This window comes from Streptomyces sp. NPDC050422 (assembly GCF_044458665.1).
Classification (GTDB): domain Bacteria; phylum Actinomycetota; class Actinomycetes; order Streptomycetales; family Streptomycetaceae; genus Streptomyces.
Genome location: NZ_JBITIE010000012.1, coordinates 225,129 through 310,280, shown reverse-complemented (window position 1 = coordinate 310,280; position 85,152 = coordinate 225,129). Strand labels below are relative to the sequence as shown.

Here is an 85,152-nt window from a genome sequence, read left to right as displayed (position 1 = left end):
CGCCACGGGCCTCACGATCAGCATCCTGCCGATGGGCAACCTCCTCTGGGCCGTCCCGGAGGACAAGCTCCCCTCCTACCTGCGTGATTCCCGCAACGCGATGAAGGAGACCGGCAAGGCGCTGCTGGCCTGGGACCAGTGGGGCGAGAACCCGTCGCGCGCCGCCGGGGCGGTGACGTTCAACGTGATCACGACGGTCTTCACCGGCGGCACGGGCGGCGCGGCCTCCGGCGCCGGGAAGGCAGCCCTGGCAGCGAAGGCCCTGTCCACCGCCGGCAAGGTGGGCCGGTTCGTCGACCCGATGACGTACGTCTTCAAGGGCGCGGGCATGGGCCTGACGAAGATCGGCGACGTGATGGCCGGCTTCAAGGGCCTGGGCACCTTCGAGGTCCCCGCCCTCCCCGAAGGCGTCGTCACCCTCCCGGAAGGCGGCTTCAAGCTCGCCGACGGAACCCTGCACCTCCCGGAGGGCTCGGCGATCCCGGACAGCGCGTTCAAGGTCCCGAGCAACTCGTTCAAGCTCCCGGACGGCGCGGACATCCCCGCCGGAGCGATCGACCTGGGCGACGGCGTGGTCCGCCTCCCCGAGGGCATGGCACCCCCGGCAGGCTCCCTCCGCATCCCCGAAGGCGCCCTCAAACTCCCCGAGGGCACAACAGCCCTGCCCGAGAACGTGCTCGAGGGCACGGACGAGTTCGGCAACACCGTCTACCTGGACCGCCCGGGCAACGTCCTCAAGGAGGACGGCACCCTCAAGCAACACCACAGCGCCGCGAAGCCGGAGGGTCTGGACACGGTCGCGGGCGACCCTCACCTCGATATGCCAAGCAGGGCACCCGAGATGGCCGGCGTCGGCGCTCACTCCGCTCAGAACTCGGCCGGTCACCAGTCCCCCGGCTTCAGCGCAACGGACAATGCCACCACCGGCGGCCGGCTCGACGTCACACCGACTACCGGCGGCCACGGCGGCAGCACCGGCCCGGCCGTCCCTCACCAGAGCGGCAGCCACGGTGGAGGCAACGGCAGCGGACCAGGTCACGGTTCCGCCGCGGGGCACGGGCTGCCCGAGCCCCGGGACCCACGCACGTACACCCCGGCCGAACGCCAAGCGATCATGGAACATCAGGTGGCACGCGCGAATTCAGATCCCGCCTACCGCAAGGAGTACTACCGCAAAAACGGTTACCGCCTCAACGATACTCGCGCCGACTGGACGAACCTCGTCCCTCCGCAGCTCGTTAAATTGCCCGATGGGACCTGGGTGGCGAAAACAGACCTCGCACCCCCACTGCACCCTGACTATCTCGACGAGATCCCGGTGGAAAGTGGGCGCAAGGCAGCCACTCCGGAGGCGCGCGCGAAACTTGACGAATTGGCGAAGGCCAGACATGACGCCATTGCCGCAGACCGTCCGTTCCACGTGGAACACGGCAATGCCAGGAGAGAGTACAAGCTCCATCGAACCGACGAGCTGCGTCTAGCCCTGGATGAAGCGGCTGAAAGACACCGTGGCCCACACGGCACATCCACGAAGGCCAGCGAAACGTACGGTGAGGAGGTTGCACGCCTGCACGCGATTCCCGAACTTTACCCGAACGCCAAACCAGAAACCCTGTACGGACCCAAGAACGGCAATGATCAGTTCGACCAGGTTTACAGGGACGGCGATCGATTCATCGTCGTAGAAGCGAAGAGTCACGTGGACACGAAGCTGGGGGAACGCCTTGTCGATGGAGCGCGCTACTCCCAGGGATCCCGAACATACTTCCTCGACATTCTTGACCATATGAAGGAGAGGAGGCGTAAGTTTCCCAGCGAAGGGAAATTGTCGGACGATCTACGAAACGCCCTTCGGGATGGTCGGGTCGATTACATCGTTGTCAGGGGTCAGGACAACGCAGGCGCATACACTGGATATTCCACTCAGAAGTTCGACATCAGGGAGCTTTCGTGACTGTGACCATCCCTCGCCACGGCGTGCCTGGGCCCGACGATGAGGGTTTTGCTCGCGACCTGACCCAAGAGACCATCGATGAGATCTGCTCTATTGAGCAGTCGCCGCACATGCTCGACGCGCTGTGGAACTCCGTGCGGACCTGCATCCGCGCCCGCTCGACAGTCGACCCCACATGCTCAGGTATCGAAACCTGGGAAGCCGTGGTCAACGCTATGCAAGTCGGATCGGCGGTCTTCCGGACCGCGACTGCCGCCGGCGGCACCGTCGAGTGCCGCATCCATCACGAGATGCGCACCCTGCCCGTCACCGGCCCCCGGACCTTCATCAACGCACCGTCGTGGATCGATGCCTTCTGGTTCGCCGTCATCTGCCGCGATCAGGATCGGATGACCGAACTGTGCGAGGTACCGATGGATTTGCTGCGCGCCTCGGGTGCACAGCACGACGAATACCTCTATCACTGGGTAGCCACACTCCAGGCGTACTGGTTGCGCAAGCAGCCTGAAATGGTCGAGTCCCTGACCACGGCCTTCCAGACCTCCCACCCCGACGTGACCGAAATCGCCCCGCGAGACTGGCTGCAGAACATCTCGTACCCGCCGATCAATCTCTTCTACCAGTTCGTCAAACACGACCACGACGGCTTCAACACCGCCCTCGTAGAAGCACTTGAACTCCACAAAACCTACTGGACAAAAGACGAAGACCGCGAGGAAGACATCAAAGGGCTTTGGGCCATCGGCCCACTGGCCATCGCATGCCTCGCCTACGACGGCGATTTCCCCATCGACGTCGAATCCGAATACCTCCCCCAGCACCTCCTCCAGCGCAGCTGGGTCGGAGAATTTCCCGTCTAACCCACCCCTGACCAATCTCCTGAGGAAACAGCATTGATCACCAACGTTTCCCGCCATCCATTTCCTACGGAGAACGCGGAGGCGGGCTGCGCTGTTCTCCAGGAGAGCGCCGACGGGTGGATCGACAGTCTGGAGGCGGACTCCACCAGTCCGGGCGAGGCATTCGACACCTCGCTCCTGCTGGCCAAGGGGCACTGCCTGCTGGACCCGCAGGAAGCGGCCTTCCCACCTGGGACGCCTGGGTGAACTCGATGCAGATCGCCTCCGCCATCTTCGCCTCCGCGACCACGCCCGAGGACCACGTCCAGTGCCGCATCGCGCACAAGGACCGCACCCTCCAGGCCACTGGCCCCAGCGGTACATGACCCCCGGCACCTGGCTCACCGCCTTTTACCTGGCCGTGGTGTGCCGGGAACGGGACCGGATCACGGCCCTGTGCCGAGTGCCCTTGTCTCTGCTGCGGGAGAACGGTGCACACTGCGACGAGTTCGAGTACGCCTGGATCGATGCCCTCCAAACATACTGGCTCGGCGGCGACGGCCTCGGCTCGAAGCTGGTGGCCGCGGTCGACGGCACGGACCCGGGAACCGCCGCCGACCAGAAGACGGCGGGCAAGCTTCGCTACCCGCCAATGGAGATGTTCCACCGGGTCATCCGCAACGATCCCGCTGGATTCAACCGCGCTCTCGCCGACGCCCTCCAGTGGCACAAGGAGTACTGGACCGATGAGACCCGAGTCGGCCTGATCTCGGGACTCGTCGCCCTCGCGCCGCTCGCCATCGCGTGCTTCGCCCACGACGCGGGCATCCCCATCGACGTGGAGTCCGACTACCTCTCTGTCGCACTCCTGGAGCGCTCCTGGGCAGGCGAGTTCCCGACATAGGACATGAACTGACGGATCGATTTGTCCGCCGGCGCCAGATGCGCAGGGAAGTCGTCCCGGGCCCTTACTCAACCCGAAGTTGAGAGTGATGTGGGCGCTCCCCCACCCGCCATAAGGTGCTCCAGCGGTATTCGTCCCGCCCACTTCGCTCTCAACTTCCCGCCGATCGCTCCGCTACCGGAAGCGGAGCGACAAACCGCTACCTCGCGGACCTATCGAACAGCCTCGCTGCGCCCTTGGGTTCAGCGACCGTCGCCGCACGACTCAGCGCACCAGGTTGCCCTGCCGACGGGTCCTGAGCCTCGTATCCGGTAGCCAGGGCTCGAGGGAAGTAGTCCGGAGCGACGGCTGCCGGCCCTCGCGGCGGAGACGAGATCGAGAAAGACGCTGAAGGGGTGGTCGGGGAAGTACGTGGCGTAGGCCACGGCTGACGTTCTCGCTCGGCGCCGCGCAAGGGAACTGCCTCCTGGATCCCGAGGCGGGTGAACTCGACACCTGGGAGTCGTGGGTACTGGCCATGCAGGTCGGGTCCGCGCTCTTCCTGTCGGGCACCACGTGGGAGAGCACGGTGGCCTGCCGGGTCGGGACCCTGGACGAAATACGCACGCTCCCAGGGACAGGTCCACAGGACTACCTGCACGCTGGGAACTGGCTCATCTCCTTTTACCTGGCCGTGATCTGCCGCGAGAACGACCGGGTGAACCAACTGGCCCAGGTTCCAGTGCCGTTTCTGCGTGCTTCCGGTGCTGAGTTCGACGAGTACGTCTACACCTGGATCGAGACTCTCCAGCACCTCTGGTTCGGCCGCCCCCAGACTTGGGACTCCCTGGTCAGCGCGATCCAGGGCACCGCGCCCGACCAGGCCCGGATCGCGAGCACCGAACTGATGCTGAAGATCCTCTACCCGCCGCTGGAACTCTTCCAGCTCTACCTGCGCCGCGAGAACCAAGCCTTTACCGACTCGCTGGCGACGGCTCTGACCTGGCACAAGGAGTACTGGACCGCGGACGAGGCCCGCTCGCTGAGCGGCGACGGCCTCGTCGCCCTGGGCCCATTGGCCATCACGTGCATGGCGTACGACGCGGATATGCCGATCGACATCGAGTCTGCGTACCTCCCGAAACACCTGCTCCAGCGCAGCTGGATCGGCGAATTCCCCACCTGACCGTCCGCCGGGAGCAGCCTGACCAGTTCAGACAGTCACCGGACTGACACGGTCGGGTTCCCCGCCCGGCCCGCCGAGGCGCTGCCCCCGACTGCGGGCGATGCGGTGGACGTCTCGTAGCGACTCGGCCATGCGCGCGGCCAGGAAGCGGAGCTGATCGCCGGTGGTCGACCGGTCGGCGATCATGTCGTGCGCGTGGTCGAGCAGGTCGACACACATCGACAGTTGCGCGCTCTCCATCTCGTCGGCCAGTCGGGAGACGTATCCCGTGCCGTCTCCGGAGACGTAACAAGGCCTCCCCTCCGGGCTTGACCACGGCAGCAGCCGCAGCGTCTCCACCCGGCCGTCGCTCGCACCACGTGGGGTCTTCGTCATCGCGCACCCTCTTCTTCCCGTTGCCGCTGTGTAGTGATTCGCTCACAGAGTGCGACCGGCACGGCTAGGCTCGCCAGGGGGTGCGAGGTGACGCAGGCTTCGTCGCAGGGGAGTTGACCTTGAGTAATACCTACGGCCAGTGGTTGAAGGCCCAGCGCGAGGCCGCCGGGATGACCCAGCAGCAGTTGACCGATGCGGCGCTCATGACGCGGTCGCATATCTCGCACATCGAGGCAGGGCGGCGCGTTCCGTCGAAGGAGGACGCACGGCTGCTGGACTTGGCTCTGGGTACGGGGAATGTGCTCAGTAGTTTTCTGCCGGACCAGGATGCGGCGGTAGCCGAGTACTTCGAGGCCGCCCTTCAACTTGAGCAACAAGCAGTGGTGATCAGGGAGTTCGCTCTCTCTTTCGTGCCTGGAATTCTCCAGACCGAAGCCTACGCACGCGCTCTGTTCGGCATGGGATTCCCACCGCTACGTCAGGAGGAGTGCGACAAGGCCGTCGTCACACGGCTGGGCCGTGCGCGGATTCTCCAGGACCCTACGTCGCCCGTGGTCTGGGCGCTGCTGGACGAGGCAGTGCTACGTCGCCCTGTCGGTGGGCAAAAGGTCATGGCCGAGCAGCTCAGCCATATCGTGAGCCTCGTCGAGAGTGACCGCATCCGCGCCCACATCATTCCGTCTCGCTCGGGTATCACCCTCTGCTGGAGAACATGCTGACTCTGATGTGGTTCGAGGACCAGCCACCGGTCGCCTACAGCGAAGGGCTGCAGATGGGGAAGCTGCACGACTCCCCGTCCGTGGTCGAGCTGCTGCAAGGCCGCTACGCTCTCGCCCTGAGTGACGCATTACCACTGAAGGAGTCGCTGGCACTGCTGAAGGCGACAGCGAAGGGCTACGAAGAGCATGACTGAGTACACACCCTCTGCGCCCAACAATTGGCGCAAGTCGTCCTACAACAACAGCGAAGGCGGTAGCTGCGTCGAAGTCCAGGACCACCACTCCCACGCCGTCCCCGTCCGCGACTCCAAAACCCCCCACGCCCCCGCCCTCCTCATCCCCCTCGCCGGCTGGGCCTCGTTCGTCGAAGCCGTGAAGGCGGGAAAACTCACCGCTTGACCGGCGGCGCCGAAGCAGCGAGCCGCATCGGATGTTCACCGCCAACTGGCCTTGCCCTAGAGCGCGGTTCAACACCTCCCGTGCCCCACATGACCACACCCCAGCACAAGATCGGCTCGGGCTTCGGTGCCCGGAGCACCGCGGACGACGTCCTGAGCGGGATCGAGCTGTCCGGCCGCACCGCGATCGTCACCGGCGGCTACTCGGGGCTCGGCCTGGAGGCGACCCGTGCCCTCGCGGCCGCCGGGGCCCAGGTCATCGTCCCCGCGCGGCGACGGGCGGTCGCTCAGCAGGCCGTCGAGGGCATCGACGGCGTGGAGGTCGACGATCTCGACCTGGCCGACCTCGACAGCGTCCGCGGTTTCGCCGAGCGGTTCCTGGCCTCGGGTCGCGACGTCGACATCGTGATCAACAACGCCGGAATCATGGCCTGTCCCGAGACGCGGGTCGGACCGGGGTGGGAGACTCAGTTCGCCACCAATCACCTCGGCCACTTCGCCCTCGTCAACCATCTCTGGCCGGCGATCGCCCGTGGTGGCGCGCGCGTGGTCGCCGTGTCCTCCGGCGCGCACGGCATGGGTATGCACTGGGACGACGTGCACTTCGAGCCCGGCTACGACCGGTGGGCGGCGTACGGGCAGGCCAAGGCGGCGAACGTGCTGTTCGCCGTGCACCTCGACGCACTCGGCCGCGACGCCGGAGTACGGGCGTTCGCCTTGCACCCGGGCAGCATCCTCACCCCGCTGCAACGCCACCTCGCGAAGGCGGACATGGTCGACGCGGGCTGGATCGACGAGCACGGCACCCCGACCGACCCCACGTTCAAGACGCCCGAGCAGGGCGCGGCGACGGAGGTCTGGGCGGCAGTCTCCCCCCAACTGGCCGGCATGGGTAGCGTGTACTGCGAGGACTGCGACATCGCCGAGCCGGCCGTCGACGGCACGGAAGGCGGGGTGCACGCACATGCGACCGACCCCGAACAGGCCGCGCGCCTGTGGGCGTTGTCGGCCGGCCTCACGGGCGTCGACGCTTTTGCGGCGGCACCCTCACCTGGTCTCTGACCTGTGCGGCGCGGACCTGCGGTCGCCTTGACTGCAGGTCCGCACCCGGAGGGCGGGCGAGCCGGGGCCAGGTGGAGCCGTACGGCGCATCGTCCTCCTGGCGCGCATATCGGGCTGACCGGCGGAAGGCTTACGGTCAAGGCGCCTGGCGCTCAGGTTCTGCAGGCTGGACCTGTCACCCAGCGGGAGTCTGCCGCTCAGATGACAAGCCGGCTCGACGGTTCAACGCGTACACGGTGACAGGATTTCCGCTCAGCTCGTCCTGCCGACGTGGTGAGAAGCCGAGCCGCTCAGCCACCTTCACCGACGCCGAGTTTCCCGGCCTCATGAAGGCGGTGAAGTACTCGGCATCGAGCGTCTCGAAGCCCCAGACCAAGCAGGCTCGGGCTGCTTCGCTTGCGTATCCACGACCCCATTGCCCTGCCTTGAGGGTCCAACCCAATTCGATCTCATCGAACTGTTGCCAGTACTGCAGGCCACTTCGGCCGATGAACTCGCCGCTCGACCGGAGCTCCACGGCGCACAGGCCGTGACCCCGCTCAGCCCACTGCCGCTCGACCTCGGCGAGCCGCGCAAGTGCCTGCCGTCGGGAGAAGCTTCCAACGAACCGATTGACTCTCGGATCGGCGTGGAGCTCGACGAACGCATCAACGTCCGAGGTCTCAAGAGGTCGCAGAAGGAGTCGCTCCGTCTCGATCATGCCCCCGAGCATAGGTCTTGCGGTCACCCGGGCCGAAAGAGTCAAGGGCTGTCCTGCGTCCCATGTGCGTTGGCGCCCGCGCAACGTAGCGTCGCCCTCATGAGACCGCTGACGGACACCACCGCCACCGACCAGGCCCCGGCCGATCCGACCGCCACCGACGCTGCGCTGGTCACCCAGCCCATCGGATACTGGAGCGGCCTCGCCCATGCAGCCGTCACCCGGCATCTGCGTGACGCGATGGCCGGGATCGACGTCACGCAGCCGCAGTACTGGGTGTTGAACCGCGTGAACGGCGGGCCGGAGGCCCCGAGTCGTGAGGCGGTCGTCAGCCAGCTGACCGCCCTCGCGGACGGGCCGCACGAGATCGCACGGGTCGTCGACCAGCTGCTCCACCGCGGCTGGCTCTCGATCGACGACGGACAGCTCCTGCGCCTCACCGATGCCGGGGAGGCGGCCAGGGTGCAGGTGCGGGAGCTGGTGACCGGGCTGCGGGTCGTGGTCCACGACGGCATCAGTGACGAGGAGTACGTGGCCGCGCTCAAGGTGCTGCGCAGGATGATCGCCAACGTCGAGGGCGACGGGAACTGATCGGCGAGGTGCACGGTAGCGGAAGGGCCCCCGCCCCCGTCACTCCCCCCGCAACGGCACCTCCCGCATCAGCCACGCCGCCAGGAAGATCACCACCCCCAGCAGCGCGGCCCCCGCCAGCACCCCGTGCAGGCCCTCCGTGACCGCTGTCCGTACCGCCTCCCGGACCCCCTCCGGCATCCCGCGCACCGCCTCGGGGGTCCAGGCCGTGCCGCCGTCCGGCATGCCGGACGCGTGGAGGCGGCTCGTGTAGACGGCGCCGAGCACCGCGATGCCGAGTGAGCTGCCGATCGTACGGACGAGAGTGGCGGTTCCCGTCGCGGCACCCATGTCGCGGGGCGTCGCGCTGTTGATCGTGACGAGCAGCGTGCTCTGCATCAACAGGCCCATGCCCACGCCCAGTACGAGGGTCAGCGCGGAGGTCACCGCCGTGGGGGTGCCGGTGTCCACCGTCAGCAGGACGAGCGCGCCCAGGGCCGTCAGTGCGCCGCCGATGATGGGGTACGGGCGGATGCGGCCGCCGGCGGCGAGGAGCTTGCCGAGCAGGAGTTGGGCGCCGAACATCCCCGCCATCAGCGGGAGCAGCAGCATGCCGCTGGCCGTCGAGGACGCGCCGCGTACGAACTGCATGTACAGCGGCAGGTAGGCGGACGCCCCGAGCATGGCGGCGCCCACCAGGAACGTGAGGACCTGGGCAAGCGTGAAGTTGCGGTCGGCGAACAGGCGGGGCGGGATGATCGGTTCGGCGGCCCGTCGCTCGACCCGGGCGAACCAGGCCAGGGCGAGGGCGCCCGTCGCCCCTAGGCCGAGGATCTGCGGCGACGACCAGGCGTACCGCGTACCGCCCCAGCTGCCCACCAGGGTGAGGGCCAGGATCGCGGCGCAGAGCAGGCCGACCCCCGCGTAGTCGATCCGCGCCTTGATTCGCTCGGTGCGCAGGCGCAGGCGTAGCCCGACGAGGAGCAGGGCGAGCGCGCCGATGGGGACGTTGACGTAGAAGACCCAGCGCCAGTTCAGCTGGTCGGTGAGGAAGCCGCCGAGCAGCGGCCCGCCGACCAGGGCGACCGGCATCATGGCCCCGATCATCGCCTGCGAGCGGCCGGCCTGGGAGGGCGGCAGCATGACGCCGATGATGGAGATGGCTCCGACCATGAGGCCGCCCGCGCCGAGTCCCTGGACGGCGCGGAAGGCGATGAGCTGCCCCATGTCCTGGGCGAGTCCGGAGAGTACGGATCCGGCGAGGAACACCGTGACCGACCAGACGAAGCTGCCCTTGCGCCCGTACAGGTCGCCGAGCTTGCCCCAGATGGGGGTCGAGAGGGACGCGGTGAGCAGATAGGCGGTGACCACCCAGGAGAGGTGGTCGAGGCCGCCCAGGTCGCCGACGATCGTGGGCAGGGCGGTGCCGACGATCGTGCCGTCGAGCAGGCCCAGCATCAGGCCGAGGAGGAGGCCGAACAGGACGGGTTTCGACGGGCCTGCGCTTTCGCCGGCGGGTGGCCGCGTCGCCTCGGGCTCCGGCTGGTTGTGGGTGTCCTTCGTGTACTGGCTCATGGTTGCCCCCGAATCGCGTGATGAGCCGTCAGGTTGTGTACGGGGCAGTGGTCCTGGCGTCCCGCAGCGCGTGTGCCCACCAGGCGAGCTGGTCCAGCAGCGCCTTGGCGGCCGTGTCGACCTGGGGGTCGTCCACGGCGCCCTCCGCGCCGAACTGGCCGTAGGCGTTGTGGAAGCTGACCGTGTTGCGGATCGTCGTCGCGTTCAGCTCGGCCATCACGACCCGGAGTTGCTCGACGGCGCGCAGGCCGCCGGAGAGGCCGCCGTAGGAGACGAAGGCGACCGGCTTGGCGTGCCACTGTTCGTTGTGCCAGTCGATGGCGTTCTTCAGCGACGCGGGGAAGCTGTGGTTGTACTCCGGCGTGACGAAGACGAACGCGTCGGCTGCCGCGAGGCGCGGTGACACCAGGGCGAGGGCCTCCTCCGTGCCCGGCGCCGGCGGCTGTCCGAACGCGGGGAAGACCGTGGGCAGCGGGGTCTCGGTGAGGTCCACGACGTCGGTGGTCATGTCGTCGCGCTGGGAGAGGTGTCCCTTCAGCCACTGGGTGACGACGGGTGCGAAGCGGCCCTCGCGGGTGCTGCCGACGAGGACGGCGACGCGGAGCGGCGGGCGGGTGCTGGGCATGGGCATGGGATCCCCCCTGGAAACCGGAAGCGGTGGATGTGTACAACGTATTTCTGTGCGTACAACGTATCCGTCAATGTGTACGTTGTCTACTGACTGATACGCTGTACGCTGGCCGCCTACGAGAGGAGCCCGCCCGTGGCCGGCCAGAAGAAGGACAGCGGCAAGAGCGGCAGCACGGGGCCCGACACGTCTCTCTGGCAGCGCCTGGAGCAGCCCGCAGCCGCACCCCGCGCCTCGTTGACCCTGGAGCGCATCGGGGCCGTCGCCGTGGAGATCGCCGACGCGGAGGGGTTCGCGGCCGTCACCATGCGCAGGCTCGCCACGGAGCTCGGCGTCGCCCCCATGGCCGCCTACCGTCACGTGTCGGGCAAGGACGACCTTTGGGCGCTGATGGCCGAGCGGGTGACCGCCGACATGCGGATCCCGGACGAGGTGACCGCATGGCGCGAGGTGCTGCGCACCTTCGGCCTGCTGACCCGGGACATGATGCTGCGGCACCCGTGGGTCGGGCAGCTGCCCACCCATCTCTTCGTCCTCACGCCCGGCCGGCTGGCCGTCGCCGAACGGCAGCTGGCGGCGCTCGACGGACTCGGCCTCGACGAGGACTCGATGATGGTCGCCTTCCGGACCGTCAGCGCCTTCGCCCATGGCGCGGCGCAGTCGGAGGTGGCGGTGCGGGAGTGGACACAGTCCGCGGGCTGGTCGTCCGGCGACGAGACCCGGCTGGGCCTGGCCCCGCAGATGATGTACCTGATGGAGACCGGCCGCTATCCCACGTACCGGCGCTACGGACAGCGCGCGACCCGCAAGGACGACGCGACCTGGGCGTTCGAAACGGGGCTCGACTGCGTGCTGGACGGGATCGCCGCGCGATTCGGCATCTGAGGGGGCCGACAGGAGCGGTGATCAGCGCGCCCCGCCTCCGGCGTGCTCAGCATCACCCTGGACAGCTTCGGTGACCGCCGGGTAACTTTTAACCAAGGCTGAGCAAGCGCTTAGCCAAGCCGAGCGAAGCCGACCAGGGAGGCACCCCGTGCGCCGTACGGTATTCAACGAGGACCACGAGGCGTTCCGGGAGACCATCCGCGCCTTCATCGCGGCCGAGGTCGTGCCCGTGTACGACGAGTGGTTCGCGGCCGGCCAGGCCCCGCGCGACTTCTACCTGAAGCTCGGCGAGCTGGGTGTCTTCGGCATCACGGTGGACGAGGAGTACGACGGCGCGGGCATCGACTCGCACAAGTACGAGGCCCTCATCTACGAGGAGACCGCCCGCGCGGGCGTCTCCTTCGGCGGCTCCGGCGTGCACACGCTGCTCGGCCTGCCCTACATCAAGATGCTCGCCACCGACGAGCAGAAGAAGCGCTGGCTGCCGAAGTTCACCACCGGCGAGGAGATGTGGGCCCTCGCGATGACCGAGCCGGGCACCGGTTCCGACGTCGCGGGCATGAAGACCACCGCCAAGCTCTCCGAGGACGGCACGCACTACGTCCTCAACGGCTCCAAGACCTTCATCACCGGCGGCGTGCACGCCGACCGTGTGATCGTCTGCGCCCGTACCTCCGCCCCGCGCGAGGACGACCGCCGCTTCGGCATCTCCCTCTTCGCCGTCGACACCAAGTCCGAGGGCTACTCCATCGGCCGCAAGCTCGACAAGCTCGGCCTGCGCGTCTCCGACACCGCCGAGCTGGCGTTCGTCGACGTGAAGGTCCCGGTCGAGGACCTGCTCGGCGACGAGAACAAGGGCTTCGGCTACCTCGGCACCAACCTGGCCTCCGAGCGCTGGGGCATCGCCTTCGGCGCGTACGCCCAGGCCGCGGCCGCCGTCCGGTTCGCCAAGGAGTACGTGCAGGACCGCACGGTCTTCGGCAAGACCGTCGCCTCGTTCCAGAACACCAAGTTCGAGCTGGCCGCCTGCCAGGCCGAGGTGGACGCGGCCCAGGCCGTCGCCGACCGCGCGCTGGAGGCCCTGGACGCCGGTGAGCTGACCGCCGCCGAGGCCGCCTCCGCGAAGCTGTTCTGCACCGAGGTCGCGCACCGCGTGATCGACCGCTGCCTCCAGCTGCACGGCGGCTACGGCTTCATGAACGAGTACCCGATCGCCCGCCTGTACGCGGACAACCGGGTCAACCGCATCTACGGCGGCACCAGCGAGGTCATGAAGTCGATCATCGCGAAGTCCATGGGCCTGTAGAGCGGCTACGTTCTCCCCATGAGCTCAGTACCGGACGCCGCCCTGCTCGATCTTCTCGATCTCCTCGACCTGGAGCAGATCGAGCAGGACATCTTCCGGGGCACCAGCCGTTCGGCGATCGTGCCCCGCGTCTTCGGCGGACAGGTCGCGGCCCAGGCGCTCGTCGCCGCGGGCCGCACCGTCCCCGCGGACCGGCCCGCCCACTCCCTGCACGCGTACTTCCTGCGGGCGGGGGACCCGGGCGCGCCGATCGTCTACAGCGTCGACCGCATCCGCGACGGCCGCTCCTTCACCACGCGGCGGGTCGTCGCCGTCCAGCACGGGCAGCCGATCTTCCACCTCTCCGCGTCCTTCCAGACGTACGAGGAGGGGCTGGAGCACCAGGCTGGCATGCCGGCCGCGCCCGACCCCGACACGCTGCCCACGGCCGCCGAGATGCTGCCGCGGTACGCGGACCGGTTCAGCGACCCGAGTGTCGTGGACCGGCTGGTCGAGGCACGGGCCGCGGTCGACCTGCGGTACGTGGACGCCCCGCCGTTCGGCACGGTCGGGGAGGAGCGCGAGCCGCGGTCCCAAGTGTGGTTCCGTACGAACGGCAAGCTGGCGGACGATCCGCTGCTGCACGTCTGCATGGCGACGTACGTCTCCGACATGACGCTGCTCGACTCGGTCCTCCTCGCCCACGGGCGCGGCGGCTGGGCGGTCGGCGACGTGGTGGGCGCGAGCCTGGACCACGCGATGTGGTTCCACCGGCCGTTCCGCGCCGACGAATGGCTGCTGTACGACCAGGAGTCGCCGTCCGCGTCCGGCGGGCGCGGGCTCGGCCAGGCCCGTATCTACACCCAGGACGGACGGCTGGCGATCACCGTCATCCAGGAAGGCGTCGTCCGGGTCCCGCGCGGGAACTGAGCGGGCCGTACCCGGCCGATTCCGACATACTCCCCACCATGAGTGACGAGAAGGCCGATACGGCTGAGGGTGGGGAGTCGACGTTCACAGTGATCGTCGCGGCGGTCGCCAACCTCGGCATCGCCGTGGCGAAGGCCGTCGCCGGGCTGATCAGCGGATCGAGCGCGATGCTCTCCGAGGCCGCCCACTCCGTCGCCGACACGGTCACCGAGGTGCTGCTGCTCACCGCCCTCAAGCGCAGCGAGAAGCCCGCCGACGAGGAACACCCGCTCGGTTACGGCCCCGAGCGGTACATCTGGGCGATGCTCGCCTCCGTCGCCACGTTCGTCGGCGGCGCGGTCTTCTCCCTCTACGACGGCATCCACACCCTGGTCGCGGGCGAGGACCTCGGCGACCCGCTCATCTCGTACATCGTGCTCGCCGTGGCGTTCCTGCTGGAGGGCTACTCGCTGCGCACCGGGCTTCGGCAGGTGCGCCGGGAGGCCGTGCGGCTGGACACGCCCGCCACGCGCTACTTCCGGCTCACTCCGGACACCGCGGTCAAGGCCGTCGTGATGGAGGACTCGGCGGCGCTGGTGGGTCTGCTGCTGGCCGCGGGCGGGCTGCTCGGCGGGCAGTTGTCGGGATCCGGGGTCTGGGACGGGATCGCGTCGATCCTGATCGGTGTGCTGCTCGTGTACGTGGCCTGGGTGCTCGGCCGGTCCAACGCCCAGCTGCTGATCGGACGGCCGATTCCGCAGTCGATGCGGGCGGGGGTGCGCGAGGAGCTGCTCTCGGTGCCGCACATCATCGACGTACTGGAACTGACCACGCTCATCCAGGGGCCGTCCGAGATCCTGATCGCCGCGAAGGTCGACTTCCGGGACGTGGCCAGTGCCGAGCAGGTCGAGTGGGCCTGCGAGGAGGCGGAGCAGCAGTTGCGGGAGCGGTATCCGTCGATCCGGCGGGTGTATCTGGACCCGACGCCGGGGCTGGAACAGCGGCGCCGGGCCCGGGCCGCGGGGGACGGCCCGGTGGCCGGGCCCTGAACCGGTGCTGCCGGTCCCCTGAACCGGTGCCGCCGGGCTCAGAGCAGTCCGGCCGCGTCCAGCAGGTACTCGGTCATCGGGTCGTAGAACCGCGGGTCCAGCACGTGGTCGTCCAACGGGACGGCCACCTGGAGGGTGCCCTCGGCCTCTCCCAGGAACAGGGCCGGGTCGTTGCAGTCCGCGTAGCCGATGGCGTCCAGTCCGCGCTGGGCAGCGCACCCGGCCCAGCCGTGGTCGGCGACGACCAGGTCGGGCATGGGGCGGCTCTCCCGCTCCAGGCCGTCCAGGATCGCCGCCATCGGGGCCGGGGAGTGGGTGTGCCACAGGGTCGCTCCGCGCTCCTGCACGGCGACGTCGGCGAACTGGAAGACCATGCCCTCGTCCGCCGTGAGCCCGGACGGGATGACCATGATCTCGCAGCCGGCCGTCCGCAGGGCTGCCGCCGTCTGCCGGTGGACGTCCAGGAGCCCGCCCGGGTGACCGGTGGCGAAGAGGACCCGCTCCGTCCCGTCGGCCGCCTTCCGGAGCCGGGCCGCGGCCCGGTCCAGGGCGGCGACGGTGAGCTCGGGGTCGATGGTGTCCTGGCCGAACCGGTGCTCCGGGTCGTCGCTGACCCCGCATCTCTCGGCCATGACCGCCAGGACGTCCTGCTCGTCGCGCCACCGGTCGCCGAGCTCGAGTCCCAGCCAGAAGTGGCGGTCGCCGTTGGCGAGCTTGCGGTAGTGGGAGAGGTTGTTGTCGCGTGGGGTCGCGACGTCCCCCGCTATGCGCGTACGGACGAGGTGGTCGACGAGGGCGGCGCGGCTGGGTATCGGCATGAACCCATTGTGCCGTGGGATGTGCGCAGCGTGCCGGGTGTATTGAGTGGTGGGCGGCCTGGGGTGCGGGGGCGGGTCAGGCGGTCTCGCACTCCCCCGCCGCGGCGAAGGCGCCCCGCGCCAGCCGGTGCAGCAGCGCCGCCGTGTCCGTACGGCCGGGCAGCGCGCCGGGCCGACCGAGGTGCGGGGTCGAGTTCAGCAACCCGAAGACGGCGTGGACCGTCGCGCGGGCCTCGTGCTCGGGGAGTTCCGGGTAGAGGTCGCGGACGACTGTGACCCACACCTCGACGTACTCGCGTTGGAGCCGGCGCACCTGTTTGCGGTCGGTGTCCCGCAGGCGGTCCAGCTCGCGGTCGTGCAGGGTGATCAGGGGGCGGTCGTCGAGGGCGAAGTCGATGTGGCCCTCGATGAGCGCGTCCAGGAGTGCCTCGGGGGAGCTGTCACCGGAGGCGTCCTCGGAGACCCGTAGTCGTCCGCCGGCCAGGAGCCGTTCGCTGATGCCGACGAGCAGTTCGGCGAGCATCGCGTCCTTGCCGGGGAAGTGCCGGTAGAGGCCGGGGCCGCTGATGCCGACGGCGGCGCCTATCTCGTCGACGCCGACGCCGTGGAAGCCGCGCTCGGCGAAGAGGCGGGCGGCCTCCTTGAGGATCTGCTCGCGGCGGGTGGGGGCCGCGACGCGGGCGGCGGCATGGGTGCTCATGAGCAGTCATTCTAGACAGGTGCGTTAGCGGTCGTTAACCTAGGGAGGCAACGTTAACGCTCATTAACACCGCGGTACGGGCAAGGGGGCTCGACAGGATGCAGCAGGCACCGGTGCTGGCGAGCGCGGCCGATCCCGCCTCGGAGGCCTGGCAGGCCAACGAGGCGGCGCATCACGCGCTCACCGACGAGCTGCGCAAGCGGCTCGCCACGGCCAGGCTCGGCGGGGGTGAGAAGGCCCGCGCCCGGCATGTGGCGCGCGGAAAGCTGCTGCCCCGGGAGCGGGTGGACACGCTGCTCGACGCGGGCTCGCCCTTCCTGGAGCTGGCCCCGCTGGCGGCCGAGGGGCTGTACGGGGGCGCGGCGCCGGCCGCCGGGGTAATCGCCGGGATCGGCCGGGTCAGCGGCCGGGAGTGCGTGATCGTCGCCAATGACGCGACCGTCAAGGGCGGCACGTACTACCCGATGACCGTGAAGAAGCACCTGCGGGCCCAGGAGGTGGCGCTGGAGAACCGGCTGCCGTGTCTCTACCTGGTGGACTCGGGCGGCGCCTTCCTGCCGATGCAGGACGAGGTCTTCCCGGACCGGGAGCACTTCGGGCGGATCTTCTACAACCAGGCCCGGATGTCCGGGGCCGGGATTCCGCAGATCGCGGCGGTGCTGGGGTCCTGCACGGCCGGTGGGGCGTACGTCCCCGCGATGAGCGACGAGGCCGTGATCGTCCGCAACCAGGGGACGATCTTCCTGGGCGGACCGCCGCTCGTGAAGGCCGCGACCGGTGAGGTCGTCACCGCCGAGGAGCTGGGCGGCGGCGAGGTCCACTCCCGTACGTCGGGGGTCACCGACCATCTCGCCGAGGACGACGCGCACGCGCTGCGCATCGTGCGGAACATCGTGGCCACGCTGCCGGACAGGGGCGCGCTGCCGTGGTCCGTACAGCAGGTCGACGAGCCGAAAGTGGATCCCGCCGGTCTGTACGGCGCCGTCCCGGTCGACTCGCGCACGCCCTACGACGTGCGGGAGGTGATCGCCCGGGTCGTCGACGGCTCGCGCTTCGCCGAGTTCAAGGCGGAGTACGGGACGACGCTGATCACCGGATTCGCGCACATCCACGGCCACCCGGTCGGCATCGTCGCGAACAACGGCATCCTGTTCTCCGAGTCCGCCCAGAAGGGCGCGCACTTCATCGAGCTGTGCGACCAGCGCGGCATCCCACTCGTCTTCCTCCAGAACATCTCGGGTTTCATGGTCGGCCGCGACTACGAGGCCGGCGGCATCGCCAAGCACGGCGCCAAGATGGTCACCGCCGTCGCCTGCACCCGGGTCCCGAAGCTGACCGTGGTGGTCGGCGGGTCCTACGGCGCGGGCAACTACTCCATGTGCGGCCGGGCCTACAGCCCCCGCTTCCTGTGGATGTGGCCCAACGCGAAGATCTCCGTCATGGGCGGCGAGCAGGCCGCGTCCGTCCTCGCCACGGTCAAGCGCGACCAGCTCGGCGACGACTGGAGCGCCGAGGACGAGGAGTCGTTCAAGGCCCCGATCCGCGAGCAGTACGAGACCCAGGGCAACGCGTACTACGCCACCGCCCGGCTCTGGGACGACGGCGTGATCGACCCGATGGAGACCCGGCAGGTGCTGGGGCTCGCCCTGACCGCGTGCGCCAACGCCCCCTTGGGCGATGCCGGCTTCGGCGTCTTCCGGATGTGAGGAACCAATGACGATGTTCGACACGGTCCTCGTCGCCAACCGCGGCGAGATCGCGGTCCGGGTCATCCGGACCCTGCGCGAACTGGGCGTGCGCTCCGTCGCCGTCTTCAGCGACGCGGACGCGGACGCCCGGCACGTACGGGAGGCCGATACGGCGGTACGGATCGGTCCCGCACCGGCCTCCGACAGCTACCTGAGCGCGGACCGGCTGCTGGAGGCCGCCCGCCGCACGGGCGCACAGGCCGTCCACCCCGGCTACGGCTTCCTGGCCGAGAACGCCGGCTTCGCGCGGGCTTGCGCGGAGGCGGGGCTGGTCTTCATCGGGCCGCCCGCCGCCGCCATCTCGCTGATGGGCGACAAGATCCGGGCGAAGGAGACGGTCTCCGCAGCCGGTGTCCCGGTGGTGCCCGGCTCCACGGGCAGCGAGCTGACCGACGGCCAACTGGCGGACGCGGCCCGTGAGATCGGTATGCCGGTCCTGCTCAAGCCCTCCGCGGGCGGCGGCGGCAAGGGCATGCGGCTGGTCCGCGACGCGGCGCTGCTCGCGGACGAGATCGCCGCCGCCCGGCGCGAGGCGCGCGCCTCGTTCGGCGACGACACCCTGCTCGTGGAGCGGTGGATCGACCGGCCGCGCCACATCGAGATCCAGGTACTGGCGGACGGGCACGGCAACGTGGTGCACCTGGGCGAGCGCGAGTGCTCGCTCCAGCGCCGCCACCAGAAGATCATCGAGGAGGCGCCCTCGGTCCTGCTCGACGAGAAGACGCGCGCGGCGATGGGCGAGGCAGCCGTGCAGGCCGCCCGCTCCTGCGGATATGTGGGCGCGGGGACGGTGGAGTTCATCGTCCCGGGCAACGACCCGGCGTCGTACTACTTCATGGAGATGAACACCCGCCTCCAGGTCGAGCACCCGGTGACGGAGCTGATCACCGGCCTCGACCTGGTCGAGTGGCAGCTGCGGGTCGCGGCGGGCGAACAACTCCCGTACGCCCAGCAGGACATCACCCTCACCGGGCACGCGGTCGAGGCGCGGATCTGCGCCGAGGACCCGGCCCGCGGCTTCCTGCCCTCGGGCGGGTCGGTGCTGGCGCTGCACGAACCGCAGGGCGGCGGGGTGCGGACGGACTCGGGGCTCGCCGAGGGCGGCGAGGTCGGCAGCCTGTACGACCCGATGCTGTCGAAGGTGATCGCGTACGGCCCCGACCGGGCGACGGCGCTGCGCCGGCTGCGGGCGGCGCTCGCGGACACGGTGGTCCTCGGCGTCCCGACCAACGCGGGCTTCCTGCGCCGGCTGCTCGGCCACCCGGCCGTGGTGGCGGGCGACCTGGACACCGGCCTGGTGGAGCGCGAGGTGGACGCCCTGGTCCCGGACGGGGTGCCGGAGGAGGTGTACGCGGCGGCGGCGCTGCTGCGGCAGCACTCCCCCGAGCCGGTCCGCGCGGACGCCTGGTCCGACCCGTTCTCGGCCGGCGACGGCTGGCGGCTCGGCGGCACCCCGGCGCGTACGGTGCGGCACTTCCGGATCCCCGGCCACGACCCGGTCCAGGTGGGCCTGCGGCCGTGCGGCGCGGGCGTGGAGCTGACGTTCGGGCACGTCGGGGAGGGCGCACAGCCACCGGCCCCCGAGTCGGGCACCTGCGGCCCGCTGGGCCCGCTGCCCGGCAGCGCGGAGACGGCCAGGACCCTTTCCGTCGACGGGGGCCGGATCACGCTCGAACTCGCGGGAGTCACGCACTCGTTCGCGTACGCCGCATCCGCCGAGGGCCACTGGCTCGGCCGCGACGGCGACACCTGGCACGTCCGGGACCACGACCCGGTGGAGGCGTCGCTGACCGGCGCCGCCCGCTCCGGGGCGGACACGCTCGCCGCGCCCATGCCCGGGACGGTCACCGTGGTGAAGGTGGCCGTCGGGGACGAGGTCGCGGCCGGGCAGAGCCTGCTGGTCGTGGAGGCGATGAAGATGGAGCACGTCATCTCCGCCCCGCACGCCGGCACCGTCACCGAACTCGACGTGACCGCCGGAACCACGGTGGCCATGGACCAGGTACTGGCCGTGGTCACCCCCGTGGCCGCCGTCACCGGGGAGGAAGCATGACGACCACCGACCGCACCCTGCCGATGACCGTGGCCGCTCCGGACCTGCCCGCCCGGGTCCGTATCCACGAGGTCGGGGCCCGCGACGGGCTGCAGAACGAGAAGGCGGTCGTGCCGACCGAGGTGAAGGCGGAGTTCATCCGCCGGCTCGCGGTCGCCGGACTGACCACGATCGAGGCGACGAGCTTCGTCCACCCCAAGTGGGTGCCCCAACTGGCGGACGCGGAGCAGCTGTTCCCGATGCTCGGCGACATAGGGGACGTGGGCGACGTCGCGCTCCCGGTCCTCGTACCGAACGAGCGGGGGCTCGACCGGGCCTTGGCGCTCGGGGCGCGCCGGATCGCCGTCTTCGGTTCCGCGACGGAGACGTTCGCGGCCCGCAACCTCAACCGCACGATCGACGAGTCGCTCGCCATGTTCGAGCCCGTCGTGGCCCGCGCCAAGGCGGACCAGGTGCATGTGCGCGGCTACCTGTCGATGTGCTTCGGCGACCCGTGGGAGGGCCCCGTCCCGGTCCACCAGGTCGTCCGGGTCGCGAAGGCGCTGATGGACCTCGGCTGCGACGAGCTCTCGCTCGGCGACACGATCGGGGTCGCAACGCCCGGCCACGTACAGACCCTGCTGTCGTCGCTGAACGAATCGGGGGTGCACACCGACACGATCGGGGTGCACTTCCACGACACGTACGGGCAGGCGCTGTCCAACACCCTCGCCGCGCTCCAGCACGGCGTGTCCACCGTGGACGCCTCCGCGGGCGGCCTCGGCGGCTGCCCGTACGCGAAGAGCGCGACGGGCAATCTCGCCACCGAGGATCTCGTGTGGATGCTCGACGGCCTCGGTATCGAAACCGGGGTCGACCTCGACGAGCTCACCGCCACGAGCGTGTGGCTCGCCGGACACCTGGGCCGACCGAGCCCGTCCCGTACCGTCCGCGCGCTCTCGGCGCAGTGACCCAGTTCCCACAAGGAGTGAACGTCCCCATGACTCTGGACCACCGGCTGACCGCCGAGCACGAGGAACTCCGACGCACGGTCGAGGAGTTCGCCCACGACGTGGTCGCGCCGAAGATCGGCGACTTCTACGAACGCCATGAGTTCCCGTACGAGATCGTGCGCGAGATGGGACGGATGGGCCTGTTCGGCCTGCCGTTCCCGGAGGAGTACGGCGGGATGGGCGGCGACTACCTCGCCCTCGGCATCGCCCTGGAGGAGCTGGCCCGGGTGGACTCCTCGGTGGCGATCACCCTGGAGGCCGGGGTCTCGCTGGGCGCGATGCCGGTGTTCCGCTTCGGCACGGAGGAGCAGAAGCAGCGCTGGCTGCCGAAGCTCTGCGCGGGCGAGGCGCTCGGCGCGTTCGGCCTGACGGAGCCGGACGGCGGTTCGGACGCGGGCGGCACCCGGACGACGGCCGTGCGCGACGAGGCGACGGGCGAGTGGGTGATCAACGGCTCCAAGTGCTTCATCACCAACTCGGGCACGGACATCACCGAACTGGTCACCGTCACGGCGGTGACCGGCCGCAAAGAGAACGGCGCCCCGCTCATCTCCTCGATCATCGTCCCGTCCGGCACCCCCGGCTTCACGGTCGCCGCCCCGTACTCCAAGGTCGGCTGGAACGCCTCGGACACCCGTGAACTCTCCTTCTCGGACGTCCGCGTCCCGCTGGAGAACCTGCTGGGCGAGGAGGGCCGCGGCTACGCGCAGTTCCTGCGGATCCTGGACGAGGGCCGGATCGCCATCTCGGCGCTGTCGACGGGCCTCGCGCAGGGCTGTGTGGACGAGTCCGTGAAGTACGCCGCCGAACGGCACGCGTTCGGGAAGCCGATCGGTGCCAACCAGGCGATCCAGTTCAAGATCGCGGACATGGAGATGCGAGCCCACATGGCCCGCATCGGCTGGCGCGACGCGGCGTCACGCCTGCTGGCGGGCGAGCCGTTCAAGAAGGAGGCGGCGATCGCCAAGCTGTACTCCTCGACGGTGGCGGTGGACAACGCCCGCGAGGCGACGCAGATCCACGGTGGCTACGGCTTCATGAACGAGTACCCGGTGGCGCGGATGTGGCGCGACTCCAAGATCCTGGAGATCGGCGAGGGCACGAGCGAGGTGCAGCGGATGCTGATCGCCCGGGAGTTGGGGCTTCCGGCCTGACGCGGGACTGCGGTTGGCAGTCCGCCCCGACTGACTGACGTGGTCTTCAGCCTGCGCGGCGTGGACGTGGGATCGTTCGCTCCATCGTCCACGCCGCACGGGTGCGGAGATCAGGCCAGGGGCTCGCCCTGGCGGAATCCGAACGATCAGGCGTGGTCGCGGCGTTCCAGGATGTAGAGGTCCCAGCTGTCGGGATCACCGATGTAGACGAACAGCTTCGGGTGCTCGGACGTCCCGAACACCTCCCAGGCGTCCATGGGGCAGTCGTCGACGTACACCTCCACCTTCTGGGACCACGATCCCGCACCCGGGTCGTACCCCCAGCCTCCGGTACCGGTGCACTCGTGCGTCTCGGGCCCGGACGAGTAGCCGTAGCCGAACATCTCGACGCGCGTCGCCGTGGCCTCGCCGCCCACCGTGAGGACGAGCGTGCCGCCCTTCCCGTCGGACCACGTCCCGGCGACTCCCTCCACACCCAGCTGCGGAGGCTCGTATCCGATCCCGGCGAACAGGGCGATCCCGGCAACCGTGGCTGCGGTGACGACAGCGAGCGTTCCGTACAGCACCACCCGCCCGAACAACGCACCACCGGAGAGCCACCGGCGATCCGGGAGCAGCGGCCTTCGGGCCACCAGTGCAGTGACAGTGAGCCCCCCTGTCACCGCAAGCCATCCGCCGAGGCCCGCCAGGACACCTGCCTCCACGAGCACCGCCGCGGCCGGGGCCGATCCGACGGCCGCCAGCACCGGAACCCACCACCATGCCTCGCGCCCCGCAAACCGGCGGCCGAGCCACCCGGCCACGACGAGCAGCGGCATCACCACGCCGACCGACAGCAGGACGGCGAGAACCGCCCCGACCACCGCCATGACCGCCGCACCCAGGATCAGGACGAACAGCCCCATCGCGCTGTAGGGACGGCCAGGGCTCTCCTGGGTCTGCCCCCACACGAAGAATGCGATCACCCCGATCGCCGCCTCGACGAACAGCACCAGCATCGAAGCCGTCAGTACGACGCCGAACCTGTCCCTCACGCGCACCTGTGGCGACACCGGCTCCTGAAGTTTTGAGCTCATTCAAATCCCCTCCCGTCCCGCATCCTCCTCCAGCAGGCCGGAGCCCCCGCAAGGGGTAGCGCCGAGGTAAGCCCAAAAGCCGCTAGTTGTTGATCTTGAGGACCTGGCGGCTCCACTGCGCTGACTTCTCTACGTCGCCAAGACCGCGGCCGTGCGTTCGTCGTGTTCGCGCAGCATCCGCATGACCGTCGCTGGCGAGGGGTGCTGCCCCTTCTTCGCACCGGTGGTGATGACGAGCCGCTTGGCGATGTCGCGCAGGCTCATCCCCTTCTCGTCGCGCAGGTGGAGGGCCATGGAGAGCATGGAGTCGTCGGTGACGCCGGCGCCGCCGATGGTCTTGCCGCGCTTGCGGGCGGACTCGTGCCCTTCGAGGGTGCGGTCGCGAATGCACTCGCGTTCCATGCCGGACATGGCGGCCAGCACGGTGAAGACGATGCCGGAGGGATCGTGCGAGCCCTTTAGCTCCCCGGTGAGGAACTCCAGGCCGACGTCGCTCGCCTTCAGTTCCTCGGCGAGCATGGCGAGTTCGATGCCGCGGCCGAGGCGCTTGTGTTCGTGGACGACGAGGGTGACAGCGACGCCGGAGGAGCGGATCTCACCGGCGAGCCTCACAGCGGCCTCCAGCTCGGGGCGCTTGGCGGCGCGGGTGGAGATCTTCTCCGAGAAGACCCGGGTGACCCCAGCTTCGGCGAGGGAGTCCAGCTGCGCATCCAGGGACTGCCGCGCGGTCGAGGCGCGGGCGTACCCGAGACGAACGTGTCCGACCGGCTCGGCGCCGGCGCTCGCGGGCCGGGGCAGCTCGGCCCACACCGCGCCCGGCTTGCGCACGGCGGGGGTCGGCACGTTGAGCACCTTGGCGAGTTGGGGCACAAGGCGGAAGCGGGCGGTGTGGTACTGGATCGCCACCCTGCCCTTGGAGGTGCGGCACGCGGAGCCCGCCGGGGTGGCGCAGGTGGACATCGGGCAGGCGTGCGATTCCACGCGCTTGAAGTCGTCGCTCACGCCCCAGACCGTTTCATGAGGGCGTTTCAGACGTCCAGTCGTTTGCAACAACTCATGAAACATGATCGCCCCAGGTGGGCCGTCGGGCGTCGGGGTGTTTCACGAGCGACCACCTATGAAACAGAATGCGCGGCACCGAAGGCATCACTCTGCACCGCCTGAGACCTGAAAAACGACCACGGTCGGCCCTCGTAGCAATCCGCGCTGTTTGGCCCCGCATTCCTGCGATGCGGGGCCAAACAGCGCAGCCGAGTACGCCGGTCCACACGCGATCACTCGTCGCCCACTGCCCCAGCTCTCCCTTCGCGCGGTCGGAGGAGTTGGCATGAGTAGTTCGGCGAGGCGGCGGTGGTCGTGATGATGTGGCGGTCCGGGGCAGACTCCCGCTTCTCTGAGCTGGCTAGATCCCGGTGTCGGGGTCGGTCAGTCGTTGCGGAGCTTACCGAACTCCTCGATCAGCACGGGATACTGCTCTTTGCCGTGTCCGGCGGCGATCGCCCGGTCTGCCATAGTCTTGAGCAACTTCGGCAGTTCGGCGTTCACCCCCACTGCCTCGCTCTCCTCGATCAGGTGCTCCATCGCCCGTGCGTCGGTCTCCAGGGCGGATACCTCGGCGGGAAAGGAACCGCTGTCGATCTGCTCGGCGTATCCAGGCAGCCATTCGGCCACACCGGCGGCGATCTGCCGCGCGAACGGTGCATACGTCGCGGCGTCGACGCCGACCGTCCTGAGCATGGCCGTGCCCTGGAGCCAGGCGTTCAGGACGCTCCACATCATGGCCAGGCCGGCCACGTCGTACAGCGACGCAAGCCCATGGTCCGCCCCCAGGTAGGCGACGGTGCCGAGCGCGCCGAGTGCCGACTCGTGCGCCTCGAAGTCCGTCTGCGGCCCGCTGTGCAGAATCACCGCATCGGCGGTGCCGATGGCCGACGGGATGGCCATGATGGCGCCGTCCAGGTAGCGGCTACCACGCTGCTCGGCCCATCGGGCGGCTTCCCTGGCCTGGGACGAGCTTCCCGAGGTCAGGTTGATCAACATCGTGCCGTCCAGCTCGACATCGTCCGCGCCGAGCAGCTCGTACAGGGCCGGGTAGTCGGTGACGCAGATGATCGTCAGTGAACCTGCCTCGAGCGCGTCGCCAATGGTCGGTGCCAGCCGTGCACCCTGGGCCACCAGTTGGTCGGCTTTGGAGGAAGTGCGATTCCACACGATGGTGGGATGCCCGGCTTTCAGGAACGCGTCGGCGAGTGCCTGGCCCATCAGGCCGAGTCCGATGATGGTCACGGGTGTTTCGGTGCTGTCGTTCATGACAGCATCGTCAACGTTGATACCGGTGTGAAGGTCAAGTGAGGTAGCGATGCGGATCGGGGAACTGAGTCGTCGGACGGGAGTCCACACTCATCAGTTGCGTTACTACGGAGCCCAGGGGCTGCTGGAGGCGGACCGTGGCGCCAACGGATATCGCGAGTACGACGAGAACGCCGTACTGCGAGTGAAGCAGATCCGGCACTTGCTTGGTGCCGGTCTGTCTTCCGAGGACATCGCGTACGTGCTGCCGTGTGCGCTCGGCGAGGCCCCGGAGCTGCCCGGATGTCCCGAGTTGCTGGCCGCGATGCGGTCACGGCTGCAGCGACTGAACGATCAGATGGCCACCCTCGCCCAATCTCGCGATGCTCTTGCCGCCTACATCGATGCGGCCGAGCGAACGGGCAGCGAGAGCTACCCACCCTTTGACGGTGCTGACCTGGGTCCCGTCCCCGCCTAAGGAGCCGCGATGTTGTCCTTGGCCCAAGCGTCGCCTTGACTGTGCCCGCGAAGACGCCGTGGCTAGGCCGATGATCTGTCGCGTCAGGCAGCTGCGCCGAAGCCGGAGGCGACTGGTTCCTGCTCGCGGAGCCGAGTGAAGTCGACGTCGAGTTTCGGGTTGTACGCCTCGGGCTGGATGCCGAGTTCGTGGGTGGAGTACTCGCCGAACCGTTTGATGTGCTCGGTCAGGTACGGCGAGATGTGGGCCAGGTCCTCCGGGTCGATTTCCCAGCCCTCCTCCAGGAGCTGGCGGACGATTTCCGCAATGTCCAGGGCGTTGTGGAAGATCACCGCGTTCGTGAGCAGGGCGTTGAACTTCATCGCCTTCTCCTGCTCGATGGGGTCGTTGTCGGCGAGGACGCCTTGGTTGCCGAAGCCGACCCATTGGGAGAACCGGTTGAACGACTCGACCTTGTTCGTCGCCGCGGTCACCCGTCGGCGCAGCGGCGCGTCGGAGAGGTAGCGCAGCAGCTGCGCCGTGCGGATCACACGGCCGACCTCGCGGAACGCGGTGTAGGTGGAGTTCTTGTGCGAGCCCGACCGCAGCCGCTTCAGCAGAGTCGACGAGGAGATGGCGCCCTCACTCACGGAGACAGCGACCTTCATCAGGTGCCGGAACTGGGCCTCGATCAGGTCCCAGTCGATGACGTTCTTGCCCGCCTCCCCTAACAGGGAGTCGATGTGCACGTACTCGCTCTGCTTGGACGGGCGGTAGAAGGTCAGACCCTTCCAGTTCCTGATCCTGGGCATCAGATCGAAGCCCAGCAGGTGCGCCAGGGCGAAAACGGGAACGCTCTGGCCCTGGGTGTCGGCGTGCACGGTGGTGGGCTTGACCTCGGAGGTGTTCTTGAGGGAGGCCCTCGATGATGTAGACGGCCTCCCACACTCCGCACGGGATGAAGTGCGTGAACAGCGCGATGTAGGTGTCGGAGATGTGGTGGTAGGCGACTCCGCCCGCCTTGCCGTAGCGCACGCTTGTCTCGGCGAGCAGGTTGTTGAGGTAGGTGTCCATGTGGGTGCCGTCCGCCGCCACGGCGGTGCCGTCGCCCCACGCCTGGGAGATGTCGAGGCGGGCGTGCGCGTTGACCAGGTCGGCGACGGCCTCGTTCAGCCGCGCGATGGAGAAGTGCCGGTTGGCCACGTACGACAGCTCATGACCGGACACCCCGGGGATGTGCTTGGCCGCCTCGTACGGGCCCATGTTGGTGCCCTTGACGAACGTGGTGAGCACGTACCGGCCGATCGGGTCCTTCAGCTTCGGGGCGTTGCCCGAGGGTGGGCCGAAGCGGCGCCACCACTCCACCCAGTACGCGGTGTGGGCCACGATCCCCATCAGTGTGCGCTCCGGCATCCGGGCCTTGACCACCTGCTCTAGGCGCTTCGCCGAGGGCCGCTGCCCCTCGGAACGGTGCGGCTTCAGTGACGGGATGCCGGTCTCGGGGTCGATGACCAGGCCCTCGTTGTCCGGATACCCGGCATCCGCCGCCGCGGCGGCGCGGCGCAGCTGGTCCTCCAGCTGCCGGCGGAAGGACGCCGCGTCGAAAGCACCGGCCTCGCCCTCCTCGCACAGCCCGACCTCCACCAGGTAGTCGGCCAGCTCCTCCTGGACGTCCTCCCACGCGAGCAACTGCTCGCTCCAGTCGGCGTACTCCTCCGAGCCGACCACCGCGACGTCCCCGGTGCGCAGCTCCTCGGCGAGGTGGGTGAAGACCATCGCCTCGAAGTGCTTGCGCACGAACCGGCCCGGCCGCGTCTTGTCGAGCACGGCCTTGCGCCAGTTCTGCGTGGCGAAGGAGATGTCGACGGTCTTGCCGTCCTCGCCGATCGCGGTGACGTACTCGCCGTGGGCGCTCTTGTGCCGCATCGCGTGCACGAGCGCGGCCAGCACCCGCCCGTCCTCGGACGTCGCGGTGAACTCCAGCTTCTCCGCCAGGTCGAACATCACCGACCGGTCCCGGCCGAGCTGCCCGTACAGCAGCACCTCCCAGAAGTTTCCGTGATGCGCGGAGACCTTCTCGATCTGCTCGTACTGCCCCGCGAACCCGTCGAAGCCCTCCACCGCCTTGGTGACCGCCCCCAGGCCCCGGCCTGCACCACCTGCGCCTTCGCCAGGGCCAGGACCGCCGAAGAGACCTCTCCCCTCCCAGGCGCCGGGCAACCTCCTCCACCGGCGCCGCCCCGTCCAGCCCGTCCAGGGCCTTCACCGCCTCCGCGGTCATCGCCGCGGCCTTCGCCAACGCCTCCTGGGCGGGGCCACCGTCGTCGAGTTTCTTGAGCACGGTGCGGTAGTTCCCGATCAGGGCCTCGACGATCTCCCGCTCGGCGAGCCGGATCTCCTCCAGCTCCTCCTTGGCCCTCTTGATCTTCATCGCGACCCGCTTGCAGAACATCGTCGCCAGATCGTCCCGCACCCGCATCCGTGCCTTGTGAGCGACGCAGGCCAGCAGCGCGATCCGCTTGACGGCCGCGCAGTCCCGCAGTTCGGAGGCGTCCGCCGCATCTGCTTCCCCGGCGAAGTCGGTGACCTTCGGCGAGGCGACGCCATCCACCCACACCGCGGTGTCCCCAAGCTTGTCCAGCCACTCCAGGTGCGTGAACAGGCGCTTGAAGTGCGACCAGCTCGGGCCCTGGGCGGTGTGCTTCAGCCGGTTGAACTGCGTGGTGCCGTCGCTGTCGCGTTCTTCCAACAGCCGCAGCATCCCCGCCTGCTCGGCGAGGCTCATCCGGTCGTGGATGCCGCAGCAGATCGAGGTGTTCACCTCTGTGCGGATCGTGGAGGTCATCGTGTCGAAGGTGGAGAACGCCGGCAGTTCCAGCCCGGCCGCCACCACCTTCTCCAGCGCGATATTGATCAGGTCGGCGGGCCGGTTCTTCGACGCGGCCTCCTTGCGGATCGCCGCCTCAGCGATCTGCCGCGCCTGGGACTGCTGGTATGTCGTCCCCACCCGCTGGCACACCTCCGTACGCTGCCGCTCAGCGGTGCGGCCCGTCTCGTACAGCGGGAGCGTGCCCTCCGGCAGCTCGACCGTACGGCGGACGAAGTCGACCACCATCTCCGGGTAATCGTCCGGCTTCGGGAACCGGCCCATCCGCTGATGCGCCTTCAGCGCCAGCAGCAACGCGAGCTGATGACCGTCGGAGTCCATCCGCTCAGCTGCCCACGCAGCCTCCTCCCGCGTCGGCGCGAAAGAGAGATGCAGCTCATGCGCGGTGATCAGCCGCTTGAACCGCGGGTACGCGGTCCGCTCGATCGAGGTCACAAGTCCCGCCCGAGGCCCAGAGATCAGTCAGCATCAGCACCAACGACCTACGGCCGAAAGGGTGACGACTGATACCGCGCAGGGCGCCAAGATCAAGTACTGGCGGCTTTTGGGCTTACCTCGGCGCTACCCCCGCAACTGGGTCCTACGAGTCGACTCACAAGGCGGACGAAGCCGGCACCAGCCGTTGCGACATCCGAACTCCCCCTGGAACTAAACCTTTCGGATCTGGAGCACCTCAGGTCCGGGCCGAGCGATCGGCGGTTCCCGCTGGGGCGGCGCGACGGAGCAAGGCATGCCGGAAAGGCACTAACGCCAGGGATCGAGCGCGTGCTTGCCACGGGTCTGTCCCGCTTCGAGTCGCTGCAGTACCGACGCTCCCTCGGCCAGGGAGTGAACCTGCGGAGTGCCGGGCGGGTACACGCCGTGAGCGATCAGCGCCTCGATCTCGACGAGCAACGACTGGTAGAGGGACGGGGCTGCGGCCGCCAGCGCACCGATGTGCAGGCCCTTGAGCTGAACCTGGTGAGTGAAGACCAGGTCGTGCGTGCTCACAGTGGCGTCGCCGGAAGCGGCACCGAACACGACGACGCGCCCGGTGAAGGGTTTGGTGACCGCCAGGCCGGCCTCGAACGTGGCCTGTCCCACCGATTCCAGGACCACGTCGACCCCGCCGGTCAGGCGGCTGATCTCCGCGGCCAGATCGGGGCGTGCGCTGTCCAGGACTTCGTCGGCGCCGAGTGCTTTGACGGTGTCGTGCTTGGCCGGTGACGCCGTGGCGATCACGCGGGCACCGTAGTGGCGGGCGAGGCGGACGGCTGCCTGCCCCACTCCTCCTGCCGCGGCGTGAACGAGCACCACCTCACCCGCCTTGATCTCGCCCAACGGCTTCAGTGCCGCCAAGGCGGTGGCCCAGTTCAGTACCAGGCCGAGGGCTTCGGCGTCGCTCCAGCCGGAAGGCACGGGGAGTGCGCCGGCGGCCGGCATCGTCATGTACTGCGCGAAGGCGCCCGGTCCGGCTCCGACGACATGGGCGCCGAGCGGAAGCGGGCTCTCGACGTCCGGGCCGATGCCCACGATCTCGCCGGCGGCTTCGAAGCCCGCCGCATAGGGCGCCTGCGGGCCTCCCTCGTACGTGCCATGGGTCTGCATGACGTCAGCGAAGTTGACCCCGGCGGCGCCCACGCGGATCAGGTACTCGCCGGGCCCTGGGGCGGGACGGCGCGAATCGGTCGTGAGGGTCAGGTCCTTCGGCCCTCGGTGCGACCGCTGGACCAGTGCTCGCATCGTCTGCCCGGCGCTGTGCTGCTGCTCGTTGGTCTTCATGCACGAAACGTAGGAGTCTCACACTTGTGTCAAGGTCAAGCGGCCGTCATCGGCCGGTGCGACGAGCCTCCCGCAGGTAGGCATCGAGTGCCGCCTGCTGATCACTGAGAACGGCGATACGCGCAGCGAGGCGATCGCGATGGGCCTGCACCTCGTGCAGGAACTCCGCATGCACCACGTCCGTGCCACCGTCAGATCCGTCGGTGAGGCCGGGCAGGGCTTCTCTGATCAACCGCACGGGCAGGCCGGACTCCAGCAGCGAGCGGATGACGAGCACCTGGTCGACAGTGGACTGGCAGTAGTCGCGGAACCCGTTACTGAAACGACCGGGGACGATCAAGCCCTCATCCTCGTAGTGCCGCAACGACCGCGCACTCACACCACTGGCTCTGGAAGCTTCGCCGATCTTCATACCTGGAGGCAACGTCCAGACGCACCGTAATCTTCCAGCACGCATCGCGACCAGGTCAGGCTTGATCAGGCGTCAATACCCTTATGTCCGGCGACAACTGGGTGCTGCGGGTGCGGACCTGGCTGTTCGTTGGACGCCCCTTCGGTCGGAGTCCACTGCCCAGCGCCGCCCGGGCAGGATCGCGTCGAGCAGGCCGGGAAGGGCCTCAATTAGTTCGACAGCAGCCGCCCCGTCCCGGCAGAGTCCGCCCATGAAGCCGCAGCACTGGCCCCTGTACGGGCTCCGCATCCGCACCCCCCGTCTGGAACTACGCCTCCCGGACCTGGAGTTGCTGGACAAGCTGGCCTCCGTCGCCGTCGACGGGGTGCACGCCCCGGACGTCATGCCGTTCACCGTCCCCTGGACCGACTGCCCGCCTGACGAACGCGGGCGGGCGGTGTTCCAGCATGTGCTGAGCACCGTCGCCAACTGGTCGCAGCGGGACTGGTCGTTGAGCCTCGCCGTCGTGCACGAGGGCCGGGTGGCCGGGCGGCAGGACCTGATGGCGAAGGACTTCGCGGTGACCGGCGAGGTCGAGACCGGCTCCTGGCTGGGGCTCGCCCACCAGGGCCGGGGCATCGGCACCGAGATGCGGGCCGCCGCCCTGCATCTCGCCTTCGCCGGGCTCGGCGCCGGTACGGCCGTCTCGGCGGCGATGACGGACAACCCGCGGTCGCTGGGCGTCTCGCGGCGGCTCGGGTATCTCCCGGACGGACTGACGGTCGCGGCGCTGCGGGGCGAACGGGTCACGCTTCAGCGGCTGCGTCTGGAGCGGGACCGGCGGGAGGAGCACCGCTCGGTCGAGGTCACGGTCGAGGGGCTCGACGGCTGCCGGGCGATGTTCGGCGCATGACGCTGCTGGTGCACACGTACGTACGCGGCAGAAGTGGCAAGGACCACTTCCTCGACGATCCCGAACACGGCCTCACCCTCGCCGGGTTCGAGAGCAGCCGGACCAAGCTGGGGGGCTCGCTGCCGGTGCGCGACCTCGGAGCCCGGTTCCTCCCGCAGTTGGCCGTCGGCAACCTCTGCGTGGATCCGGAGGACGTCCTGGCCCTCCTCTCCGAATGCGCGCTGCTGCGCGAGCACATCGCGGAGCTCGCCGCGCACAGCGGCTACGCCGACGACTACGTGGCGGAGCGGCTGGCCAACATCACCGCGGCCGCCGTTCGCGCCCAGGACGTGGCCGGCGGCGTCATCGTCTGGTGGAACGGGGCGGGACGGGGCCGTCGGCGGACTCGACAGCTTGTGAGGTTAGGCTAACCTTCGTTCGAACTTGTCACCGGCCGGTCTCCGGCTCGTACGAAAGCGGATTCCGTCATGCGCACTGCCCGAGTGTCCCGTCCCACCCGCCGCGGCCTGCTGGCCATGGGCGGCGCAGTCGGCCTGGGTGCCGTGCTGGCGGCCTGCGGTGACAGTGACTCGAAGGACTCCGGTTCCGCCGGTTCCAAGGGCGCCGACGCCGGGCCGTGGAGCTTCAAGGACGACCGCGGGCAGACCGCCGAGGCCAAGTCCGTCCCGAAGAACATCGTCGCTTTCACCGGTGTCGCCGCCGCGCTCCACGACTACGGCGTCGAGGTCAAGGCCGTCTTCGGCCCGACGAAGACGAAGGACGGCAAGGCCGACGTGCAGGCGGGCGACCTGGACATCAGCAAGGTCGAGATACTCGGCAACGTCTGGGGCGAGTTCAACGTCGAGAAGTACGCGGCCCTCGGCCCGGACCTGCTCGTCACCGCGATGTGGGAGAAGGACGCCCTCTGGTACGTGCCGGACGCGTCCAAGGACAAGATCCTGAAGCTCGCCCCGAGCGTCGCCCTGTGGGCTGCCCAGACCACGATCCCCAAGGCGATCCAGCGCCACGAGGACCTCGCCGCCTCGCTCGGCGCCGATGTGAAGGCCAAGACGGTCACCGACGCGAAGGCCCGCTTCGAGAAGGCCGCGGCCCGGCTGCGCGCCGCCGCGAAGTCCAAGCCGAACATCAGGGTGATGGTCGGCTCGGCCAGCCAGGACCTGTTCTACGTCTCGCTCGCCAAGACGTCCGCCGACACCCTGTACTTCCAGGAGCTCGGCGTGAAGTTCGTCGAGCCGAAGGTGGACGCGGCGGGCTTCTTCGAGGAGCTGAGCTGGGAGAACGTCGACAAGTACGAGGCCGACATCATCATGATGGACAACCGCTCCTCGGCCCTGCAGCCCGACGCCCTCACCTCCAAGCCGACCTGGGCGCAGCTGCCCGCCGTCAAGGCCGGCCAGGTCGTCCCGCGTACCACCGAGCCGATCTACAGCTACGACAAGTGCGCGCCGATCCTCGAGGACCTCGCGAAGGCCATCGAGGACGCGAAGAAGACCGCCTGACCATGACGACCGCCACCGCCGTGTCCGACGTCGAGCCCTTCCGGCTGTTCCGGCTGACCGTCCTGCGCACCCGGCGGCTGGGGCCGTCCATGCACCGGGTCACGTTCGGCGGGCCGGGGCTGGACGGGTTCGCCTCCGGGGGCCGCGATCAGAGCCTGTCGCTGTTCCTTCCGCACCCCGGACAGCCGGAACCAGTCGTTCCGGTCGATAACGAGGGCAACTGGTTCGGCCCCTGGCGGGCCCTTCCGGCCGAGGAGCGGGCGGTGCTGCGCTCGTACACGGTTCGCGCGCAGCGTCGTACGGAAGGCGGTTCGGCCACCGAGGCCGACATCGATTTCGCGCTCCACGAGGACGGCGGTCCGGCCTGCCGCTGGGCCGCCGCGGCCTCCCCCGGTGACGTGTTGAAGGCGCTGGGACCGGCTGTCGAGGACAACACCGCCGTCCGTTTCCGCCCGCCCCAGGACACCGACTGGGTGCTGGTCTGGGCCGACGAGACGGCGCTGCCCGCCGCGACGGCCGCCCTGGAATGGCTGCCGGCCCACCTGCGGGCCCGGGTCTGGCTGGAGGTCCCGCACAGCGAGGACCGCCAGGCGGTCGACACCGCGGCCGACGCCCGGATCAGCTGGCTGGTGCGGGACGAGGACGCGCCGGACGCCGTGGAGGCCGTGCGCGCGACGGAACTGCCCGAGGGAACCCCGTACGTCTGGATCGCGGGCGAGGCGGCGAAGGTGCGCGCCATGCGACGGCACCTGGTGCGCGAGCGCGGCTTCGACCGCAAGCGGGTGACGTTCGTCGGCTACTGGCGCCGCGGCCTGAGCGAGGAGCAGCTCCGCGAGGCGGCGGAAGCCACCCCGGCGACGGACTGAGCCCGTCCAGCACCTCAGGCCCGCCTGGCACCTCCGGCCCGCCCAGCACCTCCGGCCCGTCCAGCACCTCAGACCCGCCCGGCACCTCCGGCCCGTCCAGCACCTCAGACCCGCCCGGCACCTCCGGCCCGTCCAGCACCTCAGACCCGCCCGGCACCTCCGGCCCGTCCAGCACCTCAGACCCGCCCAGCGCCCCAAGCCCGTCCGGCGATTGAGGACATCTTTGACAGCCCGTCCGGCGATTGAGGACGCCTTCCGCCGGCCTGGCCCCGCAAACCGAGCCCGTCCGGCGATTGAGGACGTCCCCAACCGCCGGCCGGACCCACCGCTCACCCCGCCGCTGCCGGCTCCGCCGGCCACGGCACCTGGGGCGACCGGTAGTAGTCGATCCCCAGCGCGGTGAACCGCGGCCCGAGCGCCGCGAGGCGCACCTTGTACGTGTCCCAGTCGTGCGTCTCGGCCGGGGACCAGCCCAGCTCCGCCGCCCCGGGCAGCCGCGGGAACGCCATCGCGTCGATGTCGTCGCTGTCGGTCAGCGTCTCCGCCCAGATCGGCGCCTCGACCCCGAGCACCGCGTCCGCCGGGGCGCCGGTGAGGTAGGTCGCCGGGTCCCAGTCGTAACTGCGCTGCACCTCGACCAGGCCGGCCCACTTCAGGCCCAGCACGGTCTGCTCGTTGTACTTCATGTCGAGGTACACCCGGTCCGCCGGTGACAGCACGAGCTTGGTGCCGTTCTTCGCCGCGTCCACCACCTGCTGCCGGTCCGCGGCGCTCGTCTTGTCGTACCCCCAGTACTGGGCGACGGCACCCTTGACCGGCTCGGCCCCGGTGAGCTGGTGCCAGCCCATCACGGTCTTGCCGTACTTCCCGACGACGGCCTGCGCCCGCTCCATGATCTTGGCGTAGTCCTCGTGGCTGGTGGAGTGCGCCTCGTCACCGCCGATGTGGATGTAGCGGCCGGGGGTCAGCTCGGCCAGTTCACCGATGACGTCGTCGATGAACTTGTACGTGACGTCCTTGGCGGCGCACAGCGAGCTGAAGCCGACCTTGATCCCGGTGTAGAGCGGCGGGGCGACGCCGTCGCAGTTCAGCTCCGCGTACGAGGCGAGGGCCGCGTTGGTGTGGCCGGGCATGTCGATCTCGGGCACCAGTTCCAGGTGGCGGGAGGCCGCGTACCGCACGAGCTCCTTGTACTGGCTCTTGGTGTAGTAGCCGCCGGGACCGCCGCCGACCTCCGTGGAGCCGCCGTACGTGGCCAGCTTCGGCCAGGAGTCGATGGCCAGGCGCCAGCCCTGGTCGTCGGAGAGGTGCAGGTGGAAGGTGTTCATCTTGTACAGCGCGATCTGGTCGATGTAGCGCTTGACCTCGTCGACCGAGAAGAAGTGCCGCGAGACGTCGAGCATCGCTCCCCGGTAGGCGTAGCGCGGCACGTCGGTGATGCTGCCGCCGGCGACCTTCCACGGCCCCTTCTGGCGGCTGTCGCGCTCCACCTGGGCGGGCAGGAGCTGACGCAGCGTCTGGACGCCGTGGAAGAGCCCTGCGGGCTTGCGGGCGGTGATGGTGACGGAGCCGTGCCCCGACGTGAGGGTGTAGCCCTCGGCGCCCAGTTCGCTGTCGCGGGAGCCGAGCCGGAGCCGGATGCCGTCGTGGCCGGCCCGGTCCGTGACCGGCAGGGAGTACCCGGTGGAGGGGCGCAGCACGCCCGCCAGGTACTCGCCGATCTTGCGGGCCTCGCCGGACGAGCCGTCGACGCGGATCCTGGTGGAGCCGGTGATGGAGTACGGGGATCCGCCCGGTCTCACGGAGGCGGGGGCGGGCACGACCTGGCCCAGCGGCCGGGGCGCCGACGCGGCGGGGCTGCTGCCCACCGCGGACGCCGTGGGGGCCGCGCAGGCCGTGGAGATACCGGCCGCCGTGACGAGAAGCAGCGAGCCGAGAAGACGGGGTAGAGCACGGGGAAGAGCACTGCGCTGCGTCGTGTGCAGTCTCACAGCCGGGTCCCTTTCTACTGGGTCACACCTGGATCTCCTGACCATTCGCACCGTCGCCATGCGTACCGCGTGCCTCACGGATGGTCAAGGTGTAGACCACTTCCCCGCATCGCCCGCGGCTGAACGTGGCCGACCTTCCGGGGCCTCTGGCCGAATTCATCCCGTCGGCCCCGGGGCCCTTCCGCACGGCCGGTCCGGGCCCGCATGTGTTGGTGCGGGAGCTCAGGAATCACCCAGAACGGAAAAATGAGCGCCACTTGACCACATCTGTGCCCGATATCGGGCAGGATTGTTGCGCCCGAGCTCCTTCCGCCGCAATATCGACGAGTGCTCGAACGCCGCTCGTCGTACGACGACCTCATTGACCACCTGATGCGCAGCACCGCCCTCCCACGCGGTGAGGCAGCCCGGGTGATCCTCGACGTACTCGCCTACTTCGACGAGACGACCGACGTCTTCGTCCGCCGTCGCCACCGCGAACTGCAGTCGGGCGGGCTGGTCAACACGGAGATCTTCGAACGGATCTCGGCCGAGCTGCCGCACCGGGCGGTCGCGCCGCCGGAGCTCTCGCTCCGCCAGCTGCGCCGCATCGTCTACGGCTGAGACCGGCAGAACGTCAGTCCGGTCCGCGGCCGGGCACCCACTTACTTGCTTGGACCTGTACGTACGTCGATGGAGGGCAGAGGCTCTATGTGCGGAATCGTCGGTTATATCGGAAAGCGTGATGTGGCCCCGCTGCTGCTGGAAGGTCTGCAGCGGCTGGAGTACCGGGGTTACGACTCCGCGGGCATCGTCATCACCGGCAAGCCGGCGGCCGGCAAGCCCGCCGCGCTGAAGATGGTCAAGGCCAAGGGCCGGGTCCGCGAGCTGGAGTCCCGGGTGCCCAAGCGCTTCACCGGCACCACCGGCATCGCCCACACCCGCTGGGCCACCCACGGCGCACCGAGCGACGAGAACGCCCACCCCCACATGGACGCCGACAACAAGGTCGCCGTCGTCCACAACGGCATCATCGACAACGCCTCCGAGCTCCGCGCGAAGCTCGTCGCCGACGGCGTCGTCTTCCTCTCCGAGACCGACACCGAGGTGCTGGTCCACCTGATCTCCCGCTCGCAGGCCGTCTCCCTGGAGGAGAAGGTCCGCGAGGCGCTGAAGTCCGTCGAGGGCACGTACGGCATCGCCGTCATGCACGCCGACTTCAACGACCGCATCGTCGTCGCCCGCAACGGCTCCCCGGTCGTGCTCGGCATCGGCGAGAAGGAGATGTTCGTCGCCTCCGACGTCGCGGCCCTCGTCGCGCACACCCGCCAGATCGTCACCCTGGACGACGGCGAGATGGCCACCCTCAAGGCCGACGACTTCCGTACGTACACCACCGAGGGCTCGACCACGACGGCCACGCCCACCACGGTGGAGTGGGAGGCCGAGTCGTACGACATGGGCGGCCACGACACGTACATGCACAAGGAGATCTCCGAGCAGGCCGACGCCGTGGACCGCGTGCTGCGCGGCCGCATCGACGACCGCTTCTCCACTGTGCACCTGGGCGGCCTGAACCTGGACGCCCGCGAGGCCCGCGGGGTCCGCCGCATCAAGATCCTGGGCTGCGGCACCTCGTACCACGCGGGCATGATCGGCGCCGGCCTCATCGAGGAGCTGGCCCGCATCCCCGCGGACGCCGAGCCCGCGTCCGAGTTCCGCTACCGCAACCCGGTCGTGGACCCCGACACTCTGTACGTCGCCGTCTCCCAGTCCGGTGAGACGTACGACGTGCTCGCCGCGGTCCAGGAGCTCAAGCGCAAGGGCGCCCGCGTCCTCGGCGTCGTGAACGTCGTCGGCTCGGCGATCGCCCGCGAGGCCGACGGCGGCATGTACGTCCACGCGGGCCCCGAGGTCTGCGTCGTCTCCACCAAGTGCTTCACCAACACCGTGGTCGCCTTCGCGCTGCTCGCCCTGCACCTGGGCCGCATCCGCGACCTGTCGGTCTCCGACGGCAAGCGGATCATCGAGGGGCTGCGCAAGCTGCCCGAGCAGATCGGTCAGATCCTCGAGTCGGAGGACGAGATCAAGAAGCTGGCCGAGGAGTACGCGGGCGCGCAGTCGATGATGTTCATCGGCCGTGTCCGGGGCTACCCCGTCGCGCTGGAGGCCTCCCTGAAGCTCAAGGAGATCTCGTACATCCACGCCGAGGCCTACCCCGCCTCGGAGCTGAAGCACGGCCCGCTGGCGCTCATCGAGCCGGCGCTCCCCACGGTCGCGATCGTCCCGGACGACGACCTGCTGGAGAAGAACCGCGCGGCCCTGGAGGAGATCAAGGCCCGCAGTGGCCGCATCCTCGCCGTGGCCCACCGCGAGCAGGAGAAGGCCGACCACACCATTCTCGTCCCGAAGAACGAGAACGAGCTGGACCCCATCCTGATGGGCATCCCACTGCAACTGCTCGCCTACCACACGGCGCTGGCCATGGGCCGGGACATCGACAAGCCGCGCAACCTGGCGAAGTCCGTCACCGTCGAGTAGTCGCGCCCCCGGACGCCGGGAGCGGCCCCGCACCCACGTCTCCGTGGGTGCGGGGCCGCTCCTCCGTGCGGGCCGGTGCCGCCCCGGACCGGCCCGGGCCGCCGCCTCAGCCGGTGGCCGTCACTCCCCGGCCGGCAGCACGCTTCGGTACCGATGTCGGCCAGTGGGCCAGTGCCGCGGTCGCTCCGTACCAGGCGGCGAGGCCGGCCACCGCGGCGAACCAGCCGCCCGCCTTGCCCAGGAAGCCGCTGTCCGCGAACTGCCCCACGCCCAGCAGCAGGAGCGCCACGAACAGCAGTCCGTACGTCCCCTGCCCGAGCAGACCGCGCCCCGACGCCCCGAGGGTCAGCGTGAGCGCGAACAGGGCCCAGAGCAGCAGGAAGAGCCCTGCCGCGTGGTCCGAGACCCGGGCGTCGGCACCGGTGCCCCAGGTGAACCAGAAGGCGCCCAGTCCGGCGAATGCGGTGCCGGTGAAGCCGTTGCCCGCGCGGAACTCCAGAAGCCCGGCGACGAACAGGGCGATACCGCCGACATAGAGCGCGAGCGAGACGGCATCGGCTGCCGTCACCCCGTCCACGGCCCCGGTATGACCGATCCCGAATGCCAACAGCGTGAGTCCCAGGGCGAGATGACCGAGGGTGGAGGTGCTGGTGTTTCCCGCAGAGACGTCGTTGTCCACGGCGGGCTCCCTTCACATGCGATCGTGCTGTTTCCCGTGACGCTTATGTACCCTTCACAAACGCACAATCCACATCTACGGACCGGTAGCTTCGCCATTTCCGCTGTTTCCGTAGTCGAGTTGACGCCACGTCCGCTCGATCCGGACGGAAGGAGACCGGCCGCCAGCCGAAGTTGATCACCGCTGGGGACAGAACCGGCCCGAAACAGACCGCCCGTGGCCGTCCGAGGCGGCGGAACGGACGGGCGGACGGGCGGAACAGGCATCACGGATACGGATGCCGAAGGTGGGCCCCTACGGATACGGGCCGGGAAACGGACCGCGACACGGGCCGAAACGGGCAGGACGCGAGGTGCGGCGGGGCCTACGGGATGACGACGACCGGGCGCTGCGCCCGGCGCGCCAGCCGGCCCGCCACCGAGCCGAAGATCCGGCCGACGATCCCGTGCGTGGAGCCCACGACGATCGCGTCGGCCGAGTACTCCCGCCCGACCTCCTCCAGCTCGTGGCAGATGTCCCCGCCGCGCTCGACGAGCACCCACGGCACCTCGGAGAGGTAGTCCGCGCAGGCGAGCTCCAGGCCGAGGACCTCGGTGCGGTGATCGGGGACGTCCACGAAGACGGGCGGCTCGCAGCCCGCCCAGACCGTGGTCGGCAGCCGGTTGGCGACGTGGACGATGATCAGGCCGGAGCCGGTCCGCCGGGCCATGCCGATGGCATAGGCGAGGGCCCGCTCACTGGAGGTCGAGCCGTCGAAGCCGACGACGACACCGTGCCGGAAGGCGGGATCGCACGAATGGCGTGCGTCTTCGGCCGCCTGCTGGTCCGACCGAGGGTCGGCTACCTGCTTGCGGTCCGCGGGTTCGGGGATTTCGTGACCGGCCATCGGTGTCTCGGCGAAGAGAGTCCTCGTGAGGAGAGCGACGTGGGGAAGCTGCGTCAGTGGGCGGTTTGCGGTGTCCGGGAATCGTCTTCCCAACCCCCTACCCCCAAGGGTACGGCGCCACTCCTCCACTGCCCAGACCCGCGCAAAGCGCGTGCGACGTTCCACGGAGCATGCCCGAGACCGCCCCGTATGGCAATGCCGGTTGCGCGGTACACCGACGTCGCAGGCACCGGATGCCCCTCCGGTGACCGGGCGGGGCGCGGCCCGTCAGCCACGTGTCCGTGACCCCCGCACACCCGGCGCGGGGTCCGTCGGCCGTTCCGTACCGGCTAGGGCCTTTCGTTTGGATCATGCCGGACCCCGCGAGCCCGGCATGATCCAAACGAAAGGCCCTGGCACCACCCGAGCCGCCCCAGGGAGCATCCCGTGCCCACACCCGCCCCGCCGGCCCATCCGGAACCCGCCGCGCAGCCGGCAACCGATGTGGTCCGCCGGCCGGCCTTCGGCTGCCTGCTGGTTCCGGTCGCCCTCCTGGCCCACGGCGGCTCCGCCGGCGGCGCCGCGACCCTCGCGCTCGGCCTGGCCGCCGTCACCGTGACCTGCCGGGTTCCGCTCCGCCGGTCGGCCGGGGAGGCCGCCCGCGAGGACTCCCGTCCGGCCCCCTCCCGACCTCCCCTCCGGCCTCCCGTCCGGCCGAGGGGGCGCACAGGAGTGACCGCACCTCCCGGGTCGTGCGCCGGTAGAACGACTGATTTCCGCACACGCGACCGTATATTTTCAGCCAACTTCAGGGCTCAGTCGATTCCTTGTCGAATTGGCCGATCAACCCCCTTGCCAGCAGGCAGGAAGAGACCGAGCGGTACGCTTCCACCCCATGGGGACGGGCCATGAACACCAGGCGCACTTCCCTGCACGACTCACGAGTGAAACGCTTCGTGATCGAATGCTTCCCGCCAGGTTGCCTTGTCGACATAAAGCCGGTTGGTGAACTTGTCACGACGGCACCACGGGACGCAGTAGATTCGATCTTGGGTGTCGAAGGCTGGGGACTCGTGCACGACCGAGGGGACATGTGCAGGTGCGACAGGCCCGTAAGGACCAGAAAGACGCGAACACCGAGGGGGGCTTAGCGTCATGAGCCAGGACTCCGCCACCGCAACGGAGGCTGTACGGAAGCTGAGCGGGCGTCGACGCCGTGAGGTCGTCGCCGTGCTGCTGTTCAGCGGTGGCCCCATCTTCGAGAGCTCCATTCCGCTCTCGGTGTTCGGGATCGACCGCCAGGACGCGGGAGTTCCGCGTTACCGGTTGCTCGTGTGCAGCGGCGAAGAAGGACCGCTGCGCACCACGGGTGGACTCGAACTGACCGCGCCCTACGGGCTGGAGGCGATCAGCAGGGCCGGCACCGTCGTGGTGCCCGCCTGGCGCTCGATCACCTCACCGCCGCCCGTGGAGGCGCTCGACGCGCTGCGCCGTGCCCACGAGGAGGGCGCACGCATCGTGGGGCTGTGCACGGGGGCGTTCGTGCTCGCCGCCGCCGGGCTGCTGGACGGCCGCCCGGCCACCACGCACTGGATGTACGCACCGACGCTGGCCAAGCGCTATCCGTCGGTGCACGTCGATCCGCGTGAGCTCTTCGTCGACGACGGCGACGTGCTCACCTCCGCCGGGACGGCGGCCGGGATCGACCTCTGTCTCCACATAGTCCGCTCGGACCACGGCACGGAGGCCGCCGGGGCACTGGCCCGCCGGCTCGTCGTGCCGCCGCGGCGCAGTGGCGGTCAGGAGCGCTATCTCGACAGGTCTTTACCTGAGGAAATCGGCTCCGACCCGCTCGCGGAGGTCGTGGCCTGGGCGCTGGAGCACCTGCACGAGCAGTTCGACGTGGAGACGCTGGCCGCGCGCGCCTACATGAGCCGGCGGACCTTCGACCGGAGATTCCGCTCGCTCACGGGCAGCGCACCGCTCCAGTGGCTGATCACCCAGCGGGTGCTGCAGGCGCAGCGGCTGCTGGAGACGTCCGACTACTCGGTCGACGAGGTCGCGGGCCGCTGCGGCTTCCGCTCGCCGGTCGCGCTGCGCGGGCACTTCCGGCGCCAGCTGGGCTCCTCGCCTGCCGCGTACCGGGCCGCCTACCGGGCCCGCCGTCCGCAGGGCGGTGGTCCGGAGCAGGTCGTCACGGCGTCCGAGCCGGTGGTGCCCTCGCAGGGCACCACCGCGAGCCGTCGCGCCCCGGCGCCCGCTCCGGCGGGTCCGTCCGCGGCCGAAGCGGGCCGCGGGGAGCAGGGGAAACCGGGGTCCGAGGCGTACGCCGCGGGCCGCCCGGCCCTGCCGGGACAGCGGAGCGCCCCGTAGGGTGGGGCGCATGAACGACCGCATGGTGTGGATCGACTGCGAGATGACCGGGCTCTCGTTGACGGAAGACGCACTCATCGAGGTGGCCGCACTGGTCACCGACTCGGAGTTGAACGTGCTCGGCGAAGGGGTGGACATCGTGATCCGCCCGCCGGACGCGGCGCTGGAGACCATGCCCGAGGTGGTGCGGCAGATGCACACCACCTCGGGCCTGCTCGACGAGCTGGCCGGGGGCACCACCCTGGCCGACGCCGAGGAGAAGGTCATGGCCTACATCCGCGAGCACGTGAAGGAACCCGGCAAGGCCCCGCTCTGCGGGAACTCGGTCGGTACGGACCGCGGCTTCCTGTCGCGGGACATGCCGACGCTGGAGGGCTACCTCCACTACCGGATCGTCGATGTCTCCTCGGTCAAGGAGCTGGCCCGCCGCTGGTTCCCGAGGGCGTACTTCAACAGCCCGGACAAGAACGGCAACCACCGGGCGCTCGCCGACATCCGCGACTCCATCACGGAGATGCGGTACTACCGCGAGGCGGTCTTCGTCCCCCAGCCGGGGCCGGACTCCGAGCGCGCGAAGTCGATCGCTGCGCGCCTGTCGCAGCCCTCGGCCTAGGTCCTTGGGAAAGCCGCTGGTCACGGCCCTTTCGGGGGCCGGGACCGGCGGCGAATCAATGGGGGCGCGAGCACCCTCCCAGACCCTGTACACTTTTTCTCGGCCGGTCGGAAACGCCCGGACATGGTGGGTATAGCTCAGACGGTAGAGCACCTGGTTGTGGTCCAGGATGTCGCGGGTTCGAGTCCCGTTACTCACCCTGAATGATGAAGGGCCGATTCGCGCAAGCGGATCGGCCCTTCATCATGTACGGGGCCCGGGGACGGGCCGATCCGTGGCGCCCGGCTTCGACGACCACACCTCGCGCCGCGCAGCCCGGCGCCGTGACCAGCGACGTCACGCCGCACGCCGCTCACTCACGCACCCTGCCGCGTCCGCCCGTCCGCGGGACTCCTAGCATCAAGTGGCGTTCCGTCGTCGGACCCCGGTTCCTCCCTGACCTCGTCCGCCGCGCAACGCCACGACGTCCGCCGCTCAGCGATGGCGTCGGGTACAGAGCAGTCGACGAGAGGAACGTTCATGCGCGCTCGGAACATCGGTGCGGCAGCCGCAGCAGCAGTGGCCCTGGTGGCCGCCCGCGACCTCCTCCAGAAGAAGCACGCACTGCTCAGAAACTTCCCCGTGGTCGGACACGCCCGGTACCTGCTGGAGAGGATCGGGCCGGAGCTGCGGCAGTACGTCGTGACGTCCAACGAGGAAGAGCGCCCGTTCAGCCGTGACCAGCGCACCTGGATCTACGCGTCGGCGAAGGAGGAGAACAACTACTTCGGGTTCGGCACGGACATGGACGTCGAGCACGTGCAGGGGCACGCGTACGTGAAGCAGCGGACGTTCGCCGGCGCATTGCCGGATCTGCACGACCCGCAGAGCCCGCTGCCCTCGGCCAAGGTGCTGGGCGGCCCGCGCGGGCGCGCCAAGGCGTTCCGGCCGGCGAGCGTCGTGAACATCTCGGCGATGAGCTTCGGATCCCTGTCCGGCCCGGCCGTCACGGCGCTCAACAAGGGCGCGGCGCTGGCCGGCGCGATGCAGAACACGGGCGAGGGCGGCCTCTCGCCGTACCACCGCAACGGCGGTGACCTCATCCTTCAGATCGGGACGTCGTACTTCGGCTGCCGCAACGAGGACGGCTCCTTCAGCCTCGACAAGCTCATGGACGTGGTCGCGGGCGCCCCGGTCAAGGCGATAGAGATCAAGCTCTCGCAGGGCGCGAAGCCGGGGCTCGGTGGGCTGCTGCCGGGCGCGAAGGTGACCCCCGAGATCGCCGGAATCCGCGGCATCCCGGTCGGCGAGGACTGTGCCTCGCCCTCTCGGCACACCGCGTTCCACGACGTCGACTCGATGCTCGACTTCGTCGAGATGCTCGCCACCGCGACCGGTCTGCCGGTCGGGATCAAGAGCGCTGTCGGGGAGATGAGCTTCTGGGAGGAGCTGGCCACGCTGATGGCGCGGGGTGATCGCGGGGTCGACTTCGTGACCGTCGACGGAGGTGAGGGCGGCACCGGGGCGGCTCCGCTGATCTTCTCCGACTCGGTGTCGCTGCCGTTCCGGATGGGCTTCTCCCGCGTCTACGGCACGTTCGCCGAGCGGGGTCTGACCGACGACATCACCTTCATCGGTTCCGGCAAGCTCGGGCTGCCCGAGAACGCCGTCGTCGCGTTCGCCCTGGGTGTCGACATGATCAACGTCGCCCGTGAGGCGATGCTGTCCATCGGCTGCATCCAGGCGCAGAAGTGCCACACCGACAAGTGCCCCACCGGCATCGCCACCCAGGACCCGTGGCTGGTGCGCGGCGTCGACGCACCTTCGAAGGCCACGCGGGCCGCTGTCTACCTGCGCACCCTGCGCAAGGAACTGCTGAAGATCTCGGGCGCGGTCGGCGTCGCCCACCCGGCGCTCATCACCACCGGCGACATCGAGATCATGAACGGCGACTACGACGCCCGCACCCTGGCGGGCGTCTACGGCTACAAGGACGGCTGGGGCGAGCTCGGCCCGGACCTCACCCGGGAGATCACCGCGCTCCTCACCGCCGTACCTGCCGCTCCCCGTGAGGCCGGTACCGACGTGTGACGCGTTGCCGGTGCCTGATCTGCGAGGGCGGGTGCGGGTGGGCGGGCGGGATGTCCGCGTTCCCGCAGCCGTCCGCACCCCGGGGCCCCGGGAGGACGAGCGAGCGAGCCACGCTGCCGCTCAGCTCCCGACCGCCATGTGAACGCCGCCGAACTTCCGCAGCAGCACGGTGTCGACGAGCCGGTTGGTGTACAGGCGCCGGGCATCCGGCTCGCCCAGGTTCTCGAGCGCGGCGAGAACGAGACCACCCGGCCTCCGGCCTCCTCTCCCACCGAGGGCCGGGCCGGGCCTCCACGCACGAAAGGGTTGCTGAGAAGGAGCCGCCTCTCACCCGCGGCGAGTTGAGAGCGAAATAGGCACGTTCGATGGCCCCGTGGGCACAGGAATGCGCCCACATCACTTGCAACTCCGTTTCACCCGAAGCGCTGGGCGGCCTGCCCCTGTCGGCCGCACCCAGGCGTGTGATCGGTGCGGCCGCCCCTGCGCCCGGAGGGTACCCGGCTGGGGCGGGAGCGGAAGCACGACCGCCAACCCCTGCTGGGCATGTTTCGAAGGGCTGCGTACCGAGGCGCGGCGGGCGTGGGTCCGGCCGCGCCTCGCCCACCTGCACGGCCCGTCGGCTCAGCCGAGGTTGTCGGCTGCCACGGTCCCGGTGCCCCGGTCGAGGACCGCCGCCGCACCCCAGCCGCGCAGATCGTTGCCCGTGACCCAGGCGCCCCGGCTGCCGGCCTTCACGGCGATGCCCGCCTCGGCGCCCGTACCTTCGCCTGGGCGGGACACATTGCCCTGGCACGACACGTTCACGGCGTTCCCCCCGATGCGGATGGCGTAGGTGTCGGCCAGCCCGGCCGAGCCCGCGCCGGTGATCCGGTTGTCGCGCAGGGCGATGTCGGAGGAGGCGGCGGAGATGCCGTTGCGAGCCGCGTCCAGCACGGTGTTCTGGGCGACCAGCACTCCGGTCGAACCGCTGTCGACGCCGATGCCGTCACCGTCGACGTCCGACAGGTGGTTGCCCGTGACCACGGCGTCGGGGCAGCCCTGGAGCTGGATCCCCTGCGCGTTCCCGCCGGACGGATGACGGGTCGTGGCGATGGTGTTGCCGGTGACCGACGCGCCGTCGGTCTGCCCGACGTAGATCCCCGTCTCGCCATCCACCCCGCGGATGAGGTTGTCACTGATGACCACCGAACTGTTGCGCCCCGTAGCGGTGTTGGACACCACGATGGCGCCCCCGGTGCCGGCCCCGCGCACGGTGTTGCCGATTACCGCGATGTCCTGGACCGGGTTGCCGGAACCGGAACTGACGTAGATGCCGGTGACCGCCGCCGAGTCGATCGTGTTGCCGGCGATCACCGACTGCTGCCAGTCGGTGGCTCGGACGCCGTACGCGCCGCTGCTCTCCACCCGGTTCCCCAGAATCCGGATGTTCCGGTGCAGGGGTCGGGGCGAGTCGGCGGAGGCGACGTAATGGTCGCCGCAGAGGGCGTCGAAGGGGGCGTTGGCCGATGAGGAGTTGCGCAACGTGCAGCCCGAGATCAGCACGTCCTCGCAAGGGGTGCCGTCGTAGTCGGGCGCCGGCAGGTTGTATGCGTTGGTCGCGCCGGTGATCTGCACGGCCTCGTGCCGGTTGGGCACGGCCGGCACACCGGGCGCCGCGTACACCCCGTCGAAGAGGCAGTCGGTGATCCTGACCCGCCGTACCGCGTTGAGTTCGACGGCGTGTGCCTCGGGGACATCGAGCACGGTCGCGTCGCGGACGGTGACACCGTCGGCATGAGTGAAGACGAACGCGGGGCAGGTCGAGGTGAAACGGCTGCCCCGCATGTCCCAGGTGCCGCCGTGGACGGATATGTTCCCGACCCCGCCGTATCCGCCGACCGCAGGCATACCCGTGGTGTAGTTCTTCACCAGGGCCGAGGTGTTGCCCGTCCGGAACAGCAGGGCTCCGTACGCGCGCACGGTCATGCCCTGACCGAGCAGCAGGGACTCCCCGAGGGGATATTTGCCCGCGGGCACCAGCAGCGTCGCTCCCCCGCCGGGAACCTCCCTCGCAGCGGTCAGCGCCTGATGGAAGGCCGGGGAGTCGTCGGTGACGCCGTCGCCCACCGCTCCGTAGGCCCGCACGTCGAAGACGGGACCCGGCGAGGCGTCCGTCCCGGCCGCGACGGCGGACGAACCCGCCATCACCTGGGCGGCACCGACGCTGCCGAAGAGTCCGCCGGTCGCCAGCATCAGGGCGCGTCTGTCCATGGGTGTCTTCCTCCGATAGGAGTGTCGTGGCATGGGGGCGGCCCTGGCGCCCGGGCCATGGCGGGCACATCGGCCGCGTGGCCATCCTGCCACCGGAGTTGCATACGGCGCCGAGGGGCAAGGTCCGTCCGACTCGGGCGTCATCGGTGTGGCGCTCGGCATCGGCAGCGCCGGCGGTCTGCTCGGCGCGGTCGTCAGCACCGCGGCAGCCGACCGCTTCGGAGCCGGCCGGACGCTGCTCGCGAGCATCGCCGTCTTCAGCGCGGGCGCGGCGATGGTACCGCTCGCCACCGGCGCCGTCGGCTTCATCGCCGCACTGTTCGTCGTCTACCTGGGCGTGGTCGTCTTCAACATCCTCCAGATGACGATCTGCCAGACGACCACCCCCACCCACCTGCTCGGCCGGATGAACGCCACCCTGCGCTTCCTGTCCTGGGGCGCGGTGCCGCTGGGCGCGGCGCCGGCCGCCGCACTCATCTCTCCGCTGGGGCTGCGCGGGTGCTGTGGGTCGCTGCCGCGGTCTGTGCCTGTCGGTCGTGCCGCCGCTGTTCTCGAAGGTCCGCGGGCTGCGCCGGGCCGAGGAGGACCCTGCTGCCGATCCGACGGAGCCCGAGGCGGAGAGCGTCGTATGAGCGAGGACATGATCGGCACGGAGATCGAAGCGGCGTAGATCGAAAGCGTGCCGACGGCGTCCTCACGGCTCCCCAGAACCCGCCCTCACGACGAGTCCCGCACCACCAGTTCCGTCGGCAGCACGATCTGCGGGCGTTCGGTGTTCTGGCCCGCGATCTGTTCGAGGAGCACGCGGGTCATCGTCCGGCCCATCTCCTCGATCGGCTGGCGCACGCTCGTCAGTGCCGGGTCCATGTGCCGGGCCACGGCCGAGTCGTCGAAGCCGATGAGGGCCACGTCGTCCGGGATGCGCCGGCCGGCCTCGCGCAGCACCTGGCGGGCGCCGGCGGCCATCAGGTCGGAGGCGGCGAAGACCGCGTCCACGTCCGGGCGGCGGGCGAGCAGTTCGCGCATGGCCCGGACGCCGCCCTCCTCGGAGAAGTCGGCCGGGGCGACCAGTCGCTCGTCGGGTTCGTGGCCCGCGTCGGAGAGGGCCCTGCGGTAGCCGTCGAGGCGCCGCTGGGAGGCGTAGACGTCCAGTCGGCCGGTGATGGTGGCGATGGAGCGGCGGCCCCGGGAGACGAGGTGCTCGACGGCGCCGCGGGCGCCCTCGAAGTTGTCCGAGTCGACCGAGGGCAGCGGCTCGGTCGCGGACCTGCGGCCGTTCATGACGGCGGGCATGCCGAGCTGTTCCAGCAGATCGGGCAGCGGGTCGTCGGCGTGGACGGAGACCAGCAGCACGCCGTCCACGCGGTGGGCGGTCAAATACTGTGCGAGTCTTCGGCGTTCGCGGTCGCTGCCGACGAGGGTGAGCAGCAGCTGCATCTCGGTGTCGGCGAGAGCCGCGCCCACTCCGCGGACGACGTCGGAGAAGTAGGGCTCGGCGAAGAAGCGGCTCTCCGACTCGGGCACGACGAGTGCGATGGCGTCGGTCCGGTTCCCGGCCAGGGCGCGGGCCGCCCGGTTGGGTACGTACCCGAGCTCGGCGACGGCCGCCTCCACCGCCTCGCGCGTGTGCGCGCTGACCCGTGGTGAACCGTTGATGACACGCGAGGCGGTGCCGCGTCCGACCCCCGCCCGTGCCGCGACCTCTTCGAGCGTGGGCCGGCCCCCGCTCCGTACTCGCGCTGCCGTCATGGCTGCCTCCCGTTCGCGGTCAATTTCTCACAGTCGGATAACCAAACCAAGTCCTGGCGTGGGATCCCTTGACACTCGACGGGACCGGCCCGCCACCCCCCGGCCCGCACCGTGGGAGCGCTCCCACTCTACGCGCGTGGTCAAGCGGCCCCCGCAGGTCCGGGAGGCGGGGCGGAGAATGGGGACGGAGACAGGGGACGCGGACATGACTGAGACCCGGCACGGGGCCGGGTCTCAGGGGTGGTGCCGGGTCGGTCGGGTCAGGACAGGTCGACCGGCGGCAGGGCGTGACGGCGGATCACATCGGAGTACCAGTGGGCGCTCGACTTGGGAATGCGGCGCTGGGAGGCGTAGTCGACGTACACGGTGCCGAAGCGCTTCGAATAGCCGTACGCCCACTCGAAGTTGTCCATCAGCGACCACAGGAAGTAGCCGCGGACGTCCGCACCATCGGCCACCGCCCGCTGCACGGCGTCGAGATGGCCGTGCAGGTAGGAGATCCGCTCGGGGTCCTCCACCCGGCCCTCGGGCGACACGTAGTCGTCGAAGGCGGCGCCGTTCTCCGTGACCATCAGCGGCAGACCGGGGTGGTCACGGGTGACGTCCATGAGCAGGTTGTAGAGCCCGTCGGGGTCGATGGGCCAGTCCATGGCGGTGCGCTCCTTCCCCTCGGCGAGGTGGAACGCGACGTGTTCGGAACCGGGCCACGGGGAGAACGTGCTGGAGCCGTGGACATCGTTGCCACTTCCGCTTTCGCCCTTCTCCGGCATGGAGACGATCGTCGGCGTGTAGTAGTTGATGCCCAGGACGTCGACCGGACGCGAGATGGCGGCCAGATCGCCGTCCTGGACCAGCTTGGACCAGTCCACCAGGTGCGAGGTGTCGGCGAGCAGGTCCTCGGGGTACTCGCCGCGCAGCATCGGGCCGGTGAAGATCCGGTTGCCGACCGCGTCGATCCGGCGGGCGGCGTCCGCGTCTGCCGCGCTCGCGGTCAGCGGGCGGACCTGGTGGAGATTGAGGGTGACCGAGGTCTGCGCGCCAGCGGGGAGTTGATCGCGCAGAACCTCGATCGCCCGGCCATGGGCGAGGTTGAGGTGATGGGCCGCCCGCAGAGCGGAAGCGGGCTCGGTGCGGCCGGGTGCGTGCACACCGGAGCCGTATCCGAGGAAGGCCGAGCACCACGGCTCGTTGAAGGTGGTCCAGGTCGCGACCCGATCGCCGAGCGCGCCCGCCATGATCGCGGCGTAGTCGGCGAACCGGTCGGTGGTGACCCGCTGGGGCCAGCCGCCGGCGTCCTCCAGCTCCTGGGGCAGGTCCCAGTGGTAGAGGGTGGCGACGGGGGCGATGCCGGCTTCGAGCAGCTCGTCGACGAGCTTGCGGTAGAAGTCCAGACCGCGCTCGACGGCGGGGCCGCGGCCGGTGGGCTGCACCCGGGACCAGGAGATGGAGAAGCGGTACGCCTTCAGCCCCAGCTGCTTCATCAGCGCGACGTCGTCGCGGTACAGGTGGTAGTGGTCGGCGGCGATGTCGCCGGTGTCGCCGTTGCGGACCTTGCCCGGCGTGCGGCTGAAGGTGTCCCAGATGGAGGGGGTGCGCCCGTCCTCGGCCGCGGCGCCCTCGACCTGGTAGGCGGCTGTGGCCGCTCCCCAGACGAAGCCCGTCGGGAATTTCGTTGCCTCGGGCGCCTGCTTCGGGGCGATGTCGGGTCGTACGGCAGTCATGCGGGAGCGCTCCCAGGTGTGGACGGACAGGGGCGGGAAAAGAGGGTGGAACTCCGGAGCCCGTACAGCCCGCGGTCAGGTACGGGCCGTACGGGAGTTCCGGGAAGAGGCGGGGGCCGGGAGGAACGGCCGGGGGAATGTCAGCCCTTGACGGCGCCGGACATGATCCCGCCGACGATCTGCTTGCCGAAGATCACGAACACCACGAGCAGCGGCAGCGTGCTGATCAGCGCGCCGGCCATCACGATGCTCTCGTCGGGGGTGTACGAGGCCTTCAGCTGGCCGAGGGCCACCTGGAGGGTGGGGTTCTGCTGGTTCAGCGCGAGGTAGGGCCAGAAGAAGTCGTTCCACGACTGGACGAAGGTGAGCATACCCAGCACCATCATCGCGGGACGGGCCACCGGAATCACGACGCTTCGCACGATACGGAAGTTGCTCGCGCCGTCGATCTTGGCGGCCTCGATCAGCTCGTACGGCAGCGCCTCGATCAGGTACTGCCGCATGAAGAACACGCCGAACGCACTGACCAGGGTCGGGAAGATCACCGACTCCAGGCTTCCGCTCCAGCCGAGGTCGGCCATCATCATGAACAGCGGGACGACGCTGAGCTGCGGCGGGATCGTCAGGGTCGCGATGACCCCGGCCATCAGCGCCCCGCGGCCGCGGAAGCGCATCTTGGCGAAGGCGTAGCCGGCCAGGGTGCAGAAGAAGAGCGTCGCCAGCGTGATGCAGCCGGAGACGATGAAGCTGTTGACGATCGCCTTGCCCAGGTGGGCCTGCTCCCAGGCGGCTTCGAGGTTGTGGAACAGCCGTCCACCGGGCAGGAAGGGCGGGGTGGTGGCCAGAACTTCGTCCTGGGTGTGGGACGCGGCCACGAGGGTCCAGTACAGCGGCAGCAGCGAGCCGATGCCGACGACGGTCAGCGCGATGTAGGCGAAGGGACCGCCCTTCAGCTGCTGTCCGGCACCGGGCTTGAAGCGGCTGGGGCGCTTCTGCGCGCGGTGCGCGGTGCGCACCGGGCGGACGGACCCGGGAACTTTGGTGGGGCTGGTGATGGTCATGGATATCGCTCCCGGTCAGACCGCGGATTTGCGTACGAAGCGGCCGATGAGCCAGTTGACCGCGGCGATGAGCAGCAGGAGGGCGAGCATCGCCCAGGCCACTGCGGCGGCCGGACCGAGATGCCCCAGGTTCCAGCCGTAGTTGAAGAGGTAGATGCTGAGGGTCTCGTACTGGTTCTCGCTGCCGCCGGTCGCGCCGAGCTTGCCCCCCTCCAGCAGCAGGGGCTCGCCGAACAGCTGCATCGAGCCGATGGTCGAGATGACGATCGTGAACAGGATCGTGGGCCGCAGCGAGGGGATGGTCACCTTGAGGAACTGCTGCCAGCGCGAGGCGCCGTCGAGCGAGGCGGCCTCGTACAGATCGGACGGTACGGCCTGCATCGCGGCGAGGTAGATCAGGGTGTTGTAGCCGGTCCAGCGCCAGATCACGATGACCGAGATGGCGATCTTGGACGTCCAGTCGCCGTTGGCCCAGTTGGTGTCACCGAAGCCGACGAACTCCAGCGCCCAGTTCAGCAGACCGCCGTCGGCCCGGAAGACCAGGGCGAAGACGAGCGCCGCGGAGGCCACCGAGGTGGCGTACGGGGTGAGGATCACCGTGCGCCAGAAGGTGCTGGCACGGAGCTTGTAGTTCAGCAGGTGTGCCAGGCCCAGGGCCACGAGCAGCTGCGGGACCGTCGACATGACACCGATCAGGAAGGTGTTGGTGACGGCGGTCCAGAACTCCGAGTCGTGCAGGATCTTGTCGAAGTTCTCCCAGCCGACCCATGTCATCTGGTCCATGCCGGTCATCTCGACCCGGTGCAGCGCGATCCAGCCGGTGTAGATCAGCGGATAGAGCCCGAAGGCGCCGAAGATGAGGAAGAACGGGGCTACGTAGGCATACGGCGACGCCTTGTCGTCGAACCGCCAGAGGCGGCTCCGCCACGTCTGGCGGCGGGTGTCCACCGGCTTCTTCGGGGGTGGCGGGGCGTATGCGTCCCGGGTGGGAGACGAGGTGGCCACGGGCGGGATTCCTTCCCTGGAGTGCTTGGGTTACCCGGGTACGAGGCAGGGCCCAGGACGCGTGCGGTGGGCTTCCACGGGGCGGCCGGGGAGATACCCGGTCGCCCCGTGCAAGCCCGCCGGAAGACGCGTCCCGCACGGCTCCGCACCCGCGGGACGGTGACGTGCAGGTGCGGGCGGCCCGGGGGCCGCCCGCCGCTGCGAACGTCAGCCGATCACCTTGTCGATCTTCTCCGTCGCCGCGTCCCACGCCTTGTCAGGCTCGGTTCCGCGCTGCTCCATGTTGTTGATCTGGGTGGAGATGGCTTCCTTGATGGCGGCGTCCTTCGGGCCGATGATGGCCTCGGGGATGGACTTGGCCTCATCGGCGTAGATCTCACCGATCGGTGCGTCGTTGAAGTACGGGAGCTTGCCGGTCTTCACGTCGGCCAGCTCGTACGCGCCCTTGTTGGACGGGAAGAGACCGACGGCCTTGAAGACGGCGGCCTGCTGCTCGGGGGCGGTCAGCCACTTCACGAGCTTGCCGGCCTCCTCGACGTTCTTGCCCGACTTGGGCACACCGAGGAACGATCCACCCCAGTTGGCGGCGGACGAACCGGGGGCGGTGGTGATGTCCCACTTGCCCTTGTTGCCGTCACCGGCGGCGACCGAGATCTGGGCGGCCATCCAGGCGGGGCAGACCACGGTGGCCATCGTGCCCTTGCGCAGAGCGGCCTTCCACGGGTCACCGAACTGGGCGAGGCCCTGGGTCAGTCCCTTGTCCGCGGCCTCGGCCGACAGGTTCCAGCCCTGCTTGACGCTGGGGCTCTCCTTGTAGATCGCCTCGCCGTTCTCGTCGTAGTACTGCTTCGCGTTCGAGCTGACGACGGCGTTGAACATCGCGCTGGCGGAGTCCATGAAGTAGGTGTCCTTGGGCGCCTTCTTCTTGAACTCCTCACCCAGCTTGAGGTAGTCCTCCCAGCCACCGGAGATCTTCGCGGCGACGTCCTTGCGGTCGGTCGGCAGGCCGGCCTTCTTGAAGAGCTCGGTGTTGTAGCAGAGCGACATCGGGCCGATGTCGGTACCCGCGCCGATCACCTTGCCGTCCTTCGCGGTGGCCTGCTTCTCCTTCCAGGACACCCACTCGTTGACGTCGATGACCTTGCTCAGGTCGGCGAACTGGTCCGCCTTGGTGTCGACGAGCTCCTTGATGCGCCCGACCTCGAGGCCCTGGACGTCGGCCAGACCACTGCCCGCGTTCAGCTGCTGGAGCAGCTTGGGGTAGTAGTCCTCCTCCTTGGCGGTGGTCTCTTCCTTCACCGTGATGTTCGGGTGCAGCTCGTGGTACTTCGCGAAGAGACCGGCTTCCTTGTAGCCGAACTGCCCGAAGTCCGCGACGGTCAGCGTGATCTTCCCGTTCGCATCGGAGGACGTGTTGTCCGACGAGTCCGAGTCGCTGCTGCAGCCGGTCAGCAACAGGGCCGTGGCTGTCAGGCCCGTGGTGGCCAGAACCGCGACTCTGCGGCTCCGACCGGCGGCGGTGCGGGTGATACGCATTCCACTACTCCTTGTTCCAGGGTGGGACTGGCTCACTGCGTGGCATACGCGCTGGTGAGTGCGGGTGCCGGATGGTTCAGGGGGGAGGACACGGGCAGTGCCGTTCGCGCGAAAATTCCTCTTGCGATGTGGGAGCGCTCCCATGCGTCGATGTCGGAAGGTTGCTGCCTGGGAGGGGTGGGTGTCAAGAGTTGAAGACGCTTCCGTTGCGCGAGCGTGTCCTGCAAGTCACGAGACCGTGTCCGGCCGAGGGCTTGCCAAAGCGCGTCATCGCGGGAAGCGGACGGAGTGATTCCCGAATTCCCGCAGGTGGCAGCCCTGTTGAGAGTGGATCTTGAGACGGATCCCAGGAAGCGGACGCGACCGTACCGGTTTTGCCGCACCCCCCGGAAACACCCTCCAGCACCCCCGTTTCCTTCGACCGGGCCCGCCGGAAGGTGAACGGGACGTCGCACCCAGGGGGCACTCAGGGACACCTCCGCGTTCTTTCCCCGAAGTCGAGCGCCGGACGGTGGCCGAAACGGCGAGCCGCCGGATGACCGGAACGACGCCCACACGGAAGCCGCCGATCCGGGCAACCCGGATCATCGGGACGCCCGGGACCACCGGGATGAGACGGACCAACTGGGCGCACCGGGCGGCGTGGTGCGGGCCGGGAGGCGCAGGCGGTGACGCGTGGCAGGCAGGACCGGCGAGTGCGGGCCTGCTGGACGCCGGCGGACGGACCCGCCTCAGCCCCTCAGGCGGCGCGCAAACGGTCCAGGGTGCGCTGCAACTCCGCCTGCGCGGCCCGGCCCGCCGACTCCGCGTCACCCGCCACCACAGCGGTGACCAGCGCCCGGTGCTGCGCCTCGCCGTACGGCGGCGACCTGGTGTACACCGCGTTCTCGGGCACCCATCAGGACGCGATCAGCAAGGGGTTCGCGCACCGCGCGAGCAGCGGCTCCGAGCTGTGGGAGGTGCCGTACCTGCCCATCGACCCGGCGGACGTCGGGCGTACGTACGAGGCGGTCATCCGCGTCAACAGCCAGTCCGGCAAGGGCGGCATCGCCCACCTGCTGCGGAGCAACCACGGCGTGGACCTGCCCGCGGGCATGAGGGCGGACTTCTCCCGCACGGTGCAGGACGCGACGGACGACAGCGGCCGGGAGGCCACGCCGAAGGACCTGTGGGACCTGTTCGAAGCGACGTATCTGGCCCACGGGCGGGACGGCTCGATCGCCCTGACCTCCTGGTCGGCGGAGAGCGGTCCGGCCGGTGAGCACCGGTTCGTCTGCACGCTGCGGGTGGACGGGCGCGAGGGCGACTACGAGGGCATCGGCAGCGGGCCAGTGGGGGCTTTCACGCATGCGCTGGAGGGTGCCGGGGTGAAGGTGACGGTCCTGGACTTCGCGGAGCACGGCTCGCGGGGGCCGGGGGCGGCGGTGACGGCGTACGCGCGCTGCCGGGTCGGCGAGGCGGAGTGCTGGGGCGCCGGCCAAGGGGCGTCGAGTGTGGCGGCGTCGGTGGCGGCGGTGCTGTCGGCGGTGAACCGGGCGGAGTGACGAGGTGCGCGGTCGCCGCGCACAGGGGCGCGCACCCCGGCCGGGTGGGGGGAGTGTGGGGACCGGCCGGGGTGCGCGGGCGGGAGAGGTGGCTCTTGTGGTGCCGACCGCCCTCGTCGGCTAAGAGTTACGCGCCGAACGCGCTCGTCGGCTACGCGTACGCGCCGAACGCGCTCGTCGGCTACGCGTATGCCCCGAACATCTTCGTCGGCTACTTGTAGGCGCCGAAGGCCTTCGTGAAGGCGAGCGGCTCCTGGGCGATCGAGCTGCATGACGCGTCCGCGGACGGCTTCGGCCCGCCCGCGCACTCCTTGTCCCGCGTGCCCGACCACATGGCGAGCCAGGCGAGACCCTTCTCCTTTGCGAAGGCCACCAACTGGGTGGCGTCCTCGACCTTGAAGATCTCGGTGCTGACGTCGTTCACGCCGATCATCGGCGTGACGGCGACGGCCTTCCAGGCGTCCGCGTCGGAGAGGCCCAGTACACCCTTGACCTGGGCCTGGGTGGCCGTCGCCGCCTGGATGGCGTACGTGCCCATGTCGCCGCTGTACGAGGCGCCGTAGTCCATCGCCATGACGTTGACCGCGCCGACGTCCACGCCGTTCTTCTTCGCGTCGGCGATCAGGTCCACGCCGGGCTGGGTCAGGCCCTCGGGCATCACCGGCAGGGTGAAGGAGACGTCCAGGCCGGGGTGGGACTTCTGGAGCTGGGCGATGGCCTGGGAGCGACGGGAGTTGGCCGCCGTGTCGGGCAGCGCCCCGCCCTCGATGTCGAAGTCGACCTTGGTCAGCTCGTACGTGTCGACGACCTTGCCGTACGCCGCCGCGAGGTCGGTGGCCGAGGTGCAGTTCAGCGCCAGTTCGGAGCCGGAGGCGCCGCCGAAGGAGACCCGGACGTCGCCTCCGGCCGCGCGCAGGGCGCCGATCTGGGAGGCGACGTGGTCGTCACCGAGGCCGGTGACCCCGCCCCAGAGCGGGGCGCAGCTGCCGCCGGAGGTGATGAAGGCGAGGTTGAACTGCTTCACGCCGGTCTTGGTGGCGGTGTCGACCAGGTCGTACGCCGGGTAGAGCGAGGTGTCGACGTACGGGGCGAAGCCCGCACCGCTCGCCGTGCCACCGCCGCCGTCGGTCTGGGTGGGCGTCGGCGTGGGGGTCGGCGTGGCGGTCTCGCTGGGCTGCTGCGTGGGGGTGGCCGTGGCGGTCGGGGTGGGGGTCGCGGTCTCGGTGGGGCGGCCGCTCGGTTCCGGTGTCGCGCCGGTGTCGACGGAGCACGTGGCGTCGTCGATGAGGCAGCCGGTGGGGTCGGCGGCCGTGCCGTCGGAGCTGGTGACGAAGCCGACGGTGACCGACTTGCCGGGGGCGAGCTCCTTGTCCCAGCTCGCCGGCCCGACGGTGACGTGGCTGCCGCTGACGGTGTGCTCGCCGTTCCACAGGGAGCTGATCTTCGTCCCCGCCGGCAGGTCGAACTCGAGCGTCCAGCCGGTCTTCACCTGGTCGGTGTCGTTGGTGACGACGTACTGACCGGTGTATCCGCCGGTCCAGCCGCTGGTCCTCGTGTACGCGGCGCCTACCGCCGCGGCCTGGGCCGTGCCGGTGAGGGCGAAGACCGTGCCGCCGATCACGGCCGCGGCGACGACCGCGCCGATCGTCCTGGTCCTGGTGCTCGCCGTGCGCCGGTGCGTGCTGGTGCCCATCGCGTTCCTGCCTCGTCATACGGAAGTGGGGGATGCGGGAGCACGCTAGCGGCACCGATTCCGACAAACGGCATGATCCGGACCGGAGTTGATGTTCTTAGGGTTGGCTTAAGGAGCGCATCGGCCCGCCTAAAGGTTCGGGCCCGTCCCGGAGCGGAAGGGGAGCTTCCCGCGGCGGCCGGCCGCTCCGCGCCGCTGCCGGCCCACCCGGTGGCCGCGCCCGCGCCGCTGCGCCCGCTGCCCGTCGAGCCCGATCCAGATGCGCACCTCCGTGCCGCCGAGCACCGAGCGCCCGATCCGCACGTCGCCGCCGGTGGACTCGGCGACCCGGCGGACGATGTCGAGGCCCAGTCCGGTCGATCCCACCGCGCCCCCTGCTCCGCCGCGTCCGCTGCTGCCGCGTGCCAGTGCGGCCTTCGGGTCGGCGATGCCGCCACCGGCGTCCGAGACGAGCACGATCACCGCGTCACCGCTGTGGTGGACGTCCACGGCGAAGGCGGTGCCCTCCGCGGTGTGCCGGAAGACGTTGCCGAGCAACGCATCGAGTGCGGCGGCCAGTTCGGGGCGGGCCACCGGGATGCGTACCGTACGGTCCACTCCCGCGAGTCGCACCTCGCGTCCCTCGTCCTCGGCCAGCGCGGACCAGAACTCCATCCGCTCGCGGATCACCTCGGAGGCGTCGCAGCCGGCGCCGGGTCCGCCGTTCAGCCCCTGGGTCTGGGGGCGCTGTTCGCGGGCGGTCCTGATGATCGTGTCGACCTCGCGCTCCAGCTGATGGACGGCCGCCCGGGTCTGCTCGGCCGCGGGCCCCTCGCCGAGCGAGGCGGCGTTGAGCCGGAGCACGGTGAGCGGGGTGCGCAGCCGGTGCGAGAGGTCGGCGGCCAGTTCGCGCTCGTTGGCGAGGAGCTGGACGACCTGGTCGGCCATGGAGTTGAACGCGGTGGCGGCGGACCGCAGTTCGGTCGGCCCCTCTTCCGGCACCCGGGTTCCGAGCCGCCCCTCCCCCAGGTCGTGCGCGGCCCCCGCGAGCCGCCGGGCCGGTTCCACCATGCGTACGCCCAGCCGGTCGGCCACCGCGACGGAGCCGACGATCAGCGCGATGCCGACGCCCGCGAGCATCAGCCAGGCGGTGGCGACGCCGTTGGAGACCTCGCCCTCGGGCACGAACACCTCGACGACGACGGTGCCCCGGGAACCGAGCGCCGTCGGCTGGAGCAGCGCGGAGCCGCCCGCCACCTCGGTGATGGAGGCACGCCCCGACTCCCGTACGGTCTCCAGGTCCTTGCGGGTGGCGCGCCGGGTGCCGATCTCCACCGCCACGCCGTCGGCCTCGCCGGACGCGGGGACGTGGACGGCCATCCGGTCCGCGGCTCCCGGTTCGGTGGTGAGGACGGCCGTTTCGAGCTCGGTGCGGTCGGTGGTGATGGAGAGCGTGGGGCCGATCGTCGCGGCCTGCCGTTCGGCGTCGGAGAAGGCGCGGTCGCGCGCCATCTCCTTGATGACGAGGCCGAGCGGGACGGCGAAGGCGACCACGACCATCGCGGTGACGGCCAGGCAGACCTTGACCAGGGCCCATCTCATGCGGGCTGCTCCGGGGGCTCGGCGGGCGGCTGGAGCTTCACGCCGACGCCGCGCAGGGTGTGCAGATAGCGGGGCCGGGCGGCGGTCTCGCCCAGTTTCCGGCGCAGCCAGGAGAGATGGACGTCGATGGTCTGGTCGTCCCCGTAGGACTGCTGCCAGACCTCGGCGAGGAGTTCCTTGCGGGGGACGACGACGCCGGGCCGGCCGGCCAGGAAGGTCAGCAGGTCGAACTCGCGCCGGGTGAGGTCGAGTGCGGTGCCGTCGAGTTCGGCCCGGCGCCGCAGCGGGTCCACGGAGAGCCCGCCGACCTGGATGACGCGCGGCGGTGTGGCCTCGCCGGCGGTGGCCCGCGAGCGGCGCAGTACGGCGGCCATGCGGGCCGAGAGGTGTTCGACGGAGAACGGCTTGGTCAGGTAGTCGTCGGCGCCGTCGTTGAGCAGCCGGACGATCTCGCTCTCGTCGTCCCGCGCGGTCGCGATGATGACGGGGACGTCGGTGATGCCGCGGAGCATCTTCAGCGCCTCGGCGCCGTCGAGGTCGGGCAGTCCCAGGTCGAGGATGACCACGTCGAACCGGAAGTGGGCGACCTCGCGCAGCGCTTCCAGCGCGGTACCGACGCTGCGCACCGTGTGGGAGGCCTCGGTCAGGTGCCGGATGAGGGCGGAACGTACGAACTGGTCGTCCTCGACCACGAGCACACTTGGCATGGGCGGCACCGTACGCCATCGGACCCTGTGCGGTCCGGCTGGTGGCCGTACCGGGGACACCACCGGGGCCTGTGGTGCAGGATGTGCCGGATGCAACGAGGTCTCGTACACGCGCTCGCGTGGTCGCTCGCCACCGGCGCCGCGGTCACGCTGTCGTGGTGGGGTGTGCACACCGTGATGGCGGGGACGGCGTACGACCCGCCGCGCGCGGTGCCGATCGCGGCGGGCGCCCGGAGTGAGGGGGACGGCGCCGAGAGCCTGGTGTCCTCGACGCACCGCCCGGAACCGTCGCCGTCGAAGAAGCCGTCCGCCACGCCTCCGGCCACCCCGAAGCCGTCCGCGACCCCGTCCCGGACTGCCTCCCGCTCCCCCGCCGGCACTCCGCGGCCGACAGCCACGGCGTCGGGCACGGCGAGGAGTTACCGGACGGACGGCGGCCGGATCGTCTTCGAACTCGGCACGGATGCGGCGAAGCTGGTGTCGGCGACGCCGGAACAGGACTGGTCGGTGCAGGTCTGGACGAACACGACATGGATCCGGGTGAACTTCACCAAGGACGACGGCACGACGGTGTCGGTCTTCTGCACCTGGAACGACCACCCGCCGCAGGTCGAGATCGTGAAGTCCTGAATCGTGTCCGGTTCAGTCGAAGGCGGACGCCGGCGGCGCGGGTGAGGGCCGGGCGTCCGCGTCGCGCACCGCGGCCGCGCCGCCGGTGAAGTCGGCGAGCGCCCGCCCGTGTTCGACGCGCCCCGGATGCGGATCGGTCGCCACCCTGCGGGTCAGCTCCGCGATCTTCGGTGCCGCGTCCGAGGCGAGCAGTACGGCGTTGCCGAAGCGGCGGCCGCGGAACACGGTCGGGTCGGCGGCGAGCGCCAGCTCGGGGAAGACGGTGGCGGCGGTGGCGATCTGGCCCCGCAGATGGGCCAGCGGCGGCCCGTCGGCCAGGTTGGCGACGTAACTCCCGCCGGGTTTCAGGACGCGGCGCACCTCGGCCAGGAACTCGGTGCTGGTGAGGTGGGCGGGTGTACGGGCCCCGCTGAAGACGTCGGCGATGACGAGGTCGGCCCAGCCGTCCTGGATCTTCCCGAGCCCGGCGCGGGCGTCGGTGGCGCGGACCCTGATCCTGGCCTGCGGGTCCAGTGGCAGCTCCCGGCGCACCAGTTGGACGAGGGCGGCGTCCACCTCGACGATCTGCTGGGTGGAGCGGGGGCGGGTCGCGGCGATGTAGCGGGCGAGGGTGAAGGCCCCGCCGCCCAGGTGCACGACGTGCAGCGGCTGCCCGGCCGGCGCGACCAGGTCGGCGATGTGGCCGATCCGGCGCTGGTACTCGAACGAGAGGTACGTCGGATCGTCCAGGTCCACATGGGACTGCGGGGCGCCGTCGATCGTCAGGGTCCAGGCGCGCCGGCGCTCCCGGTCGGGCACCAGCTCGGCGAGGCCGCCGTCCACCGGCTCGGTGACGTTGCCGCCGGGGCGCTCGGAGCCGCGCCCGGCCTTGCGATCGGTCTGGCGGTCCGCGCGCTGCTTGCGGTCGCCCGCGCCCCCGGCCGCTCCTCGACGTGCCACTGCTACTCGTCCCTGCTCACTGCTCATCGTGTCCGGGGCCGGTCGGGACCGGCCGTGACGGGCTGATCAAGGCACCCGCCGTCCGGCCATTATGAGCTCCGGGGCCACTCGGCACCTTCTCAGCGGCAGTTGTCGGCCGCCTCGATCAGCCGGGCCGCCTGGTCGAGCGCGGCCCGCAGCACGGCCGGGTCGGTGACCGGGGTGTCGTCGGCGGGCGGCAGCAGCCAGCCGCTGCCCTGGACCGGCGGCTCGGCGGGGATGCGCAGCCCGCGGCCGTCGGTCTGCGTACAGGCGCTGCCCGGTACGTCCCAGGCCTGCGCGGTGCCGGGGGGCACCAGGAAGCCGAGGGTGGCGCAGGCCCCGTCGTGGAGGACCGGGCCGACGGCCTCCTGGTCGGCGCCGCGCCGCAGGATGTCGACGGCCTCCAGGCCCTGGCGGGCAGGGACGGTCACCAGATCGCAGGGTTCGGGGGCCGGGGGTGTGCCGGGCCCCTCGGTGGGTGCCGTGGTGCCGGTCGTCGCCGTGCTGGCCGCTGTCCCGGGCGTCGCAGTCGTTCGCGAGCCGATCGCCATGCCGAGGTGCAACAAGGGACCTCTCCTCTCATCGCCGGGCGGAGCCGGACTCCGTCTCCGCATGGACCAACGCGCCGACGGCGTCAAGGGCTACGGTGCAGCACCGCCGCAAAGGGTGGCAGTTCATGGCGGATCGTGGGCGAGATATCCGTTTTGTTGGCAAACGCAGCGTGTGCGTCCCGTCACAGCAGGTACGTTCTTGCTCCGCCGGGACACCGGAAACAGGCGCCCGGCTTGCACCAGAGAGGGCCCCGCCATGGTGTCGACACGGGCAGTTCCCAACACCGCCTTCCGGCGGCTGCGCGGACAGCGCTCCGCCGGGGAGTTCGCTGCCGCGGTACGCAGGTCCGCTCGCGAGATCGGTGAGCAGGTCGCGTGCGACGCCCGGTACATCGGACGCGTGGAGTCCGGCGAGATCCGCTGTCCCAACTACGCGTACGAGCGGGTCTTCCTGCACATGTTCCCCGGGGCGCACCTGGCGGACCTGGGCTTCTCGCCGCGCGAATCGGTACGCGGCCGGGGGGCCCGGCCCGCGGTGGACGCCCCGCCACCCCCGACTTCCCCGCTGCTCGTGCTCGGCAGCGGCACCGACGAGGAGAGCGACGTGCTGCGTCGCGCATTCATGACGAGCGGCACCACCGCGGTGGCGGCCGCCTCCCTGGGTCTGGGCCTCGGCGGCCCGGCCGCCGCCTCCGTGCCCGCGCAGCGCCGGGTCGGCGAGGCGGAGGTGAGTGCCGTCGAGAAGGCGGTGCGGCAGATCCGCCTGCTCGACGACCGGCACGGCGGTGACGGCCTCTACCGGCGGGCCTCGCAGCCGCTGCGGACGGCGTACGCCCTGCTCGACTCCGGCATCGCGACCCGCCGCTCCACCGCGGACCGGCTGCACGCGGGCGCCGGTGAGCTGGCCATCTCGGTGGGCTGGCTGGCCCACGACTCGGGCCGGTTCGAGGACGCCCGCTCGCACTACGCGGAGGCGCTGGCCACGGCGCGGGTGGCCGGGGACCCGGCCCTGGAGGCGCACGCGTTCTGCAACGCGTCGTTCCTGGCGCGCGACACGGGCCGGCCGCGCGAGTCCGTACGCGCGGCGGAGGCGGGGCAACGGGCCGCAGAGCCGCTGGGCTCGCCGCGGCTGCTGGCGCTGCTCGCGCTGCGGGAGGCGGGGGGCCGGGCCGGGCTCGGGGACCGTACCGGCTGCGAACGGGCGCTCGGCCGGGCGCACACCGCGTTCGGGAAGGGGCCGTCCGCGGCGGACCCGGAGTGGATGACCTTCTTCCGGGAGGCGGAGCTGGAGATGCTGGAGGCGCAGTGCTGGTCGGCGCTCGGCGACTGGTCGCGGGCCGCGCGCCACGCACGGCGGGCGACGCGGCTGCAGGACCCGCACTTCACCCGGAATCTGGCGCTGTACCGCGCGGAGCTGACCTGGGACCTGGCGCGGGCGGGCCTCACGGAGGAGGCGGCGGCGACGGGTCACCGGGTGCTCGACCTGCTGGACCAGGTCCAGTCCTCCCGCATCCGGTCGATGCTGGCGGACGCGGCCACGGTCCTGCGGCCCCGGGGCCGCGGCTCGGTGGACGTGAAGGACTTCCTGGACCGCCACACGATGTCCTCGGCGGGCACGTAGGGCGACGCGATTCCGGCCCGTCCGGCCGCGCATTCCAGCCCGTCCGCCGGAACCCGACGGGACCGTCCGCCCAAATTCCAGCCCGTCCGCCCGAACCCGACGGGACCGTCCGCCCAAATTCCAGCCCGTCCGCCCGAACCCGACGGGACCGTCCGCCCAAATTCCAGCCCGTCCGGCGTTTGAGGACGGAACCGTCAGCCCGGGGCCGGGGCGCGAAATCCAGCCTGCCCGGCGTTTGAGGGCGAGGACCCGCGCCCGGGACCGGGGCGCACGGTTCCGTCCTCAAACGCCGGACGGGCTGGATGGTGCGGCCCCCAAGCGCGGAACAAGCAGAAGGGTGCCGGCCCCCTGAAAGTCGCCGCCCCCTCAAGCGCACCGCGCTCTACCGCTCCAAGTGCCCCGTGTCGTTCCACCGCTCCAGCGCCGGCCCCCCGTACGCCCAGCCCAGGACCGACAGCGACGTCGGGTCCAGCCGGATGCGTGCCGCGAACGACGCGTCCTCGCCCAGCCACCGCGCCCCCAGCACCCGCAGGATGTGGCCGTGGCCGAAGACCAGGACGTCGCGGTCGGCCGAGCGCGCCCACTCGACGACCTCGTCGGCCCGGGCCGACACCTGGGCCAGGGTCTCGCCCTCCGGCACCCCGTCGCGCCAGATGAACCAGTCCGGGCGGATCGCCTTGATCTCGGCGGGCGTCATCCCCTCGTACGCCCCGTAGTCCCACTCCATCAGCGCGTCCCACGGCTCGGCCAGCTCGCCGAACCCCGCGATCCGACACGTCTCTGACGCCCGCACGAGCGGACTGGTGCGGACCTCCAGCCCGGGCAGGTCCGCCCACGGCCCGCGGTGCAGCCGCTCGCCGAGCAGCTTGGCCCCCTCGCGCCCGGAGTCGAGCAGCGGAATGTCCGTCCTGCCGGTGTGATTTCCCTTGACGGACCATTCCGTGCGGCCGTGCCGGGCCAGCAGGATGCGCGGTGCCATGTGACAGCTCTCCCTGAAAAACTGGGACCTGAGATGCGGGATCTGAGATCTTGGACGTCTACGGGGACGATCCGTCCGGGACGGAACGGATGAAACAGGTACGACGGGTAAGACGCGTACGACGGGTAAGGCGCGTGAGACGGGCGCAGCGGGGAAACGGATCGTCCGGTTTTCCATCATCGCGTACCTTCGCGTGAGGCAACCTGGGGGGCCGCACCGGCGTCCCAATGACCACAGATGAATCCGAGCAGCTGAGGGGCGCCGGGGGGGGCACCCCGGGCGAACCGCGGCCGACCTGCACCGTACGGTTGAACGCCCGCCGTCGGCCGCATGAACACATGATGGAGAACTTCCGGATGCCGCATGCCACCACCGCGCCCGTGCCGCGCCACCGGCCCCGCTGGTGGACCGAGCTCCCGCTGCTGGCCCTGGTGTACGGGGCGTACTCGGGCGGCAGACTCCTGGTCCGGGGCGACGTGTCCACCGCCGTCGACCACGGGCTGCGCATCCTGGATCTGGAGAAGGCCCTCTTCCTCAACGCCGAGCACCCGCTCAACCGGCTGTTCACCGCGCACCCCTCGATAGGCATACCCGCCGACTTCGCGTACGCCTCCCTGCACTACCTCGTCACCCCGGCCGTCCTGATATGGATGTTCCGGCGCCACTCGGCCGCCTACCGCCGGGCCAGGACCTGGCTGATGACCTCCACGATGCTCGGCCTCATAGGCTTCACGCTCATGCCGACCTGCCCGCCGCGGCTGCTGGCCGCGGGGCACGGTTTCGTCGACACGATGGCCCAGTACAGCTCGTACGGCTGGTGGGGCACCGAGGCGAGCGCACCGCGCGGCATGGGCGGCATGACGAACCAGTACGCGGCGATGCCCAGCCTGCACGTCGGCTGGGCGCTCTGGTGCGGCATCCTCCTCTGGCGCCACGGCAGGCACCCGCTCCTGCGCGCCGCCGGCATCGCCTACCCGCTGATCACCGTCATCGTGGTGATGGGCACCGCCAACCACTACTTCCTCGACGCCGTCGCGGGCGCCGCGGTCATGGGCGTCGGAGCGCTGTTCGCCAGGCCCGTGTCGCGCCTGGCCGACCGGATCAAGCAGGCGGTCCTGGCCCGTTTCGCACGGGTGTCCCCCGCCATGCAGTCCCCGGATGTCAGTGCCGGATGCAAGACTTCCGCGGGTGAGCGAATCCCCGGCCAGCGGTCCACCTCCGCAGATCCCACCGATGCCACAGCACCGGCCGGTCCACCTGCCCCGGCCGACGTCCCGGCCGCCGCGGGAAGAGCCGCAGGCGGTGACGCTGCGAAGGCGGCTCGCTGAGCTGAGGGGCCCGGCCGTCGCGCCCCGTCCGCTGGACGCCCGCGCACTGGCCGCCCTCGCCGCCAACCCCGGCTGCAAGCGGCGCGCCCTGCTCGACGGGGCGGGGATCGACAAGGGCGCGCTCGCCACCGCACTCGGTTCACCGGCCGCCTTCGGCCAGTCCCAGTTCGCCTTCATGCGGGGCAACGCGTTCGAGGCCAGGGTCAAGGCCGACGGCGGTACGGAGCTGATGCGCCTGCTGCACGAGCGGTTCGGTGAGCCCGGCGAGCCGCCGCGGGACGTCCCTACGCCCGATCTGACGGCCGCGGGCCCCGAGGGCCGCGCCGCCCGTACCGCGCTCGCACTGCGCGAGGCGACCGGGTCCGGCGACTGGGCGCTGCTCGACCACCCGATGCTGGCCCTGGAGGTGGCCGGGTCCCCCGCCTATCTGGAGCCGGACGCGGTGGTGGTCCACCCCGACGGCACCTGGACGGTCGTCGAGATCAAGTCGTTCCCCATGATCGACGGCTCCGCCGACGCGGCGAAGGTGGGCGCGGCCGCCCGCCAGTCCGCCGTGTACGTACTGGCGCTGGAGCGGGTCGCCGCGGCGACCGACGGGGCCGAGGTCGGCCACCGGGTGCTGCTGGTCTGCCCCAAGGACTTCTCCAACCTGCCGACCGCGTCCGTCGTCGACGTACGCAAGCAGCGCGCGGTCACCCGCCGGCAGCTGACCCGGCTCACCCGGGTCGAGGACATCGCGGCGGCCCTGCCCGAGGGCACCACCTTCGACCCGGAGTGCTCACCCGAGGAGCTGGACACCGCCGTCGAGTCGGTCACTGCGGCGTACGCACCGGAGTGCCTGGCCGCCTGCGAACTGGCCTTCCACTGCCGGGCGAAGGCCCGCACCGCCGGTGCGGTCGAGGCGCTCGGGCGCAGTGTGCGGGGCGAGCTCGGCGGGCTGACCACGGTCGCCGGCGTGCTCGCCGCGGCTGCGGGCAAGGAGGGCGATCCGGCGGACCCGACGGTCGCCGCACTGCTCCGCGCGGCAGCGCTGCGCGCCGAGGCTCTGGAGGGCAGCACCGCATGTCGCTGATCGGCACCCTGGCCCGGCTGGAGGCCGTGGAGAGCGGTCGCGCCCAGCCGATGGCCACCGTCCGCCACCGCCATCTCGGCGACCGGCCGCTCGTGCTGGTGCCGCTCACCACCGCGGGCGAGGCCGGTGCCCCGCTCGGCGCGCTCGTCGGCACGGACCGCGACGCGCCCCGGCTGCTGGCCGTGGCCCAGCCGCGCGACCGGGACCTGCGGTTCGCGTTCCTCGCCGAGCTGGCCGAGACGGTCCTGCCGTACATCGACTCCTACGCCGAGGTGATCGAGCCCGCCGAACGGAGCGAGACCGACCCCGGGACCGGCAAGAAGGTCAAGGTCGTCACCGAGCTGTGCACGGACGCGGCGCAGCTGATCGTGCCGAGCCGGGCGGGCATCGAGTTCGTCCGGCTGCTCGGCCGCTCCATGCGGTTCCGGCGCACCGCCGAGGACGACCCGGACACCCCGTATCCGGCGCCCGCCCGGGTCCCGCTGCTGGGCCGCTGGCTGACGCACTACGGCGAGCGGGCCCGGGTACCGGGCTCCTCGCTGCTGCTGGCCGGCACCGATCTGCTGAACCGGCACTGGGCGAGTGGCCAGTCCTCCCTGGAGGACCAGCACCTGGGCGCCCTGCTCGCCTGGATCGACCCGCCGGCGGGCGAGTCCGGGGCCGAGGCCGCGCTCCGCGCCGAGCTGGCCAGGGATGCCGGGGGCCAGCTGCTGTGTCCGCCGGCCGGACCGGCGACGGACCCGGACTTCGACAACCGGCTGCTGGCCCCCGCGATCGAGAAGTACGACCGGGCGCGCACCTCGCTGGCCGCCGCCGAGGACGGTCTGGCGGCCGATGCCCGGCTCGCCGAACTGACCGCGGCCGAGCGGGAGATCAGGGGGCTGCTGGCCGGTGTGCTGCGGCCGACCTGGGACGCGGTGTGGCAGGGCCTGGACCTGCTGCGGGAACTGCCCGAGGGGTCCAGGGCCGAGGACCGCTGGACCCGGGACCGCTGGTCGTTCACCGGCCACCGCGACCGGGTGCGGGCCGGTGAGCCGCCGCAGCCGCGCCGGGACGACGCGGTGACGGCGGCCCGCAAGCTGGCGGCGCGGGAGACCGCGCAGGCGCAGCTGGACGCCCAGGAGGCGCTGGACGATCCACTGGTGCTGGCCGGCCGGCGGCTGGCGGGCGAGGCGTTCCTCGGCGAGGTGACGGCGGTGGAGATGGCGTACAGCGAGTCGAAGCGCCCCTCCCCGCGCCCGCTGGTCACGGTCCGCACGGCCGAGGAGCCGCACCTGGGCGAGCGCGTGAAGGTCTACCGCTCGCTGGACGGCAAGCCGCAGACCGCCGAGTTCGCGGGCTACGCGGCGGCGGACGACGGTCCGCAGGGGCTGGTGCTGCGGATCACCGACCGGATGGGCCGCGGCAAGGAGCCGGCCCCGGGGTCGGTGCCGGAGCCCGGTGACGTGATCGCCTGGACGCTCTTCGAGCACGACCAGCGCGGCGGCCCGCAACTGCCGGATCCGGAGGAGACCCCGTGGACCCACGGCGGCCCGCCGGGCGGCGCGGCGGCTGCCGAGCGCCCCGACCCCGTGACCACGGAGGACCTGCTGTGACGGCCGTATTCGACCCGGGCGCGGCAGCGGGCCTGGCCACCGCCCGGATCCTGGACGACACGCTGAACGGCTCGGCCCGCGGCATCGTGGTGGACTCCCCGCCGGGCGCGGGCAAGTCGACCCTGGTGGTGCGCGCCGCGCGGGAGCTCGCCGCGGCCGGCCGGCCGCTGATGGTGGTCGCGCAGACGAACGCCCAGGTCGACGATCTGGTGGTCCGGCTCGCGGAGAAGGATCCCGGCCTGCCGGTCGGCCGGCTGCACAGCAACGACTCCGATCCGTACGACAAGGTGCTGGACGGCCTGGCCAACGTACGGAAGTCGGCGAAGGCGGCGGATCTGGCCGGCCTCGACGTCGTCATCTCGACGGCGGCGAAGTGGGCCCATGTGAAGAACGTCGAGCCGTGGGGCCACGCGATCGTCGACGAGGCGTACCAGATGCGCTCGGACGCGCTGCTCGCCGTCGCCGGGCTCTTCGAGCGGGCGCTGTTCGTCGGCGATCCGGGACAGCTGGACCCGTTCTCCATCGTCGGCGCGGACCAGTGGGCGGGGCTGAGTTATGACCCGTCGGCCAGCGCGGTCACCACCCTGCTCGCGCACAACCCGGAGCTGCCGCAGCACCGGCTGCCGGTCTCCTGGCGGCTGCCGGCCTCGGCCGCGCCGCTGGTGTCGGACGCCTTCTACCCGTACACCCCGTTCCGCAGCGGTACGGACCACGGCGACCGGCTGCTGTCGTTCGGGATCGCGTCCGACGGCTCGGCGGCGGACCGGGTGCTGGACGAGGCGGCGGAGTCGGGCTGGGGCCTGCTGGAGCTCCCGGCCCGGCACACCCCGCGCACCGACCCCGAAGCGGTACGGGCGGTGGCCCTGGTGGTGCGCCGGCTGCTGGACCGGGGCGGGGCGGCGACCAGCGAGCGCTCCCCGGACCCGGCCCCGGTGACGGCGGACCGGGTCGCGGTCGGCACGGCCCATCGCGACCAGGCGGCCGCGGTGCGGGCGGCGCTCGCCGAGTTGGGGGTCACGGGGGTGGCGGTGGACACGGCGAACCGGCTCCAGGGCCGTGAGTTCGACGTCACGGTGATCCTGCACCCGCTGTCCGGCCGCCCGGACGCCACCGCGTTCCATCTGGAGACGGGCCGGCTGTGCGTACTGACCTCCCGCCACCGCCACGCCTGCATCGTGGTGTGCCGCGAGGGGGTCACGGACCTGCTGGACGAGCACCCGTCGACGGAGCCGGTCCAGCTGGGCGTGACGGTGAAATTCCCGGACGGCTGGGAGGCCAACCACGCGGTGCTGGCACATCTGGCGGAACATCGGGTGCGCTGGGGCCGTTGACGGCGGGGGCGCGACGGACAGCAGGAGGACCGGCGCGCACCCCCGAAAGCGCGGAGGAGGAAGAACCACGTGACTCCTCCCCGCCCTGGGGGCGGGGCTTCTCGCTATGCCGTGTTGGCGTGGCGACGGACCAGCCCGGCCCGTAGGACGTTGAGTGCCCCGACCTCGTCGGCATGGGCCTGGTGGCCGCAGTCGACGCAGTGGAACTTCTCCTGTGTGGGCCGGTTCTCCTTCGCGGTGTACCCGCATGCGGGACACGTGCAGGAGGTGTTGCGGGGGTCCACGGCCATCACTTCCCGCCCGGCACTCTCAGCCTTCGCATTCAGGATCGTCAGGAACACCCCCCATCCGGCATCAGCAATCGAACGGTTCAACCCGGCCTTGGCGACCGCCCCGTTGGGCAGGAACGCGCCCGGTACATCGTGGGCGGGTTTCGGTGCGGGGGCTTTGGTCATGTTGCGGATCTTGAGGTCTTCGTGCGCGATGAAGTCGTGCTCGCGGACCAGGGTGAGCGCGGTCTTGTGTGCGTGGTCGAGCCGCCGGCGCCGCACCTTGCCGTGCAGGGCTCCCACCTTCTCCACCGCCCGCTGATGGTTACGGGTGCGGTCCCTGACCCTGCACCGGGGGAACCGGGACAGCGCTCGCTGTGCGGCCTCCAGTTTGCAGGCGGCCTTGCGGGCGTGGCGCGGGTTGGGGATGTGGGTGCCGTTGGAGTCGGTGAGGAACGAGGCGATTCCGATGTCGGAACCGGTCGCGGGCAATGGTTCGGGCAGGGGCTGGTCGGCTGTGATCACGACGAACCATTTGCGGCCCTCGCGTTTCACGCTGACGGTCCTGACCTTGCCGACCACTGGGCGGTGCTGGTTGACCCTGACGTGCCCCACGCCCTGGAAGCGGACCCGGGTGACGGGGTCGTGCGGGGTGGAGTCCCAGCGGCAGCCGTCGCCGTCCCTGGGGAAGTCCACCGTGTCGAACCAGTTCACCCCTCGAAAGCGCGGGTATCCGGGCTTGTCCCCGGCCTTGACCCGGCGGAAGAACGCGGTAAACGCCTTGTCCAGCCTGCGAAGCGCGGCCTGCTGGGAGCTGAACGACCAGCGACCCTGACGCTCGGGGTCGAAGGCCCGGATGTCCCTGAGCTGCCCGGACTGCATCCCGTACTTGATGCTCGTTCTCGACCGGTGCCCGTAGGCATCACGGCGCTCCTGCAACGCACCGTTGTAGAGCGAGCAATGATCACGCAGCATCTCACCGAGCGCAATCGACTGACCCACCGTGGGCCGTAAGAGAAATTTTGTACGCGCGAATCAACCAGCCCACCCCCTCACCCGGCTCCGCAAACCAACGTACCGTCGACGAACATCAACACGAAGGGAAGCAAAAGCCGATTCACTCGCAGGAATGACAACGTCCGCCGGTCTTTCGAGGCAGCGCCGGGCGAACTCAACGGCAAAGACGACCACCCCACCTCCTCGTGGACCACCCACCGAGGATCCAGCTCCCCGAACTGGCCAACTCCCTCAAAGGAGTCTCCTCCCGATACCTGCGCCAGGAGTTCACCGGCCACGCCAACCGGGCAGTCATGCATGGCCGGTCCTGGTCCCCGTCCTACGTCGCCGGGTCCTGCGACGGGGCACCGTTGAGCAGTACATCGCAGAATCGTCTCCTCCGACCATCACGTGAGAGCAGCCACGGGATCACTTTCCCGCCCGGCCCGAAGGCCGGGATCCCCTGCGAAGATGGAGGGTGGCCGATCGGGCCCACCCACCGCCCACCCCACCGGAAGAGGAAGAACACATGGCACAACCCGAGCGGAACGAGCAGCAGCGGCTGCGCCCCGCACCTCTGCTCTTCGAGCCGTCGGCTGCGGTCTCCGATCCCGAGCACTTCTTCGACCTGGAGTCGGTGGACGATCCGAAGGTGCTGCTGAGCCGCGCCACGGAGCTGACGCTGGCCTTCCGTGCCGCGACGGACCGGGCGGTCGAGTTCCAGGCGATCGCGGCGGCGCAGCTGGCGGATCCGCGCCGGTTCGACCGGCTGACGACCGCGGACATCGCGCAGCGCGCGGAGTGGACCGAGGACTACGCGGTGAAGATGGTCGAGTTCGGCCGCAGCCTGCTGAACGAGCCGAGATCCTGACGGCGCACCGGGTTCTTCCCCGCCGCTCGCCGCGGGGCGTCGGTCCCGTGATCACTCCGGGTACAACCGTTGGCATATGCCAGGTGCGCAAGATACTCCTCACCACCCCAACCTGTCCCGATTTCCGACAACTCTCGGAAACCGGGTGATCACTCCGGGTAGACCTGTGCATATGACCGCATGGCTGCCAGACGAAACGACCCTGCACCACGGCGACGTACCCCGCCACCACGGCGGCGCATCCCGTCATCACGCCGGTGAGGATGCCGACATCTTCGCCGTCCTGCGTGAGCGGGCCGGGAATCAGACGTCCCAGGTGACCGCGGCGGGCGCCGCCTGGCTGGCCGGTGCCGCGGCGTATCCGCGCAGCACCCTGACCCAGTGGGAGTCGCACCCCTCCGCACCGGGGGTCCTGCCGTGCGGTTCCGCCTTCGACGTGGTGAACGTCCCCACGCTCTTCGGGCGCCGGATGCTGGAGCACCTGTGGGCCGACGGTCCGGGCTCCGGCCCGGTCGCCACGCATCGCGGCCGGATGCTGCTGTTCGCCTCCCCCGGCACCGCCCAGCGGCTGCCCTCACTGCTGGACTGGGAGGTGTGGGGATCCGGCCCGGGAACCCGGTCCGTCCGGGGCCCGCTGGGGCCGGAGGACAGCGGCCCGAAGGTGCCCCCGCTGCTCTGCCACGGCGCCGGGGACGCGGTGACGGTCCCACCACTGACCTGCGGCGCGTCCGCTTCCGGGCCGCGCTGGCTGGTCGCCCCCGACACCCGCAACCCCTGGCTCCCGGGGCCGGACGTCCTGCTCTGGGCCTGCGTCCGGGTGGCCCGGTCGGTGCCGGCTCCGGCGCCCCGGATTTCGATTTTTCCTCCCCCGGATCAGGGTGCTAAGGTCTACGACGTCAGCAGGCGCCGCTAGCTCAGTTGGTTAGAGCAGCTGACTCTTAATCAGCGGGTCCGGGGTTCGAGTCCCTGGCGGCGCACAGACGGGAGAAGCCCCCTCGCGAGAGCGAGGGGGCTTCTTCGTTGTTACGGGCCACGCTCACGTCCCCGTGGTGATCCGAACCGTCCACGCGCCCGACGGCGTCCGGTCGGCGACCTCGACCGTGGTGTGTCCGCCGGGGACGGAGTACGTCTCACCGACCCTCAGCGGGGCGTCCGCGAGCGGCGGGTAGACCGAGCGGTCCCAGCAGGCGTCGGTGTCGGGGTGGGTGTCGAGGACGTCGACCGGGCCGCCGCCCGACGGTGTCCCGGTGCGGACCCGGTAGAGCAGCACACCTTCGGTGCAGGTGGCACTGTCGTTGCCGGTGGCGCTGCGGGCCTCGATCGCCACGGCGCTGCCCTCGCCGGTCCTGATCACGGCGAGCCGGGTTCCGATGGACGCGCCGGGCACGGGTACGGCCGCCATCGGCTCCAGGGTGACGACCCGGTCGCTCTGGATGCAGGTCACCTGCCGGTCGTCCAGCCAGCCCAGCTTCCACTTGTGCCAGCCGAAGAGGTCGGGCGCGAGCCCGAACTGGCTGCCCATGACATCCCAGTCGCCGACGTACGTGTCCCAGTCCCCCTTGCCGTCCGAGGGCCGGTGGTAGAGGTCGGGCAGGTCGAAGACGTGTCCGGTCTCGTGGGCGAGGACGTTGTGGTCGGGCGGGTGCTGTTCGAAGACGGTGACCACGCGCCTGATGTCCTTGCCGTCGGCGTGCAGCGGCCGGTCGAAGTTGACGACCTTGGTGGCGTCGGAGTCGACGCCCGGGGCGTCCGGGTCGGCGACGAGGTAGACGATGTCGTACTTCGAGAAGTCGACGGTGGGGTCGGCCGCGTCGATGGCGTCGCGCAGGTAGGCGCTGCGCCGGTCGTCGTCCCAGTCGCGCTGTATCCCGTACCAGACCGACGGCTTGGGCATCCGGATCCACTGGCGCTGAGGGTGCGGGCGCAGGGTGAACTTTCCGTACGAGGCGCGCTGGAAGAACTGGGTGGTGGCGGGGAAGTGGTCGGCGGCGAGTTCGGCGGGGGTGGTGACGGGCCGGGCGTCGGGGAACGAGAGGAAGACCATGACCGCGTCGAGGGCGTGATCGGGTCGCGGATAGGCACCGTTCCAGTCGTCCACGCCGAGCGAGTGGTGGACGTCGGTCCGGGGCAGCGCGCAGGGGCCCGCCTCTCCGGTGGCGGCCGCGGCGGGGCCGGCGACGAGAGACGTGGCGGCCAGCGCGAGCAGGGAGATCAGCCCGGCCGCCACCGCACGGGGACTAGGTCTCTCCATCCCTCCGGGCCCTTGCTGACGCGGCACATCTACCTCCGGTGCGGGATGCGGGCTCCAGGACCCTCCTGACCACCTTGTGGTGTTTCGAGGGGTACGTCCTGTTGGGCTGCCCCAGTCGGGTCAGCGGCCGAACCGCGCACAATTTTCACGGACAGTCACAATCGATCACCGAGACATCGGGAGAGAACAGAACCGCGCAGAAACAATCAGTCGCGGGCAAACCGGGTCGCTCCGCGAATGGCTCAAGTGCGGCGGACGCGGGGCCCGTAACCGTCGGGGCGCTGGAACGGCCGAGGTGCCAGCCTCTATGCTTCACCTCGCTTTCCTGCGCGGTTTCCGCCTCTGACGACGGCGCTCCACGCGGCGGGCCAGTCCGACCACAGGTGTCCGGGACAGAACTGCACGGCGGGAGCGAACGGTGAGCGGAACCTCCGAAGGGCCCAGGCCCGCGGCAGGCACAGCAGCCCCTTCCCCGCCACCCGACCTCACGGAGAGTGACGGCGCGTGGCCGCCCGCCGGGCCCCCCTCCGAGCCGCACGACTACCGGGCCGCGTTCCGGGCCGCCACGCTCCCGATGGCCGTCGTCGACCACGAGGGCCTGATCGTCACCGCCAACGAGGCACTGGCCGCGCTGGCCGGTGTCGGTGCGGCGGCCCTGACCGCCCAGTCCGCGTCCGATCTGGTCGATCTCGCCGCGGACGGCCGCACCTGGCACGCGTACCGCGAGGTGCTGCACGGCCGGCGGTCCCGCTTCCGCTGCACCCGACGGCTCAAGCACCCCGACGGGCGCTCACTGTGGGCGGAGATCACCGTCGTGCCCCTGGCCGCGGCCTCCGCACAAGGGGCCGCACCCGGCCAGGTACTGCTCTCGGTCGCTGACGTCAGCGACCGGCGCGAGCTCCAGAAGCGGCTGCGCCACCTCCAGATGCACGACCCGGTGACCCGGCTGCCCAACCGGACGCTCTTCTTCGAGCGGCTCTCGGCGGTCCTGGAGACGGCCCCGTACCAGGACGACAGCATGCCGGGGCGGGGCCGGATCGGACTCGTCTACCTCGATCTGGACGGCTTCAAGGCCGTCAACGACACCCTGGGCCACCGGGTCGGCGACCGACTGCTGGCCGCCGTCGCCGCCCGGCTCACGGACTGCGCCGAGCAGGAGGGCCCGCATCCCACCGGGGCCCATCTGGTGGCGCGCCTGGGCGGGGACGAGTTCGCGGTCCTGGTCGAGGAGTCCACCGGTACGCAGCAGCTGACCGATCTCGCCCGCACGGTGCTCACCGCGCTGCAGCAGCCCTTCGACCTGGCCGGTCAGCGGCTCTCGGTCTCGGCGTCGATCGGCGTGGTGGAACGGCCCGTCGCGGGCACCTCGGCCACCGGTCTGATGCAGGCGGCGGACACGACGCTGTACTGGGCGAAGGCGGACGGCAAGGCCCGCTGGACCCTCTTCGACCCCGAACGCAACGCGCACCGGATGACCCGCCAGGCCCTGTCGTCCACTCTCCGCCCGGCGGTCGAGCGCGGCGAGTTCACCATCGAGTACCAGCCACTGGTCTGCATGGCCGACGGCGTCGTACGGGGTGTGGAGGCGCTGGTGCGCTGGAACCACCCGCAGTTCGGCATGCTCTCGCCGAATCGGTTCGTCGCGATCGCCGAGGAGGACGGCTCGATCGTGCAGCTCGGCCGGTGGGTGCTGCAGGCGGCCTGCCGGCAGGCCAGGCGGTGGCAGCTCGACCATCCGGACGAGCCGCCGCTGTTCATCAGCGTCAACGTCGCCGTACGGCAGGTCTGGGACTCCGACCTGGTCACCGATGTCGCGGAGATCCTCGCCGAGACCGGCCTGGACCCGGCGCTGCTGCAACTGGAGCTGACCGAGTCCGCGGTGATGGGGTCGGCGGGCCGGCCGCTGCAGGCCCTGCAGGCGCTCAGCGACATGGGTGTCCGGATCGCGATCGACGACTTCGGTACCGGCTACTCCAACCTCGCCTATCTGAGCCGCCTGCCGGTCTCCGTGCTGAAGCTGGACGGCGCCTTCGTGCGCGGTTTCCGGTACGAGGGCGGCACGCATCCCAGCCCTGCCGACGAGACGATCGTCGAGGCCATGGTCCAGCTGGCCCACCGCCTGGGCCTGACCGTCACCGCGGAGTGCGTGGAGACGGCCGGCCAGGCGGAACGGCTGCGCCGGATCGGCTGCGACACGGGACAGGGCTGGCTCTACTCCCGCGCGGTCGCCCCGGAACGCATCGCGGAGCTGCTGGGCGCCCGGGCCCTGAAGGCCTGACCGGCCACGGAGTCGGTCAGAGCGTCGGCAGCCCGTACGCGTCCGCGATGAGGCCGTAGCTGCGCAGCCGGGCCTCGCCGCCGTGGGCGTTGGCGGTGATCATCAGCTCGTCGGCGCCGGTGCGCTTGGCCAGGTCGTCGAGGCCGGTGCGGACCTCGTCGGCGGTGCCGTGGACGATGTTGACGAGCCAGCTGTCGACGAACTCCCGCTCCATCGGGGTGAAGGCGTACGCCTCCGCCTCCTCCGGCGTCGGGACCAGGCCGGGGCGGCCGGAGCGCAGGCGGAGCATCGACAGGGCGCCGGTCAGCACCTGGCGGCGGGCCTCGCGCTCGTCGTCGGCGGCCAGCGCGGCGACACCGATCAGGGCGTACGGGGCGTCCAGCACCGCGGACGGCTTGAAGGACTCGCGATACAGCTCCAGGGCCGGAATGGTGTTCTGGGCCGAGAAGTGGTGGGCGAAGGCGAAGGGCAGGCCGAGCATGCCGGCCAGCCGGGCACTGAAGCCCGAGGAGCCGAGCAGCCACAGCGGCGGGCGGCCCGGGGACTGTACGCCGCCCTCGGAGGTGGCCTGGACGGGTCCGGGGACCGCGTGGATGCGGGCGTAGGGGTGGCCGTCGGGGAAGTCGTCGTCCAGGAAGCGCGTCAGCTCCATGAGCTGCTGCGGGAAGTCGTCCGCGCCCTCGTTCAGCCGCTCCGTGCGGCGCAGGGCGGCGGCGGTGGCGCCGTCCGTGCCGGGGGCGCGGCCGAGGCCGAGATCGACGCGGCCGGGGGCCATGGCCTCCAGGGTGCCGAACTGTTCGGCGATGACGAGCGGGGCGTGGTTGGGCAGCATGACGCCGCCGGAGCCGAGGCGGATGCGCTCGGTGTGGGCGGCGGTGTGGGCCAGGATCACGGCAGGCGAGGAGGAGGCGACGCCGGGCATGGAGTGGTGCTCGGCGACCCAGTAGCGGTGGAAGCCGCGGCGCTCGGCCAGCTGTGCGATCTCGACACCGGTCCGCAGGGCCTGGCTCGCGGTGCCGCCCTGGCCCACTGTGACGAGGTCAAGGACGGAGAGCGGCACAGGTGCCGTCCCCTCCGCCTTGCCACGGATCTCGTCGCCTCGAATCTCGTCCACGTCCTGGCCTCTCCGGTGGTGCGTCTGGTCCGGAGCAGTGCAACAGGAGGTGGACTCCGCTTATTCCCGGGGGGAACATCCCGGGAAGGCGCGGCTCAGCGCCGCCTGCCGTGGGCGTAGGACCGCCCCCTCCCCCACTCCACCGGGGCCGGAGGCGATTCACGGGCCTCGAAGAGGGTGCCGAGCCTGGGCGCCCAGGCGGGGCGGTCGGCCAGCCGCAGGGCCTCCCGGACGGCCACCTGGTTCGCGGTGAGGACCGGCTTGCCGAGGAACTCCTCCAGCTCGGCGAGGTGGCCGGCGGTGTGCAGGGCCGTGTCCGGCAGCAGGACGGCGTCCGCCTCGGGGCGGTCGGCCGCGGCGGCCAGCTCCTTCACCCGGTCGGGCCCCCAGCCCGCGGCTTCGGCGGCACCGGCCACGCCCGCCGCGTGGGTGGCGACCACGTCCATGCCCGTGGACCGGAGGAAGGCGCTGAACTGCTCGGCGATGGCCTCGGGGTAGGTCGCGGCGACCGCGACCCGGTTGGCCCCCAGCTTCTTCACGGCGTGGATGAAGCCGATGGAGGTGCTGGAGGCCGGCACGCCCGCCGCCCGCGCCACGGCCATGACCTGGTCGTGGGCGCCCTGCGGTCCGTACAGGAAGCTGCCGGCGTCGCACGCCCAGACGACGCACTGGACCCCGGAGCGCTGGAGCTCCTCGACACCGGCGGCGAGCCGGCCCGGTGTGCCCAGCTCACGCAGCGCGTCCTCGCGGTACGTGTCGTCGGGGCTCTCCGTGTGGCGGACGACGAGCCTGATGGTGCTGTCGAGCAGGATCTCCATGCGCGGGTAGTCGTCCTCCGCGAAGTGGCCCGGGTAGAGGAATCCGACGGTCGTCATGTCCACCCTTCCTGTAGTCCGAAGCTCCCCCGCTCTCTCCGTCAAGTATTCCCCCATCCGCCCCGGTCATCGCTCCGACCTGTTGACGGCTGCCGGAGCGGCTGCGAGCGTGGTGCATCCGCCCCACCTCGGCCGACGCGGAGGAACCGTCCCCCATGCCGGAGCCCGTCCTGCTCGTCCTGGACGCCGACCCGTCGCCGCGGCTCGGCCGGCTGGCCGGGCAGGTACGGATCCGCCACGTCGACGGGGCCGGCCTGGCCGCGCAACTCCCGTCGGCCGACGTCCTGCTGGTCTGGGACTTCGCCTCCGACGCGGTACGGAACGCCTGGCCCGGCGACGGGCCTCGGCCCGCCTGGGTGCATACGGCGAGCGCGGGCGTGGACCGGCTGCTCTGCCCGGAGCTGGTGGACTGCGACACCGTGGTGACCAACGCCCGGGGCGTCTTCGAGCAGCCGATCGCGGAGTACGTGGCGGGGCTGGTCCTGGCGTTCGCGAAGGATCTTCCCGGCACGCTGGAGCTCCAGAGCCGACGGCGGTGGCGCCACCGGGCGAGCCTCCCGGTCGCGGGCTCGCGTGCCGTGGTCGTCGGCGCCGGGCCGGTCGGGCGCGCGATCACGCGGACGCTGATGGCCCTGGGGGTCGAGGTGGCACTCGTGGGACGCACGGCGCGGCGCACGATCCACGGCGCCGGGGATCTGGGACCGCTGGCCGCGCGGGCCGACTGGGTGATCTGCGCGGCGCCGCTGACCCCGCAGACGTACGGGATGTTCGACAGCCGGTTCTTCGGGCTGATGCAGCCCTCGGCCCGGTTCATCAACGTGGGACGCGGCCCGATGGTGGTCGAGCGGGATCTCGTCGACGCGTTGCGCAAGCGGTGGATCGCGGGGGCGGCGCTCGACGTGTTCGAGCGGGAGCCGCTGGGCCCGGACAGTCCGCTGTGGGACGTGCCCGGTCTGATCGTGTCGCCGCACATGAGCGGCGACACGGTGGGGTGGCGGGACCGGCTGGGCGAGCAGTTCGTCGCGATGTACGAACGCTGGGCGGACGGTGAGCCGTTGCCGAACGTGGTGGACAAGAGGCTCGGCTACATCCCGGGCACGGACAAGGACGAGTGAGTCCAACCGGGGTCGCCAGCACTCCACTTCACCACCACATGACGGACATCTACGGATAACACCCCGTCATTCGCCGTACGCCGTCAGGCAATACGCCCCGCACACGGTTCGTCGCACTCCGCCCGCATTCGGACACGGGAAGGTCACCCTCCGGCCACCGTTCGGTTACATGCGGGCTCTTCCTGCATAGACGTACGGGATCGGGCAGGCGCCAACCCTGTCCGGACTGTTCGACCCCTCCAGGAGACTGCGAACCATGGCTGACTTCCCGAACCTGTCCCGCCGGGGCTTTCTCAACCGATCGGCAGCCGTGGGCGGTCTGCTCGTCGTCCCCGGCCTGCTCACCGCGTGCAGCAAGACCGGCGCCGACTCGGCGGACGGTGAAGGGGCGCTCGACAAGCTCCGGAAGCAGGGATTCGTCCGGGTCGCGTACGCCGACGAGGCCCCGTACGGCTACATGGAGGGCAAGACGCTCAAGGGCGAGGCGCCCGCCCTGCACCGGGAGATCTTCAAGGCGCTGGGTGTGGACGAGCTGCGCCCCACCCTCACCGAGTTCGACGGGCTGATCCCGGGCCTGCAGGCCAGCAAGTACGACGTGGTCAGCGCCGGCATGGCGATCACCCCCGAGCGCTGCGCCAACGCCCTCTTCTCGGAGCCGGAGTTCATCTCGCCGACCGCGCTGATGGTGAAGAAGGGCAACCCGAAGAAGGTCACCGATCTCCCCTCCGCGAAGGCCGCCGGGATCACCGTCGGCGTGATGGCGGGCGCCGTCGAGGGCTCGTACGCCGAGGGTGCGGGGATAGCCAAGGACAAGATCAAGTCACTGCAGAAGGCGCAGGACGGCGCGGACGCGGTCAAGGGCGGCCGGGTCGACGCGTTCCTGCTGACCGGCATCTCGCTGCGCTGGCTCGCCAAGACCAACCCGGAGACCGAGGTCACCGAGGCCTTCCTGCCGGAGCTCGAAGGGGTGAAGCAGTACAGCCCGGGCGGCGCCGTCTTCCGTAAGGGCAACGAGGAGCTGCGGGACGCCTTCAACCGCGAGCTGAAGAAGATCGTCTCCGACAAGTCGCGCTACGTGGAGCTGCTGCGGGACTACGGCTTCGGGGCCACCGAGCTCCCGCCGGCCACGCTGAAGACGGCCGATCTGTGCAAGGGCTGACAGGGACGGGGCCCGTCGCATGAATGATTTCTTCTCGGCCTTCGCCGACGATCTGCCGCAGCTGCGGTCTGGCCTGTGGGTGACCCTGGAGGCCACGGTCCTGGGCGCCCTGCTCGCGCTGCTCCTGTCGTTCGTCCTCGGCCTGATGTCGCTCAGCCGGCTCCTGCTGTCGCGCGGGGTCTCCCGCGTGGTGGTGGAGTTCTTCCGCGGCACCTCGCTGTACGTCCAGCTGTTCTGGCTCTACTACGCGATGCCGCCGCTCACTGGCTACGAACTGTCGCCGCTGCTCTGCGGTGTTCTGGCGTTCGGCCTCAACTTCGGTGCCTATGGCGCCGAGGTGGTACGCGGTGCGGTCAACTCCGTACCGCGGGCCCAGTACGAGGCGGCGGTCGCGCTGAACATGACGCCGCTGCACCGGATGCGCAAGGTGATCCTTCCGCAGGCATGGGTACAGATGATCCCGTCCCTCACCAACCTGCTGATCCAGTTGCTGAAGGCCACTCCACTGCTGTGGCTGATCTCGGCGGCCGACCTCATGACCGCGATCGAGAAGCTGCGCACCCGCACGGGTGAGACCCTCACCGCGTACGTGACCCTGCTGGCCTGCTACTTCGTACTGGCCTACGCGCTGACCCTGCTGATGAACCTGCTGGAGCGGTCCGCCAAACGGCGGCTCGGTCTGGCGACCGGCGGTGGCAGCCTGCTGAAGTCCCGCAGCGCGGTGACCGCCCCGGCCGCGGGAGGTGCCCGATGAACGGCGGATTCGACTGGAACGCGGTCGACGAGGCGCTGCCCCTGCTCCTTCAGGGGTTCAAGGTCACCCTGCTCGCCACGGTGCTCGGCACGCTCGTCGCCGCGGTGCTCGGGCTGGCGATCGCGGTCGCCGGGCGGGCACCCACCCGGTTCGTGACCGTGCCGGTGAAGGTGGTGATGGAGTTCATCCGCTCCACCCCGCTGCTGGTCCAACTGGTCGGCGCGGCCGCGCTGTTCACTTCGGTGGAGCCGCTGACCATCGGCGTCGTGGTGCTGGGCATCCACTACGCCACGTACACCTCGGAGGTGTACCGCGCCGGGATCGACGGTGTCCCGAAGGGCCAGTGGGAGGCCTGCCGGGCCCTGTCGCTGACGCCCCGGCGGACCTGGCAGGCCGTGATCCTGCCGCAGGCGGTGCGCAACGTACTGCCCGCACTCGGGAACTACGCGATCTCGATGTTCAAGGAGACCCCCTTCCTCGCCGTGATCACGGTGCAGGAAATGGTCTTCGAAGCCCGTAAGTACGGGGGTGAGCACTTCGCGTACACCGAGGTGTTCACACTCGCCGGACTGGTCTTCCTGGTCGCGAGCTACCCCACGTCACTCCTGATGAGGAAGCTGGAGAAGCGCCTTGGCCACTGAACCTCTCCCCCTGCAGAAGACCGCGGCCACGGCCCCCGAGGACGTCGTCGCGATCCCCGCCCCCCGGAGCACCGGACACCCGCTCGTCCGGTTCGACAACGTCGTCAAGCGGTACGGCGACCATGTCGTCCTCGACCAGCTGGACTTCACGGTCGAGCGCGGCGAGCACGTCACCCTGATCGGGCCCAGCGGCTCGGGCAAGACCACGATCCTGCGGCTGCTGATGACGCTGGAGGAGGTCAGCGACGGCGTGATCCGGATCAACGGTGATCCGCTGACCCACATGCAGGCGGCGGACGGCTCGCTGAAGCCGGCCTCCGAGAAGCATCTGCGTGAGGCGCGGAAGAAGATCGGGATGGTCTTCCAGCAGTTCAACCTCTTCCCGAACATGAAGGTGCTGCAGAACATCACCGAGGCCCCGATCAACGTCCTGGGCATGGACCGCGACAAGGCGGAGACCCGGGCCAAGGAGCTCCTCGACCTGGTCGGCCTCTCCGCGAAGATCGACGCCCACCCCTCCCAGCTCTCCGGCGGCCAGCAGCAGCGGGTCGCCATCGCGCGGGCGCTGGCGATGGAACCGGAGATCCTGCTCCTGGACGAGGTGACGTCCGCGCTGGACCCGGAGCTGGTGGCGGGCGTGCTGGAGCTGCTGAGTGACATCGCCCGCAACACCGACATCACCATGGTGTGCGTGACCCACGAGATGAACTTCGCCCGTGACGTCTCGGAGAAGGTACTGATGTTCGACGCGGGGCGCGTCGTGGAGTCGGGTTCGCCGGAAAAAATCTTCACGGATCCAGAAAACGAACGTACCCGCGAATTCCTCAATGCGGTGCTGTGACCTCGGCATCCGTCGATCGTCTTTGACTCTGGCATATGCCAGAGGGGTGCGCCCCTGCTGACAGGGCCGGGGCGCACCAGTCAGTAGTCAACAGCCGCCCCTGAACGGCCTCTTGGCGGCTATCGTGGTGGGAAAGCTTGCGGTCACAACCTGGTAGGGGGAAACCGTGGCGTTGAAGCCCGAACCGACGGCGCCGTTCCATTCGGTGCAGTACGCCCTTCGTGTTCTCGAAGCGGTCTCCAAGCACGGCAACGGCGTGATGGACGTCCAGATCGCCCGGGAGACGGGACTGCCCCTCGGGCATCTCACCTCCCTGCTCCTGACGCTGCGCCGCGAGGGGTACGTCGAGCAGATCACCGACGGCGCCTACGTCATCGGCGCCTCGCTGCTGCTCCTCGGCTCCGGCGCGGCCCGCCGGCAGGCCCTGGAGGCCAGGCTCCAGCAGACGCTGGCCCAGCTGCGGGACTCGGTGGGCGCCGCGGTCTACATCAGCCGGTACGTGGACGGAGAGATCCGGGTCACCCAGTTCTCCGACGGCCCGCAGACGCCCGCGGTCAACGAGTGGGTGGACTTCCGGTCTGCGGCGCACGCCTCGGCGATCGGCAAGTGCCTGCTGACCCAGCTGGACCAGAACGGGCGGCGCGACCACATCGCGCGGCACAAGACCGCCCGGCTGACCTCGCGGACGATCACGAGCGAGCGGGTCCTCTTCTCCAAGCTGGACAGCCAGCCGGCGACGGTGCCGGTGCTCGACCTCCAGGAGTACGCGGTCGGCACGGTGTGCGCGGCGGTGCCGCTGACGGCGGGATCGTCGGCGGGATGCCTGGCGCTGTCCCTGCCGATCGAGGACGCGCACCGCCTGCGCGCGGCGGCCGACACACTGAACCGGCGGGCGGCGCCGGTGCTGCTGTCGCTGGCCCTGTAGCCCCCCCGGGGCGCGTGTCATCAGCACCCCGGAGGACCAGGTATTATTTTCGAGTCAGCAGGCGCCGCTAGCTCAGTTGGTTAGAGCAGCTGACTCTTAATCAGCGGGTCCGGGGTTCGAGTCCCTGGCGGCGCACAGACACCACACGAGGCGGTCTCCGTTCAACGGAGACCGCCTCGTGTGTTTTGTGCTGCCCACACTCATGTACAAACGTTTTACACAGTCGTACTAGACGGACGTCATAAACACTCGTATATTTCTCGGCATGACGAACCCTACGAGCACGACCGCCCGTCCCGGCGATCTAGCCGGCCGTCGGGAGTGGACCGCCTTCGTGGTCCTGCTCCTCCCTCTCCTCCTGGTCTCGATGGACGTCTCCGTCCTCTTCTTCGCGATCCCGTCCATCGACCGGGACCT

General features: G+C 70.3%; 75 protein-coding genes, 3 tRNA genes and 5 pseudogenes (1 of these 83 cut by a window edge). 50 read left to right on the top strand and 33 right to left on the bottom strand.

The annotated features are described in order from the left end of the window. From ACIBJG_RS21330 to ACIBJG_RS21310, 5 genes are all read left to right on the top strand, one after another. The coding region (locus ACIBJG_RS21330) for a hypothetical protein (RefSeq protein ID WP_399309359.1) at positions 1–1,954 on the top strand (1,954 nt) is incomplete at its 5' end. Further along, the gene (locus ACIBJG_RS21325) at positions 1,951–2,814 is read left to right on the top strand and encodes an immunity 49 family protein (protein WP_399309357.1); all 864 of its coding nucleotides are present in this window, start codon (positions 1,951–1,953) and stop codon (positions 2,812–2,814) included. The genes ACIBJG_RS21330 and ACIBJG_RS21325, both read left to right, overlap by 4 nt. Positions 2,815–2,847: 33 nt before the next feature. Then, entirely contained in the window at positions 2,848–3,060 is a 213-nt protein-coding gene (locus ACIBJG_RS21320) for a hypothetical protein (protein ID WP_399309355.1), read from the top strand. 115 nt (positions 3,061–3,175) lie between these two features. After that, positions 3,176–3,697: an immunity 49 family protein gene (locus tag ACIBJG_RS21315; RefSeq protein WP_399309354.1), complete on the top strand. Its 522-nt coding sequence runs from the start codon at positions 3,176–3,178 to the stop codon at positions 3,695–3,697. A gap of 427 nt (positions 3,698–4,124) precedes the next feature. Continuing rightward, a complete protein-coding gene (locus ACIBJG_RS21310; protein ID WP_399309382.1) occupies positions 4,125–4,862 on the top strand; it encodes an immunity 49 family protein in 738 nt (245 codons plus the stop codon). 27 nt (positions 4,863–4,889) lie between these two features. Here the strand turns inward: ACIBJG_RS21310 and ACIBJG_RS21305 are convergent, their stop codons facing one another. Next, positions 4,890–5,237: a hypothetical protein gene (locus tag ACIBJG_RS21305; RefSeq protein WP_399309352.1), complete on the bottom strand. Its 348-nt coding sequence runs from the start codon at positions 5,235–5,237 to the stop codon at positions 4,890–4,892. 119 nt (positions 5,238–5,356) lie between these two features. Here ACIBJG_RS21305 and ACIBJG_RS21300 point away from each other — a divergent pair. From ACIBJG_RS21300 to ACIBJG_RS21290, 3 genes and pseudogenes are all read left to right on the top strand, one after another. Next, positions 5,357–6,150, top strand: a pseudogene (locus ACIBJG_RS21300) (Scr1 family TA system antitoxin-like transcriptional regulator). Continuing rightward, positions 6,143–6,355, top strand: coding sequence for a DUF397 domain-containing protein (locus ACIBJG_RS21295; RefSeq protein WP_399309350.1), 213 nt, complete (start codon positions 6,143–6,145; stop codon positions 6,353–6,355). The pseudogene ACIBJG_RS21300 and the gene ACIBJG_RS21295 overlap by 8 nt, the downstream one beginning before the upstream one ends. 89 nt (positions 6,356–6,444) lie before the next feature. Next, entirely contained in the window at positions 6,445–7,416 is a 972-nt protein-coding gene (locus tag ACIBJG_RS21290) for an SDR family NAD(P)-dependent oxidoreductase (protein ID WP_399309349.1), read from the top strand. A 175-nt stretch (positions 7,417–7,591) separates the two neighbouring features. Here ACIBJG_RS21290 and ACIBJG_RS21285 read toward each other — a convergent pair whose 3' ends face one another. Beyond that, positions 7,592–8,116 (bottom strand): GNAT family N-acetyltransferase, encoded by a 525-nt coding sequence (locus tag ACIBJG_RS21285; protein ID WP_399309347.1) that lies wholly within the window; start codon positions 8,114–8,116, stop codon positions 7,592–7,594. A 99-nt stretch (positions 8,117–8,215) separates the two neighbouring features. Between ACIBJG_RS21285 and ACIBJG_RS21280 the strand changes: the two genes are divergently transcribed. Next, positions 8,216–8,707 (top strand): MarR family winged helix-turn-helix transcriptional regulator, encoded by a 492-nt coding sequence (locus ACIBJG_RS21280; RefSeq protein WP_399309345.1) that lies wholly within the window; start codon positions 8,216–8,218, stop codon positions 8,705–8,707. Positions 8,708–8,746: 39 nt separating this feature from the next. Here ACIBJG_RS21280 and ACIBJG_RS21275 read toward each other — a convergent pair whose 3' ends face one another. Both ACIBJG_RS21275 and ACIBJG_RS21270 read right to left on the bottom strand, forming a co-directional pair. Continuing rightward, the gene (locus ACIBJG_RS21275; RefSeq protein ID WP_399309343.1) at positions 8,747–10,261 is read right to left on the bottom strand and encodes an MDR family MFS transporter; all 1,515 of its coding nucleotides are present in this window, start codon (positions 10,259–10,261) and stop codon (positions 8,747–8,749) included. Between the two features lie 28 nt (positions 10,262–10,289). Beyond that, entirely contained in the window at positions 10,290–10,886 is a 597-nt protein-coding gene (locus ACIBJG_RS21270; RefSeq protein WP_399309341.1) for an NADPH-dependent FMN reductase, read from the bottom strand. A 138-nt stretch (positions 10,887–11,024) separates the two neighbouring features. Between ACIBJG_RS21270 and ACIBJG_RS21265 the strand changes: the two genes are divergently transcribed. The 4 genes from ACIBJG_RS21265 to ACIBJG_RS21250 all read left to right on the top strand — a co-directional run bounded on the left by ACIBJG_RS21265 (position 11,025) and on the right by ACIBJG_RS21250 (position 15,017). Further along, positions 11,025–11,774 (top strand): TetR/AcrR family transcriptional regulator, encoded by a 750-nt coding sequence (locus ACIBJG_RS21265; RefSeq protein ID WP_399309339.1) that lies wholly within the window; start codon positions 11,025–11,027, stop codon positions 11,772–11,774. A gap of 148 nt (positions 11,775–11,922) precedes the next feature. After that, positions 11,923–13,080 carry an acyl-CoA dehydrogenase family protein gene (locus ACIBJG_RS21260; protein ID WP_399309337.1) on the top strand — a complete coding sequence of 386 codons (1,158 nt, stop codon included), beginning with the start codon at positions 11,923–11,925 and terminating at the stop codon, positions 13,078–13,080. A gap of 18 nt (positions 13,081–13,098) precedes the next feature. Then, positions 13,099–13,989: an acyl-CoA thioesterase gene (locus tag ACIBJG_RS21255; protein WP_399309336.1), complete on the top strand. Its 891-nt coding sequence runs from the start codon at positions 13,099–13,101 to the stop codon at positions 13,987–13,989. A gap of 38 nt (positions 13,990–14,027) precedes the next feature. Then, on the top strand, positions 14,028–15,017 hold the full coding sequence (locus ACIBJG_RS21250) for a cation diffusion facilitator family transporter (RefSeq protein WP_399309334.1): 990 nt from the start codon (positions 14,028–14,030) through the stop codon (positions 15,015–15,017). Between the two features lie 38 nt (positions 15,018–15,055). Here the strand turns inward: ACIBJG_RS21250 and ACIBJG_RS21245 are convergent, their stop codons facing one another. Beyond that, a complete protein-coding gene (locus ACIBJG_RS21245; protein WP_399309332.1) occupies positions 15,056–15,835 on the bottom strand; it encodes a phosphatase in 780 nt (259 codons plus the stop codon). 76 nt (positions 15,836–15,911) lie between these two features. Then, entirely contained in the window at positions 15,912–16,535 is a 624-nt protein-coding gene (locus ACIBJG_RS21240) for a TetR/AcrR family transcriptional regulator (RefSeq protein ID WP_399309330.1), read from the bottom strand. 98 nt (positions 16,536–16,633) lie between these two features. Here ACIBJG_RS21240 and ACIBJG_RS21235 point away from each other — a divergent pair, with 98 nt between their 5' ends. The 4 genes from ACIBJG_RS21235 to ACIBJG_RS21220 are packed head-to-tail and all read left to right on the top strand — an operon-like array spanning position 16,634 to position 22,482. Further along, complete coding sequence (locus ACIBJG_RS21235; protein ID WP_399060443.1) at positions 16,634–18,241, top strand: carboxyl transferase domain-containing protein; 1,608 nt, start codon at positions 16,634–16,636, stop codon at positions 18,239–18,241. A 7-nt stretch (positions 18,242–18,248) separates the two neighbouring features. Further along, positions 18,249–20,336: an acetyl-CoA carboxylase biotin carboxylase subunit gene (locus ACIBJG_RS21230; protein ID WP_399309328.1), complete on the top strand. Its 2,088-nt coding sequence runs from the start codon at positions 18,249–18,251 to the stop codon at positions 20,334–20,336. After that, complete coding sequence (locus ACIBJG_RS21225) at positions 20,333–21,286, top strand: hydroxymethylglutaryl-CoA lyase (protein WP_399309326.1); 954 nt, start codon at positions 20,333–20,335, stop codon at positions 21,284–21,286. Before ACIBJG_RS21230 ends, ACIBJG_RS21225 begins: the two co-directional genes overlap by 4 nt. 29 nt (positions 21,287–21,315) lie before the next feature. Next, a complete protein-coding gene (locus ACIBJG_RS21220; RefSeq protein ID WP_399309324.1) occupies positions 21,316–22,482 on the top strand; it encodes an acyl-CoA dehydrogenase family protein in 1,167 nt (388 codons plus the stop codon). Positions 22,483–22,628: 146 nt separating this feature from the next. Here ACIBJG_RS21220 and ACIBJG_RS21215 read toward each other — a convergent pair whose 3' ends face one another. The 3 genes from ACIBJG_RS21215 to ACIBJG_RS21205 form a co-directional block, all read right to left on the bottom strand. Beyond that, complete coding sequence (locus tag ACIBJG_RS21215) at positions 22,629–23,558, bottom strand: hypothetical protein (protein ID WP_399309322.1); 930 nt, start codon at positions 23,556–23,558, stop codon at positions 22,629–22,631. 129 nt (positions 23,559–23,687) lie between these two features. After that, positions 23,688–24,560, bottom strand: coding sequence for a recombinase family protein (locus tag ACIBJG_RS21210; protein ID WP_399309320.1), 873 nt, complete (start codon positions 24,558–24,560; stop codon positions 23,688–23,690). A 423-nt stretch (positions 24,561–24,983) separates the two neighbouring features. Then, positions 24,984–25,868 (bottom strand): NAD(P)-dependent oxidoreductase, encoded by an 885-nt coding sequence (locus ACIBJG_RS21205; protein WP_399309319.1) that lies wholly within the window; start codon positions 25,866–25,868, stop codon positions 24,984–24,986. Between the two features lie 49 nt (positions 25,869–25,917). Between ACIBJG_RS21205 and ACIBJG_RS21200 the strand changes: the two genes are divergently transcribed. Further along, positions 25,918–26,325 carry a MerR family transcriptional regulator gene (locus tag ACIBJG_RS21200; RefSeq protein ID WP_399309317.1) on the top strand — a complete coding sequence of 136 codons (408 nt, stop codon included), beginning with the start codon at positions 25,918–25,920 and terminating at the stop codon, positions 26,323–26,325. Between the two features lie 83 nt (positions 26,326–26,408). Here the strand turns inward: ACIBJG_RS21200 and ACIBJG_RS21195 are convergent, their stop codons facing one another. From ACIBJG_RS21195 to ACIBJG_RS21175, 5 genes and pseudogenes are all read right to left on the bottom strand, one after another. Beyond that, positions 26,409–27,185: a Tn3 family transposase gene (locus ACIBJG_RS21195; protein ID WP_399309316.1), complete on the bottom strand. Its 777-nt coding sequence runs from the start codon at positions 27,183–27,185 to the stop codon at positions 26,409–26,411. A gap of 46 nt (positions 27,186–27,231) precedes the next feature. Further along, positions 27,232–27,699: pseudogene (locus tag ACIBJG_RS21190) on the bottom strand (Tn3 family transposase); the annotation flags it as partial. A 1,498-nt stretch (positions 27,700–29,197) separates the two neighbouring features. Then, positions 29,198–29,626 (bottom strand): annotated as a pseudogene (locus ACIBJG_RS21185) (DUF4158 domain-containing protein); the annotation flags it as partial. 309 nt (positions 29,627–29,935) lie between these two features. Further along, on the bottom strand, positions 29,936–30,952 hold the full coding sequence (locus ACIBJG_RS21180; protein WP_399309314.1) for an NADPH:quinone oxidoreductase family protein: 1,017 nt from the start codon (positions 30,950–30,952) through the stop codon (positions 29,936–29,938). Positions 30,953–30,998: 46 nt separating this feature from the next. Further along, positions 30,999–31,364 (bottom strand): MerR family transcriptional regulator, encoded by a 366-nt coding sequence (locus ACIBJG_RS21175; RefSeq protein WP_399309312.1) that lies wholly within the window; start codon positions 31,362–31,364, stop codon positions 30,999–31,001. A 250-nt stretch (positions 31,365–31,614) separates the two neighbouring features. Here ACIBJG_RS21175 and ACIBJG_RS21170 point away from each other — a divergent pair, with 250 nt between their 5' ends. From ACIBJG_RS21170 to ACIBJG_RS21155, 4 genes are read left to right on the top strand one after another with little or no spacing between them, the layout of a single operon-like run. Further along, positions 31,615–32,256 carry a GNAT family N-acetyltransferase gene (locus ACIBJG_RS21170; RefSeq protein ID WP_399309310.1) on the top strand — a complete coding sequence of 214 codons (642 nt, stop codon included), beginning with the start codon at positions 31,615–31,617 and terminating at the stop codon, positions 32,254–32,256. After that, the gene (locus ACIBJG_RS21165; protein ID WP_399309308.1) at positions 32,253–32,666 is read left to right on the top strand and encodes a hypothetical protein; all 414 of its coding nucleotides are present in this window, start codon (positions 32,253–32,255) and stop codon (positions 32,664–32,666) included. Before ACIBJG_RS21170 ends, ACIBJG_RS21165 begins: the two co-directional genes overlap by 4 nt. Before the next feature lie 57 nt (positions 32,667–32,723). Continuing rightward, a complete protein-coding gene (locus tag ACIBJG_RS21160; protein WP_399309306.1) occupies positions 32,724–33,755 on the top strand; it encodes an ABC transporter substrate-binding protein in 1,032 nt (343 codons plus the stop codon). A 2-nt stretch (positions 33,756–33,757) separates the two neighbouring features. After that, complete coding sequence (locus tag ACIBJG_RS21155) at positions 33,758–34,621, top strand: siderophore-interacting protein (RefSeq protein WP_399309305.1); 864 nt, start codon at positions 33,758–33,760, stop codon at positions 34,619–34,621. 329 nt (positions 34,622–34,950) lie between these two features. Here ACIBJG_RS21155 and ACIBJG_RS21150 read toward each other — a convergent pair whose 3' ends face one another. Then, positions 34,951–36,612, bottom strand: coding sequence for a beta-N-acetylhexosaminidase (locus ACIBJG_RS21150; protein ID WP_399309303.1), 1,662 nt, complete (start codon positions 36,610–36,612; stop codon positions 34,951–34,953). Positions 36,613–36,939: 327 nt separating this feature from the next. On the opposite strand from ACIBJG_RS21150, the gene ACIBJG_RS21145 reads away from it, so the two are divergent. Together ACIBJG_RS21145 and glmS are read left to right on the top strand one after the other, a co-directional pair. Continuing rightward, on the top strand, positions 36,940–37,215 hold the full coding sequence (locus ACIBJG_RS21145; protein WP_359082476.1) for a hypothetical protein: 276 nt from the start codon (positions 36,940–36,942) through the stop codon (positions 37,213–37,215). An 87-nt stretch (positions 37,216–37,302) separates the two neighbouring features. Beyond that, on the top strand, positions 37,303–39,132 hold the full coding sequence (gene glmS, locus ACIBJG_RS21140) for a glutamine--fructose-6-phosphate transaminase (isomerizing) (protein WP_399309300.1): 1,830 nt from the start codon (positions 37,303–37,305) through the stop codon (positions 39,130–39,132). 106 nt (positions 39,133–39,238) lie between these two features. On the opposite strand, the gene ACIBJG_RS21135 is transcribed toward glmS, so the two are convergent. Together ACIBJG_RS21135 and ACIBJG_RS21130 are read right to left on the bottom strand one after the other, a co-directional pair. After that, complete coding sequence (locus tag ACIBJG_RS21135; RefSeq protein WP_399309298.1) at positions 39,239–39,811, bottom strand: acetate uptake transporter; 573 nt, start codon at positions 39,809–39,811, stop codon at positions 39,239–39,241. Positions 39,812–40,175: 364 nt separating this feature from the next. Beyond that, positions 40,176–40,697, bottom strand: coding sequence for a universal stress protein (locus ACIBJG_RS21130; RefSeq protein ID WP_326662001.1), 522 nt, complete (start codon positions 40,695–40,697; stop codon positions 40,176–40,178). 1,134 nt (positions 40,698–41,831) lie between these two features. On the opposite strand from ACIBJG_RS21130, the gene ACIBJG_RS21125 reads away from it, so the two are divergent. The 4 genes from ACIBJG_RS21125 (at position 41,832) to ACIBJG_RS21110 (ending at position 45,732) form a co-directional block, all read left to right on the top strand. Continuing rightward, complete coding sequence (locus tag ACIBJG_RS21125) at positions 41,832–43,049, top strand: helix-turn-helix domain-containing protein (RefSeq protein ID WP_399309296.1); 1,218 nt, start codon at positions 41,832–41,834, stop codon at positions 43,047–43,049. A 10-nt stretch (positions 43,050–43,059) separates the two neighbouring features. Continuing rightward, positions 43,060–43,662, top strand: a complete 603-nt coding sequence (orn, locus tag ACIBJG_RS21120) for an oligoribonuclease (RefSeq protein ID WP_399309294.1) — start codon at positions 43,060–43,062, stop codon at positions 43,660–43,662. Positions 43,663–43,788: 126 nt separating this feature from the next. After that, a tRNA-His gene (locus ACIBJG_RS21115) sits at positions 43,789–43,861 on the top strand. A gap of 320 nt (positions 43,862–44,181) precedes the next feature. Beyond that, positions 44,182–45,732 carry an FMN-binding glutamate synthase family protein gene (locus ACIBJG_RS21110; protein ID WP_399309292.1) on the top strand — a complete coding sequence of 517 codons (1,551 nt, stop codon included), beginning with the start codon at positions 44,182–44,184 and terminating at the stop codon, positions 45,730–45,732. Between the two features lie 621 nt (positions 45,733–46,353). Here the strand turns inward: ACIBJG_RS21110 and ACIBJG_RS21105 are convergent. Continuing rightward, positions 46,354–47,982 (bottom strand): right-handed parallel beta-helix repeat-containing protein, encoded by a 1,629-nt coding sequence (locus tag ACIBJG_RS21105; RefSeq protein WP_399309290.1) that lies wholly within the window; start codon positions 47,980–47,982, stop codon positions 46,354–46,356. Between the two features lie 148 nt (positions 47,983–48,130). Between ACIBJG_RS21105 and ACIBJG_RS21100 the strand changes: the two genes are divergently transcribed. Continuing rightward, positions 48,131–48,652: a hypothetical protein gene (locus ACIBJG_RS21100; RefSeq protein WP_399309288.1), complete on the top strand. Its 522-nt coding sequence runs from the start codon at positions 48,131–48,133 to the stop codon at positions 48,650–48,652. Positions 48,653–48,699: 47 nt separating this feature from the next. Here ACIBJG_RS21100 and ACIBJG_RS21095 read toward each other — a convergent pair whose 3' ends face one another. From ACIBJG_RS21095 to ACIBJG_RS21075, 5 genes are all read right to left on the bottom strand, one after another. Beyond that, positions 48,700–49,731, bottom strand: a complete 1,032-nt coding sequence (locus tag ACIBJG_RS21095) for a LacI family DNA-binding transcriptional regulator (RefSeq protein WP_399309286.1) — start codon at positions 49,729–49,731, stop codon at positions 48,700–48,702. Positions 49,732–49,991: 260 nt separating this feature from the next. Continuing rightward, the gene (locus ACIBJG_RS21090) at positions 49,992–51,452 is read right to left on the bottom strand and encodes a GH1 family beta-glucosidase (protein WP_399309284.1); all 1,461 of its coding nucleotides are present in this window, start codon (positions 51,450–51,452) and stop codon (positions 49,992–49,994) included. A 140-nt stretch (positions 51,453–51,592) separates the two neighbouring features. Further along, on the bottom strand, positions 51,593–52,513 hold the full coding sequence (locus ACIBJG_RS21085; protein WP_399309282.1) for a carbohydrate ABC transporter permease: 921 nt from the start codon (positions 52,511–52,513) through the stop codon (positions 51,593–51,595). A gap of 15 nt (positions 52,514–52,528) precedes the next feature. Continuing rightward, positions 52,529–53,518: a carbohydrate ABC transporter permease gene (locus ACIBJG_RS21080; protein ID WP_399309280.1), complete on the bottom strand. Its 990-nt coding sequence runs from the start codon at positions 53,516–53,518 to the stop codon at positions 52,529–52,531. Positions 53,519–53,725: 207 nt separating this feature from the next. After that, the gene (locus tag ACIBJG_RS21075) at positions 53,726–55,054 is read right to left on the bottom strand and encodes an ABC transporter substrate-binding protein (RefSeq protein WP_399309278.1); all 1,329 of its coding nucleotides are present in this window, start codon (positions 55,052–55,054) and stop codon (positions 53,726–53,728) included. A gap of 854 nt (positions 55,055–55,908) precedes the next feature. Between ACIBJG_RS21075 and ACIBJG_RS21070 the strand changes: the two are divergent. Next, positions 55,909–56,598 (top strand): annotated as a pseudogene (locus tag ACIBJG_RS21070) (alpha-isopropylmalate synthase regulatory domain-containing protein); the annotation flags it as partial. 95 nt (positions 56,599–56,693) lie between these two features. Further along, entirely contained in the window at positions 56,694–56,819 is a 126-nt protein-coding gene (locus ACIBJG_RS21065; RefSeq protein ID WP_399309277.1) for a hypothetical protein, read from the top strand. On the opposite strand, the gene ACIBJG_RS21060 is transcribed toward ACIBJG_RS21065, so the two are convergent. The 3 genes from ACIBJG_RS21060 to ACIBJG_RS21050 form a co-directional block, all read right to left on the bottom strand. Continuing rightward, entirely contained in the window at positions 56,810–58,291 is a 1,482-nt protein-coding gene (locus tag ACIBJG_RS21060) for a cellulose binding domain-containing protein (RefSeq protein ID WP_399309275.1), read from the bottom strand. The two genes, ACIBJG_RS21065 and ACIBJG_RS21060, sit on opposite strands and share 10 nt — an antisense overlap. Positions 58,292–58,420: 129 nt before the next feature. Continuing rightward, positions 58,421–59,872, bottom strand: a complete 1,452-nt coding sequence (locus ACIBJG_RS21055; RefSeq protein ID WP_399309272.1) for a sensor histidine kinase — start codon at positions 59,870–59,872, stop codon at positions 58,421–58,423. After that, entirely contained in the window at positions 59,869–60,579 is a 711-nt protein-coding gene (locus ACIBJG_RS21050; RefSeq protein WP_399309270.1) for a response regulator transcription factor, read from the bottom strand. Before ACIBJG_RS21050 ends, ACIBJG_RS21055 begins: the two co-directional genes overlap by 4 nt. Positions 60,580–60,669: 90 nt before the next feature. Between ACIBJG_RS21050 and ACIBJG_RS21045 the strand changes: the two genes are divergently transcribed. Continuing rightward, positions 60,670–61,209, top strand: a complete 540-nt coding sequence (locus tag ACIBJG_RS21045; RefSeq protein ID WP_399309268.1) for a hypothetical protein — start codon at positions 60,670–60,672, stop codon at positions 61,207–61,209. Between the two features lie 12 nt (positions 61,210–61,221). Here the strand turns inward: ACIBJG_RS21045 and ACIBJG_RS21040 are convergent, their stop codons facing one another. Both ACIBJG_RS21040 and ACIBJG_RS21035 read right to left on the bottom strand, forming a co-directional pair. Next, positions 61,222–62,148 (bottom strand): spermidine synthase, encoded by a 927-nt coding sequence (locus ACIBJG_RS21040; RefSeq protein WP_399309266.1) that lies wholly within the window; start codon positions 62,146–62,148, stop codon positions 61,222–61,224. Between the two features lie 119 nt (positions 62,149–62,267). Further along, positions 62,268–62,735: a hypothetical protein gene (locus ACIBJG_RS21035; protein ID WP_399309264.1), complete on the bottom strand. Its 468-nt coding sequence runs from the start codon at positions 62,733–62,735 to the stop codon at positions 62,268–62,270. Between the two features lie 241 nt (positions 62,736–62,976). Between ACIBJG_RS21035 and ACIBJG_RS21030 the strand changes: the two genes are divergently transcribed. Then, positions 62,977–64,341: a tetratricopeptide repeat protein gene (locus tag ACIBJG_RS21030; protein WP_399309262.1), complete on the top strand. Its 1,365-nt coding sequence runs from the start codon at positions 62,977–62,979 to the stop codon at positions 64,339–64,341. 382 nt (positions 64,342–64,723) lie between these two features. Here ACIBJG_RS21030 and ACIBJG_RS21025 read toward each other — a convergent pair whose 3' ends face one another. After that, complete coding sequence (locus ACIBJG_RS21025) at positions 64,724–65,320, bottom strand: histidine phosphatase family protein (RefSeq protein WP_399309260.1); 597 nt, start codon at positions 65,318–65,320, stop codon at positions 64,724–64,726. 356 nt (positions 65,321–65,676) lie between these two features. On the opposite strand from ACIBJG_RS21025, the gene ACIBJG_RS21020 reads away from it, so the two are divergent. The 4 genes from ACIBJG_RS21020 to ACIBJG_RS21005 are packed head-to-tail and all read left to right on the top strand — an operon-like array spanning position 65,677 to position 70,646. Further along, the gene (locus ACIBJG_RS21020) at positions 65,677–66,648 is read left to right on the top strand and encodes a phosphatase PAP2 family protein (RefSeq protein WP_399309258.1); all 972 of its coding nucleotides are present in this window, start codon (positions 65,677–65,679) and stop codon (positions 66,646–66,648) included. Then, the gene (locus ACIBJG_RS21015) at positions 66,554–67,720 is read left to right on the top strand and encodes a hypothetical protein (RefSeq protein WP_399309256.1); all 1,167 of its coding nucleotides are present in this window, start codon (positions 66,554–66,556) and stop codon (positions 67,718–67,720) included. Before ACIBJG_RS21020 ends, ACIBJG_RS21015 begins: the two co-directional genes overlap by 95 nt. Beyond that, positions 67,711–69,315: a hypothetical protein gene (locus ACIBJG_RS21010; protein WP_399309254.1), complete on the top strand. Its 1,605-nt coding sequence runs from the start codon at positions 67,711–67,713 to the stop codon at positions 69,313–69,315. Before ACIBJG_RS21015 ends, ACIBJG_RS21010 begins: the two co-directional genes overlap by 10 nt. Next, on the top strand, positions 69,312–70,646 hold the full coding sequence (locus ACIBJG_RS21005) for an AAA family ATPase (protein ID WP_399309252.1): 1,335 nt from the start codon (positions 69,312–69,314) through the stop codon (positions 70,644–70,646). The genes ACIBJG_RS21010 and ACIBJG_RS21005 overlap by 4 nt, the downstream gene beginning before the upstream one ends. 104 nt (positions 70,647–70,750) lie before the next feature. Here ACIBJG_RS21005 and ACIBJG_RS21000 read toward each other — a convergent pair. Next, a pseudogene (locus tag ACIBJG_RS21000) lies at positions 70,751–71,954 on the bottom strand (RNA-guided endonuclease InsQ/TnpB family protein). Positions 71,955–72,117: 163 nt separating this feature from the next. On the opposite strand from ACIBJG_RS21000, the gene ACIBJG_RS20995 reads away from it, so the two are divergent. The 4 genes from ACIBJG_RS20995 to ACIBJG_RS20980 all read left to right on the top strand — a co-directional run bounded on the left by ACIBJG_RS20995 (position 72,118) and on the right by ACIBJG_RS20980 (position 73,759). Then, complete coding sequence (locus ACIBJG_RS20995; RefSeq protein ID WP_399309250.1) at positions 72,118–72,573, top strand: transposase; 456 nt, start codon at positions 72,118–72,120, stop codon at positions 72,571–72,573. After that, positions 72,474–72,782 (top strand): hypothetical protein, encoded by a 309-nt coding sequence (locus ACIBJG_RS20990; protein ID WP_399309380.1) that lies wholly within the window; start codon positions 72,474–72,476, stop codon positions 72,780–72,782. Before ACIBJG_RS20995 ends, ACIBJG_RS20990 begins: the two co-directional genes overlap by 100 nt. A 172-nt stretch (positions 72,783–72,954) precedes the next feature. Next, positions 72,955–73,695, top strand: coding sequence for a hypothetical protein (locus tag ACIBJG_RS20985; RefSeq protein WP_399309248.1), 741 nt, complete (start codon positions 72,955–72,957; stop codon positions 73,693–73,695). Beyond that, positions 73,686–73,759: transfer RNA gene (locus tag ACIBJG_RS20980), tRNA-Lys, on the top strand. Before ACIBJG_RS20985 ends, ACIBJG_RS20980 begins: the two co-directional genes overlap by 10 nt. A gap of 59 nt (positions 73,760–73,818) precedes the next feature. Here ACIBJG_RS20980 and ACIBJG_RS20975 read toward each other — a convergent pair. After that, entirely contained in the window at positions 73,819–75,033 is a 1,215-nt protein-coding gene (locus tag ACIBJG_RS20975) for a M6 family metalloprotease domain-containing protein (RefSeq protein ID WP_399309246.1), read from the bottom strand. 418 nt (positions 75,034–75,451) lie between these two features. Between ACIBJG_RS20975 and ACIBJG_RS20970 the strand changes: the two genes are divergently transcribed. Further along, positions 75,452–77,311: a putative bifunctional diguanylate cyclase/phosphodiesterase gene (locus ACIBJG_RS20970; RefSeq protein WP_399309244.1), complete on the top strand. Its 1,860-nt coding sequence runs from the start codon at positions 75,452–75,454 to the stop codon at positions 77,309–77,311. A 16-nt stretch (positions 77,312–77,327) separates the two neighbouring features. Here the strand turns inward: ACIBJG_RS20970 and ACIBJG_RS20965 are convergent, their stop codons facing one another. Next, positions 77,328–78,425 (bottom strand): LLM class flavin-dependent oxidoreductase, encoded by a 1,098-nt coding sequence (locus ACIBJG_RS20965; protein WP_399309242.1) that lies wholly within the window; start codon positions 78,423–78,425, stop codon positions 77,328–77,330. A 95-nt stretch (positions 78,426–78,520) separates the two neighbouring features. After that, entirely contained in the window at positions 78,521–79,300 is a 780-nt protein-coding gene (locus tag ACIBJG_RS20960) for a decarboxylase (RefSeq protein ID WP_399309240.1), read from the bottom strand. A gap of 155 nt (positions 79,301–79,455) precedes the next feature. On the opposite strand from ACIBJG_RS20960, the gene ACIBJG_RS20955 reads away from it, so the two are divergent. From ACIBJG_RS20955 to ACIBJG_RS20920, 8 genes are all read left to right on the top strand, one after another. Further along, complete coding sequence (locus tag ACIBJG_RS20955) at positions 79,456–80,415, top strand: D-2-hydroxyacid dehydrogenase (protein WP_399309238.1); 960 nt, start codon at positions 79,456–79,458, stop codon at positions 80,413–80,415. 256 nt (positions 80,416–80,671) lie between these two features. After that, a complete protein-coding gene (ehuB, locus tag ACIBJG_RS20950) occupies positions 80,672–81,574 on the top strand; it encodes an ectoine/hydroxyectoine ABC transporter substrate-binding protein EhuB (protein ID WP_399309236.1) in 903 nt (300 codons plus the stop codon). 19 nt (positions 81,575–81,593) lie between these two features. Then, positions 81,594–82,328 (top strand): ectoine/hydroxyectoine ABC transporter permease subunit EhuC, encoded by a 735-nt coding sequence (ehuC, locus tag ACIBJG_RS20945; protein ID WP_399309234.1) that lies wholly within the window; start codon positions 81,594–81,596, stop codon positions 82,326–82,328. Further along, positions 82,325–82,969, top strand: coding sequence for an ectoine/hydroxyectoine ABC transporter permease subunit EhuD (gene ehuD, locus ACIBJG_RS20940; protein WP_399309233.1), 645 nt, complete (start codon positions 82,325–82,327; stop codon positions 82,967–82,969). The genes ehuC and ehuD overlap by 4 nt, the downstream gene beginning before the upstream one ends. Next, positions 82,959–83,810, top strand: coding sequence for an ectoine/hydroxyectoine ABC transporter ATP-binding protein EhuA (gene ehuA, locus ACIBJG_RS20935; protein WP_399309231.1), 852 nt, complete (start codon positions 82,959–82,961; stop codon positions 83,808–83,810). Before ehuD ends, ehuA begins: the two co-directional genes overlap by 11 nt. Positions 83,811–83,976: 166 nt before the next feature. Then, positions 83,977–84,735 carry an IclR family transcriptional regulator gene (locus ACIBJG_RS20930; RefSeq protein WP_399309229.1) on the top strand — a complete coding sequence of 253 codons (759 nt, stop codon included), beginning with the start codon at positions 83,977–83,979 and terminating at the stop codon, positions 84,733–84,735. Positions 84,736–84,796: 61 nt separating this feature from the next. Next, a tRNA-Lys gene (locus tag ACIBJG_RS20925) sits at positions 84,797–84,870 on the top strand. A gap of 130 nt (positions 84,871–85,000) precedes the next feature. Next, positions 85,001–85,152, top strand: partial view of an MFS transporter gene (locus tag ACIBJG_RS20920; RefSeq protein ID WP_399309227.1) — the 5' portion only. It continues 1,375 nt past the right edge of the window; 152 of the gene's 1,527 nt are visible here — the first part of the coding sequence; the start codon lies at positions 85,001–85,003; the stop codon falls past the right edge of the window.

Excerpts from the sequence above, each read along its gene's own strand:
- ACIBJG_RS21030 (WP_399309262.1), top strand. The coding sequence starts at position 62,977 with ATGGTGTCGACACGGGCAGTTCCCAACACCGCCTTCCGGCGGCTGCGC.
- ACIBJG_RS21050 (WP_399309270.1), bottom strand. The coding sequence starts at position 60,579 with ATGCCAAGTGTGCTCGTGGTCGAGGACGACCAGTTCGTACGTTCCGCC.
- ACIBJG_RS21110 (WP_399309292.1), top strand. The coding sequence starts at position 44,182 with ATGCGCGCTCGGAACATCGGTGCGGCAGCCGCAGCAGCAGTGGCCCTG.
- ACIBJG_RS21105 (WP_399309290.1), bottom strand. The coding sequence starts at position 47,982 with ATGGACAGACGCGCCCTGATGCTGGCGACCGGCGGACTCTTCGGCAGC.
- ACIBJG_RS21055 (WP_399309272.1), bottom strand. The coding sequence starts at position 59,872 with ATGAGATGGGCCCTGGTCAAGGTCTGCCTGGCCGTCACCGCGATGGTC.
- ACIBJG_RS21250 (WP_399309334.1), top strand. The coding sequence starts at position 14,028 with ATGAGTGACGAGAAGGCCGATACGGCTGAGGGTGGGGAGTCGACGTTC.
- ehuB (WP_399309236.1), top strand. The coding sequence starts at position 80,672 with ATGGCTGACTTCCCGAACCTGTCCCGCCGGGGCTTTCTCAACCGATCG.
- ACIBJG_RS21010 (WP_399309254.1), top strand. The coding sequence starts at position 67,711 with ATGTCGCTGATCGGCACCCTGGCCCGGCTGGAGGCCGTGGAGAGCGGT.
- orn (WP_399309294.1), top strand. The coding sequence starts at position 43,060 with ATGAACGACCGCATGGTGTGGATCGACTGCGAGATGACCGGGCTCTCG.
- ACIBJG_RS21155 (WP_399309305.1), top strand. The coding sequence starts at position 33,758 with ATGACGACCGCCACCGCCGTGTCCGACGTCGAGCCCTTCCGGCTGTTC.
- ACIBJG_RS21125 (WP_399309296.1), top strand. The coding sequence starts at position 41,832 with ATGAGCCAGGACTCCGCCACCGCAACGGAGGCTGTACGGAAGCTGAGC.
- ACIBJG_RS21130 (WP_326662001.1), bottom strand. The coding sequence starts at position 40,697 with ATGGCCGGTCACGAAATCCCCGAACCCGCGGACCGCAAGCAGGTAGCC.
- ACIBJG_RS20975 (WP_399309246.1), bottom strand. The coding sequence starts at position 75,033 with ATGGAGAGACCTAGTCCCCGTGCGGTGGCGGCCGGGCTGATCTCCCTG.
- ACIBJG_RS21315 (WP_399309354.1), top strand. The coding sequence starts at position 3,176 with ATGACCCCCGGCACCTGGCTCACCGCCTTTTACCTGGCCGTGGTGTGC.
- ACIBJG_RS21165 (WP_399309308.1), top strand. The coding sequence starts at position 32,253 with ATGACGCTGCTGGTGCACACGTACGTACGCGGCAGAAGTGGCAAGGAC.
- ACIBJG_RS21205 (WP_399309319.1), bottom strand. The coding sequence starts at position 25,868 with ATGAACGACAGCACCGAAACACCCGTGACCATCATCGGACTCGGCCTG.
- ACIBJG_RS21160 (WP_399309306.1), top strand. The coding sequence starts at position 32,724 with ATGCGCACTGCCCGAGTGTCCCGTCCCACCCGCCGCGGCCTGCTGGCC.
- ACIBJG_RS21175 (WP_399309312.1), bottom strand. The coding sequence starts at position 31,364 with ATGAAGATCGGCGAAGCTTCCAGAGCCAGTGGTGTGAGTGCGCGGTCG.
- ACIBJG_RS21305 (WP_399309352.1), bottom strand. The coding sequence starts at position 5,237 with ATGACGAAGACCCCACGTGGTGCGAGCGACGGCCGGGTGGAGACGCTG.
- ACIBJG_RS21290 (WP_399309349.1), top strand. The coding sequence starts at position 6,445 with ATGACCACACCCCAGCACAAGATCGGCTCGGGCTTCGGTGCCCGGAGC.
- ACIBJG_RS21180 (WP_399309314.1), bottom strand. The coding sequence starts at position 30,952 with ATGAAGACCAACGAGCAGCAGCACAGCGCCGGGCAGACGATGCGAGCA.
- ACIBJG_RS21020 (WP_399309258.1), top strand. The coding sequence starts at position 65,677 with ATGCCGCATGCCACCACCGCGCCCGTGCCGCGCCACCGGCCCCGCTGG.
- ACIBJG_RS21285 (WP_399309347.1), bottom strand. The coding sequence starts at position 8,116 with ATGATCGAGACGGAGCGACTCCTTCTGCGACCTCTTGAGACCTCGGAC.
- glmS (WP_399309300.1), top strand. The coding sequence starts at position 37,303 with ATGTGCGGAATCGTCGGTTATATCGGAAAGCGTGATGTGGCCCCGCTG.
- ACIBJG_RS21045 (WP_399309268.1), top strand. The coding sequence starts at position 60,670 with ATGCAACGAGGTCTCGTACACGCGCTCGCGTGGTCGCTCGCCACCGGC.
- ACIBJG_RS20960 (WP_399309240.1), bottom strand. The coding sequence starts at position 79,300 with ATGACGACCGTCGGATTCCTCTACCCGGGCCACTTCGCGGAGGACGAC.
- ACIBJG_RS20955 (WP_399309238.1), top strand. The coding sequence starts at position 79,456 with ATGCCGGAGCCCGTCCTGCTCGTCCTGGACGCCGACCCGTCGCCGCGG.
- ACIBJG_RS21220 (WP_399309324.1), top strand. The coding sequence starts at position 21,316 with ATGACTCTGGACCACCGGCTGACCGCCGAGCACGAGGAACTCCGACGC.
- ACIBJG_RS21245 (WP_399309332.1), bottom strand. The coding sequence starts at position 15,835 with ATGCCGATACCCAGCCGCGCCGCCCTCGTCGACCACCTCGTCCGTACG.
- ACIBJG_RS21060 (WP_399309275.1), bottom strand. The coding sequence starts at position 58,291 with ATGGGCACCAGCACGCACCGGCGCACGGCGAGCACCAGGACCAGGACG.
- ACIBJG_RS21085 (WP_399309282.1), bottom strand. The coding sequence starts at position 52,513 with ATGACCATCACCAGCCCCACCAAAGTTCCCGGGTCCGTCCGCCCGGTG.
- ACIBJG_RS21255 (WP_399309336.1), top strand. The coding sequence starts at position 13,099 with ATGAGCTCAGTACCGGACGCCGCCCTGCTCGATCTTCTCGATCTCCTC.
- ACIBJG_RS21090 (WP_399309284.1), bottom strand. The coding sequence starts at position 51,452 with ATGACTGCCGTACGACCCGACATCGCCCCGAAGCAGGCGCCCGAGGCA.
- ACIBJG_RS21275 (WP_399309343.1), bottom strand. The coding sequence starts at position 10,261 with ATGAGCCAGTACACGAAGGACACCCACAACCAGCCGGAGCCCGAGGCG.
- ACIBJG_RS21230 (WP_399309328.1), top strand. The coding sequence starts at position 18,249 with ATGACGATGTTCGACACGGTCCTCGTCGCCAACCGCGGCGAGATCGCG.
- ACIBJG_RS21225 (WP_399309326.1), top strand. The coding sequence starts at position 20,333 with ATGACGACCACCGACCGCACCCTGCCGATGACCGTGGCCGCTCCGGAC.
- ACIBJG_RS21295 (WP_399309350.1), top strand. The coding sequence starts at position 6,143 with ATGACTGAGTACACACCCTCTGCGCCCAACAATTGGCGCAAGTCGTCC.
- ACIBJG_RS21235 (WP_399060443.1), top strand. The coding sequence starts at position 16,634 with ATGCAGCAGGCACCGGTGCTGGCGAGCGCGGCCGATCCCGCCTCGGAG.
- ACIBJG_RS21240 (WP_399309330.1), bottom strand. The coding sequence starts at position 16,535 with ATGAGCACCCATGCCGCCGCCCGCGTCGCGGCCCCCACCCGCCGCGAG.
- ACIBJG_RS21270 (WP_399309341.1), bottom strand. The coding sequence starts at position 10,886 with ATGCCCAGCACCCGCCCGCCGCTCCGCGTCGCCGTCCTCGTCGGCAGC.
- ehuC (WP_399309234.1), top strand. The coding sequence starts at position 81,594 with ATGAATGATTTCTTCTCGGCCTTCGCCGACGATCTGCCGCAGCTGCGG.
- ACIBJG_RS21075 (WP_399309278.1), bottom strand. The coding sequence starts at position 55,054 with ATGCGTATCACCCGCACCGCCGCCGGTCGGAGCCGCAGAGTCGCGGTT.
- ACIBJG_RS21170 (WP_399309310.1), top strand. The coding sequence starts at position 31,615 with ATGAAGCCGCAGCACTGGCCCCTGTACGGGCTCCGCATCCGCACCCCC.
- ACIBJG_RS20985 (WP_399309248.1), top strand. The coding sequence starts at position 72,955 with ATGACCGCATGGCTGCCAGACGAAACGACCCTGCACCACGGCGACGTA.
- ACIBJG_RS21015 (WP_399309256.1), top strand. The coding sequence starts at position 66,554 with ATGCCACAGCACCGGCCGGTCCACCTGCCCCGGCCGACGTCCCGGCCG.
- ACIBJG_RS21200 (WP_399309317.1), top strand. The coding sequence starts at position 25,918 with ATGCGGATCGGGGAACTGAGTCGTCGGACGGGAGTCCACACTCATCAG.
- ACIBJG_RS21095 (WP_399309286.1), bottom strand. The coding sequence starts at position 49,731 with ATGACGGCAGCGCGAGTACGGAGCGGGGGCCGGCCCACGCTCGAAGAG.
- ehuD (WP_399309233.1), top strand. The coding sequence starts at position 82,325 with ATGAACGGCGGATTCGACTGGAACGCGGTCGACGAGGCGCTGCCCCTG.
- ACIBJG_RS21215 (WP_399309322.1), bottom strand. The coding sequence starts at position 23,558 with ATGAGCTCAAAACTTCAGGAGCCGGTGTCGCCACAGGTGCGCGTGAGG.
- ACIBJG_RS21280 (WP_399309345.1), top strand. The coding sequence starts at position 8,216 with ATGAGACCGCTGACGGACACCACCGCCACCGACCAGGCCCCGGCCGAT.
- ACIBJG_RS21025 (WP_399309260.1), bottom strand. The coding sequence starts at position 65,320 with ATGGCACCGCGCATCCTGCTGGCCCGGCACGGCCGCACGGAATGGTCC.